Source organism: Clostridium estertheticum, assembly GCF_018861295.1.
GTDB lineage: Bacteria > Bacillota > Clostridia > Clostridiales > Clostridiaceae > Clostridium_AD > Clostridium_AD estertheticum_D.
Window position 1 is genome coordinate 1 of the sequence record NZ_JAHLDM010000023.1, and the last position, 86,823, is coordinate 86,823.

The 86,823-nt window shown below is 30.0% G+C and carries 102 protein-coding genes and 1 other annotated feature; of the genes, 53 read left to right on the forward strand and 49 right to left on the reverse strand.

What is annotated here, in order from left to right:
* Positions 1 to 100: recombinase family protein (locus tag KPL54_RS18820; protein WP_309245402.1), on the reverse strand; the 100-nt coding region annotated here is incomplete at its 3' end.
* Between the two features lie 307 nt (positions 101 to 407).
* Between KPL54_RS18820 and KPL54_RS18825 the strand changes: the two genes are divergently transcribed.
* Both KPL54_RS18825 and KPL54_RS18830 read left to right on the forward strand, forming a co-directional pair.
* Complete coding sequence (locus KPL54_RS18825; RefSeq protein WP_216108030.1) at positions 408 to 740, forward strand: hypothetical protein; 333 nt, start codon at positions 408 to 410, stop codon at positions 738 to 740.
* 151 nt (positions 741 to 891) lie between these two features.
* Positions 892 to 1,176, forward strand: a complete 285-nt coding sequence (locus tag KPL54_RS18830; RefSeq protein ID WP_216108031.1) for a hypothetical protein — start codon at positions 892 to 894, stop codon at positions 1,174 to 1,176.
* A 116-nt stretch (positions 1,177 to 1,292) separates the two neighbouring features.
* Here KPL54_RS18830 and KPL54_RS18835 read toward each other — a convergent pair whose 3' ends face one another.
* On the reverse strand, positions 1,293 to 2,198 hold the full coding sequence (locus KPL54_RS18835; protein ID WP_216108032.1) for a PhzF family phenazine biosynthesis protein: 906 nt from the start codon (positions 2,196 to 2,198) through the stop codon (positions 1,293 to 1,295).
* A 446-nt stretch (positions 2,199 to 2,644) separates the two neighbouring features.
* On the opposite strand from KPL54_RS18835, the gene KPL54_RS18840 reads away from it, so the two are divergent.
* The 3 genes from KPL54_RS18840 to KPL54_RS18850 are packed head-to-tail and all read left to right on the forward strand — an operon-like array spanning position 2,645 to position 4,130.
* On the forward strand, positions 2,645 to 3,082 hold the full coding sequence (locus KPL54_RS18840; RefSeq protein ID WP_216108033.1) for a LytTR family DNA-binding domain-containing protein: 438 nt from the start codon (positions 2,645 to 2,647) through the stop codon (positions 3,080 to 3,082).
* A 24-nt stretch (positions 3,083 to 3,106) separates the two neighbouring features.
* Positions 3,107 to 3,508 carry a DUF3021 family protein gene (locus KPL54_RS18845; protein ID WP_152753839.1) on the forward strand — a complete coding sequence of 134 codons (402 nt, stop codon included), beginning with the start codon at positions 3,107 to 3,109 and terminating at the stop codon, positions 3,506 to 3,508.
* Between the two features lie 16 nt (positions 3,509 to 3,524).
* Positions 3,525 to 4,130: a methyltransferase family protein gene (locus KPL54_RS18850; protein WP_216108034.1), complete on the forward strand. Its 606-nt coding sequence runs from the start codon at positions 3,525 to 3,527 to the stop codon at positions 4,128 to 4,130.
* A 939-nt stretch (positions 4,131 to 5,069) separates the two neighbouring features.
* Here the strand turns inward: KPL54_RS18850 and KPL54_RS18855 are convergent.
* Complete coding sequence (locus KPL54_RS18855; protein ID WP_216108035.1) at positions 5,070 to 5,960, reverse strand: LysR family transcriptional regulator; 891 nt, start codon at positions 5,958 to 5,960, stop codon at positions 5,070 to 5,072.
* 134 nt (positions 5,961 to 6,094) lie between these two features.
* Here KPL54_RS18855 and KPL54_RS18860 point away from each other — a divergent pair, with 134 nt between their 5' ends.
* The gene (locus tag KPL54_RS18860) at positions 6,095 to 7,237 is read left to right on the forward strand and encodes an acyl-CoA dehydrogenase family protein (protein ID WP_216108036.1); all 1,143 of its coding nucleotides are present in this window, start codon (positions 6,095 to 6,097) and stop codon (positions 7,235 to 7,237) included.
* A gap of 394 nt (positions 7,238 to 7,631) precedes the next feature.
* Here KPL54_RS18860 and KPL54_RS18865 read toward each other — a convergent pair whose 3' ends face one another.
* Positions 7,632 to 8,792: a replication initiation protein gene (locus KPL54_RS18865; RefSeq protein WP_216108037.1), complete on the reverse strand. Its 1,161-nt coding sequence runs from the start codon at positions 8,790 to 8,792 to the stop codon at positions 7,632 to 7,634.
* Between the two features lie 798 nt (positions 8,793 to 9,590).
* Here KPL54_RS18865 and KPL54_RS18870 point away from each other — a divergent pair.
* Together KPL54_RS18870 and KPL54_RS18875 are read left to right on the forward strand one after the other, a co-directional pair.
* The gene (locus tag KPL54_RS18870; RefSeq protein WP_216108038.1) at positions 9,591 to 10,274 is read left to right on the forward strand and encodes a hypothetical protein; all 684 of its coding nucleotides are present in this window, start codon (positions 9,591 to 9,593) and stop codon (positions 10,272 to 10,274) included.
* Positions 10,275 to 10,338: 64 nt separating this feature from the next.
* Positions 10,339 to 10,710, forward strand: coding sequence for a hypothetical protein (locus KPL54_RS18875; protein WP_216108040.1), 372 nt, complete (start codon positions 10,339 to 10,341; stop codon positions 10,708 to 10,710).
* Between the two features lie 150 nt (positions 10,711 to 10,860).
* On the opposite strand, the gene KPL54_RS18880 is transcribed toward KPL54_RS18875, so the two are convergent.
* The 3 genes from KPL54_RS18880 to KPL54_RS18890 all read right to left on the reverse strand — a co-directional run bounded on the left by KPL54_RS18880 (position 10,861) and on the right by KPL54_RS18890 (position 13,242).
* Positions 10,861 to 11,604, reverse strand: coding sequence for a Fic family protein (locus tag KPL54_RS18880; RefSeq protein WP_216108041.1), 744 nt, complete (start codon positions 11,602 to 11,604; stop codon positions 10,861 to 10,863).
* Positions 11,605 to 11,690: 86 nt separating this feature from the next.
* On the reverse strand, positions 11,691 to 12,032 hold the full coding sequence (locus tag KPL54_RS18885; RefSeq protein ID WP_171298824.1) for a hypothetical protein: 342 nt from the start codon (positions 12,030 to 12,032) through the stop codon (positions 11,691 to 11,693).
* The gene (locus tag KPL54_RS18890) at positions 12,019 to 13,242 is read right to left on the reverse strand and encodes a ParM/StbA family protein (protein WP_216108042.1); all 1,224 of its coding nucleotides are present in this window, start codon (positions 13,240 to 13,242) and stop codon (positions 12,019 to 12,021) included. The genes KPL54_RS18885 and KPL54_RS18890 overlap by 14 nt, the downstream gene beginning before the upstream one ends.
* 416 nt (positions 13,243 to 13,658) lie before the next feature.
* On the opposite strand from KPL54_RS18890, the gene KPL54_RS18895 reads away from it, so the two are divergent.
* The 6 genes from KPL54_RS18895 (at position 13,659) to KPL54_RS18920 (ending at position 20,911) form a co-directional block, all read left to right on the forward strand.
* Positions 13,659 to 14,324 (forward strand): response regulator transcription factor, encoded by a 666-nt coding sequence (locus KPL54_RS18895; protein ID WP_216108044.1) that lies wholly within the window; start codon positions 13,659 to 13,661, stop codon positions 14,322 to 14,324.
* Positions 14,317 to 15,534 (forward strand): sensor histidine kinase, encoded by a 1,218-nt coding sequence (locus KPL54_RS18900; RefSeq protein ID WP_216108045.1) that lies wholly within the window; start codon positions 14,317 to 14,319, stop codon positions 15,532 to 15,534. The genes KPL54_RS18895 and KPL54_RS18900 overlap by 8 nt, the downstream gene beginning before the upstream one ends.
* A gap of 113 nt (positions 15,535 to 15,647) precedes the next feature.
* A complete protein-coding gene (locus KPL54_RS18905) occupies positions 15,648 to 16,331 on the forward strand; it encodes an ABC transporter ATP-binding protein (RefSeq protein ID WP_216108047.1) in 684 nt (227 codons plus the stop codon).
* On the forward strand, positions 16,328 to 18,961 hold the full coding sequence (locus KPL54_RS18910) for an ABC transporter permease (RefSeq protein ID WP_216108049.1): 2,634 nt from the start codon (positions 16,328 to 16,330) through the stop codon (positions 18,959 to 18,961). The genes KPL54_RS18905 and KPL54_RS18910 overlap by 4 nt, the downstream gene beginning before the upstream one ends.
* Before the next feature lie 77 nt (positions 18,962 to 19,038).
* A complete protein-coding gene (locus KPL54_RS18915; RefSeq protein WP_226166939.1) occupies positions 19,039 to 19,965 on the forward strand; it encodes an ABC transporter ATP-binding protein in 927 nt (308 codons plus the stop codon).
* On the forward strand, positions 19,958 to 20,911 hold the full coding sequence (locus KPL54_RS18920; RefSeq protein ID WP_216108051.1) for an ABC transporter permease: 954 nt from the start codon (positions 19,958 to 19,960) through the stop codon (positions 20,909 to 20,911). Before KPL54_RS18915 ends, KPL54_RS18920 begins: the two co-directional genes overlap by 8 nt.
* A 371-nt stretch (positions 20,912 to 21,282) precedes the next feature.
* Here the strand turns inward: KPL54_RS18920 and KPL54_RS18925 are convergent, their stop codons facing one another.
* Positions 21,283 to 22,044 (reverse strand): MBL fold metallo-hydrolase, encoded by a 762-nt coding sequence (locus tag KPL54_RS18925; protein WP_216108052.1) that lies wholly within the window; start codon positions 22,042 to 22,044, stop codon positions 21,283 to 21,285.
* 125 nt (positions 22,045 to 22,169) lie between these two features.
* The gene (locus KPL54_RS18930; protein ID WP_216108053.1) at positions 22,170 to 22,646 is read right to left on the reverse strand and encodes a DUF6790 family protein; all 477 of its coding nucleotides are present in this window, start codon (positions 22,644 to 22,646) and stop codon (positions 22,170 to 22,172) included.
* A 147-nt stretch (positions 22,647 to 22,793) separates the two neighbouring features.
* Here KPL54_RS18930 and KPL54_RS18935 point away from each other — a divergent pair, with 147 nt between their 5' ends.
* Entirely contained in the window at positions 22,794 to 23,408 is a 615-nt protein-coding gene (locus KPL54_RS18935) for a TetR/AcrR family transcriptional regulator (RefSeq protein WP_216108055.1), read from the forward strand.
* A gap of 165 nt (positions 23,409 to 23,573) precedes the next feature.
* Here the strand turns inward: KPL54_RS18935 and KPL54_RS18940 are convergent, their stop codons facing one another.
* The 3 genes from KPL54_RS18940 to KPL54_RS18950 all read right to left on the reverse strand — a co-directional run bounded on the left by KPL54_RS18940 (position 23,574) and on the right by KPL54_RS18950 (position 25,746).
* Positions 23,574 to 24,200, reverse strand: a complete 627-nt coding sequence (locus KPL54_RS18940) for an L-2-amino-thiazoline-4-carboxylic acid hydrolase (protein ID WP_216108056.1) — start codon at positions 24,198 to 24,200, stop codon at positions 23,574 to 23,576.
* Positions 24,201 to 24,223: 23 nt separating this feature from the next.
* Positions 24,224 to 25,240, reverse strand: coding sequence for an amidohydrolase family protein (locus tag KPL54_RS18945; protein ID WP_216108058.1), 1,017 nt, complete (start codon positions 25,238 to 25,240; stop codon positions 24,224 to 24,226).
* A 62-nt stretch (positions 25,241 to 25,302) separates the two neighbouring features.
* Entirely contained in the window at positions 25,303 to 25,746 is a 444-nt protein-coding gene (locus KPL54_RS18950; protein WP_216108060.1) for a MarR family winged helix-turn-helix transcriptional regulator, read from the reverse strand.
* A 358-nt stretch (positions 25,747 to 26,104) separates the two neighbouring features.
* Here KPL54_RS18950 and KPL54_RS18955 point away from each other — a divergent pair, with 358 nt between their 5' ends.
* From KPL54_RS18955 to KPL54_RS18965, 3 genes are all read left to right on the forward strand, one after another.
* Positions 26,105 to 26,350 carry a hypothetical protein gene (locus KPL54_RS18955; RefSeq protein ID WP_216108061.1) on the forward strand — a complete coding sequence of 82 codons (246 nt, stop codon included), beginning with the start codon at positions 26,105 to 26,107 and terminating at the stop codon, positions 26,348 to 26,350.
* 122 nt (positions 26,351 to 26,472) lie between these two features.
* Positions 26,473 to 26,691 (forward strand): hypothetical protein, encoded by a 219-nt coding sequence (locus KPL54_RS18960; RefSeq protein ID WP_216108063.1) that lies wholly within the window; start codon positions 26,473 to 26,475, stop codon positions 26,689 to 26,691.
* Between the two features lies 1 nt (position 26,692).
* Entirely contained in the window at positions 26,693 to 26,992 is a 300-nt protein-coding gene (locus KPL54_RS18965) for a spore coat protein (protein ID WP_216108064.1), read from the forward strand.
* A gap of 209 nt (positions 26,993 to 27,201) precedes the next feature.
* Here the strand turns inward: KPL54_RS18965 and KPL54_RS18970 are convergent, their stop codons facing one another.
* The 7 genes from KPL54_RS18970 to KPL54_RS19000 all read right to left on the reverse strand — a co-directional run bounded on the left by KPL54_RS18970 (position 27,202) and on the right by KPL54_RS19000 (position 33,264).
* Positions 27,202 to 27,807 carry a sugar O-acetyltransferase gene (locus tag KPL54_RS18970; protein ID WP_216108066.1) on the reverse strand — a complete coding sequence of 202 codons (606 nt, stop codon included), beginning with the start codon at positions 27,805 to 27,807 and terminating at the stop codon, positions 27,202 to 27,204.
* 58 nt (positions 27,808 to 27,865) lie between these two features.
* Complete coding sequence (locus KPL54_RS18975) at positions 27,866 to 28,657, reverse strand: alpha/beta hydrolase (protein WP_216108067.1); 792 nt, start codon at positions 28,655 to 28,657, stop codon at positions 27,866 to 27,868.
* A 171-nt stretch (positions 28,658 to 28,828) separates the two neighbouring features.
* Positions 28,829 to 29,434, reverse strand: a complete 606-nt coding sequence (locus KPL54_RS18980) for a DUF1847 domain-containing protein (protein ID WP_216108068.1) — start codon at positions 29,432 to 29,434, stop codon at positions 28,829 to 28,831.
* Between the two features lie 153 nt (positions 29,435 to 29,587).
* Entirely contained in the window at positions 29,588 to 30,553 is a 966-nt protein-coding gene (locus KPL54_RS18985; RefSeq protein WP_216108069.1) for a helix-turn-helix transcriptional regulator, read from the reverse strand.
* Between the two features lie 36 nt (positions 30,554 to 30,589).
* Positions 30,590 to 31,969: an MATE family efflux transporter gene (locus KPL54_RS18990; RefSeq protein ID WP_216108070.1), complete on the reverse strand. Its 1,380-nt coding sequence runs from the start codon at positions 31,967 to 31,969 to the stop codon at positions 30,590 to 30,592.
* A 178-nt stretch (positions 31,970 to 32,147) separates the two neighbouring features.
* On the reverse strand, positions 32,148 to 32,720 hold the full coding sequence (locus KPL54_RS18995) for a class I SAM-dependent methyltransferase (protein WP_216108071.1): 573 nt from the start codon (positions 32,718 to 32,720) through the stop codon (positions 32,148 to 32,150).
* A 118-nt stretch (positions 32,721 to 32,838) separates the two neighbouring features.
* Positions 32,839 to 33,264, reverse strand: a complete 426-nt coding sequence (locus KPL54_RS19000; protein ID WP_253203583.1) for a MarR family winged helix-turn-helix transcriptional regulator — start codon at positions 33,262 to 33,264, stop codon at positions 32,839 to 32,841.
* A gap of 452 nt (positions 33,265 to 33,716) precedes the next feature.
* Here KPL54_RS19000 and KPL54_RS19005 point away from each other — a divergent pair, with 452 nt between their 5' ends.
* The 5 genes from KPL54_RS19005 to KPL54_RS19025 all read left to right on the forward strand — a co-directional run bounded on the left by KPL54_RS19005 (position 33,717) and on the right by KPL54_RS19025 (position 39,018).
* Entirely contained in the window at positions 33,717 to 34,406 is a 690-nt protein-coding gene (locus KPL54_RS19005; protein WP_216108072.1) for a response regulator transcription factor, read from the forward strand.
* On the forward strand, positions 34,403 to 35,674 hold the full coding sequence (locus tag KPL54_RS19010; protein WP_216108073.1) for a sensor histidine kinase: 1,272 nt from the start codon (positions 34,403 to 34,405) through the stop codon (positions 35,672 to 35,674). Before KPL54_RS19005 ends, KPL54_RS19010 begins: the two co-directional genes overlap by 4 nt.
* 71 nt (positions 35,675 to 35,745) lie before the next feature.
* Entirely contained in the window at positions 35,746 to 36,429 is a 684-nt protein-coding gene (locus KPL54_RS19015; protein ID WP_216108074.1) for an ABC transporter ATP-binding protein, read from the forward strand.
* The gene (locus KPL54_RS19020; RefSeq protein WP_216108075.1) at positions 36,426 to 38,768 is read left to right on the forward strand and encodes an ABC transporter permease; all 2,343 of its coding nucleotides are present in this window, start codon (positions 36,426 to 36,428) and stop codon (positions 38,766 to 38,768) included. Before KPL54_RS19015 ends, KPL54_RS19020 begins: the two co-directional genes overlap by 4 nt.
* 109 nt (positions 38,769 to 38,877) lie before the next feature.
* On the forward strand, positions 38,878 to 39,018 hold the full coding sequence (locus KPL54_RS19025) for a hypothetical protein (protein ID WP_216108076.1): 141 nt from the start codon (positions 38,878 to 38,880) through the stop codon (positions 39,016 to 39,018).
* Positions 39,019 to 39,164: 146 nt separating this feature from the next.
* Here KPL54_RS19025 and KPL54_RS19030 read toward each other — a convergent pair whose 3' ends face one another.
* Positions 39,165 to 39,713: an HXXEE domain-containing protein gene (locus KPL54_RS19030; protein WP_216108077.1), complete on the reverse strand. Its 549-nt coding sequence runs from the start codon at positions 39,711 to 39,713 to the stop codon at positions 39,165 to 39,167.
* 135 nt (positions 39,714 to 39,848) lie between these two features.
* Between KPL54_RS19030 and KPL54_RS19035 the strand changes: the two genes are divergently transcribed.
* The 3 genes from KPL54_RS19035 (at position 39,849) to KPL54_RS19045 (ending at position 42,084) form a co-directional block, all read left to right on the forward strand.
* On the forward strand, positions 39,849 to 40,454 hold the full coding sequence (locus KPL54_RS19035) for a TetR/AcrR family transcriptional regulator (protein WP_216108078.1): 606 nt from the start codon (positions 39,849 to 39,851) through the stop codon (positions 40,452 to 40,454).
* A 565-nt stretch (positions 40,455 to 41,019) separates the two neighbouring features.
* The gene (locus KPL54_RS19040; RefSeq protein WP_193564926.1) at positions 41,020 to 41,340 is read left to right on the forward strand and encodes a PadR family transcriptional regulator; all 321 of its coding nucleotides are present in this window, start codon (positions 41,020 to 41,022) and stop codon (positions 41,338 to 41,340) included.
* 15 nt (positions 41,341 to 41,355) lie between these two features.
* Positions 41,356 to 42,084 (forward strand): DUF2812 domain-containing protein, encoded by a 729-nt coding sequence (locus KPL54_RS19045; RefSeq protein WP_216108079.1) that lies wholly within the window; start codon positions 41,356 to 41,358, stop codon positions 42,082 to 42,084.
* Positions 42,085 to 42,554: 470 nt separating this feature from the next.
* On the opposite strand, the gene KPL54_RS19050 is transcribed toward KPL54_RS19045, so the two are convergent.
* Genes KPL54_RS19050 through KPL54_RS19060 form a run of 3 tightly spaced genes read right to left on the reverse strand, consistent with a single transcriptional unit; the run spans position 42,555 to position 43,803 of the window.
* Complete coding sequence (locus KPL54_RS19050) at positions 42,555 to 43,220, reverse strand: CatA-like O-acetyltransferase (RefSeq protein WP_309245401.1); 666 nt, start codon at positions 43,218 to 43,220, stop codon at positions 42,555 to 42,557.
* Positions 43,221 to 43,382: a hypothetical protein gene (locus tag KPL54_RS19055; protein WP_216108080.1), complete on the reverse strand. Its 162-nt coding sequence runs from the start codon at positions 43,380 to 43,382 to the stop codon at positions 43,221 to 43,223.
* Between the two features lies 1 nt (position 43,383).
* The gene (locus tag KPL54_RS19060) at positions 43,384 to 43,803 is read right to left on the reverse strand and encodes a hypothetical protein (RefSeq protein ID WP_216108082.1); all 420 of its coding nucleotides are present in this window, start codon (positions 43,801 to 43,803) and stop codon (positions 43,384 to 43,386) included.
* A gap of 460 nt (positions 43,804 to 44,263) precedes the next feature.
* On the opposite strand from KPL54_RS19060, the gene KPL54_RS19065 reads away from it, so the two are divergent.
* Together KPL54_RS19065 and KPL54_RS19070 are read left to right on the forward strand one after the other, a co-directional pair.
* Positions 44,264 to 45,865 carry a DHA2 family efflux MFS transporter permease subunit gene (locus KPL54_RS19065; protein ID WP_216108083.1) on the forward strand — a complete coding sequence of 534 codons (1,602 nt, stop codon included), beginning with the start codon at positions 44,264 to 44,266 and terminating at the stop codon, positions 45,863 to 45,865.
* A gap of 145 nt (positions 45,866 to 46,010) precedes the next feature.
* Entirely contained in the window at positions 46,011 to 46,622 is a 612-nt protein-coding gene (locus tag KPL54_RS19070) for a TetR/AcrR family transcriptional regulator (protein WP_216108085.1), read from the forward strand.
* A 66-nt stretch (positions 46,623 to 46,688) separates the two neighbouring features.
* Here the strand turns inward: KPL54_RS19070 and KPL54_RS19075 are convergent, their stop codons facing one another.
* The 4 genes from KPL54_RS19075 to KPL54_RS19090 form a co-directional block, all read right to left on the reverse strand.
* Positions 46,689 to 47,642, reverse strand: coding sequence for an alpha/beta fold hydrolase (locus tag KPL54_RS19075; RefSeq protein WP_216108087.1), 954 nt, complete (start codon positions 47,640 to 47,642; stop codon positions 46,689 to 46,691).
* Positions 47,643 to 47,646: 4 nt separating this feature from the next.
* A complete protein-coding gene (locus tag KPL54_RS19080) occupies positions 47,647 to 47,967 on the reverse strand; it encodes a heavy metal-binding domain-containing protein (protein ID WP_171298799.1) in 321 nt (106 codons plus the stop codon).
* Positions 47,968 to 48,045: 78 nt separating this feature from the next.
* The gene (locus KPL54_RS19085) at positions 48,046 to 48,375 is read right to left on the reverse strand and encodes an alpha/beta hydrolase family protein (protein ID WP_216108088.1); all 330 of its coding nucleotides are present in this window, start codon (positions 48,373 to 48,375) and stop codon (positions 48,046 to 48,048) included.
* Positions 48,376 to 48,407: 32 nt separating this feature from the next.
* Positions 48,408 to 48,710 (reverse strand): hypothetical protein, encoded by a 303-nt coding sequence (locus KPL54_RS19090; protein ID WP_216108090.1) that lies wholly within the window; start codon positions 48,708 to 48,710, stop codon positions 48,408 to 48,410.
* 256 nt (positions 48,711 to 48,966) lie between these two features.
* Between KPL54_RS19090 and KPL54_RS19095 the strand changes: the two genes are divergently transcribed.
* Entirely contained in the window at positions 48,967 to 49,488 is a 522-nt protein-coding gene (locus KPL54_RS19095; RefSeq protein ID WP_216108092.1) for a ribonuclease, read from the forward strand.
* 18 nt (positions 49,489 to 49,506) lie between these two features.
* A complete protein-coding gene (locus tag KPL54_RS19100) occupies positions 49,507 to 49,782 on the forward strand; it encodes a barstar family protein (RefSeq protein ID WP_216108093.1) in 276 nt (91 codons plus the stop codon).
* A gap of 135 nt (positions 49,783 to 49,917) precedes the next feature.
* On the opposite strand, the gene KPL54_RS19105 is transcribed toward KPL54_RS19100, so the two are convergent.
* From KPL54_RS19105 to KPL54_RS19125, 6 genes are all read right to left on the reverse strand, one after another.
* Positions 49,918 to 51,615, reverse strand: a complete 1,698-nt coding sequence (locus KPL54_RS19105; RefSeq protein WP_216108095.1) for a carboxylesterase/lipase family protein — start codon at positions 51,613 to 51,615, stop codon at positions 49,918 to 49,920.
* Positions 51,616 to 51,680: 65 nt separating this feature from the next.
* Positions 51,681 to 51,809, reverse strand: coding sequence for a hypothetical protein (locus KPL54_RS26590; protein ID WP_268038841.1), 129 nt, complete (start codon positions 51,807 to 51,809; stop codon positions 51,681 to 51,683).
* A gap of 8 nt (positions 51,810 to 51,817) precedes the next feature.
* Positions 51,818 to 52,255, reverse strand: coding sequence for a hypothetical protein (locus KPL54_RS19110; protein ID WP_216108097.1), 438 nt, complete (start codon positions 52,253 to 52,255; stop codon positions 51,818 to 51,820).
* A complete protein-coding gene (locus KPL54_RS19115; protein ID WP_162523315.1) occupies positions 52,236 to 52,457 on the reverse strand; it encodes a helix-turn-helix transcriptional regulator in 222 nt (73 codons plus the stop codon). The genes KPL54_RS19110 and KPL54_RS19115 overlap by 20 nt, the downstream gene beginning before the upstream one ends.
* A gap of 574 nt (positions 52,458 to 53,031) precedes the next feature.
* Entirely contained in the window at positions 53,032 to 53,289 is a 258-nt protein-coding gene (locus KPL54_RS19120; RefSeq protein WP_151553688.1) for a hypothetical protein, read from the reverse strand.
* A 353-nt stretch (positions 53,290 to 53,642) separates the two neighbouring features.
* Positions 53,643 to 54,434: an SDR family NAD(P)-dependent oxidoreductase gene (locus KPL54_RS19125; RefSeq protein WP_216108098.1), complete on the reverse strand. Its 792-nt coding sequence runs from the start codon at positions 54,432 to 54,434 to the stop codon at positions 53,643 to 53,645.
* 86 nt (positions 54,435 to 54,520) lie between these two features.
* On the opposite strand from KPL54_RS19125, the gene KPL54_RS19130 reads away from it, so the two are divergent.
* A complete protein-coding gene (locus tag KPL54_RS19130) occupies positions 54,521 to 54,889 on the forward strand; it encodes a MerR family transcriptional regulator (protein ID WP_216108100.1) in 369 nt (122 codons plus the stop codon).
* Between the two features lie 94 nt (positions 54,890 to 54,983).
* Here KPL54_RS19130 and KPL54_RS19135 read toward each other — a convergent pair whose 3' ends face one another.
* Positions 54,984 to 55,859 carry a LysR family transcriptional regulator gene (locus KPL54_RS19135; RefSeq protein WP_216108101.1) on the reverse strand — a complete coding sequence of 292 codons (876 nt, stop codon included), beginning with the start codon at positions 55,857 to 55,859 and terminating at the stop codon, positions 54,984 to 54,986.
* 209 nt (positions 55,860 to 56,068) lie between these two features.
* On the opposite strand from KPL54_RS19135, the gene KPL54_RS19140 reads away from it, so the two are divergent.
* A complete protein-coding gene (locus KPL54_RS19140; RefSeq protein WP_216108103.1) occupies positions 56,069 to 56,578 on the forward strand; it encodes a YbhB/YbcL family Raf kinase inhibitor-like protein in 510 nt (169 codons plus the stop codon).
* Between the two features lie 110 nt (positions 56,579 to 56,688).
* Here KPL54_RS19140 and KPL54_RS26595 read toward each other — a convergent pair whose 3' ends face one another.
* Entirely contained in the window at positions 56,689 to 56,820 is a 132-nt protein-coding gene (locus KPL54_RS26595; protein ID WP_268038969.1) for a hypothetical protein, read from the reverse strand.
* Positions 56,821 to 57,114: 294 nt separating this feature from the next.
* Here KPL54_RS26595 and KPL54_RS19145 point away from each other — a divergent pair, with 294 nt between their 5' ends.
* From KPL54_RS19145 to KPL54_RS19160, 4 genes are all read left to right on the forward strand, one after another.
* Positions 57,115 to 57,678, forward strand: coding sequence for a class I SAM-dependent methyltransferase (locus KPL54_RS19145; protein WP_216108105.1), 564 nt, complete (start codon positions 57,115 to 57,117; stop codon positions 57,676 to 57,678).
* Entirely contained in the window at positions 57,675 to 58,340 is a 666-nt protein-coding gene (locus KPL54_RS19150) for a TVP38/TMEM64 family protein (RefSeq protein ID WP_216108107.1), read from the forward strand. Before KPL54_RS19145 ends, KPL54_RS19150 begins: the two co-directional genes overlap by 4 nt.
* A gap of 129 nt (positions 58,341 to 58,469) precedes the next feature.
* Entirely contained in the window at positions 58,470 to 59,891 is a 1,422-nt protein-coding gene (locus KPL54_RS19155) for a sensor histidine kinase (protein WP_216108109.1), read from the forward strand.
* A 4-nt stretch (positions 59,892 to 59,895) separates the two neighbouring features.
* Positions 59,896 to 60,588 (forward strand): response regulator transcription factor, encoded by a 693-nt coding sequence (locus tag KPL54_RS19160; RefSeq protein ID WP_216108110.1) that lies wholly within the window; start codon positions 59,896 to 59,898, stop codon positions 60,586 to 60,588.
* A 306-nt stretch (positions 60,589 to 60,894) separates the two neighbouring features.
* Here the strand turns inward: KPL54_RS19160 and KPL54_RS19165 are convergent, their stop codons facing one another.
* Together KPL54_RS19165 and KPL54_RS19170 are read right to left on the reverse strand one after the other, a co-directional pair.
* On the reverse strand, positions 60,895 to 62,559 hold the full coding sequence (locus KPL54_RS19165; protein ID WP_216108112.1) for an MFS transporter: 1,665 nt from the start codon (positions 62,557 to 62,559) through the stop codon (positions 60,895 to 60,897).
* Positions 62,560 to 62,680: 121 nt separating this feature from the next.
* Positions 62,681 to 63,208, reverse strand: a complete 528-nt coding sequence (locus KPL54_RS19170) for a PadR family transcriptional regulator (RefSeq protein ID WP_216108113.1) — start codon at positions 63,206 to 63,208, stop codon at positions 62,681 to 62,683.
* A 215-nt stretch (positions 63,209 to 63,423) separates the two neighbouring features.
* On the opposite strand from KPL54_RS19170, the gene KPL54_RS19175 reads away from it, so the two are divergent.
* From KPL54_RS19175 to KPL54_RS19190, 4 genes are all read left to right on the forward strand, one after another.
* Positions 63,424 to 63,957 carry a sigma-70 family RNA polymerase sigma factor gene (locus KPL54_RS19175; RefSeq protein WP_216108147.1) on the forward strand — a complete coding sequence of 178 codons (534 nt, stop codon included), beginning with the start codon at positions 63,424 to 63,426 and terminating at the stop codon, positions 63,955 to 63,957.
* Between the two features lie 67 nt (positions 63,958 to 64,024).
* Entirely contained in the window at positions 64,025 to 64,186 is a 162-nt protein-coding gene (locus KPL54_RS19180) for a YvrJ family protein (RefSeq protein ID WP_216108114.1), read from the forward strand.
* Between the two features lie 108 nt (positions 64,187 to 64,294).
* Complete coding sequence (locus tag KPL54_RS19185; RefSeq protein WP_152753331.1) at positions 64,295 to 64,528, forward strand: DUF1659 domain-containing protein; 234 nt, start codon at positions 64,295 to 64,297, stop codon at positions 64,526 to 64,528.
* Between the two features lie 57 nt (positions 64,529 to 64,585).
* The gene (locus KPL54_RS19190) at positions 64,586 to 64,819 is read left to right on the forward strand and encodes a DUF2922 domain-containing protein (RefSeq protein ID WP_071612291.1); all 234 of its coding nucleotides are present in this window, start codon (positions 64,586 to 64,588) and stop codon (positions 64,817 to 64,819) included.
* Between the two features lie 152 nt (positions 64,820 to 64,971).
* On the opposite strand, the gene KPL54_RS19195 is transcribed toward KPL54_RS19190, so the two are convergent.
* Positions 64,972 to 65,415 carry a GNAT family N-acetyltransferase gene (locus KPL54_RS19195; protein WP_216108116.1) on the reverse strand — a complete coding sequence of 148 codons (444 nt, stop codon included), beginning with the start codon at positions 65,413 to 65,415 and terminating at the stop codon, positions 64,972 to 64,974.
* 576 nt (positions 65,416 to 65,991) lie between these two features.
* Here KPL54_RS19195 and KPL54_RS19200 point away from each other — a divergent pair.
* The 5 genes from KPL54_RS19200 to KPL54_RS19215 all read left to right on the forward strand — a co-directional run bounded on the left by KPL54_RS19200 (position 65,992) and on the right by KPL54_RS19215 (position 69,914).
* Complete coding sequence (locus tag KPL54_RS19200) at positions 65,992 to 66,405, forward strand: hypothetical protein (RefSeq protein ID WP_216108117.1); 414 nt, start codon at positions 65,992 to 65,994, stop codon at positions 66,403 to 66,405.
* Between the two features lie 31 nt (positions 66,406 to 66,436).
* Positions 66,437 to 67,441: a type II toxin-antitoxin system antitoxin SocA domain-containing protein gene (locus tag KPL54_RS19205; protein WP_216108119.1), complete on the forward strand. Its 1,005-nt coding sequence runs from the start codon at positions 66,437 to 66,439 to the stop codon at positions 67,439 to 67,441.
* A 747-nt stretch (positions 67,442 to 68,188) separates the two neighbouring features.
* Positions 68,189 to 68,311: a hypothetical protein gene (locus tag KPL54_RS26600; RefSeq protein WP_268038968.1), complete on the forward strand. Its 123-nt coding sequence runs from the start codon at positions 68,189 to 68,191 to the stop codon at positions 68,309 to 68,311.
* Between the two features lie 577 nt (positions 68,312 to 68,888).
* Positions 68,889 to 69,083 (forward strand): nucleic acid-binding protein, encoded by a 195-nt coding sequence (locus tag KPL54_RS19210; protein ID WP_216108121.1) that lies wholly within the window; start codon positions 68,889 to 68,891, stop codon positions 69,081 to 69,083.
* A 135-nt stretch (positions 69,084 to 69,218) separates the two neighbouring features.
* Positions 69,219 to 69,914, forward strand: a complete 696-nt coding sequence (locus KPL54_RS19215; protein ID WP_216108122.1) for an aspartate/glutamate racemase family protein — start codon at positions 69,219 to 69,221, stop codon at positions 69,912 to 69,914.
* 142 nt (positions 69,915 to 70,056) lie between these two features.
* Here KPL54_RS19215 and KPL54_RS19220 read toward each other — a convergent pair whose 3' ends face one another.
* Positions 70,057 to 70,566, reverse strand: coding sequence for an HXXEE domain-containing protein (locus KPL54_RS19220; protein WP_216108124.1), 510 nt, complete (start codon positions 70,564 to 70,566; stop codon positions 70,057 to 70,059).
* 153 nt (positions 70,567 to 70,719) lie between these two features.
* Here KPL54_RS19220 and KPL54_RS19225 point away from each other — a divergent pair, with 153 nt between their 5' ends.
* The 3 genes from KPL54_RS19225 (at position 70,720) to KPL54_RS19235 (ending at position 73,314) form a co-directional block, all read left to right on the forward strand.
* Positions 70,720 to 71,289, forward strand: coding sequence for a TetR/AcrR family transcriptional regulator (locus KPL54_RS19225; RefSeq protein ID WP_216108125.1), 570 nt, complete (start codon positions 70,720 to 70,722; stop codon positions 71,287 to 71,289).
* 341 nt (positions 71,290 to 71,630) lie between these two features.
* Positions 71,631 to 72,188 (forward strand): sigma-70 family RNA polymerase sigma factor, encoded by a 558-nt coding sequence (locus tag KPL54_RS19230; protein WP_216108126.1) that lies wholly within the window; start codon positions 71,631 to 71,633, stop codon positions 72,186 to 72,188.
* Position 72,189: 1 nt separating this feature from the next.
* Positions 72,190 to 73,314 carry a DUF4179 domain-containing protein gene (locus KPL54_RS19235; RefSeq protein WP_216108127.1) on the forward strand — a complete coding sequence of 375 codons (1,125 nt, stop codon included), beginning with the start codon at positions 72,190 to 72,192 and terminating at the stop codon, positions 73,312 to 73,314.
* A gap of 238 nt (positions 73,315 to 73,552) precedes the next feature.
* Here the strand turns inward: KPL54_RS19235 and lysS are convergent, their stop codons facing one another.
* The 4 genes from lysS to KPL54_RS19255 form a co-directional block, all read right to left on the reverse strand.
* A complete protein-coding gene (lysS, locus tag KPL54_RS19240) occupies positions 73,553 to 75,073 on the reverse strand; it encodes a lysine--tRNA ligase (RefSeq protein WP_216108128.1) in 1,521 nt (506 codons plus the stop codon).
* A 73-nt stretch (positions 75,074 to 75,146) separates the two neighbouring features.
* Positions 75,147 to 75,408 (reverse strand) — a binding site (T-box leader).
* A 197-nt stretch (positions 75,409 to 75,605) separates the two neighbouring features.
* Entirely contained in the window at positions 75,606 to 76,853 is a 1,248-nt protein-coding gene (locus KPL54_RS19245; protein ID WP_216108129.1) for a radical SAM protein, read from the reverse strand.
* 263 nt (positions 76,854 to 77,116) lie between these two features.
* Positions 77,117 to 78,145, reverse strand: a complete 1,029-nt coding sequence (locus KPL54_RS19250; protein WP_216108130.1) for a DUF1835 domain-containing protein — start codon at positions 78,143 to 78,145, stop codon at positions 77,117 to 77,119.
* Positions 78,146 to 78,147: 2 nt separating this feature from the next.
* Positions 78,148 to 79,221, reverse strand: coding sequence for a DUF1835 domain-containing protein (locus KPL54_RS19255; RefSeq protein WP_216108131.1), 1,074 nt, complete (start codon positions 79,219 to 79,221; stop codon positions 78,148 to 78,150).
* Between the two features lie 373 nt (positions 79,222 to 79,594).
* Here KPL54_RS19255 and KPL54_RS19260 point away from each other — a divergent pair, with 373 nt between their 5' ends.
* The 3 genes from KPL54_RS19260 to KPL54_RS19270 all read left to right on the forward strand — a co-directional run bounded on the left by KPL54_RS19260 (position 79,595) and on the right by KPL54_RS19270 (position 81,181).
* Positions 79,595 to 79,945, forward strand: a complete 351-nt coding sequence (locus tag KPL54_RS19260) for a hypothetical protein (protein ID WP_216108132.1) — start codon at positions 79,595 to 79,597, stop codon at positions 79,943 to 79,945.
* Between the two features lie 670 nt (positions 79,946 to 80,615).
* Positions 80,616 to 80,825 carry a helix-turn-helix transcriptional regulator gene (locus KPL54_RS19265; RefSeq protein ID WP_151553675.1) on the forward strand — a complete coding sequence of 70 codons (210 nt, stop codon included), beginning with the start codon at positions 80,616 to 80,618 and terminating at the stop codon, positions 80,823 to 80,825.
* Between the two features lie 35 nt (positions 80,826 to 80,860).
* On the forward strand, positions 80,861 to 81,181 hold the full coding sequence (locus KPL54_RS19270; protein ID WP_216108133.1) for a DUF6442 family protein: 321 nt from the start codon (positions 80,861 to 80,863) through the stop codon (positions 81,179 to 81,181).
* Positions 81,182 to 81,417: 236 nt separating this feature from the next.
* Here the strand turns inward: KPL54_RS19270 and KPL54_RS19275 are convergent, their stop codons facing one another.
* The 4 genes from KPL54_RS19275 to KPL54_RS19290 all read right to left on the reverse strand — a co-directional run bounded on the left by KPL54_RS19275 (position 81,418) and on the right by KPL54_RS19290 (position 83,694).
* A complete protein-coding gene (locus KPL54_RS19275; protein WP_216108134.1) occupies positions 81,418 to 81,816 on the reverse strand; it encodes a hypothetical protein in 399 nt (132 codons plus the stop codon).
* 131 nt (positions 81,817 to 81,947) lie between these two features.
* Positions 81,948 to 82,613: a DUF998 domain-containing protein gene (locus tag KPL54_RS19280; RefSeq protein WP_253203586.1), complete on the reverse strand. Its 666-nt coding sequence runs from the start codon at positions 82,611 to 82,613 to the stop codon at positions 81,948 to 81,950.
* Between the two features lie 97 nt (positions 82,614 to 82,710).
* Positions 82,711 to 83,274, reverse strand: coding sequence for a DUF6609 family protein (locus KPL54_RS19285; RefSeq protein ID WP_216108135.1), 564 nt, complete (start codon positions 83,272 to 83,274; stop codon positions 82,711 to 82,713).
* Positions 83,275 to 83,475: 201 nt separating this feature from the next.
* On the reverse strand, positions 83,476 to 83,694 hold the full coding sequence (locus KPL54_RS19290; RefSeq protein ID WP_216108136.1) for a hypothetical protein: 219 nt from the start codon (positions 83,692 to 83,694) through the stop codon (positions 83,476 to 83,478).
* Positions 83,695 to 83,931: 237 nt separating this feature from the next.
* Here KPL54_RS19290 and KPL54_RS19295 point away from each other — a divergent pair, with 237 nt between their 5' ends.
* Positions 83,932 to 84,282, forward strand: coding sequence for a hypothetical protein (locus KPL54_RS19295; protein WP_216108137.1), 351 nt, complete (start codon positions 83,932 to 83,934; stop codon positions 84,280 to 84,282).
* 560 nt (positions 84,283 to 84,842) lie between these two features.
* On the opposite strand, the gene KPL54_RS19300 is transcribed toward KPL54_RS19295, so the two are convergent.
* Positions 84,843 to 85,391, reverse strand: coding sequence for a helix-turn-helix domain-containing protein (locus KPL54_RS19300; protein WP_216108138.1), 549 nt, complete (start codon positions 85,389 to 85,391; stop codon positions 84,843 to 84,845).
* 259 nt (positions 85,392 to 85,650) lie between these two features.
* On the opposite strand from KPL54_RS19300, the gene KPL54_RS19305 reads away from it, so the two are divergent.
* Positions 85,651 to 86,307, forward strand: a complete 657-nt coding sequence (locus tag KPL54_RS19305) for a flavodoxin family protein (RefSeq protein ID WP_216108139.1) — start codon at positions 85,651 to 85,653, stop codon at positions 86,305 to 86,307.
* 221 nt (positions 86,308 to 86,528) lie between these two features.
* Here KPL54_RS19305 and KPL54_RS19310 read toward each other — a convergent pair.
* On the reverse strand, positions 86,529 to 86,823 hold a 295-nt coding region (locus tag KPL54_RS19310), incomplete at its 5' end, for a winged helix-turn-helix transcriptional regulator (RefSeq protein WP_216108140.1).

Consider the following 86,823-nt stretch of genomic DNA (forward strand, 5'->3'; position numbering starts at 1 on the left):
TTAGCTTATTTGAAGTAGCATACTCTTTCAAGGCTTCATGTTGACGATCTGTATTTTGCTCTTTGGTGCTAACCCTAATATAAGCATATACGCTATTCACGCTTACAACACCCCACAAATTATTTGGTGTTTAAGTTATTACTAAGTGTATCATAAAACCTACGAAACCGTATGATACACTTTTGCAACCAGTTGAGTGGGTTTATAGAGAATATTATCTGCCTTTTTCAGAGTATCATTTAACTATAGGTTTTTGAGACACTAGCAAGTAATCGAATATCATATATACATATCTATATATTTTACACTAACGTATTAAATGGTATAATATATACGCAAGTTGCGTCACAATTGTATTTTATTGTCAAGTAAAGTTTGTAGATAATTTGTGAGTAGGAGAGATAAATATGAATAAAGAAATTATAATAATGGGGTGGGCTATTGTTACATTTTTATTTGGGATTTTCATGTTTGCTTGTGCAATATGTAATCCTAAAAAAATAATAATTGGAAAATTAACTGAAAGTGAGATTAAGAATAAGGAAAAGTTTATCTATTTTAATAGAGTCCTATATCTATTTAATGGTTTAATAATGGTTTTAATTGGAGTAATGCTGTTGCTAAATATAATTGATAGAAGTTACATTGGTATTTTATATTCTATTCCTGCATTAATATTAGTAATAGGCACATCTATTTCAAAAAAATATTTAGTTGAAAAACATAGATGGATATGGTAACATGCTTTTTAATGTACAACAAGTATATTATTACAAAATATTCTTTTAATGTGCCACAATCGACTAAGGGCAATAGCCCTTTTTTAATGCTATTTTCTAGGAGGTTATTTTTACATTAGTCGTTGCTGTACCCCTAATAACGATTTCCAATATGGGTTTAAGCGACAAATTTAAGAAGCTAAAAGCAGATGTCAAGAAAATCAATACATCAATAAATGTGGAAACCAAGATGTCTAAAATACTTAAAGCACTTGAGGGTAAAAGATGTACACTTTCGATTATTTCAAAAGGTCCAGTAGATTGTAAAGTTATAAATGTGGATGACGAATGGATGGAAGTAAAACAAATCTTTAAAAAAGATCAAAGTAAAACAATGATAATTAGAATTGAAAAAATAAATGATGTTGCTATAAATGTTTCAAGTACTGTACACTAATTTGTAAACAAAAGTGTAAACACTTAAAAGCAAGGGTTTATATCCATTTCAGAGAAAAAAAGTGAAGAAGATAAACTAATTAGAGAAAGTAACCCCATATCTAATGATATTACTTTTTATATGTTGCTTATAATAAAATCACCTTGTATTATTACTTTACCTGTTCCTCCAATTTGTACTACAATATCATTTCTTTCTCTATAAGCATATATATCAATTGCACATGGAACCTTTACTATGTATCCTTGCTCAGCTTTTATTGATATCATTTTTCTATCTGAATAATAATTGTTCAACAAATATGCACCTACTGCTGCATTACCAATACCACATGCGGCATCTTCAATTCCCTCTCTCGGGCATATATTTCTTGTATGAATATCAAATGTGTCATCTTTAGTTTCAAAACAAAACACTTGCACCTCTCTTACGCCAACAAGATTACATAGATTTTTTAATTGATTTATTTTTCTTTTAACCCTCATTAATCCCTCTAAAGATTTAATTGGTACAACTAAATGACCTAATCCAGTATTTATACATTGTATTGGTAAATCGTTCATTATATCCTCATTATCAATTCCTAAAATTTCAGCTATTTTGCATTTTTCTTGAATAATTGGTCCAAATTCAACAACTTGTTGCTTTAATTTAACAACAATATCATTATTCCTTTCTTCAATACTAACTTCTTTTATTCCGTCCTTTGTCTTGATTAAATACTTATCTTTTATTATTTCACCTAGTGCTCCTTCTTTCGCAAGTGCAATAAATGCAGCAACCGTGGGGTGACCTGCAATTCCGACTTCACTTTCTGGAGTATAATATCTAATATCAAAATCTATTCCCTCTTCATCACTTTCAGTTATATACACAGTTTCAACTAAATTAAGTTGACGCGCAATATTTTGCATAATAGAATCTTCTAATTTACCTTGATTACTAAATACAGCGGCAGCATTTCCACCTTGTCCATTATATGTAAAACTATTTATAACGCAAAATTTTTTTATCTCATCCACTAAAATCTATCCTTCCTTTTTACTTAATTATTGTATTTAATTTTTTCTGTAATTTCTACTAAAGGTAATGCTCCTAATATTTTTTTAACTAGACCTTTGAAGAAATCCCAGGTTCTATTACTTATATAAATTCGATCAAAAATAAAATAATCCTTTTTTATTTAAACTACTAAATATTGTGTAGGCACTAGATCAAATCTTTCTTTTAGCTATTAAAATATGATATCTTTTCTAAATGAAAATAAGACCAATAGATTCACCTTATCTATTGGTCTTATTATGGCTTCTATGCTACTACAGGGGTAATTTCAAATTGACTATTACTTTTGCTTTTTATGCTTAAATTTTTCAAAAAGTAACTTACAAGGTGCAATATGCAGCATAAGGGTGTATCGATTGTTATCATCTCATACCTGTGATATGCTTTTTTTGAAAGGAGGTAAATTATGAGAATAATAATAATTGAAGATCCTTTAATGGAAGATATCGAGGTAAAAATATTATGTAAACAAAGAACTAGCTATGTGGATCATTTAGCATCTGCGATATCTAAGGAACAAATAACTATAAATGGCAAAATAGAAAATGAGTATACACGTATTTTTTCCGACGATATCTATTATTTTGAAGCTGTTGATAATAAAATCTATATTTATTGCGAAAAAGAAGTATATCAAAGTGATATGAAATTGTATGAATTAGAAATAAAGTTATTAGGTACAAAATTTACTCGAATAAATAAGTCATGCATCATGAATATTGCAAAATTAGAAAAAGTAAAAGGTCAAATTAATGGCAGGTTGCTTGCAACCTTATCAAATAGAGAGAAACTAATTATTAATCGTAGCTATGTACAGGAAATTAAACGAATTTTAGGAATATAGATTATAACAAAATTGGAGGAAGCTATGAAAAGAATAAATCAATATTTCAGCAGTGGATGTGTTGCCTTTACTGTAACAATAATTATAGTAATTATTATACATTTTATAAACCATCAATTAACTCTTGGTGTAAAATCAGAGGCTAGTTTGATATTTTTAATTTTAGTAATACAATCAGTTTTGTATTTTATGGAAAATATTCATGTTAAGTCCCCTATTACACACATGGTTTTTGAATTGTTGATAATTATAAGTGTTACTTTTTCTATTGGAATACCAATGAAGGTTATTAACATTATTTCGTTATCTTCAGCAATAGAAATATTTTTAACAATTGCTCTGGCCTATGCAATAGCTTGTTTAAGCTTATATATAAATAGTACAAATGATGCAAAAGATATAAATAAGAAATTACAAGAAAAATAATAAGGAGGCAATATATATGTATTTGTTTGGAAATACGTATTTTGAATTATTAACTATTAAGGAAACTTTTCAAGTGGTATTCATTTTTTACTTGATTTCAGAAATGATTATTTGGGTTTTTACTTCTTTAATCAGTAGAAACCAATCAGGCGAGAAACAAAATGGAGACAAAGGTTCTTACTTCTTACTTATAACTGGTTCTGTATCCATAATATTTTTAAATCTTATTTGTAGAAAGCATTTACCTTTTGTAATTCCAATCTTGTTTTTCTGGATAGGAATTTTCTTTATTGTCACCGGAGTTTTGTTGAGATCATATTCTGTGTGGATTCTACGTAACTTTTTCACATTATCTGTACAGGTTAATTCAACGCAAAAAATAATTCAAACTGGACCATATAAATATCTAAGACATCCATCCTATAGTGGAAGTATATTATCCTTAATTGGCATTGCACTATCCTTTAGAAGCTTTGAAGGGATTCTAGGAACATTAATTATTATTTTTGTAATCTATGGATATCGAATTAAAATTGAAGAAACACTATTAGAAAAAAACTTTAAAGAAACCTATAAGGAGTACAAAGATAATACCAGCAAAATTATTCCATTTATTTGGTGACCAATAAACGTTATACAGTACACAATAATATTTTAGCCCATAATAGTTTGTATTAAATTTTAGTCAATAATAGGATTAAAGTCATACCATATAATGTTATATGGTATGCCTTTAACTTCTCTATAAATATCATAATTGCTGTTGCTATAAATGTTTCAAATACTGTAAACTAATTTGTAAACAAAAGTGTAAACACTGAATAACAAGGGTTTATTTGTACTGCCAAATAATCTTTTTATGCGGAGCACGTAGTTTTTCTAAATACTCAATAACAAGTTCAAAAGGTACGTTATAATCTCTGCGTCCCGTACAAAAATAGACAGGCACTTTTAATTCAGTAATGTCCCTCAATAGATCAACTTCCATCTGCTGCTCTTCAAGACATTTAAGTGAAAAAATTACGAAGCATTTCAGGCAACCTACCATTATTTAAAGTATCTATTAATTATATTTTTTCTTGGAATGTTGCATAATGATAAACGCTTTTCTAATGTTACTATTTTAGGACATAGTGAGGGGTCTTTAATTGGTATTAGTATATTCCTGAATAGTTTTGGGCTTCAATTTGTTTAGCAATTTCACCCAATATACAATGCCTTATATGTAGTTTTCTACACCTTCTTTCAGATTCATCGTCGCCTAGGACACCCTTGGTGTTCAACTATGTGCTTGGCACTATCAACCCGCACTCGGGACTTTCACCCGTTAGATTACACCCATGCCGGGCACACTAATAAAGTAAATACATATTTAAGTTAATATAGGTTTACTTTTGCCGACATATGAAAATGTCGGCTATTTATAATATATTAGATAAAACAATAAATTCAAATATACACTAAGAAAAAAGTTTTAATTAAATCTACAGGAAGTAATTATATCTCAGCGCTTTTTGCTGTTTTTCGAAAAAATAGTGAAAAGTGAAAATATTTCTTACATCTATGCTTTTCCTAAGAATTTTTGCACTAGCTGTAAGAATAATTCCATTGGCGGACTTATCCATTTGTTTTTGTGATAAGAGCAAAAAGAGGAGAATAAGCTATCATCAAGTCCAGTCTTTACCTGAATAAGAGCACCACTTTTCAATTCTTCTTCTACTGCAAAAATAGGAAGATACGAAATTCCTAAATTGTTAATTACGCTCTTTTTTACAGCATCAATACTCCACATTTCCATGGTCTGATTTAAGATAATATCCTTTTCGGTTAGATAATCCGTGATTAATTTTTGATAGGAACTATGGGGTTCACTGCTAATCATATTCAAGTTTTTTCGCTGATGTGGAGTAATAAAATCAAGTTCTTTAGGATCAACAAAATGTGGTGCAACCATGCATACCCTAAATGCACACAATTCTTTTAACGCAATTGTATCAGGATACCCACCAACATCGCAGTGAATTCCAATATCAGTACTACCCCCTATTAACTGTTCCCGTATGTCGATACAATTCATTGCATTAATAATAAGCTGTACATTAGGTGCTTTCTGCCGAAAAACTTGTATGACTGGTTGCAACAAATAGATTAGCAATGAATCAGGTACCACCACTCTCAGAGTTCCATTCATTTCAGAAATACTTTTACCGTAATTATTGATCTGTTCTGACGCTTGCAGAATAGTTTCGATATAAGGCAATATATTATTACCAGCCTGGGTTAATACCATTTTTCTCCCAATTTTTTCAAACAGTTTTATTGATAGTTCTTGCTCAAGTTGTTTAACCTGATAAGTGATAGTCGATTGTGTATAATTTAGTTTGAGTGCACCCTTTTGAAAACTTCCAGCTTCTAAAATTGTTTTCAATGTAATCAAATAGTTTGTATTCATTATATCAATCCCCTTATATTCAAAAATTCGAATCTTTAATTCGAATTAATTCAATTTTTAAATGTATTTGATTATGTTATTGTAAAACAAAGGAAAAAGAAAGACAAGGTAAACAAAAAAAGGAGGAAATATAAATGAATTTTAAATTTCAAGAAGACGAGCAAAAGGTAATTGATATAATTCATGACTTTGGAGTGAAAGAAGTTGCGCCCTTGGCTGCAGAACTAGACAAAGAGGAGAGGTTTCCAGCAGAAAGCAGACAAAAACTAGCGAATATGGGGATGATGGGAATTTGTTATCCAAAAGAATACGGCGGGGCCGGACATTCATATCTTAATTATATAGCAGTTATTGAAGAATTGGCAAAACATTGTGCTACTACTTCTGTAATGTTGTCCGATCATCATTCGCTGGGTAGCTGGCCAATATTTAAATATGGTACAGAAGAACAAAAAAAGAAATTTTTAACTCCACTTCTTAAAGGTGAAAAATTGGGAGCATTTGCAGTGACAGAACCTATGGCAGGAAGTGATGTAGGAAATCAACAGACAACAGCTGTTGATAAAGGCGATTATTGGCTGTTGAATGGAACAAAAATCTTTATTACAAATGGTTTTTATGCTGATACCTACTTTGTGACAGCAATGACAGACAAGAGCCATGGGCATAGAGGAATTTCAGCATTTATCGTAGAAAAGGGAACTCCCGGATTTAGCTTTGGTACAAAGGAAAAGAAAATGGGAATCTGTGGTTCCGCCACATATGAGCTGATTTTTCAGGATTGCAAAATTCCAAAAGAAAACCAGCTAGGAGAATCAGGAAAAGGATTTAAAATAGCTTTGGCTACATTGGATGGTGGACGAATTGGTGTCGCAGCACAGGCTCTTGGAATAGCACAAACTGCAATTGACCATTCTGTAAATTATGTAAAAGAACATACACAATCTGGAGAGCGAATTTCTCAGTTCCAATATGCACAATGGGAGCTTGCAGATATGCAAACAAAAGTGGACGCTGCACGTCTACTTGTATACCGTGCAGCACAGGCGAAACAAGACCATGAGCCATTCTCTCATTTGGCGGCTATGGGTAAATTATATGCGGCAGAAGCAGCTACCAATGTAACCCGTCGCTGTCTTCAGCTAGCAGGATATGATGGATGTTCTTGTGACTTTCCTTTTGAGCGTTTTTTTCGAGATGCTAAAATCACAGAAATCTATGAAGGAACAAGCGAGGTACAAAAAATGGTTATTTCATCATGGATGGGAGTTAAATAACTTAAATAAGCATATATTTTGGAGCAGTTACTGGAGAAATGAGGTCTTTTATAAAAATATACAATATAATAAAGTGTTATATATTATGCCTTTAAGTCCTCGATAAATATCATAAGTGGTGTTGATATAAATGTTTCAAGTACTGTAAATAAAGTCGTAAACAAATTTGTAAATAAAAGTGTAAACACTGAAAAACAAGGATTTATAACCATTGCAAAGAAAAAAATGAAGAAGATAAACTAATTAGAGCAACTTAAAATGCGCACTGTCTATTTGACAGGGCGCATTTTAAGTTGTTCATGGTGTAGCTCATTTTTACATGCATGTCGACTTCATGAAGGATATTTATATTCCCACTGAAGTTTTTTATTTGTTAGGGCATGTATCCTCCCACTTATAGAAGTGGGATACTTTCCTTCTGAAATGTCGTTGAAGTCTCTTCATTCATAGCTTTTCTAACATCATCCACCATTGACTTCACACTCATAGTACTTTCTTCATAAAATCTCTCATCATATTTACCTAATAAACTACTTTCCAGTTTATCAAAATCATACTTTCTTTGCTCGTAGTCATTGAAACTACCACCTGCATTGCTCATACCTTTAGGGGCTTTGTACTTTTCTTTAATTGCATCAATTACCCATCCCACTATGTTCCCAACATCTATTTTCCTTGGTAGATCATATTTTTCTTTAATAACTTTTAAATTACCTTTAGCGGCAATTAACACAGATTTTGCTTGTTCTACTGTTATATCTTCTTTAAATATGCTTTTAACTGTCTTTATATCCTCTACAGAGCACTTATTTGCGTCGTAGGTGGATTTACTTACCTTAGTGGCACAAATCTCTTCTATTGCTATATTATTAGCTTTATTAGCCTTTATGTTAAATTTAATACTTGTAACTTTTCTACCTGTCTTGATTTCTTCGTAATCAAATATTATATCAGTCTTTGTATTTATCTCATTTAGAGCAACATTTATTACCTTTTGCTTTAAGTTTGAGTACTTTGGATACTGTTTTTTTTCAATATCTAATCCAACTCTTAAATTATCAATAGTAATTGATCTATTACCTATACCCTCATACTGCTTTAATAACTCATATAATCTAAAAGAATAAGTACTTTTAAACTGCATTATATTTTTTAATTGATATTTTGTATACCAATTTAATTTCAAGTAAAAATCTTTCATATCTTCATCAATTTTCAGTGTTAATATACCTTTTCGTAATTTTGCTGTTTTTATTAAATGAAATTTATCAAACTCCTGCGTATCATCATTTTTCATTTTTATAAACCTTGCCATTAATTTATCTGTGACACTATCTAATTCCCTGTAAATATTTCTTTTATGAATATTTAAGGTATTACTTAAATCGGTTGCCGAGAATTGATATTCTTTTAAATCAACATCATCTTTTGTTATCATACTTGCAAGCAACCTAATCAATTTTTGTTCCAATACAGTGAATGAATACGATGCTTCAATTAATTTATTACTTTGATATATCCAATTATTATTTGCTTTTGTTAAATCTGTTATCATCTTCCAATCATCCCCAAGCAAACTATAACATTTCAACAATGGAGTTGTCAACAACTTTTAGTAAATCGAGTTGCACATTCGTAAATAGGTTGCCTTTGTTCGTAAATAAGTTGCCTTTCAAATGCATTTATTCGTAAATAAGTTGCCTTTGTTCGTAAATAGGTTGCCTTTCGCATGTTCAATCGTAGTCATATCAACAGTTTGAATGGTGCGTAAAAGTATTAAAACTTTGTTGTTTATTTAAAACTAATTAAAACAACAATAGTAGTTATAAAATTATTAGTTGAATTATTAACTACAGTTGTAAATTTATGTAAAGGTTTTTTTAATAAAATACCTTTACTTTAAACATAAATATGTTTATATAGAATTAAGTTATTCGTAAATGAGTTGCCTTTAACATATATTTAAATTGAAAAATTTTCAGTATATACGAATTAGTCCTAGTTTATATTTTTACGATGTTCCTTCTAAATGCGTCAATGCAGCGCCTTAGGAGATGCTTTAACCAAATTAATATTATTAGGTAAAGTAGTACTGTTAGATAGAAAATACGAGATCATCAAGAGTAAAATGTTTGTTATTTCTAAATATGCTATAAATAGACAATAATTCTTATATATCTTGTTTATTCGTAAATAGGTTGCACATAAAATTAAAAATTAAATTAAGATAAATTTTATATTTAAAACATAACTAATATAAAATAAGTTATAATTGAATTTAATGAGTTTTTATCTTAAATTAGAAAGTGAAACTATAGTGAAACTATGGTTGCTATAATAGGAGTGAAAACATATGGGACAACCGAAGAAGTTAGAATTAACAATGGACAAGCTTATAGAAATAGCAATAGAGATAAATAAAAATACTATTGCAAATAGAAATAGATCTAAGGATGATAAAATCCCAACAGATAAACTTATAAGAGGGTTTGGAATAAACAGAAAAAACTTTTCAGTTACTATACAAGATACAGATATAAAATATAATAAATCAACTTTTCTTTATGATATACCTAGTGAATTTATTACGAACAATAAAAGTGATACTATAGTTATTGATAGTGAAACTAATGTGGGGACAGTAAATAAGCCAAACAACGATAGTGAAACTTTAGAGTCACTTAAGAGTAAAATTATAGTTTCACCACAAAGTGAAACTATTGTATCATTAAGTAAAACGGACTTAGAGAGCTTTGATAAGAGAATTAAATCTATTGAAGAAATGAAATATGAATTTGAGGAAATGAATAATTGGTATAGGGAGCAAAGAAAAAAAGAAAATATAATTGATATTGAAATCCCTGAAATAAAGATTGATAAAAAATGGTTAAAAGAAGATCCAAGTACACGAGGATTCAAGGTATATCCAAGTGTTATAGCCAAGTTCAAAGAATTTAGTAAGGAAAATAATCAATATACAATGCAGGATCTAATGGCCATGGCCCTGCTTGAATACATTGATAAATATAAAAAATAGGAGGACTTTTTTTGGAGGGTGGAGGGGAGATTACCATAATATTAAACAAGGAGGTTTATAAAAAATGAAAGATAAAAAAACCTTTTTAGTATATTTAATTACTACTTTAACTGTTTTGTTAAATTTCTTCATGCTATTTATTGTAAGGTCAGGGAACGAGAATATATTTTCTAATATATTTGTAATACTCATTGCATTATTTTGTCTTAAAATTTATATAATTGCAATTAAAACTAATCAAACTTCAAAAATGAGACCAGAATTTTATGGTATTTTATTTTTGTTTGGTGTTTCTGCAATGAGGTTTTTAAATAGAATAATTCAAATTTCAGATGCAATTAATTATTCTATTATTATTGTTTTTCTTGGTGCAGGTACATTTTTTTTAGTTATTGCTATTGGCAGAATTTCAACTAATATAAAAAATCGGAAATAACTTTCCTGGGCTGTTTTCAATTATTGTACATACAATTATCAAAGGCTTAATTTGCCCACTTTTATCGTTTGTATGGCCTCTTTATATAAAGTTTTTCTATCTGGTGAAACAGAAGAAGTACCCATCTTAGCTCAGATGAGTACTTTAATATTATTTTTTTAAATTTTTTAATGATTCATTACTTGAAAAGATAATATCTTCTTTAGATTTTATATAATTTTGACATTTTTTAAAAATCTCAATAAGATTATCATAATTTTGGTTTAATTGAGATTCATATAGAGCATCCCTATATTCTTTATTGTATTTTTCATCAATAGCTATTAAATCAATATTATTTTCTAAACATTGTTTAAGTAAAAGAAACCTTCCTATTCTGCCATTACCATCTTGGAATGGATGTATTTTCTCAAAATTACTATGAAAATAAGACAATTCATGTAAATTAATGCTTGTAGCCTTTTTAGTATTATAACTCTCAATAAGACCTAATAATAAAGGTTCAACTTCATGTGGCTCTGCGAGTTTTATTTCATCTAATCCACTAAGCATATTAGGAATTTTTTTAAAGATGCCTGAAAAACCCTTTTTATCATCAGATGTGCCATTTTTTAATAATTGATGATATTCTCTAATTAACTGTAAGGATAATGGTTCATCCAATGTTTCAATTATAAAATCAAAAACATCTAAAGAGTTCCTAGTTTCAATAACATCATCTAAAGTATGAATACCAGAAACTATATTTTTATCTGCCAACTGATTTAATGCGTCTCTATTAAAAGTACTACCCTCTAATTTATTAGAATGAAACAGAAATTCAATCCTTAACGCATAGTAGAAAGAGTTTGGTACTTCTTTTAACCCAAGCAAAAATGTTTTAGCTAACTTCATAATACTTCACCTATCTTTCTTGTTATTTAAAAAAAAGGGCTCTTCTTAGATTTCTTATTAATATCATTTTTGATACCCTACCCCAATTAAAAATCACCATCTATTATATCCGACTCATCCATTTCACTAATTACTTCATTAATATTTTCAACAATTATACCTTCTGCTAGATTATCATCGGTTGCTGCCACTTTAATATCATTTTCTTTTTTTATTGTACCATTCAAAGTTATGTCATCAATTTTTGACTCAATATCATCTAATTTTTCTAAAATAAGTTTATATTTCTGATTATCCCTTATAATTTCCACTATATAAGGGGTTAACGCTCTTTTAAAAGCTTTTTTATTTAAAATTTCATATACATCATCAGGCATATCTTTAGCATTCAAAACCATTCTGCCTCTTTTTTCTTCATTCACCTTCATTTGTTTTTCTCATTTCATTAATTGATAATATTTCAAGTGCAGCAAGATTAATTGTTCTTGGTGATGGCTTGAATATTTCTTTTGTGTCATCTTCTAGTATTTCATTCAAAAAAAAGTGGTTGTTTTCTACTACCGCTTCACTCATATGTTCTAATAAAGATTGTTTTATAAAAGGCTCTAAAATAGAGGCTTCTCCACCAAAATAAATAAACTTTATAGGTTCTCCACTTTCATTTATAAATGAATTTAAAAGCTTTGTAGCAAATATATTAGAATACTCTTGTAATACTTCATTAATTTTACTTGTAAAATCATAATTTTCGCCCGTGTTTTCATCTTTAAATATATATTTTTTTTGTTTATAATTTTCAACTATAAACTTTTCCAAGGCTCTTAGATTATGAAAGTACTCTAAAAGCTTCTCTTTTCGTAATTGTTCTATCTCTCCTAAGAAAGGAGCTATATCTATTACTTGGAATGACGCCCTGGATTGAGGTGTACTTAATCCCTTAGCAAGTTTTACAGCATCAGTAGATCCTCCACCAATATCAACTAAAACAACTTGAAAATTCGCAAATTCAACATTATTTCTTTTTTCTATTATTAAAACATTCTTATCATCTTCACTTGCTAACATTTTATACTTAAGAGCGTGCCTTGCAACCTCTGATTCAATTCTGCATTTAGTCCTTTTAACTACAATTTTTAATTCTTTTTCCATTCCTAATGTTATTATTTTTACACTATGTTCTCCGATAAATCTTTCTTCCATTTGTTTTTGTGCATAACTGAATTTATCTTCTCTTTTAAGTAACCAAATTGGAAGCATCGTACTCATATAATCAATTTCTATTTTATTGTCGTTATTGTCTGAATTTAAAGCATCATAATATGATACCGCACTTAAAAAACTCAAATAAGGTATATTACTCTTAATTTTATCATGCATAATAGCAACATGACCATTACTTAATTTAGACATTTCTGCCATTTCCCCAACAAGATAATATCTTTCTTTACCATCTATTTCAGTTGAAATAACTAATCTTTCTAATAACTCGTTAGATTGTGTAATTGGATTTACAAATAATTCATTCGCTTTTGTTTCACTTATTTCAACAACATTGGTTGGTATTTCTAAATAATATCCATCAATCATAAAATTATTTGTGCTATTCCCAAAATCCCCATTAAATCTTCTTATGTTCATATTTTCTCCTTTTTGATTAAACTTATTTTATTAGTGTCACTTAGCAATCACTTATAGTTTTATTTTACCATAAATATATAAAAAGTCAATATTTTAAAATATCAAGTGTCATTTAAGTGTTGCTTGTCCTTTATGGGTCTGTATAGTAACGGAACAAAAAAACGGAACACAGGCCCTAAAATTTACATTTAAGTATGTTATATAGACAGGTTAGGTGGAAAACGATACTATATTAATAAGATTCACAGGTTCATTCTACTTAAAATTGTCTATATAAATATTTGAAGTAACAAGATGTACGTGAATGATTACATAAAAAAATAATGTTTTTAGACATTATTTTCAATAAATGATTGTTGCGTGACAACAAGAAAAATAGTGTAATTGTTAAATGTAAAGGTTAAGGAGGTTAGTGAATGCTTAAGATTTTTTTGATTGAAGATGATGAAACAATTGCTTTAGGTATAAAAACATTTTTACTTAGAAATAGTTATAAGGTTATTCATGCAGATAATTTAAAAAAAGGGAAAGAACTTTTTAAAACAGATATCGATCTAATATTATTAGATTTAAATTTACCTGATGGTTCAGGGTTTGATTTTTGCCGTTATGTAAAAGGGATTAAAGACATTCCTATTATTTTTCTAACTATCAGGGATGATGAATGCGATATTATAAAAGGACTAGATATTGGAGGGGATGATTACATCACCAAACCTTTTAAATTAAGTGTTTTGCATTCTCGTATACTTGCTGTTTTACGCAGAACTGTAAAACAACAGATACTCGACGATATTCTATGGTGTGGAAATATTAAAATGATTAAATCAGAAACAAAGGTATATAAAAATAATCTCGAAATAGAACTTACAATTGGTGAATACAATCTATTTAGGCAACTATTAGAAAATAAAAACCGAACTTTAACGCGAGGGGTTTTACTTCAAAAACTGTGGGATATCGATGGGGAATTTGTAAATGATAATACATTATCAGTAGCTATAAAGCGTCTTCGTCAAAAACTTACGAATAATACAATTATTAAAACAGTGAGAGGAATAGGTTATAGGTTGGATGATTAAGGGGTATATAAATAAAAAGAGAATTACTGTATGTATGGTTATTAGTTTTTTATGTATAACAATTTTTTGTATTATATTTGGAAATTTCATTTTTAAGCAGACAGAGAAAATTTTTTATGAAAAAGCAGCACAGATTATAGCCTTTGGTGTTAAGGCCGATCCTAACATTGAACAAGTATTGATATCATCGCTAAAAACTAATAATATAGCAGAAATTAATAAAGGTAAAAAAATATTAGAGCAATATGGATATAGTGAAGGATTTTTATATAGTTCTTATAAGAGTAAAAATTTTAATATAGTTACGGTTGGTATTTTGTTTTTGATTACTTTACTCTTGTTTTGTTTTGGAGGATTTCTGGTAGGGTTAAATCATATAAAGCGTAAACGTATCAATAATCTTGCAGATTATCTTTATGCTATCAACGAAGGAAATTATAGAATAAATCCTCACAAGAAAGAAGACGAATTCTCTATTTTAGAGGACGAACTATATAAAACAGTTGTGCTGCTTCGCGAAAATCGAGAAAAAGAAAGGAAAGAAAAAGAAAAATTAACAAATTACCTTGCAGATATTTCTCACCAAATGAAAACGCCACTTACGTCAATGTCACTTATGATTGAGTTATTAGAAGGCAGTCCTATAAATGGAGATGACGCTTTGTATATTGAGCGTATTTCAGCTCAGATATACCGTCTTAATCATCTGGTTACGTCATTGTTAACACTTTCTAAACTAGATGTAGGAACCTTAAAATTAGAATATAAATCGATTAATGTTTATGAATTGGTATGTACCTGTGTTGAGCCATTAATCTTAATGATAGAAAAAAAAGAGCAACAACTTTTTATTCAAGAGAATAGTGATGTAGTTTTTATGGGAGATTTTTATTGGAACAATGAAGCCATCTTAAATATTGTTAAAAACTGTGTGGAACATACACCGCGAGGAGGAAAAATTTCCATAGTGTATGAACAAAACCCTATTTGCACACAAATTATTATTGAAGATAATGGAGAAGGATTTAAGAAAAAGGATATACCGCACTTATTTACTAGATTTTACAAAGGTGAAAATTCAGCCAAAGACAGTGTAGGAATTGGACTTGCTCTTGCTCAATCTATTGTTAAGAAACAAAACGGTGAAATTCGAGCAGAAAATAAAAAAACAGGGGGAGCGTCATTCACAATTAAGTTTTATATAAATTAGTTGTGTAAGCAATGTCACCGAGCGGTCACTTAACAAAGATATAATTGGGTTTAGAAGAAAATAAGGACTAAATATTATGGAAGTAGGCCTTATTAAAGAGGGGAGATATTACTTTGGAAATATTAAGAACTGAAAATCTTACAAAAACCTATGGAATTGGTGAGACAAAAGTCACTGCATTGGATAATTTAAATTTGAGGATAAACAAAGGACAATTTGTTGCAATAATTGGATCAAGTGGATCAGGAAAATCAACACTCCTGCATATGTTAGGGGGAGTGGATAACCCTACAAAAGGAAAAATATATATCGATGACATTGATATTTCATCAATGAATGAAACTGAATTAGCAATATTTCGCAGGCGAAAAGTAGGAATAATATATCAGTTTTACAATCTTATTCCTACACTAAATGTTGAAAAAAATATATTATTACCTATGCTTCTGGATGGTAAAAAACCTAAAAAAGAAGAATTTGATAAAATCATAAAAATGCTTGGTTTAAATGAAAGGCTTAATCATCTACCAAATCAGCTTTCAGGAGGTCAGCAACAAAGAGTTGCTATAGCGCGAGCATTAATTTATAGACCGTCTATTATTCTAGCAGATGAACCTACTGGAAATCTTGACAGAGCAAATACAGAAGCTATTCTTGAGATGTTGAGATTTTCAAATAAAGAATATAATCAGACTATGATATTGATTACGCATGACGAAAAAATTGCATTGTCAGCAGATAGAGTGATTACAATTGAGGATGGTAGAATTGTGTCAGACGAGGTAATTAACAAATGAAAATTATGAACGAATACACATATAACCATATGAAAAAGAATAAGCGACATACAATTTCTATACTAATTGCTATTACAATCGCCTCGGCACTCCTATGTTCACTATGTATATTTATACATTCTAAATGGGAAACAAAATTAAGCACAACAATTGAAGAGAGAGGTTATTGGCATGGGGAATTATACAACTCTATAGCTGGTGATAAATTAAAATATGTCACAGAAAATCCTGAGGTTGAAACCACGATGATTAAAGGACCGTGGGTTACTGCTAAACTTTCCAATACAAAACTCACGTATCTAACAATGAGGGATGCTAATACAAATTTTTGGCTAGATATGGGTTTAAAAAATAATCTTATTAAAGGTAAACTTCCTAAAAAATCCGGAGAAATTGTTGTATCAAAATTATTCTTCGCGGATAATCCTTCATATAAAATTGGTGATAAGTTGACTCTTCCTACAGGTAATCGAATGCTTGGTAGTGACCTAGTTAACCCTCAAAGTACGAAACGATCAGGCGAGAGGTTTCTGGCAACAGGAACTAATATATATACCATAGTTGGAGAATTAGATGTTTCTGATACCTCTGCCTACGATGGATATATCGCCATGGGATACTTGGATCCTTTGCGCATCAAGCCTAAGGATGAACTTACGGTTTATATGCGTTTTGTGAAACCTCGCACAATCTATAAAACATTACCACGAATTGCGAAAGCTACGGGATTAACCAAAAATGAATATGGAGACTATAAAGTTAAGTATAATACACCTTTATTAAATTTATATGGAATTAGTGATAAAAGTGGTGCAAACGCTCAAATCATTATGATGATAGCAATGGCAATAGCACTTACTTTACTAGTTATGGGGTCATTTATTCTTATTATCTATAATGCATTTTCTTTATCTGCAAACAGCAGGATTAAAGAATTAAGTATTCTGAAAAGTTTAGGAGCAACTCCAAGGCAAATTAAGTTTTCTGTTCTCTATGAAGGACTTTTACTGTGGATTATTCAATTGCCAATTGGTATCATGATAGGATATCTATTTAGTCATATTGTGTTTTCTAAAGTTAATAAAATTCTTAGTGTTACAGAAGATTATAAGAATGCATATGTTTCCTTCTCATGGGTAGTAGTTGGTTTTTCAATAATCATCTCATTGATTACCATTTTAGTTTCAGCATATATTCCTGCAAGAAAAATGATGAAAGTATCTGCTATTACTGGAATACGTCAGAATAATACTCGCGTAAAATTAAAAAAACAAAAATCCCACTTAATAATTAATAAAATATTTGGTATAGAAGGTGAACTAGCAATATCACAATTTTCAGCTAACAAAAGGGCTTTACGTACGGCTGTCCTATCTCTTTCAATGTGTTTTATCTTAATAGCGGGGTATATGAACATTATAGCCATCTATAATTTGGCCTATTCTAAGAACGCTGAAATACCTATTCATGATATGAAGATTAGCCTAAAAATGATTGATAAACCAAGTGATAAGATGATAAATGAAGTTACTACTCTGCCTGAAGTTAAGGATAGTGTCATTAGAAGACAGGCACGTACTTCAACTTATGTAACATCAAAACAGGAGTCAGATGTTTTTGCTAAATATGGAGGATTTGCTAAGGTACCCTCTAAACATAATATATTGAGTGAAAATGGAAAATATAGAATTATAGTAACTTTAGTTGGATTAAGCGATAAATCATTTAAAAAGTATTGTGGAAAAATTGGTGCTGATGATGAATCATATTATAAGAATGGTGTGACAAAAGGAGTACTATTAGATAGCACAAATTATGTATCAGAGAATTCAAAAGTTGTGCAAAAAATACCATTGTTAAATATAAAACAAGGCGATAAGCTAGTAATAAACGAAAAAATAGAAAATGATATGAAAACAAATTATAAATTTAATGCAGAGGTTGGACAGGTTACAGAGATTCCTCCCTCTGAGCTAGGAATGGGTGGATACAGCTTAGCATATATAGTTCCTATGAAAAATTATCAGCAACTAGTTAGTAATTTTATGCCAGAGCGTATGCTTGAATCTAGCAGTATGTCAATTGATTTATTGGTGGGCGATAAGGCTAGTCCAGCTGTGAAGAAAGAACTAACTCGAATTTGCAGTTCTTATCTTGGATCAGAAGATGTTACTATATGGACTCTACTGGACGAAAAAAATAATGACGAACTGGTTCAAAAATCCATTTCTATTGGTGTTCTTTCTGTAGCCTTAATGTTTGGATTAATTGGCATTATTAATGCTTTTTCTACCATTTCGAATAATCTCAGACTGCGCAAAAGAGAATTTGCTATGCTTCGGGCAGTAGGATTAACACCAAAAGGATTAAATAAAATGTTGATGATAGAAGGTTTGTTCTTTGCATTAACACCGATTATTGTTAGCATACCAATAGTATTATTTATTTGTTGGTTTATGTTAAGATTAACCTTTATTACATGGTCTGAGTTTATGTCTGTTTTTCCAGTTGTACCAATTTTAGCGTATGCTATGCTTATAATTGCATCTATATTTTTGGCCTATGGGATTTCTTCAACAGGCGTTAAAAAAAGTAATGTAATAGAATCAATCAAAGACGAAATAGTATAATCACTGCACTAACAATTTGGAATTGTTTTTACTTAAATAAGGCTATTCGGGTACAGCTGAATATATGGAGGTTGAACATGAAAATAAGAAATATAGTACAAATCAAGAATGTTACAAAAAAAATCGGTAAAAAGATAATAATAGATGACCTTACTTTTGACGTACGTTCAGGTGAGGTGTTTGGATTCCTCGGACCAAATGGTGCTGGTAAAACTACTACTATTAAAATGCTTTTAGGACTTATGTCTATTACTAAAGGTGAAATGTATATTGATGGATTAAATGTTAATAAGGACTTTGAAAAGGCCATTGCTAAAGTAGGTGGAATCATTGAAAATCCGGATTTATATAAATATTTAACAGGGTATCAAAATCTTATTCATTACTTTCGAATGTACCCAGATCTAAAGAGGGAACGTATCGATGAGGTTATAAAAATTGTGGGTCTTGAAAAAACAATACATAACAAAATAAAAACATATTCACTTGGTATGCGCCAAAGACTAGGGATAGCGCAAGCATTACTTAATTCTCCGAAGTTATTGGTACTAGATGAACCTACTAATGGTCTAGATCCTGCCGGTATTCATGAACTACGTAGTCATTTAAGGACACTTGCAAGGGAAGAAAATGTTGCAGTAATGGTATCGAGTCACTTGCTTTCAGAAATGGAGCTTATGTGTGATAGAATAGGAATTCTGCAAAATGGAAAACTGGTTAAAATTCAGGATATGAAGGAAATGCTTGAAGATGAATTGGATTCAACTATAGCGTTAACTGTTACTCCAATTGAAAAAGCAAAATTATATTTAGAAAGTCTTAATAGCAAATATAGAGCGAAAATAAATGATAAAGAAATAGAAATTAAAGAAAATATAGAGAAAGTCCCTGAACTAGTTGAAAAGCTTGTGGGTCAAGGAATTAAAATCTATGGTGTTCGAAAGGTACAACAAAGCTTAGAAACAAAATTCTTAGAAATGACAGGGGGGAATGAAATTGCGTAATATAATAAATTTAATTCGTAATGAAAACATGAAGCTTTCTCATAGTATTAGTACATGGATAATGATTGGTATATTAGTTATTATTACAGTAGCATTTGGGCTTGTAGTTAGAGGCGGGGGTAACGACGCACCTAAAAGTGATTGGAAAGCAGATATTACAATTCAAAATAAGGAAATTAAGAAAGAGTTAACCAATCCAGAAGTATCTAAAAGGCAAAAGGATAAGCTTGAAAAAAACTTACAAACTAATGAATATCGTCTTAAACATGATATACAACCTATACAAAGTAACTCCTTATGTGGATTTGTAGAAGGTTCAAGTATGCTAATATTTTTAATTTCTCTTTTTGCCATTGTAATGGGTGGGGGAATAGTAGCAAATGAATTTTCAGGAGGTACAATCAAACTATTACTAATTAGACCTTCAAAACGATGGAAAATTTTAACATCAAAATATATTTCTGTTTTAGAATATACTTTTTTCATGCTTTTGATACTTTTAGTAGTGTCATTTCTTGTTGGAGGAACATTGTTTAGCTTTAAAGGGGCAGATAGTCCATTCCTTGCAAATGTTAGTGGCAAAATTACTGAAGTTAATATGATAACACATATTTTGGTGGCTTATGGACTTGAGTGTATAAACTTACTAATGATGGTTACTTTAGCATTTATGATTTCCACAGTTTTCCGTAGTAGTTCAATGGCTATAGGAATTGGTGTTTTTCTTTTAACTACAGCACCATTAATAACACAACAACTCTGTAGTAAATTTAATTGGGCAAAATATGTTTTGTTTGCAAATACGAATTTGGATCAATATATTACAAAGCAGCCATTAGTTGAAGGAATGACAATGACCTTTTCAATTACTGTATTGATAGCTTATTTTATAATTTTTAATGGTATTGCATACGCAGTTTTTACCAAAAGAGATATAGTAGCGTAAGATTATAGAAAAAATATAAACTACATACTAGGTATACGAGTATTATTTGCTTATATATTAATAAGCTGGTGGATAATGCTCTTCTTTATAATCTAATCCATGATATAAATTTTTAATCTTATCTATATCATTATTATTAATTTTATACCACAAGTTGTCAATTTCAACTTTTCCGCCAAAAAAACATATTGAATGTTTTTCTTTACCGTCCGTTTTAATCCATATAGACCAACCCTTTATATCTTCTTTTTGTTTTATAGGTTCATGTATAGATTTATCAACAGCTTTAATATCTTCATCATTTATAATATCGTATTTTCTTCCTTACTTCTTAATATATTTATTACGTATTAAAAGTATATCAACTTATACTATTTGTCAATAATGTTTTTGACTTTATTTTTACCCAGATTCTCCTTAAGCTTATCTATGCTAAAAGGCTTTCCGTGCGCTGGAAATATTTGTTTTGCATCCTCTGAAATGATTTTTTTCCAGCTTTTATAATATTCATCTATATTGCAGATAAAGATCACACAATACTTTGTCCCTGCAAATTTAAGCATATTAGCAGCCGCATCTCCAACAATGCAATGGCCATCATCAAACAATATTGAAATTGAATCTACAGTATGTCCAGGTGTTTCTATTATTTTACCATCCAAGGGAATTCCGATTTCTCTGAGCCGTGTGCCGCCAGTGACAATAATATCTTGATTCCGAAACTTATAGGGAGGAAATTTAAGGTTTGTATTCTTGGCAATTTTCTTTTTTAATATCATTGATATATATAACTGTTTGAAACGGATGAGCTCATGAATTCGCTTATTCACATGTCCGCCTCCATGTGTGTGATCATTTTCACCTACGAGGAGTAAATCTTTACACAAGTTTGACATCACAATCTGAATCGAAGGATTTTCTTTTAAAATACTATGCAATAGCCCGCAATGATCATCGTGGTGGTGGGTTAATATGATATGGCTAATCTCTGAAAGGCTAACATTTGCATCCTCAATTCTTGTACAAAACAGCTTCCAATCATATTTATAGCCTGTATCTATTAAGATATAGCTGTCTGCGTATTTTACTAAATAACAAGTGGTTACACTTAATTTTATAGGGATAATTTTCATTATTAATGGCTCCTTTCTATCTATGATGTGATCTTTCTTATGTCAATACAACAGGCGTGTTAAACGTCAAATTGTTCCTATATTTAGAAGTGCTGTTTTGAAAAGCTATGTTTTGATGCACTACATTATAGCAAAATAATGAGTAAAGGAATCCCCAGCTCTAAAACAATTGATAGATCAGTAATAGTAACAAACATTTCTGTGGAATTTTTCTTTTCTCTAATCAGATGCTGGAATAATGCCAGAGAATAATATAAAACACCAATGATTGCTGCTACCAATCTGAAATTAAACATGAATAGTGAGATGATTCCTATAAACCCGAAACAGATATTTGCAAACCCGAGTTCTCTTACAATAGGAAATGCTTTCACGTAAGTTACATCAAATATTGATTTTGCTGTAAACTCTGGAGTCAATGACTGCTTTAAGCCAGCAGTAAATAGCCGTAATCCTACGCCCCAAAAAACGCACCATTTTAAAATTACCTGTACGAGTAAAAATTCCTTGAAAACAAGCATATCGATAAGGATGCTAATTATAGGGCAAATATAAAAAAACAATACCACTGAAATTTTAAATAATCCATTTTTTCTTTCCATATTTATTTTCCTTTCTATTTATAATATGAGCTTTTACTCACATTATAGATAGTTAGTTTTCTTATGTCAATACAAACATGAGCAATTGCTCAATTTAATTGACAAAAGGATTCTATTATTTTAAAATTGGATTAGGGAGCTGATATTATGGAACAAGACAAAGCAGTGCGTAATCCGAAACAGACAAGAGGAATAAAAACGAAAGAGAAAATACTTGAAGCCGCACTTCAGCTTTTTTGTAAAAAAGGCTACTACAAAACCACAACCAATGAAATTGCAAGGGTTGCTAATGTCTCCATAGGAAGCCTCTATTCCTACTACAAGGATAAAGACACAATCTTTCTTGAGATATTGGATGGATATAACGAAACTTTTATTAAGGCGTATGATGAGCTAAAACGCAATATGGATATTGAAAAAATGGATCCTAAAGCTTGGCTTCAACGATTTATTATAAATATGATTGAGGTTCACGAAACTTCCAAAGAACTTAATAAAGAAATAAATATATTATGTTATACAATGACTGAAGTTGCCACTGTGATGGAGAAGCAACACGAAGAAGTGCGGCAACTGACACTTGATTATTTCTATTTATATAAGGATGACATCAAAGTGAAAGATATTGAGGCCGCTGCCATTGTGTCTTTTAATTTAATTAGCTCTGTTGTTGATCAGATTGTATTTGGGAAAAATGATATTGATAAAGAGCGTATTTTACAGGCTGGTGTTGATGCTGTGTATAAATTTCTAATGGAATGAGCTTTTACTGGCTGTTACTTATTGTTTCAGTGACTTTCTTTCTCATAATGACATATCCAATAAAATTGATTATACAAAAAAATTCAAATATGAACAGTCCATGAGATATTGCCACCTTATTTTTGGGCTTTCTTCCATTAGTAGCAAAATTTCAGTTTGAAACAACTAGCCCATATTTTCACATATAAAAGTGCAATATTGCATTCCATCTATTATTGTGTTGCCAGTTCCATTTCTATGAAAATTAACTTTACCTGGTAAATACGCATTAAAAACAACATTGTCAATTGCACACATAACCGCAGTAAGTTCTGGCATACCAAGCCTAGAAAATTCATCTTTAAACATACAGTTATGCACATGAAATTCATATGTTTTATTATTTTGCTTGATAATCTCCATTCGATTTAACTGAGTAGGTCCTTGTTTATTAGTTCTTTGTTGATACTTAATTAAATTCTCAAATGTATGATTATCCTCCACATATCTAAAGTTCCCCATTTGCATAGCAAGGCCTACTGGTAGAAATGATGCTTTAACTAAGGATAATGCTTTTTCATTCTCCATGTCTTTTTTCAATTCACTATAAAGTGCTGCGACAATTGAAACAATATTTACAAATTCAGTAGGATGCTGTGGATTTTCTTGTGATATTTTCTTTACTATTTCTTTTCTTGATTCCATTGTTTTCTCCATAAAAGCATCAGCGTTATCAAGATAACCTCTTAACACCCCCAGTATAATAAGTGGAACTTCTGGTTTTGCAGGCTTGTCAATATTTGTTTTAATCATATCAAATCTCTCCTTTTTCTATATTATTTTAAATCTTTAATTTTAAACAATTCTTTTGCATTATTGTAAAATATTTTTTCAATATCTTTACTCGGTAAACCTAACTCTAAAATTAAATTAGCAACAAATTTCGCTTCAACAAAAGGTGAGTCGCTACCAAACATCATTTTATTAACTCCGCCCATTTTATTAATAGCAAACTTAAGAGTATCTGTAGAGAAATTATTACAGTCAGTAAAAACATTTTTCAGATACTCACTAGGAGCTTTTTTAATATTACCAGCAAAAAACTCTGGAAATCTACTTGCTTGAATATCTATTCTATCAATCAAAAAAGGAAGTACAGACCATGCATGTGGACATACTACTTTTAAATTTGGTAATTCTTCAAATAATCCACTTAGAATTAATTTTATCATGGCTATTGCATCATCAAACCAATATCCCATTAGGGGGCCCACCTTATAGGAAGCATAGTCTTTGTTAACTGGTGAACCAGGATGAAGTATAAGTGGTATACCTTTTTCTTCAAGTATTCTAAAAATAGGTCTAAAAGAAACGTCATCTATACCCATGCCACCTCTTGCATAAGGGTAAACTTGTAGACCTACAAAATTCAATTCATCAATACACCGATTAAGTTCTTTAATAGAATCTTCCATATTTCCATAACCTAAATTTGCTACACCACGAAAACGGTCTGGATAACAAGATACAATTTCTGCAATACCATCATTAGAAATTTTAGATAATCTATCCGCCTCTTTTCCATCTGATGTATTATCTGGGCCTGGAGGACTTAATGTCAATATAGTAATATCTATACCGGCTCCATCCATCTCTTTTAATTTGGCATTGATATCAATACCACTTTTTTTAGTGTGATACGGTAAATTATCATATTCAGAACCATGTATGAGCCATTTATCCTCTGTTATTTTTTGTATCATAGGATAATCCTTACGTTTAGAAATCTCATTAATCCATTTTTCAGGAAGAAAATGTGATTGCACATCAATAATATTGAATTTTTTATTCATAATTAACAACCTCCAATAATTATTTTTTAGCAGCTAAAACATATTGCTTTTAAAATGCCCCATTAATTATGGGGCCAATTATTTATTAACTTTTCAAGAAATGCATTTATAATTTCTATTTTATCATCTTCAAGACTCTCAATATATTGGTTTAAATTTTTATAGGACTCATTATGATGCTTACAATGACCCAAATTAGCTATTTCACCCTTAGCTGTAAGATGATAATATACATCTTTCTTATTACTAACTGTATTATATTGATCAACAAGTCCTTTCTTCTTAAGCTTACTAACCACTTGAGTTAAAGCACCATTTGTTATTGCCAATATACTTGATAATTCACTTGCGTTAACATTTTCATGATTTTTTATCGCTTCAATAGTATGAATCTCAGATTGATGTAATATATGCCCAGTTCCGTAGTCTCTAGGTATTTTGTTTGATTGATTAATTTTATTTAATAATCTAATTATTTTTTCGAATATTTCAACATATTTTTCCATAAGCATCACCCTAAGATTATTTTATAGCTACTAAAACATTTTGTCAAGTATATTTTAGTAACTAAAGTATTTTTAATTCTAATACGCCACGTAAAAGAACTCCCAAAGGCGCATAATGGATATATTTTAGAATAAAAATGAAAATCAAGAGGCATTTGATCTTCTCTACTATGATGATTACTTAGTAACAGGCTTACCATTAATGCGACCTATATTTAAGGGTATTATAGAAGATAAATCGCCTAAAGATTGTACCATATAATAATTATTATTTTAAAATTATATTTTATAGAAATGGGTAAGCTATAGTATACGCTGATTAATACAGTGTAACTTATATATTTGGAGGGAGATATTTATGAATAATAAAAATGCTAATGTAAGCAGTAGTACTAGTGGTGCTACTTTACAATCAAGTAAAGAATCAACTGGGTTTAAGGTTGGTTCAGTAAAAGTGCTAAGTAATGAACAATCTTATGCGTCCAAGGACAATCCAAGCGCTGATATGTCTACTATGACTAATAATGTTAATTCTAGCACTCCAGAAGATGTAAAAGAATTTAATGCACGTTCAGAAGCTATTAGAGCTGCAGGTAAAAAATAAACTAAGTATTTAGATTAAGAAAAGAGGTAACAGCTATGTTTTGAATCTAGTTTATAGGATAATAACTTTTATATTAGACATAATATAACGTAGTAAAATTTTATAATTTCGGAGGTATTAATATGAGACAACTATCAGACGGAGAGTTATTATCCCTTACATCTTTATTAACTATGGAAAAAGACGGTTTGGCCGTTGCTAAAGTAATGAAGAATCTAATAAGCGATGAAGATTTACAAAAGCAAGCTGAAACTGGGGTTTTAGCAATGGAAGGAAGAATAAAAGGAGTACAACAATTTATTAACGAAAACCAAGTAACAATTACAGGAGGTACAAAATAATATGGGGACTTTGTTAAACAACATTGTTAAAGGAAATACAGATATTAATGATGAAGTAATAGTTGGGAATATGATTAGTTCTGCAACAAGTGCAGCAGATGCGTATCTAGCTGCAACTTTGACAAGCTCGACACCTGAACTAAGAGCGTTATATTCAACTAGCTTAAATGGCATAATAGGTGGTCAATCAGCGTTAACAGCCCTAGCTGTAAATCGCGGATGGGCAACCCCTTATAATAAACCTTCTCAGCAATTAGCAGATACTTGTAAAAAATCTGAAACTACAGTTGAGAATAAATAAATTCAAAAATAACCACCTTTGGAATATAATTTCCAAAGGTGTGTACATCAATATTAAATAAAATAATGTTTTCAAATGCAGAAACACTCGTTATTTGTTTAGATCACAAAAATTAAATGGAGGAGCATAAGACAAGCTCCTCCATTTAATTATTCTAGTATTATTGTTTTCCTTGGTCAATGTACAGCAAATAATTATATTATGAATAATTACAGGAGGTCTAACTTCGAGTCTTTTTCTGTAATTACTCTTATTGGTTTGCACGGATTCCCATATGCAAGATAGTTATCTGGTATATCTTTTGTAACAACACTGCCAGCGCCGATGACTGCGTTATTTCCAATATGAACACCACCGCAAACCACAACGTTACAAGCAATCCAAACATTGTTTCCAATATGGATTTCCTTTGCGTATTCAGATACAGACACATGTCCGTCCTCGTATTTCATGGCAACTCTTTCTTCGGGAATGAGCGGATGTGATGATGCCATGAGGGAAACGTTAGGTCCAAGCATAACATTATCACCGATATAAATTTTACCATCATCTAAAATTGTGGTATTAAAGTTCGCACCGAAATTTTCACCGATAAACGTATGGCACCCGTAATTAAATTGTATAGGACCTTGCAAATAATATTTTTTCCCGATTTTTCCGATAAATTCTTTGATTATTGGTAGACGGCTTTCATCGTACTCATCAAGCAAATTAAATTTCTGACATAGTATATGCGTCTTATGTTTAATATCTCGAAGTTCTTTAGTACGGGCATCAAACAGCCTGCCCGCAAATATTTTTTCTTCTTCTTTCATAGGTTACCTCCTAAAAATAATAGATTTGATTCGCAGGATATAAACCGACTTTTATAATTTAACATCCATAAAACTTTAGATACTTTTCAATATTCGATTGTATATATTTAGCACTGTGATTACCAAGGAACACATGATTTTGAGAATTTATGCCTTTTTCTTTCAATATTTTATGTAAGGTTGAACAACCTTCATAAAATCTACCTTCATCATTATCTCCAGCATCAAGATAAACATCAATATCAAAAGAAATATTATTTTTTCTTGCAATATATATTGGATCATATTTTTCCCACACACCCATGTCTTTAAAATATGGCTTGTCTTCCTCTTCAAGTTTCAGTTCTAAAGCAGGCATATGACCTCCTACTTTTGAAAACATATGCTGATGTCGAAATGTATTGTGAAGAGCTGCATAGCCACCAGCAGAGGCCCCTCCTATATATCTTCCTTTTCTATCTTTTATAGTATTAAAAGTTTTATCCGTTAAAGGTACTATTTCTTTAATAAAGTAATCTTCATACATTCCTAAATTTATAATTCGATTATTCTCTAAAGGATTAGGCGCCTCTTTACAGATTAAGGATGAGTTCACCCCCCGGCTGTTTTCAATTCTTGGACATACAATTATCAAAGGCTTAATTTTACCATCTTTTATCATTCGATCAGCTTTTGTGTTTATGTCCATTTCAAACATTATATTTTCGTTCCCACTTCTCCCATGTAGAAAATATAATACAGGCAGAGGCGTTGAATTATTATAGCATTCAGGTAAATATACCAGCATTGCCATTTCTTTATCAAGTACATCGCTATAAAAGTTTACTTTTTCTACTTTTGATTTATTCATTTTTGTAGCACCTCATTTGGAATTGAATCGTACGAATACAATATAGGTTATTTATCATACTTATAATACCATAATTTTAAAATAAAGTATATTTACAACGATTTTAAAATGGCATATAGCCTAAATGTGAGTTACATTTAAAATATTAATTGTATTAGTACAAAGATAGTATTATTTCTTTTTAGGAAATAGCTTATCTTTATAGTAAGAGTCTGCCTGATATATTGCTCCTAATGGATTATGTGCTAAAACCCTATCTTTTACTGCAAAAACTGTTATTGGAGCTTCTGAATATTTTATAAATAAAGAATCATGTCCAACACATAAACCCAAAACAATATTTAAATCAGTTTTAGCTTCATTTAAAAAATTCGCCTGACCTATTGGGTTACACATTGGCACATTTGAATCTATATCAATAAAATCTTTTGATATACCTCCATTTTTACAAATTACAGAATTTACAGTAAATCCATTATAACTAAGAACCTTATTTAAAATCTTAGCTTCGTTAGATAAGCCAACGCAAAATGCAATTCCTATGTTTTTATACTGACATCTTTTAGCGAAATCAATTGTTTCTTCTAATCTTGTCTTTTCACCATATCCGTCACTCACAACTAATGCTGATGCTTTAGCAATTTTAAAATTTTCTTCATCTTTATAAATTTCTTTAATTTTTTTCATTTTCTCATCAAGACTCGGACAATTTTTAGGTGCTTTATCCAGTTCTTTTTTATTACAAGCATGGATGGAACATAATGCACAATTATACATAAAAAACCTTCTTTCATATAATCTTTATAATTATTTAATCATAACATAATTACCATAAATTAAGATAAAACTATGTTATTCGAACCATACAAATTGTAATTTCCTGTTTGATTTTCTCGTTAGAAACAATAGTGGATAGGCAGTCCATTTTATTTACTTTCGCACTGGTCTGATATACTTAAGAAACCGTTCCGGATTATAATAAAGGTAAATTATTCTACCGGGGGAAGTATCAAAGCAGTAGCCAGTGATTGCAAAATCAAAAGTTGCCATTGCCTTTTCAATTTTTTCCTCTACACTACGATTTTCCTGCTCATAATCAAATGGCCCATGTTCAAAAACAATATACTCGGCTTCGGGAACATTAATCATAAGCATTTGTGTTGGTACTTCGCCTTTATAATCAAAAGGAAGACGTGTACCGTAACACTCTGTGCGTGGAATACCCCAATCGCAGAGTCTGCCGTCCTGGTCGTTAATGTACGCCATAATCTGACCGCTCCCGCTGTTAGATTCGCTCCCACCATCGTCATCCAATTTGCCCTTGATACTATCGAGTAAGCCGCAAATTGTTTCACAGTCCTGTCCCGGAATAAGACTTTGCTTTTGCCAAAAATCCCAATACCCATTACTCTCATAGTTTTTAATGTGTAAAAATTTGTGTGCGGGAATGGTTACAAAATAAATTTTAACATCATCTGTAGATTTCATCATACCAATCTCTCCCAATCCTAAAAAGTAGCGGTCGAAAGGGTTTATTTTTGTACGAAGAACGACAGGCTTAGGCTTTTTTCGGTATTCACTAGGAGTTACACCATATGTTCCCTTGAAAGCTCTGGTAAAAGCTTCATGTGATGAAAAACTATAATTAAAAGCAATATCCAAAAGGCTTTTTTCACTATCCCGAACCTCTTTTAGTGCAAAGGCTAATTTTCTATGCCGCAGATAATCCCTAAATTGCATACCCGATATTTCTTTGAATTTTCTCGTTGTATAAAATTCGGAATAACCCAACCTGCGAGAAAGAGATCGTAGTGTCAAGGCTTCACCATTATAATTTTTAATACATTTGTCAATTTCATCAACGATTATTTGAATTTGCTTTTTCCACTCGTACATTCGTATGTTCACCTCGTTTCAATCACCCTACACTTATTATAAAGAAATAGAGAGATTACTGCTTGATTTTACTTGCTGTTTTTTTATTTTTTTATTGGTTTTAATAGCCATAATAATAATCAACAGTGTTGCCAATAAGTCCGCAATTGGTTGTGAAAATATAACTCCGTCTAATTTTAGAATTCTAGGAAGAATAAGGACCAATGGAATAAAAAATATTCCCTGCCTACTTAAACAAGCAATACTACCTTCTTTTCCTTTCCCAAGGGCTAAAAACAGGCAAGCATAAACCATTTGAAATCCAAAAGGTATGAACATCACAGCCTGTGCTCTTAATGCCTTACTTCCAATCCTAATCATATCTGTATCATGACCAAAAGCTGAAATTATAGATGGTGCAAATATAAATATTAGAATAGACATGCAAAGGCAAAATATGGTTGACCACTTTAAAGAAAATTTTATAGACTCTTCTAATCTGTCATATCGCTTTGCTCCATAATTGTATCCAGCAAATGGTTGAAAACCTTTTGTATATCCAAATACTACATACATACCCATTGCCATTATTCGAGTTACTGCTCCCATAGCTGCAACAGCAGAATCCCCATAAGTACTTGCTGCACTATTAGTAAGTCCTATAGCTGAACTTGTTAAAAGTTGATATACTAGGGTTGGAATTCCAACCTTGAAAATTTCTCCATAGATTTTTTTGTCGAAAGAAAAGTAATGTATTGAAAATCTTATGGAGCCTTTTTTTTCTAAAATATAATATAGATAAAAGATCATTGTAATAATTAATGAGCACACTGTAGCTATTGCAGATCCTGCTATACCAAATCGAAATACATAAATAAAAATTGGGTTTAAAATAATATTTATTATTGATCCAATTAACATTGAAGTCATAGTAAATTTTGTTGCTCCTTCAGATGTAACCAAATTATTCATAGTAACCGTGAATATATTAATTATAGATCCAACAATGTAGATTCTTGCATAGATCCTTGCATACGGTAATATGCTTTTAGTTGCGCCAAAAGCAATTAAAATATTATCTAGAAAACATAAAGAGATAATAATTACAACTACACCAACTATTAAACTAGAATATAACGCTGTAGCGGCAGTCCTATTTGCTTGCTCGCGATCTCCACTTCCTAAAAGACGGGATATGTATGATGCAGCTCCACTTCCAAAAGTCATTCCTAGTCCAATAATTACTTGAGTAAGGGGAAATGCTATGGATACCGCACCCATTTGGCTTGTTCCTAATCCTCCAACAAAATAGGCATCAACCACATTATAAAAACCAGTTACCAACATACCAATTATAGTTGGCAAACCAAGCATTATAAGTGCCTTAGGCACTTTTTCTTTCTCCATAATTTGCAACTTTCCATTTTTTGCATTCATTAAATTCCAATCCTTTCTGTTTAAAATTTGAAAATTCTAAATTTACATTTGTTATTGGACTAGTACCAGCATAACTGATAATAGTTCAAAGTAATATTGAAAAACTAGTAAAATACTTGAATTTATAGGCCGTTATTTTTATTAGCGTACGAAATATCATTTTTGCGTAAGCTACCCCTCAAAGGCTTTGTTTTTGAAATATGTTGAAGGACTCTTTCTTTAAAAAATCAAATGACTTTAAATGCATGAAACCTGCGTCCAACATAATTTTTTGTATTTCATTCTCTTGAGTGCAGTGTCCTGGGAAGCCAACATATCTCCACTTTATATTTGTTGGAAGCCATTCAATAATTGCAATTTTGCATCCTGGTTTTATACAGTTTTTTATATTCTTAAAATAGTTAACTGGGCTTGTTATGTGATGAAATACATTCCTCATAAAAATAAGATCGTAACTTGTATTGGGTAATGGACATCGATTTTCATTGCTGATTACAATTTTAATATTCTGAATTTTATCACGCTTCAATATCTTGTTTATATGTGATAAAAACTTTTGGTTTGTGTCAATAGCAAATACTTTTCCAGCTGTTCCTATGATTTTTGAGAATTCAAAAGTAAAATATCCACCACCAGAACCAATGTCAGCAATTGTATTTCCTTTTTTGATTTCGAGGCTTTTAATTACTTGACGGCTGTCTTTCTTTGCTCTAATGTTAAGCATAACTGCTCGAATAGATGTTGAATTCATTTATATGTCCTCCTAAAATTAAATTTGCCCATAAATTTATATCAATTTAATATTTGCAAAGAGTATAGGTACTGTACGCTTTGGTTAAAAAATATTGCTTTTCAGCAATATTTAAGCATTATTTTTTTCTTATATCAAAAGTATCAATTTTTTCTTCAAGAGAGTTTAAAAATTTCTTTAAGAATCCCTCTTGCTCCTCTGAGGCATCTTTTAAAACCTCGTTAACAATATTATCAAATTCTTGATGGATCTTTTCATGGTGTATATGCGCAATTTCTCCTTTGGGTGTTAGTCGTAATATTAGTTTTGACAAATTATAAGGATCAATTTCTTTTATGATCATGCCTTTTTTCTGAAGTTTCATTGTTATTTGAGAAACTGCTCCTTTCGTCACCCCTAATTTTTCTGCAATACCAGTAACATGAATGCCTTCATTTTCCTTTATAGCTTTAATCATGTGAATTTCAGCATAAAAAAGCTGTTTATCTGTCCCATAATAACTAGTTTGTTTATCAATCTCTGAAAATTTTGTTACTAACCTCAAAAATGTGTAGCTAATTTTTAATTTGTTATCAAAATTTAAATTTATCATAAAAATAGTGTATAGCATGTAGACACTATTGTCAATACACTGGTTAAATTATTAAAAACAATGCAAATAGGTACAGTTTCGAGATACAGTCTCGTATCAGTACATTCTATATGTTTATAAAAATAGTATATAATGGTATAATATTTTTAAAAGTTGGAGAAATCGAGCCAAGAGATGATGGCTTTTTTCTATTTTTATATGAAAGAGTAAGATAGTAACAGGTAAAGCCACGTACTTGAGTTAATATCCAGCATGTGGCTCATTTCTCTGAAATCCAGGATAACTTTTCTTAACGATAATTTTGCACAAATTGCGAGACCTACCCATTATACTAAAAATATAGATAATAATATGCAGCTAAATTTAGCGAAAAAATATTTAGATGGAAGAAAGGATAAAAACAAATGAATAATATTTTATTAGTCGAAGATGATTTGAGCATAATAGACGGACTTGTTTTTTCTATCGAAAAAAATGGGTTTAATGTTGATGTTGCTAGAACTGTCAAAGAAGCCATATTGAGTTATCAAGCACACATATATGATTTGCTGCTTCTTGATTTAACCTTGCCCGATGGCAAGGGATTTGAAATATGTGAACATGTGCGACAGACTTCTCAGATTCCAATAATCTTTTTAACCGCATCTGATGAAGAAATTAATATTGTAAAGGGACTGGATATTGGAGGCGATGATTATATTACAAAACCTTTTAAGTTGAACGAATTGATTTCAAGGATCAAAGCACTATTACGGCGGGTTGCTTCTTTTCAAGAGCAAGCACCGATTGAACTTAGATCAAATGGACTTACCGTAAAACTTTTAGAGAATAGAGTATTCAAAAATAATGTAGAACTAGATTTTTCCCCCAACGAATACAAGTTGCTTTGTATATTTATGCAAAATCCCAGTATTGTCCTAACACGTGAAACCATATTAAATAAGCTGTTGGATGATAAGGGTAATTTTATTGATGACAATACATTATCTGTGTATATTCGTCGGTTAAGAAGTAAGGTTGAAGATGATGCAAATAGCCCTAATTTTATTACGACCATGCGGGGACTTGGATATAGATGGAGCGTAATATTATGATAAGTAACTTATTTGCACATAGGGATTTTAAACGTTTATTTTGTATTGTTGCTCTGATTGGATGTGTGCTTGTTTTATTAGGACAAGTGTTAGTTATGGCAACGGTAAACCAATACAAACGGCAGATGATAGTACATGACTATGCAATAGCTGGTTATTTGTGCGAAAACTTTAGTGAGCAAGGTCAAATATCTATTAAAAAATCTGATATTCCAAAACTATTTATCAGCGGAAAAAGCGATAAAAACATAGATGTGGGAAATAAAATAATGAAAAGCACAGGCTATAATGATATAGCACAGCTACGATATTTTCCTGAAATCAATACGGTTTATCATCGCTATGCAATTTCTTTTTTGGTTATTTCCTTAGTTATCATCGTAGCCGTTCTATTTGTGCTTTATCTTTATTTTTATGCGCAAAGTAAAAAAATAGAGTGTGCAAAGGATATGATACAATCTTTTTTAGATGGCGAAATCGAGGTGCGCTTAGATGATGATAGCGAAGAGACGCTGTCAAAACTTTTTCATTCAATAAATAGCATGGCAACATCTCTAAATGCTAATATAACCAGTGAAAAACAAACAAAGGAATTTTTGAAAGATACCATTTCAGATATATCGCATCAGCTCAAAACACCGCTTGCTGCTTTGGAAATGTATAATGAAATTATAAAAGATGATAGTGCGGACAAAACTGTTGTCGAGAAGTTTGCTGATAAAACAGATACGGCATTGACAAGGATGGAAACACTCATACAAAAACTTTTGCATATCACTCGATTGGATGTTGGTGCAATTATCTTTGAAATGAAACAAGAAAATATTAAAATGATTCTACAAAGCATTGTTAACGATTTTGAAACTAGGACATCACTGGAAGAGAAATCCATTATCTTGGATGGCTCTGATTCGTCTGTGCTTTTTTGTGATTTGGATTGGATCAAAGAAGCTGTTAGCAATATTGTAAAAAATGCTTTAGACCATACAACGGTAAACGATATTATAACAATCTGCTGGCAAAACACCCCTGTTGTAACCAAAATTACAATTGAAGATACAGGCTCAGGTATTCACCCGGAGGATATTCATTATATTTTCAAAAGATTTTACAGAAGTAAATTTTCACAGGACAGACAAGGTGTTGGGTTAGGACTTCCTTTGGCAAAAGCCATTATTGAAGCACACAATGGAACAATTATGGTAGAAAGTACACTTAGAAAAGGAAGTAAGTTTAAAATTAACTTTTTACACCTTACTAAACTGTAAGATGATATTCACTTGATAGTAAGGTTGATGTGATATTCTATTCACTATAAGAAAAGGAAGGTGGAACTTATATGAATATACTTGAAGTAAATAAACTATGTAAAACCTATGGTAGTGGAGAAACAAAAGTCGAGGCTCTAAAAAACGCATCATTTTCTGTTGCTAAAGGGGAATTTGTTGCAGTAGTCGGTGAGTCTGGCTCTGGCAAAAGTACACTACTCAATTCTATTGGGGCGCTTGACACACCTACGTTTGGCAATGTAATCATTGATGGAAAAGATATTTTCAAAATGAAAGAGGAAAAACTCACTGTTTTTCGCCGTAGAAATATAGGCTTCATTTTCCAGTCATATAATCTGATACCTGAACTAAACGTTGAACAGAATATTATGTTTCCTTTGCTTCTCGATTACCAAAAGCCGGACATGAAATATGTTAATGAAATATTGTTTGTTTTGGGATTACAGGAACGTAAAAAACATCTTCCACGGCAGCTCTCCGGAGGTCAACAGCAACGTGTGGCAATTGGGCGTGCGCTTATCACAAGACCTGCGCTTATACTGGCTGATGAGCCTACTGGAAATTTGGATAGCAAAAATAGTGATGATGTTATTTCTCTCTTGCATATGACAGCAGAAAAATACAAGCAAACCATTATTATGATTACGCACAATCCAAATATTGCATCAGTAGCAGATCGGGTACTTCAAGTTACAGATGGAATTGTGACTGATTTAGGAGTGTGCTCACGATGAACAGCTATTTAGATTTAGTCACAGAATATAATCGTGTACATAGTAAAAAAAACCGTGTTATTGTGGCATGTATTGCTATTGCAGTTTGCCTTGTAGTTGCAATCTTTGGTATGGCTGATATTGGTATTAAATTTGAAACTCAACAGTTAAAAAAAGACTATGGCAGTTATCATATTATGATTAAGGATGTTGCAAACAAAGATATTTCTACAATAGAAAACAGAGTAGATATTGCTTATGCTGGACGCTTGCAAGAGGTTGAAGCTACCAAATATAAAGGAAAACCCTTTCGGATAATGGGTGGAGATAAAGACGCAACTAAAGAATTGGGACTGTTTGTTTCGGAGGGTACATATCCTGCTTCTGCTAATGAAGCACTAATTGACCGTCAGGCGTTAGAACTTTTCCACTTGTCAATTGGTAGCACAATTAAAATGAATTTGAACAAAACAGGCAAAATGGACTATAAAATAGTTGGCGTATATAATGACTTTTCTAGCTTGAAATCAACTGATAGCCATGCTCTATTTTTATCTATCGATGGAACGAAAGCGATTGAGCCCACCACATCATACAAATATTATGTAACATTCAAAAATGGAGTGAATATTTCAAAAGCTACACATGAGATACAAAAAGAACTTGGAATTACTGACAAACAAATTTCCACAAACGCCTATTTGCTTACTGTTATGGGCCAAGGTGGAAGCAATATAGCAAGCAGTATGTACTTGACTGCTACTGTGCTTTTCGCTTTGGTCTTATTTGCAAGCTGCGTTATGATTACCAATAGCTTCAACATGAATGTATTGGAACGAGTTAAATTTTTTGGAATTATGCGCTGTTTAGGTGCTTCCAAAAGGCAAGTTAAAAAATATGTCATGCGAGAAGGGTTGCAACTTAGTTTAAAGGCTATCCCTATTGGTTTGGTTACAGGATCGTTAGTCATTGAGATTGTCATAATTTTACTGAGAACTTTGAATAAATCGCTATTTATAGATATGAGTATTTTCCAATTCAGTTTTATCGGTATTATTGCTGGCATTGTTGTGGGGCTTTTAACTGTAATTCTCGCATCCCTATCACCTGCAAAAAAAGCCTCTACCGTCTCTCCTTTATCGGCAGTAACAGGGAACGGTTCGCTGAAAGAAGATACTGTAGGTAAAAATCATGTGCGTGTCACCAGTATGCCAATCGACATTTCAATGGGTATCTATCATGCCCTCGCTAGTAAAAAATCGTTGTTTCTGATGGTCAGTTCCTTTACCATCAGCATTGTATTGTTTTTGGGATTTAGTGTTTTTATTGATTTTTCTCATAACGCTGTAAAACCTATGTTGCCATCATCAGCAGATATTTCAATATTGGGCACTTCAGTCAAATCATCCTCTGCTAAGCTGCAATTAGTTGAAAACAACTTGCTAGATAGAATAAAAAGTACAGCTGGAGTAAAGCAAGCTTATGGACGAAAACTAATAATGCTTCCAGCATCCTTATCCAATGGAAACAAAGGTGACGCCTATGTTATCTCCTATGAAGACTTACAATTTGGCTGGGCAAAGGATAGTCTTGTTGCTGGAAAGATAGATACTGAAGCTTTGAATACAGGAAAATCTGTGTTAGTAGATGTGAACAGTGGTCTTGCGGTTGGAGATAGTATTACATTTAATGCTCCAAATGGAAAAATATTAGCTACAGTAGGAGGTATTTTATCCTCAATTCCATTTGATGCTCGCAGCAAAATTGTGGGAAAAGTGATTGTTTCAGAGTCACTATTTACCCAAATGACAGGGATTAAAGATTACACAATAATTGATATTCAATTGAATAAGAATGCTCCTGAAAGTGTTACCAATGTGTTAAGAGAAAATCTCTCTGGTAAACTAACACTACACGATATGCGGCAAGGTAATTCGGAAGCGCAAAATACTTTCTACACTATGGCGATTTTTGTATATGGATTTACGGCTATCATTGCAATTATCACAATGTTTAATACCATCAACAGTATGAATATCAGTGTCACAAGCCGAACTAATTACTATGGTATGATGCGAGCAATCGGCACATCATCAAAGCAATTAAAACATATGGTGATTGCGGAAGCTACTACTTATGCGATTTGTGGTTGTTTTATTGGTAGCTCATTGGGGATTATGCTACACCGACTATTGTTTGAAAAGTTAGTTACAAGTTATTTCCATATTACTTGGCACATCCCAATTACTATGGTCGTATATATAGTCATGTCAATTTTAATTATAACAATAATATCGGTTATCGCTCCACTCAAAAAGATTAACAATCTTGATATTACAAGCATTATTAATGCACAATAAAATCTGAATTAGAAATATTTTAGTAGTATTATATATATTAATTCAAAATACCTTATTTGGAGAAAGCGGGTTAAGCGTAGAGGAATTATCTAAAATTTCAGAGACAGGTATGTCTAAGGTTAGAAGTTCATTAAAAGAGTTAGAAGAAAAGGAAATTCTTTATATTACAAAGGATGGAAGAAAAAAATTATATGATGTAAATTTAGATGCTATGAGTAAGTTAGATTTACAATATGAAAAACCAAATTAGGCGTGCTATTGAAAAAAGGCCACATTATGGATATTAATTCCATAATGTGGCCTATTTTTAGTGACTGTTAAATTTAATTAAAATTTAATTGAATTTTTACTACATATATTCTTGCACTACTTATACATTCTAAATCATCAAACATTTTATTTTTCACATATTTGTGAATATTTGTACAAACATTTAGACCAGGAACCCATAATTTTGTGAAGCGCTGGCATCAGAATTAGAGTTAGAATAATTCCCAATAAGGAGGCTAAAAGGATTGTACTCATGCCATAATGCAATATCTTATTAGCGGCATATAAGAACCAGATACTAGGCAGTATAAAAATAATTGATGTGACGACTCCTGGTACATAGTGCTTAAAACGGATGCATATCAACATATGGATAAAAACAAGATGTAAAGTTACCCCCAAGAAAGCACCATACCAGAGAAAATAATTTTGAAAAATTATAGAAAACAAGCTGATGAGTGAAAAAAATAAAAAGAGAATTTCTACTCCGATGGAAAAGGTTGGTGTTTGACAGTTATATACATAATTTAAGCCAAACGGCTGTATTTTTGGCCAAGCTATATTTATCGCTTTTCCATAGCGTTTGACCCATACCTCTGCCATAATGATTTCTTCGAAATCATGAAGCATAAAAATTATCGGTAACATCCATACAATAAAATTCATGGTATCCATAAAATTCCCCCCTCTTTTTAGTGACACAGTTGTGTCGATTAACAATATCTATTATAATATACTAAGAAGCAGAGTCAATAATTACGGCGCAAAAGCTACAAATCAGAAGATTTGTGACATAGGGGAGGAAATATTATGTCCGTCAAAAATAAAGGAAATTCGGTATCCAATCAGTCAAAACTGTGGATGGAGGATGCTCTATTAAAACTGATGCAGACAAAAAATTATCATGAAATTACGATACAGGAGATTACGGATAATGCGGGGCTTTCTAGACGGACTTTTTACCGAAACTACTTCTCGAAAGATGAAATTTTAGAAGGCTGTTTTTATAAAATCTGGTTAGAATATGAATTAATTATCAGGAAGCAAATAGACTTAACCTTGCCTAATATTGCCAGAATATTTTTTAGTGTGATGAAAAAGCATTTCGATTTTCTCTCACTCATTAACCGCCATCACTTGCTCCCTCTTTTTCTTTCAAAAGTTGATGAGCTTTTACCGCCAGCTTTTGATGAAGTAAAGGGTGAAAAGATGACTTTTCCCAAAGAAAATATTCAGTACGCTTTAACATTTAGCACTGGCGGATTTATGCGCATCCTTATCAGATGGCTGAACGACAGTACACAGAAATCGCCAGAAGAAATGGCAACAGTCGTGAAAGATTTTGTTTCAATTTTCAATTATTCGAATCCCGTAAAAAAGCAGATTAGTCATGAAACTCGCTTCAATGAGGAATGACCCATGACAATAAAAATTTGAAAAAAGTGCGTTTCCAATGTAAGAAAAGCCTCCTTATGTTTGCTACATGGTTTCCAAACAGCAATAAGCAACTTGATATGCATGATGACTTTGAATGCTATACAGAACGATTTTTAGATACTAAAAACAACAAATCACAAATTGATATTTATTTCCATATTGTGTAAGCATGACTATGATCATAATTTTTAGTTTTACTTAGGTCAGAATTTTCAGAAGTTGCGTCACAACTGTAATTAATGACAACTTAACTATATTAAGGCATTAGACTTATGAGCACTGAACCGTACCATAAGTAAATGATGTTTTTACTAAAATTGGATTTTAAAATGTAATGATAAAAGTTTGGATAACGCCTACAGGGTTGGCTATAGTAGAAGCCTTCCTTGTGGTGTTTTTTTTTATAATTAAACAAGAATATATAAATAAAAAAAGCAGTAGATAAACAATTGACAAATATATCATTTATTGATATATTATATTTAATGATATATCAATGAATGATATATCATTAAATGATATATATAATATGAAGGAGAATTTTATGCCAAGAAAGGATTCTATTGATATTGGGGAACTAACAGATTCTGCTTTTTATATTTTATCTAGTGTTATTGAGGAAAAGCACGGATACCTAATTATGAAAACTATTGAGAACCTTACTAATAATGAAGTTACTATTGGTCCTGCATCACTTTATACAACACTGAAAAAGCTTTTAGCAGCAGATTTGGTGGAGTTAACTTCTGACACAGATAAAAATAAAAAAGTATATAAAATAACAAATAAAGGACGAGAGATGCTCATAAAAGCGATTGAGCGTAAAAAACAGATGGTTAAATTTGCTCAAAATTTTTTAAATTAGAAAAGGGGGATATTCATGAAAAGTAAATATGTAATGATTAGTGGACTTGCCTTTAGTGAAGAAGGTGATATGGAAAAACTAAAAAATTATGCAAGTCAAGGTTGGATATTAGAAGACATAGTAGGGTGCTTTTTCTATAAACTAAGAAAAGATAAGCCTCAAAATATAGTATATAACTTAGATTACCAAACAGAGACAAATGAAGAATACTTCACTATATTTAAAGATGCAGGATGGAAACTTGTTGTTTCTATAGAAAATTGTATGCACATTTTTTCAGCACAAGCTGGAACTAAACCTATTTATAGTGATTGTGAATCAGAAATAGATAAATATACAAGTATAAAAAATCAAACCAAAAAAGGAACTCTATATTCTTTAATAATAGCTATAGCACTAATGGGGTTGCTAGTTGTTTCCTCAATTGTTATTAAACCTATATTTCTGATTATCCTTGGATTATTAATAATTGATATATTTATATTTGTCTTTAATTTTATGCCTTATTTAGCATATAATTCAAGAATTAAGCAAATAAAAAAATATGGTAAGTGTAATAGTAAAGTAATAGATAATAAAAGTTCATGGAAATTATATGCAATTGCAGGCGTTCTATGGTTAGCTATAGGAATATGGCATTTAATTGGGAAACAATATTTTTCAGCAGTATTTTTTATAATTTTTGGTGCTTTTTTTATTTTTTCAAGTTCATCCTACTTTAAGAAATATAAAAAGTCTTTATAAATTATATACAAATTAAAGAATATGAAGATAGTTGTGATAGATTTAAAAATTAAAACATTTAATGAACAAAGTGTTCCAATAGTATTAAATGATTCAATTTCCAACCTTCTAAATATTTTAAAATGATTTAAATGACCAATTCATGTGTAATGAATACTATTTTGAAATATATATTATATTAAAGAAAACTCTTACCTTAACAATATGGGTAAGAGTATTTTTATGTAGGAGGTAATAACTATGATAGAAATTAGTTATTTTAGAGTTGGAATAGAGAATGTATATATACCATTGAGAATTGTTATAACACAAAGAGATGATATAGAGAACGACATAATAATTGTCTAACAAAATAATTCCTAGTGATCATTCTATCATTTGATTAAGGTACTGGCGAAAAATATTTCCCCTAGCCGCAGTTATTTCTACTTTAAATCTTAATTCTATTATAAAAAATAGAACTAAAATCTTTACATCCACTCTTCAGGATGATTCATTGTCCGTTGTAATTCATCTAAAAACACCTTTATTTGATAGCCATCCACTGTAGCGTGGTTAACCGTAATAGATAAAGGCATTGTAGTCCTACCATTAGTTTCAACAAATCCGCCGGCTTCAAAAATCGGTGCATAATATTTTTTTGTATCTTGCAGATTCATGGATAAACTATTAAAGGTAAACCACGGAACACAAGATATGATATAGTTGTTAGAAGGGGGTGCACCCTTTGATGACATAATACCGTGATTGTTTCCATGTTGTTCCATGTCTTTAAGATAACATTTATAAAACATCTCAAAACCATCATCATATTCTGTCCAAAGAAATGTTATAGTTTTATCGTCTTCGTGAAATATTGGATAAAACGGGGTTAGAGCGTCCCAATATCCTAACACATCGTCTTGAAATGCCATACGAAATTCCTGTTGTTTTCCAATAGATCGAGTTATCAGATAAAGATATGCTGGAAAGAATTTAATTTCTTTACTTTTTAATGTATTCCTAAGAATTGTGACATCCATTGTTACATTAATGGAATAGGTAATTGGCTTGACCGTTTCTGTGAAATAATTATATGTTTGTGCTCTTGACCATTTCTGTACGTCAATAGCATGAAAACCTGTTTGCATATTCATTTATACCTCCATATTTTCAAACTTTTTAATTCCAATTGTTACTATTACTCCTGCAAAAATTAAGCAATAAAGAATGTAAATAGCTTTAGGAATCTCTGAGGAGTGATAAGCACCTAACTTCTTCATTCTAGCGGGACAAGCTTGATCTGCTTGGGCTACCATTTTACAATATTATTTCCTTAGTATCTCCATTATCAACATTAAGTGCGGTGCAGATACTTAGACATATATATTGCATAAGCTGTGGTGAAGTTAAGCTTTCTATAGCGATCTCTTTAGCAACCTGCTTTGAAATTTTAACATTTAGTTGTTTAAATCCTTTTATTGCTATTTTCTCTATTTCCTCTAATTCATTTATTTTCCATGATTTAATATCAATTAAACGTAATCTTCCAGCTAAATCAGCATTATTTCTAATGGGAGCATCTGATCTATGTGGCAAAGAAATTATAATTGCTCTAAAATCTCTTCTTATGGCATCTTTAAGATGACTTGCGATACTCTTTTGGGCTTCATTTGAGGCATAATGAAAGTCATCCAAAATTAAGACTTTATTATTACTAGCAAAATGTTTAATAACCATATCTTTAGTCAGTATAAAGGATTCGGTTTTGCTATGCTGCTCAGTATTGCCAATTTGTTTACTTTCAGTTGTTTTGCCCTCAAAAGGTAACCCGATTTTTTATGCTATTACACTATTAATAAATTATATCATATTTTAACATTTTTAATTTATTTAATATATTTTAGTATCTATTAATCTATTTTAATAGATATAAACGATTCTATAATGAATAGGTAAAATTTACTTGGTACACTGCATTTATTGCTTTAAACGGAGAACCATTATAAAGGATTCCAAGTGATCCATATAAACCGTCTTCTCAAAAGACATTATACATTAAATGTATAATTGATAAAAATGAACTTTAGTTCATTTTTTTATTGACTTCCATGTATCCTAATTATATAATTTAATTACAGTTTAAAAATGAACTTTGTTTCATTTTTATTTAAATATATTAATAAGGAGGATATTTTAAATGAAGGATAGTAAAAAAAAATTATTAGCTCTAATAGGGCTAGTTATGTCAGGGTTTATAGGATCATTAGATTCTACAATTGTAAATGTATCACTACCAGCAATACAACAAAGTTTTGCTGTAGAATTTCAGGGTGTAATGTGGATAAGTACAATATTCTTATTGTTTAATGCAAGCTTCCTTGTAACTTTAGCAAAATTAGGAGATATGTTTGGTAGGAAAAATTTATTTCTAATATCTTTATCTGTATTTACTATATCATCTGTCCTATGTGGAATTTCACCATCTTTATTAACACTTATCATTGCTAGAGCTGTTCAAGGTATAGCTTCTGCAGGATTAATGACTATAGCTATACCGATAGCTATAGGTATGTTTCCAAAAGAAAAAAGTGGAATGGTAGCTGGAGTATGGGGATCATCAATGGCACTTGCAATGGCTATTGGTCCGTCTCTTGGAGGTTTTATAACAGAAAAGTTCAATTGGAGGTATATTTTTTATATTAATATACCTTTAGCAATAATTTCCTATATATTGGTTACAATGTTTGTATCTAAAGATGAAATGTTGTCAAATAATAAAAAAGTAGATTTTGGTGGAATATTATTTCTTTCAATATCCTTATTCAGTCTGACTTATGCGCTATTAGAAGGGAACAATTATGGATTTAATTCTATGAAAATATTAACTCTATTTGCTACGACAATAGTATCAACAATAGTTCTACTAATTATTGAAAAAAGAAATAAGAATGCTCTATTTGATCTCTCCCTTTTTAAAATAAGAAGTTTTACAGTATCATCAGTTACTTTGGCTTTCGTTGGTGTTGTTTATGCTGTATGTGGCAGCTTAATAAATTTTTACTTAAAAGGTATATTAAATTATACTACTTTACAATCTGGTAATATAATAGCTTTTTTATCTATAGGGTTTTTAGTATCATCTATTATAGCTGGAATTTTATCTACTAAATTAAAATTTTCAACGCTATCGTTTATAGCCGTAATAATATGTATGGTTTCATTATACTTAATATCAACAATCAATCCCAATGTTAGTATAAATACATTAAGATTATACTTATTCCTAGGAGGGTTAGGAAATGGTATCGTCGGTGGTCAATTAGTCGCAGCTGCTTTAGCAGATATTCCTAAAGAAAAAAATGGTCAAGCATCTGGAGTTAATAGAATGATTGCTAATATAGGAAATCTACTATGTCTCTCAATATTATCAGCCATATTAATAAGCAATGAAAATTATTATTTCAATTCATCTAAAAATGAAATGATTAATTCAATAAAGCTTGAATCTAGATTAAATTCAAATGTAAAAAATGATATTATTGTTCAATTACAGAAAACAGATAAGAACAACTATAACAAACTACCAGAGAAAATAAATTCAGTGCTTAAAAATACAAGTAAATCTAAAGAAACAGCTTATATATTAAAGAGTATAATAAGTAAAGATACAAAATACACACGAGAGAATACATCTAAAGCGTTTACCGATACCTTCAGAATTTCTATTTTAGGATTAATTCCAGCCCTTATTTTAAGTCTATTTGTAAATCCTAAATGCTTATATAAAAAGAAAGAATAGTAATAAATACCTAAATATCTAATAAAATAATGATTCCTTCAAGTAATCATTACACATGCTAAAGTGAGCAGGCAGATTATTATGAGTTGACTTCTTTTAAAAAAAATTCTACAATAATACAGTAAAAGTATGGAGGTAAATGTTATTGAAGAACATACGTAAAATTCAAGTACGAACTATAGAAAACAAGGAAAAGCTTATTACATCAGCCGATGATCTATTTATGATTAAGGGTTTTTATAATACAACATCAAAAGAAATAGCAAAACATGCTGGAGTTTCAACCGGTGTATTTTATAATTATTTTGATAACAAAACGGATATATTTATAGAAATTTATAAAACCACTTGTTCATATTCATATAAATATTTAGAGAATTTAATAAGTGACTTATCTATAGAAAATGTAGATTACAAATCTTTTTTTATAAAATATATTCGTAATGGTATAAAAGCAGCTTGTAAAAACAGATATCTATATGATGATTTAGAATCATTAAAAAAAGAGTCCGGTGAGGTATACAACATTTATCATTATAATAATGATAAAATGATTTTACTTCTTCAAGATTTTATTAAAAATTTATATCAGGTAGATAAGAACATCAATTATAATATAAAATGTCAAATAATATTAAATACTCTTCAAAGTAATGCAAATACTATCGTTAAAATAAAAGATGATAAACAAAAGAATGAATACATAAACAATTTAATAGATATGTTATATAAATTTATATTTGATAATATGGATTGAGCAACATAATATAAATGCCCATATCTGCTGATATGGGCTTACTTAACTTCGTGCTATTCTCATATCTTATTGATTAGACTTGAGTAATAAACCATCCGTAATCTCTGCAATTCGGTTAACATTGTTTAGATAAACAAAGTGATTACCATCAAGAATTTCATATTTTGCATGTTCACCAATTCTCTCAAGATGTTTATGCTGATATTCTTGAGGTGTCATTTTAAGATGTTTATTTGGAGTTTCATAAGTTTTTTTGGAAATGATTTTGAAATATGGCACAGATTTAGGAAATGGAAACTCCATGGTTTCTTTTACAAACTCAGATGAATTTGCCATTTGCTCCAAAACTGTATCATTTATTGTAAAACCTCCAAATACAATTGCATCATTTATTTCTGTTTGAGTAAAGCCCTTTGAAATCAAATCTTTTTTATTTGTAATTAGGAGTGCTAAAATCGAGGTAATACCTATTGCCTGCTGGAATTTTGAAATTTTAAGTATATGTTTTACAATAGATGGCATTTTTTCATAATAAGCACTTGATGTGCCATCAAGAGAAATAACAGCTTCGACTTCTTGAGGATACTTTACAGCATAATATTCACTGTAAATACTTGAAATCGAGTGTGGCATTAAAAAATAAGGCGATTTAAAACCTGCTTTGCTAAGTGCAGTTCTTGTTTCTTCAACGTAATTTTCACAGGTACGTGGCTTTGAAGTTTCACTGCTAAAGCCTACACCAAAATACTCAACACAAACAACTGTATATTTTTCACTTAGTCTACGCATGAGTGGAGTAAAATCAAAAGACGGAAGTACAGTACCCATTCCAGGAAGTAATACAATTATTTTCTCACCATTACCCATTGAATAGACATGCATTTGCCCGTCGTCAACATCAATAAGCTGACCATAAGGTTTTATTCCCACCAATTTTCTTTTAAAATATGTAGCATGTAAAATCGAACCAATTAACATGCAAACCGCAACTACTGTAACTATAATTTTCAATATTATCATGTTTTTATTCCTTTTCGATTATTATGGCAGTACCATAAGCCAACACTTCACTCATATTCTGACCGATCTCGCTAGAATCAAATCTCATCATTACCACTGCATTAGCTCCCATTACTGTTGCATTTTTAACTAATCGGTCAAGAGCTTGTTTACGTGCATCTTCAAGCATTGCGGTATACTCATGAATTTCTCCACCCACTAAACTTCGTAACCCAGCCATGATGTTCCCACCTAATCCACGACTTCTTACAATTAATCCAAAAACCTGACCTTTTACTTCTAGTACCTTGTATCCAGTAATATTTTCAGTTGTAACAACTATCATTTAATCTACCTCCCTAAATAAAAATCTCTTAATATTATTTTGTTTCATATAATTTAAATGTATCCTTCATAAAATTAATTAAACTTTCCTTAAACATAGAAGATAAGGTAATTTAGGATTACTATATGTTTTTAAATCTTTTTCACTTTTCATAGCTTTACTGCTTTCACCTATACCCATTTTATCATATCTTACAGAGGCTATTCCATTTTGAGCAAGTTCATATGCAATCATTGTATAGGAATCAGTTAACAATCCTTGAGTATTATTACCATTCCTATTAGTTGGACCTGAACCTGCAATAATTAGAACCACAGGAACTTCGGTATAAATTTCTGGTAAAGTAACAGTTCCATAAATGGTCTCTATGCCTGCATTTAGTTGGATGTTCTCTTCCTTATATGTCACGTTGTGTACCTCCTTGATTAGAACATTTTATATTACATTGATTTAACGAAAGATAATATAAAAAGTTCATTATTTATAGTATCTTTCTTATTTTTTAGTAATTTAATAGATCTACGAAAATATTTGAGGGTAGTTGATATCTGAATTTGTCCACCTGGAACCAATAATATGCCTAAAAAATCAGCACCTTTTAATTGTTCAGTTGTAATTTTCGTACCTTGTTTACTTAGAATGATACTGCCATTTACAGAAAAATACCGCAAGCGATATTCTTCAACTGCACCAAATGTATCTAATGTTTCAAAATCATCAAATAACAAAACATTTACGTCCATAAAATACCTTCTCTTCTTATCTCTGCAAAAAATTACGAGTATAACATAAAATATATATTCAATATACTATTTGGACTGCAAATCGGATAAAAATATTTAATATAATTGAATTTGAAAAAAGTAAAAAGTCGTGAAAATAAAATTTTCACGACTTTTGTTTGATATATGTTTTTTATAATTTTACGGCAAACTATAGCATTTATTAAAAATTAATCATATTGTATATAGATATTAAAAAGAAAGGAATGATACAATTATGAACAAGTTCATAAAAAAAACAAACTTATTTTTAATTTTTGCTTTTGTACTTGTGACACTATTTAATTTCTCTCTTACAACTACAGCTAAAGCTGATACTACAAACAAGACAATTAAAGCTACTATAACAAAGGAACTAGTTAAAGCTAACAGTACGAATGCGAGCACAATAATAAATGATTTCCAAGGTGTGGCTAATTATATACATCAGTATAGTTATTTGCCTGATAACTATATAACAAAACGACAAGCCAATAAGCTTGGTTGGAGACCCGGAAGCGACCTTTGGAAATATGCAAAAGGAAAAAGTATAGGTGGAGACATATTTACTAATTCTGAGCAATGTTTACCAGATAAAAAAGGAAGAATTTGGCATGAATGTGATATAAACTATAATGGCGGTCATAGAGGTGCTGATAGATTGTTATTCTCAAACGATGGGTTAGTATATGGAACAACAGATCACTATCAAACTTTCACTTGCTACTATGGCGCAAATGGTAATTCATCTAGTAACTAAAAGGGGTGGTAAATAACATTGAAGAAAATAATATTAGATGGTACACAATTTACTAGTAAAGAAAAGCTTCATGCTATACTCAAATCCGAACTTAAACTTCCTGATTATTATGGTAATAATTTAGATGCACTTTGGGACTGTCTTACATGCGATATTCATTTGCCTATGACAATCGAATGGAGAAATTTTGAATGTAGTAAAGCATTACTAGGAGATTACGCTGAAAAAACATTAAAAATATTTTTAAGAACTGCTGACTTCTTAAATGATGATTTCAATATAAAGGTATATTAACCAGGACTTTTTATCAGTTAATTGTCTTAGTACAAAGATAGTATTGTTTTTTTATGACATAAGTTGGAAATTTAATTTCCAACTTATGATTGCTACTAAGGCATATAATTCAACATAGACCTGCTCCATCAACGTTTACTTTTCCCGAAGATTGGCTTCATAGCTGTCAAAAAACTTGAAATCAGTCTTATCTGGTATCGAAATAGTGTGGATGTTAGCTCCAAGATCCAGGGTTTGATCCTTCTGATTATCATAAGCTACCCACTCAGGTAGCCCTTTGCCGTTAGGATTACCTGTTGTAGCAAAGTTTATCCAGTATGAAGACATAGCATCTGACAAATTTTTGTCTGTATCTGTGTAGGGAAGACCCAAGAATTTTAGATTACTATAAGCATACGCAATCTCTGAGGAGTGATAAGCACCTAACTTCTTCATTCTAGCGGGACCAGGGTGTACACGATCAAAATAATAGTAATAGACTTTTGATTTTCCTGTTTGGTTTTGCAAATTTGCCCAAGTATGCATGTGCCAAGCAAACCATTGATTCCTTCCACTGTCTAATTGTGACTTTAACGCCTCACTATTAGTGCTTGAAGGATATAATTTAAAAAATTCATCTGCTTTATCTTTATAGGTCATTATCACATCTGATTTAAACTTGTCCGCATTCTTAGCTGACTTCATTGGCCAAGGTAATGTTAGGAACAAAGAACCTTCATCAGAATTATTACCAATGATAACTGGTACGTCATTTTGTTTACCTGCTGCAAAAATGTTATAAATGGTATCAGGTAAAAGATACCCATCTATAATTGGTCTTGTGGTTAAATTCTTGGAAACTTTAAGTAAATAACTTGAAGACATTTTGCGTAAATCAGAAATAGAAGCGTTTTTTTGAGAGTCAGCAAATTTCATCCCAGCTCGCTCTGCTTGAGCTAATGTTTGTGTTAGACCACCACTTACCCCTCTACTTCCGAAAATTGCACCACTTTCACCAATTGCACGTTGAAACAGACCTTTTGTAATCGGTGATGCAACCAGAGCATTTACACACATGGACCCTGCGGATTCTCCAGCTATTGTTACATTATTAGGATCACCACCAAATCCTGCAATGTTGTTTTTTATCCACTTAAGAGCAGCAACCTGGTCCAAAATTCCGTAGTTCCCCGAGGAGTTAGTCTCTGATTCTCTGGTTAACTCTGGATTAGCCATGAAACCAAAAATACCAAGGCGATAGTTTAAAGTTACAAATACTACACCTTTTTTTGCCATTGCTTCACCGTTATAGGCATCAATGGAACCAGCTCCAGTGAGAAAGGAACCACCATGTATGAAGACTATCACCGGTCGATGTTCATTGGTGGATTTTGAACCAGTCCAAACATTTAAATATAGACAGTCCTCACTTACGGCTTCATTGTTTTTTATAGTAAAATTATCAAACTCAGAGGTTCCAAGAGATAAAGCGAGCAACTTTGATGCAAATGCGGGAGTTTTCCGCTGCATGGCACAGTCTGAAAAATGATCAGCTGTACGCACTCCATTCCATGACTTAGGGGGTTGAGGTGCTTTCCAGCGAAGTTGACCAACTGGTGGGGTTGCATAAGGTAGTCCAGCAAATACTTTAATAGATTTATCAGAATTATATACACCTGAAACTAAGCCATTTTCTGTTTTTACCGTTTCAGTAGGGATGGGTTTTCCAGAAGTAATTACTGCCTTATCTATGAGTGTTGGATAAGTAAAGTTTAGTAGGAAAGGAAGCAAAAAACTTAGTTCCAAATCCTTCCTAATCGTAACAACAGTACTGTAACTCATATCTTTTCTCATGGATTAATCCCCTTTCTATACTTGATACACATATAATTGATATATCAAGTATATGTGTAAAAAAATTATTTTTCTATATTATTTATCAACTTCTTTAATAAATCATTCAATGTAGACATTTCTTCTTCAGTAAAAATAGAATTTAACTTTTCTGATATCTCTTTAGCAATTGGAGCTATTTTTTCTACAAGCACTTATAAAATTAATTCCGCTTGTCATGATAAAAATAACTACTTATTACAGCAATGAACATAATTGAAGTAGTTATGCCAAAGCAACAAAAAATGCCGAGAAACACCTCATTTTTCGTTACTCTCCATGCAATCATTGATAGTATTGAAACAGTAGCACAAATGAATAGTGTAATATTAAAAGCACTGGCTTCTGATTTCATATTAACTAAATTTACTCGTTCATCATCATTTTGATCATCTTTTTTTGTACATTTGCTACTCAAACTTCTCCATACTGACGTCACTCCAAACAGGATACAAAAAACATCCACTATAATAGACTTGGTATTTCTTAAAGCACTTAAATTATCAAACTGCTTAATTGTACTTGGAATGCTAAGTAATGCTAACAATAAAAATACTATGCCACTCCAAAATTTCTTTTTATTATATATTTTTTTCTTCATTTTCTAAATTCTCCTTTAAACAATATAATTTTTCAATAGTGGTGTTGAAAACGCATGCTATCTTATACGCCAGCATAATAGAGGGGTTATACTGTCCTTTTTCAAGTGAAATAATTGTTCTTGATGAAACTGAAACTAAATCAGAAAGCTGCTGTTGAGTGATATTTGCTATGGTTCGTAATTCTTTTACTCTGTTTTTCACTTATACACCTCCAAATAACATGAAATAAGCTTCATGTGAAGCTTGTTTCATGTTATCACTATATAAACATATTGTCAATAAATAGATAACAGAAATCTGTTTTTAAAAATCACTGTTAATCAAATTCTTTGATAAGTTTTATTAAACTTATAAGGTAACTAATTAAAGATATAAACAATAAAAATGTAACTAATGTATTAATAAATCTTTTAATACATTAGTTACATTTTTATTGTTTCTGCATACTATAACTTATATGGAAATTTATGTATTGTCAAAAAATTACTCAAGTACGAGGTTTAACACTACCAATAGAAGAATATAATTATTACATTTAACATAAAATAATACCTATTAAGAAAGTTTGGCTGCGACATAGAACATAACGGTTACCAATGCTATTAATTTATAAAATACCCAGCGGGTACAGCCGACATGCCGGGATCAATATTCAATATGTAATTTTAAAAGCATTTCATTTAAAAATTACAATAAATAAGGTTTTAAAGTATGCAAATAAACAAATAGACCCAAAGATAAGAGAGGTGTATAAAATCTCTCTTATCTAACATGGTTACTTTCTGCCAACAAACAATTTCATTAGCATATCACTAACTAATATTGCTGTATTTGCAAGTTGGCCCTTGTAAATACAAATGCCTGCTATAATCCCTATGACTACGGTAGAAAGCACTATATTTAAAAAAGGAAGAAAGTGTCTATTATCAATAAAATCAATAATAAACTTGTGGTTTTCTTTTGTTTCTAACAACATTAATTCATTTGTTTTAGTTTTTGGTTTCGGTTTTGAATTTGATTTTCTTGTTGACATAATATACACTCCTTCTCTTAAATATTTTTTGACGATACATTGGTCATATGTATCGTCAATTAAATTTTTAAAAGAACTAAGGTAGCGAAGCATGACCAATGCTATCGCTACCTTAGCAAGGTATGCTTTTGTCAACAAGAAATCAACCGAAACAATTTGTTTATATTACAGCTGCAAACTATGGTCTTAAAAAATCCTCCATATTATCATTAACATTTCCTCTTTAAGGTTTACTTAAATTATTATAATGATATGGATTACTATACATGTTAATTATACACTATTGTTAAAATTTTACAATACCTTAAATATAAAGTTTATTGTTTTATTACCTGTTTTTATTAGATCAACTTTTATAATTTAACACTTTGATTATGTTTTGGATTTCCTGCATAATTAAATAATGGAGATAATAACTCAAATTCAAAAGATTCTCTACTTATTGCTCCAACCACCTCGCAACTATCATGTAACTTAAGTAAAAAATCAGCCATTTCTTTACTAGTATGATAAGTACCAAAAGACTTGTCATAATCATACGCTTCTATATTGTTAGCTACGTTTCCGAAATTTGTTCTTGTAGCTGCCGGTGCTAATACTTTCGCTTGTAATTTAGCATTAGATGCTTCCAATTCTCTTGCTAGTCCCTCAGTAAATGTACTTACAAAAAATTTGCTTGCACAATAAGTAACTGCAGTTGGTACAATAATATACCCACCCGCAGATGAAACATTTATAAGCTTTGAACCCTCAATATTTTGATAATCACGTACAAATAGTGAAGATAGAATGACCAATGCTTCCACATTAAGTCGTAACATAGTTTCTATCTTTTCTAAATTTTGATTAGCGACACTATCATAATCACCAAAACCAGCATTGTTTATCCATGTTTCAAGCTGATATGGCTTTAGGTCTTGATACAATTGATAAACATTTTTAATAATAGATAAATCAGTATCCTTAACTATGACATTTAATGATGAATTATCATTTAAAATCTCCGTTTTTAATTTTTCCAAATTATCTTTGCTACGAGCAACAATAACTAAATTCTTACCACGTTTTGCAAATGCCTTTGCAGTTTCATATCCTATGCCTGAACTTGCCCCTGTAATAACTGTGTATTTATTATCTTGTCTCATTTGAAAAACCTCCTTTAATATGCTACTATTTTCATTATATAATGTAGAGTTAACTCTATGTCAAATATTAAAAGGAGATTTATAAGATGGATTATTCAATAGGAGAATTTTCAAATCTTACTCAGATAAGCATATACACATTACGCTATTATGAGAAAGAAAATTTAATTATTCCAAATCGTAAACAAAATGGTAGGCGTTGTTATAGTGAAACTGACGTGAGTTGGATGCAATTTATAAAACGATTAAAAGATACACAAATGCCTATTAAGGAAATTCAAAAATATGCCAAGCTGCGTGCTTTAGGTGATTCTACTATGAATGAAAGGATGGAAATGCTGATAAAACATAGAACCGCGCTTAAAGAAAAAATTGCAAAATCAAATGAACATCTCGAGAAATTAAATGACAAAATTAATTATTATAAAGGGGCAGGACCTTTGGTACATTTATAGTCTACACACCTTGAAAAAAATGTTTTAGCTTCAGGGTGTGGGTTGTTTAAGTTATATAGAATTTATATATCTTGATAATTTTCACCTTACCATGTTAATTTTGCTCATTTTTAATAAATTGAGTAAATAATTCTAAAAAAAGTTTTATTTCAGAATTGTCTTTTTTCCAGATAACATATGTGAATGAAATTGGATCTTCTATAAGTTTAGATTCGATTATCCGAATATCTTTGTTAACTGAATTCTTAAAAATATATATAGGTAAATATGAAATACCTTGATCTGCTTTTATTAGACTTTCAGTTACATGAACAGATGATATCCTTGTAATATCAGCTTCTGGAACTATTTCGTAAATTTTATCAATCAAACCTGTCCAATAAGAAGGATGATTGCCTGATAATATACGATATTTTTTTAAAAAATCAATTTCACTTTTTAAATATTTATTTGCCTCCACATTAGGAACTATTAATTTTATTTTTCCCTCACACACATTTTTATAAATTACCTTATCCGTATTAGGTAATTTTCTATCTATTCCAATATGATACGTATTCTCTTCTATAGCCTGAGGGATATGATCATCCATAACCGAAATTGAAATATCTATATTAGGTGCGACTTCAAAAAAAATCGGCAAAAATTTAGGCATTAAATAAGAAGCTATATAAGATGTTACTACTACATTTAACCTAACCGAATATTTTTTTTTAGAATTTTTTATTTCATAAATTCCTTTTTCATATGTACTAATTGTTTCAACTGCTATTGAATAAAAAAATTTGCCATCATCTGTTAGAACTATATTTCTCCCTTTTGCTTCAAAAAGCTTTAGCTTTAAAAGATTTTCTAAGTTCTTTATATGATTAAATACTGAAGTTTGTGTTATAAACAATTCATCTGCTGCTTTTCTATAATTTTCATATTTTGCAACAACTATAAAGGTGTAATACCATTCTAAATTCATTTTTTCTCCTATCGACCAATCATTAAGATTTCCTTAATAGTATATCAAGAAATTACAAATTTTAAAATATATAGTTTTGATGTATTATCTATAACAAAGGGGTTACCATTATGATAAAAATTCAAGTATAAGAGACGGGATGCAACAAAGAAATATTCGTAAAGATCTTAAAAAAATTAGGTTGCAAAAAAGAAAGGACATGAGAATTTATGAAAATTAATGTTACAACAGAAAATGGTTATTTACCAGCTAAATACTCAAAATTTGCTGAGGAGAAATATCAATATAAAGGAAATCCATGTATATCTTTTCCTATTGAATTTATTGATATTTCGGGCAAAGTTAAATCTATAGCTATTACTTTTTTAGATCATGATGCTATTCCACTTTGCGGTTTCACTTGGATACACTGGCTAGTTTGTAATATTCCAGCTAACATTAACTGTCTTCCAGAAAATATAAGTGTAGATAATAGTCTAAATGTTGTGCAAGGGCAAAATAGCTTTGCATCACCATATGTCGGGGAGACTGATCCTAATATAACAAATAGATATGCTGGACCAACTCCACCAGACAAGGAACATGAGTATACACTAAAAGTATATGGGCTCGATAAAAAATTAGATCTAAAGCAAGGATATTTCATGAATGATTTTTATAAAGCTATTAATGGCCATGTTGTAGAGTCTGATGAATTAAAAATATTAGCACATTCTTAAACAGGAGTATTTTATTTTGTTAAATATCTTCTCTTATTCTTTTATTTTCTATATCAGGAGTCCTCTTTTTATCACTGAATAATGCAAAAAGGTATCTTGAATGTTAGGTACTATTTTTTTTGTTTCTTTCTTTTGAGATTCAAAACTTTCTTTGATTTTATTTTCAGCCACGCTACGGAAGAAGCTAGTACAGCAGTTTCTTTTTTATCAAAGGTGTTGATATTAAATTTTGATATGCCCAAAAGAGGGGTTACCCCCTACTAAGGAAGTTAAACAACTATAGTCATAAAAACAAGCTGTACCAATCATTTAGATAATTCGTAAGAGTAATCAGAACCATTTTTCTTTTGGAATATATTGAGGATTAAATGTAATATCTTGTAACCAATGCAGTAAGCAAACATAAGTTGTCCATTTCATTTCTAAGTTATGTATAGAAACCTAATAAACTCTTAAGATTTTTCCCTAGTAATTCTTAATTTATTTGTTATAAAATAAATAAATAAATTAAGTTTATTTGTAAGGAGAGATTAAGTATGTTTAAGTTCATAAAGGAATTTATTAAAAAGCCAAAATTTATTGGAGCAGTGGCACCAAGTAGTGAATATTTAGCTAAAAAAATGATAGAAGATATTAATTTTAAGGAATGTAATTGTATTATAGAATATGGTCCAGGAACAGGTGTTTTCACAGAAAAACTTATTGCAAGAAAAAGAGAGAACACATTATTACTTGTTATTGAGAATAACAAAAAATTTTGTGAGGGTTTATTTAGTATGTACGGCTACAAGAAAAATGTTAAAATTATAAATGATGGGGCAGAGAATATAAAAAAATATCTAAAACAGTATAATATTAAACAGGTGGACTATGTTGTATCCGGGCTTCCTTTTACGGTATTACCGGTAAGTATTTCAAATATTATATTAAAGAATACAAAGGAGATATTAAGCAATGAAGGAGAATTTATAACTTTTCAGTACTCCTTATTAAAAAAAAATTTCTTCAAAAACTATTTTAATAGTGTAAAAGTGAAGAAGGCAATGATAAACTTACCACCTGCATATGTATTGAAATGCAGAGTAAATGACGAACTATGAAGAAAAGAAATAAATTAATTTTGATGGCGATTTTCTGGTTGGCAATTGTAGCCGTTTTATATAGCCAAGGGATGATTACAACAGATATTAATAAAATAAAAGAAATTATAGGAAAAAATCCTTTTAAAATGAGAGTATTATTTGTGCTTTTATCAACTGTAAGAGTATTATTCTTTATTCCACAAACTATTTTTATAATTATTGGAAGTATGCTATTGGGACCATATGTAGGCTTTGCTTTATCTGTTCTATCATTAGCTATAGCTCAAAGCATCATGTATGCAATTGGAATATATTTTCAAAATCAATTACTAGGAGAAGAATTTTTAGAGAAAAATAGGGTTACAATAGCCATTCTTAAAAAATATGGATATAAAATGCTAGCACTAGGCATCGCATGTCCTGTAACCCCTTCAGATCTAATAACCCTTTCAGCAGCTTGCATCAAATTAAATTACAAAAAATGCATATTTATTATAGTAATGGCTGATGCTCCTATGATATTTTTGTATGGATTTTTAGGAACGGGAATTCAAGGTACTTTCTTTTTTAAGACTTTAGCAATTATTGCTATTACCTTTGTATCCTATTATACATTTGTTATTTGGAAAAAAATTAATAGTAATTCAGAGGGGGAAGAAAAACACTCTTCACTAGCATGAAATAAAAGTGATGAGAGCTTTAAATTTAGTGAAATACAAATTAGAGAACTATTTTTAGACCAGTACTTTCAAATGAAATTTGAGATTTTCCTAAGGAAATAATGATAAAATATAATAGGAGTGAAAATAATGTTTAAGTTATGGATAATAAAAATATCTAATAAAACGAAAAAGAGTATAAATGCTAAGTATAGTTTATGGATAATTGTATCACTAATTATTAGTGTTGTCGTTGGACTAACAGTCGTGCAAGTTGTTAAGCCAGTTCATTTTTTAAAGGTTCATCATGTTGATTATGATAAAGAAAGATATGAGACAGAAGAGAAAGCTTTAGACTTTATTAATAGGGTCTATAGTGAGAAAAATAATAAGGAAGAATATATTAAAAACAATATAACAACTTTTAAAGGAAATATTTATATAGTTGATAAAGACGGACATGTACAATATAAAAATGAAAATGATGGCTACCAAGCGGTAGAAAGCATAAATATTAACGCTTTTAAAAAGAAGATAGAAAAAAGCAGTGAGGATGAATTCAAGATATCATATCCATTAACTATAAATAATAATGTTTATTATTTAATTATGATAAAAAATTTAAATGGAGTATCTACATATTCACATGAGATTAGTTATGCTATCGCAGCAATAATTGCATTAATATTATTTGTATTTTTAGTTTATTTTGGACTTAGAAAAAAAGTTAAATATATAGAATATATATCTTCATCTATAAAGGAAATATCTAAAGGTAATTTAAAGTATGAACTTGAAATTAAAGGTGAAGATGAACTTGCTTGTGTAGCAAATGAAATTAATTCAATGGAAAAAAGTCTTTTAAATATGATTGAAAAAGAAAGACAAAATGATAAAATGCAACAAGAATTAATAACAAATATTTCTCATGATTTAAAGACACCGCTTACTATAATATTAGGGTATTTAGATATTATAAGAACGAAGAAATACAAAACTGAAGAAGAAGAAAATCAATATATACAAACTTCATATGAAAAAACAATGTTGATTCAGAAAATGATATCAAAATTATTTGAACTTGTTAAGTTAGGGGATAAAGAAACTGTATTAAATAGAAGTGATGTAAACATTAATAAGTTGTTAAGACAGGTTATAACAGATCATTCTCCAATAGCAGATTTAAAGAATATTAATATTGAATATAAAAATTCTAAAAATGTAATTATATTAAATGTGGATTTAGATAAAATATGCAGAGTATTTAATAATTTAATGAATAATGCCATAAAGTATTCTGAGAAAAATGAAAATATTATAGTATCTTTAGAGGAAGATGCAGCTGGAGCTGTAATTTGTTTGAAAAATAAATGTAAAAACATAAAAGAAGAAGATTTAGATATGTTGTTTAATAGATTTTATAGAGGGGATAAAGCTAGAAATAGTTCTGTAGAAGGTAGTGGTATAGGATTATCAATAGTTAAAAGAATTTTAGAACTTCATAATAGCAGTATATGGGCAGAATTACATGATGATGATGAAATTTCGTTTATTATAAGATTGAGAGGGTAGATTAATGAATAAGAAGAAAATTTTAATAGTTGATGATGAAGAGGATATAAGGAACATAGTAAGTATTTATCTTGAGAATAATGATTTTGAAACGGTTAAGGTGGAAAATGGAATTAAAGCATTAGAGGTTATTGATAAGGAAAAAATTGAATTGGCCATTTTAGATGTTATGATGCCTGATATGGATGGAATTACATTGTGCATTAAAATAAGAGAAAAAACAAATATGCCTATAATAATGTTGTCAGCTAAAGATCAAGATATGGATAAGGTTATGGGATTAACTTGTGGTGCAGATGATTATGTAGCTAAGCCCTTTAATCCAATAGAATTATTAGCCAGGGTAAGGGCACAGCTTAGAAGATTTAATGAACTTAATCCAGTTCAAATGAACAGTGAAGAATTAAGGTATGACGACTTTATATTAAAATTAGATGCACATAAGCTCTTAAAAAAAGGTGAAGAAATAAGATTAACGCCTACAGAATTTAAGATTTTAAAATTATTATGGATTAATAGAGGAATAGTGTTTTCTACAGAGAAAATCTTCGAAAAAATATGGGGTGAAGAGGAATTTGAAGTAGATAATACGGTTATGGTTCATATTAGGAATTTAAGAGATAAAGTGGAAGAAGATAATAAGAAGCCTAAATACATAAAAACTGTTTGGGGCGTTGGTTATAAATTTGGAGATTAATTTAAGTTAGAGGTACTACTTATCAACTAGGCTAAACAGAGTTTCTCCATTGTTTCATGAGTTGAAAAAACAAGTTGAGCATTCTTTTTATTAGTATCAGGATTTTGAAAAAGTTCGATCAAAAATCTTGTTAATTGAGGAGGCAGGTTTATATTACCATAAAATTGCGGTAGACAGAAATAATTTATTTGGAGAATGAAATTTATTTTTTATTTGAGTTTGTATTTCTATATCATTTGTAAATTTATACTGATCCGTGTTTTCTCTTTCAAAAATTATACGTTGTCTACCACATTTTTTATAAGATTATTTTTGTGTGATGTCCTGCTTATTTTTTATATTAGGATATCTCTTTTTGTCACTGAATAATGCAAAAAGTATACCTGGTAAAAGAATTACAGCGCTCATTTTAAATGTAAAACTAAAAGCTTTAACAGTATAGGTCAAAAAGGTATCTTGGATAATAGGTACTATTTTTTTGGTTTCTTTCTTTTGAGCTTCAAAACTTTCTTTGATTTTATTTTCAGTCATGTTTGAAGAGAAAGCTAGCACAGCAGTTTCTTTTTTATCAATTGTGTTTAATATTGTTGAAAGACTAACGCTTTTATCACTACCTGTTTTGATAGAAGAAATCATCTGCAGCTTGGTTTTATTATCAAATACAGTGTCATTCTGTATTGTTTGCACAGCAGAGTCTTTAGCATCAGATATCTGAGTAGTCATATTTGATGTAAATATAGTTAAGACTAAGGCAACTCCAAGTACAGTTCCAAGTGTTCTTGTCATGTTACTTATTCCAGAAGCTATTCCTATTTTATCTACAGGAACGTTAGCCATTATAGAACCTATTAGTGTTGCCATACTAAGACCCGTACCAGCACCAGCAACAATTAATCTTAAAATAATATCTATATTTGAAGAATTTTGAGTAAGAGAACTATTTAAGTAGCAAGAGGCACAAAGTAAAAAAATACCCGATGCACTAATTAATCTGCTGCCTAATTTTTTTGTTAAAATAGCAGCTAATATTGAAAAAAGCATTGAAGTTAAGGACATAGTTGAAATAATAAGTCCTGCTGACAGTTGATTTAATCCTTTAACCTGAATTAGGAAAAAAGATAGCAAATAGGTACCAGACATCATACCAAGTCCGAGTAAGAATAGGGAAATCGAGCCGTTAGTAAATTGTACGGATTTAAATAAACTAAGTGGAAGCAGGGGCTCCTTAACTTTTAGTTCAATAATAACAAATATTATAAGGACTATAGCAGAAACCGCAAAGAGGGAAAGGATAAAGCTTGAAGTCCAACCTTTTTCATTAGCCTTTATTAATGCTAACGTTAAGCAAAACATAGCAGTGGAAATTGTTATAATTCCACCAAAGTCTATATTTTTACTTGCAGTTGAATCATAAGATTCCTTTATGAATTTCATAGTTAGTATTATACAAATACAACCTATAGGTACATTAATAAAAAAAATATATCTCCAATTAAAAAATTGAGTTACTATACCACCAATTGATGGTCCACTTGCAGCAGCAAGACCAGCAAAAGCTCCCCAAAGTGCCATAATAGTTCTTCTCTTTTCTGGTGGGAATATTTCAGCAGAAAGAGGCATCGCAATAGTCACAACAAAAGCTGCAGATAGCCCTTGAAGTGCTCTAAATAATATAAGTACTTGAAGGGAATTCGAAATACCACATAGCAGTGAAGATATAGTAAATAAAAATACTCCTGTAATAAACAGTTTTTTCCTCCCAAATTGATCTGCTAATCTAGAAGCAGTCAGTACAATAGCTGCAAAAGCTAGATTATAGGCATTTACTACCCAAGAAATATGAGCCATAGTAGTATTAAAGTATTCGGTCATTTTAGGCAAAGTGATATTTACTATAGTTGTATCTAATAATGCCATAAAAAATCCTAAGATAATAGCTACAAAAGAAATGATTTGATATTTTTTGTTCATAATATAAACCTCCTAAATAATAATGTTAAATATATTAGTATATAATAAACTACTATATATTATAGTAGTTGGGCAAAAAAAATGTCTCTCAATATAAAGATTTATTAGAGACACCCAATTATTAATTATAATGATCAAAAACTTTTTCAGACCATTTTTGTAAAATGTTATAAAATTCGTTGTATAGATCTAATATAAGCAATTCAGAACCAACTTTTTCATTTTGATGTTTTGCGTTATTATAAATTGACTCCACAAACGATCTACGTTCTTCCGCCTTGTTTTTGAAATTTTTAAGGTATTCTTTTCTTTTTTCTTCTGGTACATTCTCTATATTAGCTAAAAATGCATTAAAATCTAAATAAACATTTCCTATATGTTTTGAACTTTCTTCCATTAGTTCATTGAAATATGAATTTCCTTTTTCATTCAGTGAATATAATGTTTTTTCGGGCATTTCACCTTCTTTAACAGTTCTTGAATTTAAATATCCATTATCGCATAATTTAATTATATTTTTATAAATTGACGGGTCACTGATTTTTAGCCACTTAGTAAGATTCCAGATATCAAATTCTTTAACCATTTCATAGGCGCTTTTCTCTTTGTGCTGCAAATAGCCAAGTATTATTAAATTTATTGAAGACACTTTAATCACCACCATTCATTATACTACTATAAAGTATAGTAGTATATGGTATATTTGTCAATATAGAATTTGTTAAACTCCGTCGTATATATTAGATTTCCAAGCTATTTTTAAAACATCATTTTTAAAATAATTAAAAAAAATTAAATAATTATTTAACAAATATTCAAAAATATGTATAATAGAGATATAAAATAAAAAGGATGGTGTTTATACTGGAAACTTTAGTTGAGAAAGCAAAAAATGGGGATAGAAAATCTTTGATGGTCATTATTGAGAAATACAAATTTTTGATAATTAAGTTAGCATCAACTTATCATATACCTTCTTATGAATTTGAAGATTTAGTTCAGCAGGGATATCTTTCAGTTATAAAAGCAGTTAATCTTTATACCCTTGGTAGAAACACTTTTGATGGCTATTGCATAAATTCTATTAAAACCAATTTTAATGCTCTTCTAAAAGGAAAGATAAAACACTATAGAGAAGTTCCAAATTCAGATCCTACAAGCAAGAGTACAGCTGAAGAGTATAATTTCACATTAGAGGATGAAGTCATCGCTTACGAAGAAGTTAAAAGGCTTTATTCCGCCTTAGAAAAGTTAGAGATACCCGAAAGATCCATAGTTGAAAGATTTTACTTTATTAATGATACTCTTAAGGAAATAGCTTGTGATAGTAGCCAGAGTTATAATCATTTGTTACGGGTTAAAAGCAAGGCCTTAAAGAAACTTAGAAAATATATATAAGTAATTTATAGAAAACAATTTTTAAAAGCATATATATTATCTGTAACGGTGAGGGGAGGAATGCAGCATGTTTGATGCATTTGTTAAACTGGTTAACACAGTTGGCTTCCCTATAGGTGTGAGCATATACCTTCTAGTCAGATTTGAGAAGAAAATTGAGGATCTCAATAAATCTATCTCTGATTTAGCTGTAGCTATATCCACTGTTATAGGAAAATCTGAAAAATAAGGGTGCCTAGGGTTTTGGTATCCTTATTTTTTATTTTAAAATAATCTGCAGAAATTTTTACAAGGGCATATATATTAAGTGAAAACAAAATAAAAGGAGTGATTAAGTATGGCAGTTGTATCAACAAAGGTATCAAGTATTTTAAAACTTACAATGAAAACAGGTATAGACATCAATGGCAAGGATGAATTTGCAACAAAAAGCCTAGGTAATGTAAAAGTTAATGCAGTGGATGCAGATATTTTCGCAGTAGGACAAGCTATCTCTAAGATCAAAACTTATCCATTGGTTGGGATAGATAGACAAGATCAGTATAGCCTAGTTACAGAAAAGGAAGTTTAAATAAGAAGCTTAAAATCTAAAAACCAAAATTAAACAATTTAAAGGAGGAAAAATTATATGAATAAATTAGTTATGAGATTTTTAACTACTATTGAGGGTAAGTATTTTACGTTAAGTGTAGATGACATTAAAGCTGATGATAAGGGACCTACTATAACAGAAGCAGAGGTAAATGCCCTTATGGATTTAGTTATTGCAAAAAACATTTTTCTATCAACTAGTGGTGACTTAACTGGCAAGAAAGATGCTAAAATAGTTACTACTGATACAAATACAATTAAGGTAGCATAATAAAATTATCACCTTAGGTGATGAAGATTCCACTAAGGATTAACTTGGTGGAATATTTTTTTTAGGCTATGTTTCACTATAGTGTTGAAATAGAGTAAGAAAAAATTATAGATGGAATTATCCACCTATAATGCTCAAATACGATTCTTATTTTATTTTTTATAAAACATATCTATATGTGGAATGTTATCTTCTAAATACTCATTTGAAGTTTCTTTAAAGCCAAGACTTCCATAAAAATTAACTAAATATGATTGTGCTTGAATCTTAATCTCTTCCTCATTTAAATTTAATTGTATAAAATTGATTGCTTTTAACATCATTTCTCTTGATATACCTTTGCCACGATTATTTTTATGTACCAATACTCGTCCAATAGATATTTCATCAAATGAAACTCCTTTTTTCAAGATTCTTAAATATGCAATAATTTTGCCGTTATCTTGAAGGTATAAGTGATATGCGTTTTCGTCTTTGCCGTCACAATCTTGGTAATAACACTGCTGTTCAACAATAAATACTTCATTTCTTATTTCCAAAATTTTATATATTTCTTCAACTTTTAATTCTTCAAACTTTTTTAGTTCCCAATTCAATGTTTTGCCTCCTTTTATTGTTTATGTTGTATTAATATAATATTTATCATAACATAAGTTACAAAGTGTCACACATGCTATAACTATATGTTTTTAACATTGAGGTATCAAAATAATATTATGATTTAATATATTTTAAATAAGTGAATTAGTTTGAAAGGTGAGTAAATGACCGTTGTTATTAAGGTGAAATGATTGTTTGTATTTCACCTCTGTATTTGGTCAATATTGTACTTTTTTTAATGAAAATGATATATTATAGTAGCAACAGAATAGTAATAACTTTAATTGTTAATAATATTAAAGAAGATTTGCTCATACAAAGCGTGAGCAGTTTAAAATAAAGAAAGCTCAATTAAAAGAAGATTTAGCAAGTTTAAAATAAAAAAAGATTCAAAATTAGTGCCTTTATATAAGGGCACTAATTTTATTATGGGGGATAAATGTGGATTTTATATATTTAACGACTTTCCTTCTGAAATGTCGTTTAAAATAAAAAAAGCATCAATTGATGCATATATTTTGACTAATAGCATATAATATAGTACACTAAGGTTAAAGACTGGAGTTGGTGAAATGAACGAGAGTGAACACTACAATGAAAATTATACTAAACAAGAAATTGATGTTCTTTTGTTAAAGATTAAGGATTGTGTCAATAGGAATAAGTTCACAGTTGAGCAAAATAAAAACAGACAAGAAAATAAGAAATTAATTGAAAACTATAATTTATCTCATTCTAAAATAAAGGCAATATTGTTAAACATTGAAACAACAGACTTTTGCTATTCACTACAAAATAAAAAAATTGGGTATGAGTATGAAATACTTTATGTCTTTTGTCCCCAGAGGACTCTTTTTAATATATTGGGGGAAGAAGAATTTGTGGATATTTATACAAAATTTAATATCATTGAATATGATAATAATATTGTATATACAGTCTCATTTCATAAAAAAAACAAGCTAATAAATTATCTTTTTAGATGATTTATTGTATATTTGAAAGGAGAATTAAATTATGGATAACAAAAATATATTTTGCGAAAATTGCAGAAAAGATGTGGGTTACACTATAAAAGAAGAATATATGAGTTCAGATCTAAAAGGTGAGACTTATTCTTATTATGGGAAAATAGCAAATTGTAATGAATGCTCTAATGAAATCTATGTTAGTGAAATTAACGACTACAATTTAAAACAGCTTTATAATGCTTTTAGAAAACAGAATAATATTATTTCTTTGAATAATATACTAGAAATTCCTCAAAAATACAATATTGGTAAGAGGCCGTTATCATTACTGATGGGCTGGGGCGAGCAAACATTTACTCGTTATTCTGATGGAGATATGCCAACAAAACAATATTCAGAAATTTTGAAGAATATTTATGAAGATCCTAATTATTATCTCTCCATTTTGGAAGCAAATAAGAATAAATTGAAATCTCAATCGACTTACGAGAAAAGTAAGATTGCTACACAAACAATTTTAGGAATTGAACAGATTTCAGGAACAGAAAAAATAGATGTTACTATTAATTATCTTTTATGTAAGTGTGAAGATATTACACCCTTGGCTTTGCAAAAATTGCTATACTACGTTCAGGGGTTTTACTATGCTTTTACGAAGTGTTTTATTTTTGAAGAAAACTGTGAAGCTTGGGTACATGGTCCTGTTTACAAAAATGTGTATTATAAGTATAAAGAATATTGTTTCGACCCCATAAAATGTAATGATTTTTCAAACAATATAGTTTTAACCAGTTTAGAAAAAACTATAATTGACAGTGTAATAAGAAATCTGAGCGGTTATAGTGGTAAAATGTTAGAAGCATTTACTCATTTAGAAACACCTTGGTTAGCTACAAGGGGTGATTTGCCAACATTGGCAAGTACAGATAGAGAGATTGATAGGGACCTAATTAGTAGTTATTTTACAAAGGTTAAACAAAAATACAATATGCTAAACCCATCAGATATCAGCGAATATAGTAAAGTGATGTTTGAACGAATATCGTTATAGAAATTATTATATATGGTATATATTAAACAATTATAAAACAAAATTAACAGTAGAAGGCCATTCAAGATAATATTTTATTATCTTGAATGGCCTTCTAAATTAGTGAAAATTCGCAAGAAATAAATTAAAGTTTAAGTTGATGTAAAATGTTTACAATTTATTATTAGTTTAGGTACAATATCTTAACATTGAAATGATATAATATTTATATTAAGGAGCCCCCTTTAATATAAATTAGTTTATTAAACGAGCCTAACGCTATATGCAGGCTTTTTTATTTTTTTGTAAAAAATATTATCCGAACTAATTGCCAAGGGCCGTTACACTGATACAAAAAGAAGTTTTAAATTAATACTATTGTTTATGGCTGGAATAGGGCTTGTAATGTCTTTGTTGCTGTATTGGTTTGCAGTGCCACTATCTAAAATAGTTAAGTTCCCAAAAGCTTATATAGCAATTAAAACGTTATCTCCAGCAATTTTATTTACATCCATACTTTTCTGTTTATAGGGGTTATTTTCAAGCAACTAGCAATATGATTCCTACGGCTGTATCTCAAATAATAGAGCAATTAATAAATGTAGCACAATAGTAATTGTGTTACTTTCATATTGAGGCTATTACAAATGTTTAAAGAAGTGTAGATATACTTAATTTATGGTAATTATGGCATGTTCAAATATACATTTTATGCTATATTTGTGAAATAGTATGATTAAACTATTTTATATAAAAAGGAGGATTTGTATGAGAGTTATGTTTTCAACAATTATTGCTACAATTATTAACTATGCTCTATTAGTTGCAATTATAATAGTGGTATATAAATCAATAAAAGGGTTTAAAAATAGAAATAAAAGGATGGAGTAAAAACTAGATATTGTTTTAAATAAATTAGAAAATAAAAAAGATAATTAATATTTAAAGTTACATAATTTGTTTCTGTTTCATCGCAAGTAACACCCTATCTAACGGATATGGGGTTACTTTATTAAGGGCTGGGCTATAATCCCTTATTTTTCATTTCGATAATAAAAGGTTATAGGAAGTGCCTATTATAAGAAAGAAGTATCTTAGTAATAGGATACTTCTTTCTATTTTATTTAAGTAAAAATTAAATTAATGTGATTAGCACTCGTCTTTTTATCCTGAGTAACTATTAGTTCCAATACCCCTTCTGGATAACCTTTTGGTCAGTTCCAGCCCAACAACTACCTAATCCGATAGTTGTAACAAAAAGTTCTAAGTAGAAAAATAAAAAAATTGTATTTTCTCTACCATTTTCAAATTCTTTTGGAGTCGTTGCTAGAATTAAACTTGGAGCATCACATAATATTTGATCTATTCCAGTATAATCAAATATACATTTTATGTTATACTTGTAGAATAAAGTGTAGCAACAGTGATATAAAATGAAGATAATTAATGCAGCATGGGGGATTAGAAAATGAAAAAAATATGTAATCAATGCCAGACTGAAATGATAGAGAATTGTAAAGTTGAATCTTTTGGTGGAATTACAATTTCAAAAAAAGGTAATTTTCTTTTAAATACTACGTATGGTACACCCAAAGCAGCGGTCTGTCCTAATTGTGGCTGTGTAATTTTTTATATTGATAACTATAAAGACGTTGTTAAGTAAACATATATAATGGTAGAAATTTTGGATTGATATTAATTCGCATCTTTCTTTTATTATGACGGAACAGTAAAAAAATGCGACTTATGAAAAATATAAGACAACTTAATAAATAGCAATTTATAGGGGAGGTAAAACATGAAAAAGCTAGGCTTAGTTGGAGGAATGGGTCCTGAGTCCACAATTCCATATTATCATGATATTGTATATGGAGTCCAAAATAAAGTTGGAAAAACGTTTTTTCCTAATATGACTATTGAGAGTGTGAATGTTTTTGATGTCCTTAATATGTGTGAAAGGAAAGAATATGAACAACTTGTCAATTATTTAATGGTGGCAATCAATAATTTGAGAGCCAGCGGTGCAGATTTTATAGCTTTATCGGCTAATACACCACACATTGTTTTTGATGAGCTTAATAAGCGTTCAAATATCCCACTTGTGAGTATTATTGAGGCTACTTGTGATGAAGTAAAACGACGTAATATATCTAAAGTAGGGCTGTTAGGAACAATCTTTACTATGAATGGGGAATTTTTTAAAAAGCCATTCACGAAAAATCATATAGAAGTGATAACTCCAACTGATGAAGAAAAGGAGGTTGTTAATCAAAAGATTTCGCAAGAATTAGAGTTGGGTATTGTCAAGGAGGAGACTTTATCAGCATTTCTGAAAATTATTCAAAGAATGAAAGTTGAAAATGGAATACAGGCAATTATTTTAGGTTGTACTGAATTGCCGTTGTTGTTCAAGGGAGTCAAAGCACCAGTGGATTGTTTGGATACAATGCAGATACATATTGATACTCTTGTTAACATGATTATAGATGATTAAATTTAATTCCAATTTGTAGAGTTGAGGTAACATAATTTTAGTTTCAGTTCTGTCGTATCTTTCCTGTATGTCGACACAATTCCCCCCATATCATTAGATGTGGGGGGAATTATATTAAAGATGTTAAAATCTTCAAATATCGTCATTTCACTAATCTGGCAAGCTGATTAATGTTTTTATGCAGTATTTTCATGTTTATGAACCCAAATACAATTCCAATAGTTACCCAGATGGCAACTTCACCAGCAGAGTAGCCCAGGATGGTCTGGGCTAGTTTTAAAATATAACAGCATGGAATAACTGTCAGCCATGCCGTTATTTCCCCAGGGACATAATGGCGGTAAGATAATGGCAATAATATAATGTGGAATAAAATCAGATGCACGATATTACCTACGAGTAAGCCGTACCATAATCCATAAAATCCACTTATATTGCCAATCATAGTAGCAATAATCCATAAAATTAGCTCTTCATACACACCTATGGCCATACCAGCTGTATTCTTTGTGCCTCCAAAGGGTGTTATGGGCAGATGGATATATTGTTTAAAATCTTTTGCGCACCAGTACTTTGCCATAATGATTTCTTCCATATCATGTACAATAAACAACAATGGAAACAACCATACAAACCATTTTAATTCATTCATTTCGTATTCCTCCTTTGTTCTCTATTTTACTCATCTGCTTTAATGTTTCAATCATCAGATTTTCAATATTTATGTAATTAAGCAACGAAAAACATACATAATGTTGTTTATCTGTACAACGTGTTTTAAAATAAAGGTAAGGGGGAATTACAAATGAATCAAAATGATTTGCGTGTTATAAAGACCAGAAAAAATATTGAGACATCTTTTATTTTCTTACTGAGCCAAAAAGACTTTTACAAAATAACAGTACAGGATATATTGGACACGGCTTTGATTAACCGATCTACTTTTTACAAACATTATGCAGATAAATATCAGCTAGCTAAAACTCTTTGCAATGAAGTATTTGATTTACTAAAAATTGGTGTAAAAGATCGATTCTGCTGTACCACTGCGGAAGATACCCTGATGGTTATAAAACCTTTGTATCAGATACTCTCTATCAAACGAGAAAGAATTTTAGTTCTCTTTAAAATTAATACGGATACCATTCATTTATATGATGACATGTCTGATTTCTTAAAAAGAAGTTTTTACGAGCAGCATGGCATACAAAATCAGCAGTCACATGATATTTTGGACTATTTGTCAGTGTTATATGCATCACTTGTTATGACTGCAATTAAATGGTGCTTGCAAAATAATGGATATAAACAATTGGTCAATCATCCTCAGCTTTTTTTGAAATTAGCAGAAGTGTTTGAATATCCATGCCCATAAATAATGTTTATAGTTTCTCCGCGCTAAAATTTTATCAGAATGCGACAGACCTATACAACAAAAAGCGAACTATGGCTATATACATAGTTTCAATGACCTCACTATAGGATAAACGAACTTTAACTTGATATAACACGAACTTTTGACATTTTTCCATTCTTTTTTTGAATTGTAAGCATACAACACAACTTGTTGCATGCTTTTATTTGTTTTTGAAACCAAGATTATTGCATTTGTATACGAAATTATAATTTATATATTAAAATGTGAGAGAAAACATTTTTATTTACGTTATATAAAGTGTAAAAGCTTTTACAGCAACTATAAGATGGGGGAAATTTATGAAAAGTAATGAAGAAAATTATGTGAAAAGGTTAAAAAATAAAAAAGAAGATGCGCTGGAATTTATAGTAGATAAATACTTAGCCTTAGTAAAATTTACTGTGTATAAGGTTCTATCACCACTTAAAAGAGATGGAATCATTGAAGAGTGTATAAATGACGTTTTTTTTTCAATATGGAATCATTCAGATAAATTTAAGGGAGGCGACGTCGAGTTTAAAAAATGGATATATAAAATAGCTAAATTTAGAGCTATTGATTGTTATAGAAAGGAAATTAAAAATACAGAGGTTAGTTTAGACGGAGATATAAGTGAAGGTAAATCCATAGAGGACGAAATTATTATTACAGAGGGAAAAGATGAATTGATAGTTTTAATAAATTCTCTTGAATCTATAGACAGAGATATATTCATTATGAAGTTTTTCTTAGATGTGAAATCAGATGATATAGCTAAAAAACTTGGAATGAGTAGAGCTGCTATAGATAATAGAATTTATAGAGGAAAGAAAAAGCTGAGTAAAAAAGTTACTAGTTTGAATTTGGAGGTAGTCTGATATGAAAGATATTTATGAACTATTAAATGATATAAACATAGATGAGAGTGAAATGGATGAATATGAAGTAAATAATATGGGCGTATCAAGTATTGAAAAACTAAGAATAAAGAAGGCTTTAAGAAAGGCTATAAAGAAAAATAAACCAGGTCATAAAAAAGCTATAATTGCCGCAGGTTTGTTTTTTGCAATAATTGGATGTGCTGGAACTATTGGAATAGCTAACCCAACCTATGCAACGGATATACCTATTGTGGGGGATATATTTAGGTTTTTAGATAATGATCGAACCGGGGTATATGACAAATACAAAGAAAACGCAAATGAAATAAATGTTACTAAAGAAAGTAATGGAAATTCAATTACTATAAAAGATGCTATTTTTGATGGAAGAACATTAACCTATACTTATGAAATAAAAAGTAATAAGGACTTAGGAAAGAATCCATCTTTTGGTGGTGATGGTATTGAAATTGAAGACTATAGGGGAGGGTTAACAGGAAGTGCTGGAGCCCAAAGAGTGAATAAGAATACTTACGTAGGCCAGGATACTTATACTATAGATGAGCAAAGAGAAAAGATTAATTTTCAATTAAAAATCAAAAGAATTTCAGATGGGAGTAATGGAGAGGTTAAAGAGGCAAATGAGGCAACTGGGAATTGGAAATTCAAAATTAGTTTACCCGCATTAAAAAGTACTAAGCAAGCGGTAAACAAGGGCATTGAAAAGGAGGGTATAAAGATAAATATAGATTCTATTTCTAAAACCACCGCAACCTTTAGTATCAATTTTTCTCAAAGTATAACTAAAGAAGAAAAAGAAAAATGGTTTGATGTAAGCACAAAGTTAGAAGTAAGAGATAATTTGGGAAATGTTTATAAGGGTGAAGACAATGGAGCAAGTGGATATAAGACTACATTAAACTTTAGAGAAACTTTTGGTAAATTAGACGTCAAGGCACATCAGCTTATAATAACTCCTAAAATTCATATGTCGAATACTGGTGGCGGAGTTGAAACTGATAAAAATGGAAAGGAAACTGAAATAAAAGCTAAAATAGATAAAAATCATCCTGAAAAAGGGGATATTATATTAGATAATATTGTTGTTAACTTAGATAAGTAAATATAATTTCGATTTAGTTTTAGATCAAATCAAAATAAAGTCCTTTAGGAGAAATCTTTCTAGAGGACTTTTTACGCTGAAAGTAACACAATACCAATTGAGTTACATTGAGATTGAGGCTACTATATCTATCATTCTAAATTATAAAGAAAAGACCATCTGGGCTCCAGATGGTCTTTTCTTTTGGTTCAAAATAACATTTATTATATTAAATTCATTTTAAATGTAGATATATAACCTATCTTTTAACAAGTGGAAAAGCAATTACCTCTTTAATAGACGTTGCACCAGTTAAAAACATTATCATTCGATCTATACCAATACCTAATCCTCCTGCTGGTGGCATACCTGTATCAATTGCAACTGCAAATTCTTCATCCATAGGACTTGCAGTTGCAAGTCCTGCTCTTAATTTATTTGCTTGTTCATTCAATAATACTCTCTGTCTCAATGAATCATTAAGTTCAGAATACGCATTCCCAAGCTCTATTCCATAAGCATATGGTTCAAATCTTTCAATTAACTCTGGATTATCCCTATGAATCTTGCATAGTGGAGAAGAATCCATTGGAAAATCAATTACAAATGTTGGCTGAATTAAATCTTGCACACAATATTCATCAAAAAGAGCAATAATCAATTCACCTTTAGATGCTTCAATAATATTGAGACCTTCGTCTTGACTTGTTTTTAACAAACCTTTTTCCTTTATAGAATCAACGATTATCTCTTTGCCTAAAACTTCAACATCAATACCAGTATGATTTCTGACTAAATCGCACATTTTTTCCCTCTTCCAAGGTGCTTTAAAATCTATTTCAGTACCATCATAAACCACTTTAGATGTCTCATTAACTTTATTAAAAACATATTCAAATAGATTTTCCATCAAATTCATCATGTCATTGTAATCTACGTAAGCCATATAACACTCAAATAATGTGAATTCAGGATAATGGGTTTTATCAATTCCTTCATTTCTAAATGATCGTGCTATTGTATAAACTCTTTCTATTCCTCCAACCATTAGCCTCTTTAAATAAAGTTCAGGAGATACATTCATGTATACCTCAGTATTCATTGAATTTACCTTAGTAGTAAATGGTTTTGCCTCTCCTCCACCATATTTAGTATCAAGAATTGGTGTAGCTACTTCTATAAATTCTTTTTCATTCATAAATTCTCTTAAAGCCGATATAGCCTTTGATCTATTAATAAATCTTTCTTTAACATCATTATTCATAATCATATCTAAAGAACGGTGTCTTTGCCTTAAATCTATATCCTGGATACCATGGAATTTTTCAGGTAAAGGCCTAATTGCTTTAGAAAGAATAGTTAAATCAGCCATTCTTAATGTTATTTCCTCTGTTTTAGTTTTAAAAACTGTGCCTTGTACACCAATTAAATCTCCAACATCAATTAATTTTATCAGACTATATTTTTCTATTCCTATATTGCTTTTACTTACAAATATCTGAATGTTTCCTGATTGATCTTTAATATTTAGAAACGTAGCATTTCCCATTCTTCTTAAAAACATTATTCTGCCAGCAACTCTAAATGTATCTTCACCGCTTACAGTATTAAAGTTATCTATTATAAAACTTGAATGAGTTACGTTATTATAGGAATATGGATATGGGTTTATACCTCTTTCTATCAATAAATTTAATTTCTTAATTTTCTCAACTATCACTTCGTTTGCATCTGGCATTATTTCCTTTAAAGCATTAATTTCAGTATAATTTTTATACATATCGGATACCACCTTTCATATTTTTACATATAAATCACCAAAATAAAAAAGCTCTCACCCCCAAGACAATAGTCTTGGGGACGAAAGTTAGCGACTTCGTGGTACCACCCCAGTTTATTAATATATTACCATATTAACCTTTTCAAGTACGGTTATTTATATACCTTATACTCTAACCCTATAACGGGAGTACCCGTCAACACCTACCCCTAATCAATTAAGCTCAATGTGAAACTCAGAGGCCTTTTTCAATAAATTCTTCTTTGCTCCTTCTCACCAATGGGAGTTCTCTTTAAAAAAATTTATTTATTTACTCTTCTCTTCAACGTTTTATTAATTTTAACAACTATACAATTAGACGTCAAGTAAAAATATAACTTTCTGAAGAACAAACCCCCTCGTGATGTGAGGTTTAATATATTAAACACCAACCTATTTAATATACTTAAGTAAATGATTTAGTTCATAATTGTAAGATAAGGCATAACAAAAAAATTATATAATCCTAAAATAGTAGAGTTATTTATAAAAATTAATATAGCCGTATTTCATTTGGCCAAGGATTTTCTCTTGCTTCCCTCCACGATTTATCTATATAGCGATTTGTATATTTTTGTTCTAATAAATGATAGAAATAAGTTCCTTTTTTAGTTAGAATATAGCTATTTTCCACTTTAGTAAGTAATCTTAATGCAATACCAATTCTTAATTCAATTTTAAACATTTTCTCTAGATTTACACCAAATAACTTTTTGAATTCATCATTATTAAATTTTAAAGTATATGCATTCCAAAACAACCAATAAAGAGCTCGATTTCTCTCGCTAAACTTCATTGTCATGGCTGTAGGTATTTTGCCATTATTTACACACTTGATATACTCCTCTACTGAAAAAGTATTTAATTTTAAAAATTCCTTTGTTAGTGAAGTCGCACTAGGTCCAAACCCAATAAAGGCATCTCTGGTAATAGATGAATAACGCGAGGTGCCTTTTTTAGCAAAAGTCCAAACAGCTGTTCGATCACACCCTATCTCAACACTAGTTTTCTCCAAACAATTTAGAAGTCGCTTTTTTTCTTCTTTTCCTAAAGGTTTTCTTATATTATTGGCATATGAAAAATCAATAAATGGATATGTAGACACTTGAGTGGCCCCTAATTCAAAGGCCATTAAAAAATCCTTTCTTAAAATATCTTCCCCTTGATTTGCTATACCAAAAATCAAATCAACATCTATAGTATTAAATCCAGCTGCTTTTGCCAATCTTACTTTTTCTGCACCATCAATATATTCTCTACCTAGGGTATTAAGACATTCTAATTGAAAAGATTGTATACCGATACTAACCATATCAAATCCAATGCTTTTAATTTTGAATAAGCTTTCTTTAGTAATATCGCCGGGGTGTAGTTCTATACCAATAGAACTATTTATATTAAAGTTTTTTTTTAAAGCAGTGATAATTTCACCAAGCTCATTAAGCATAAGTGCAGGGCTACCTCCTCCAAAATATACACTTGTTATAACTTTCTTACCTTCATATAGTCTTCCTACCATATTTATTTCATCAATTAATGCAGTTTTATATGGGTTTATCATACTTTCATCATATTTAATTTTATTATAAGGGCAAAAGGGACATAATGTCTTACAAAATGGTATATGTACATATATTCCTATTTCATTTGAATCAAATTCCATTTTATAATCAACGTTAGATGTAAACATTAAAGGTTTAAATGATCTTGTAAGAAGCACTCTTAAAATACTTGTTATCATGGTTTCATACTCCTTTACACATAATTCAGATAGATTTTACCGTAATTTTAATTGTAAAATATAGTTCTATAAATAATAATAGTTTCCTTTTATTTTCTAACTCATGATAAAGCTTTCTTATATTTTAAATTTTTAGCTGTTTTATTTAATTGTTTTATTAATGCACTTGTTTTAAGCTATATATAGGTTGTTAAGCATTTAGTTAAATTTAACTAAGCAATAAATAACAGTTGTGCCTTAACTACTAGAAATATATTGCTTAATCATAAGTTTTTAACTTGTCCTATAGTTAAGCCTGTTTTATCTGCTATGATTTTTGAATCTAATATATCCTTTAACTTTTTAGCTATACTTATTTTTTCTTCTAACCTACCTTCTTTTATATATTCATTTATCATATATTCTTCGTAATCTAAAGATTCTTTACTGTTTTCCCAAACACTCATAGCCTTTTGATCGGTATTTAACTGCTTTAATCCTTCTTTTGTTATCTTTATTTCCATTACCATGATCTCAAATGTACCGTAGCATACTTGTGAGCATGTGTAATCAATTTTTCCACACTTAACTAATTCTTTCACTCTCCAAAATACATAATCATGAGAAATTGCTACCGCACTGTTTTCGATTATAGACCCCACAATACTAGCTGATTTTCTAAATTCCTTTGGGGTATATTTTAACACATCTATATCAAAGTAATTTTCGTCTACACTCTTTATTTGTTCATTTTTGAAAACACGCAATATAGAGTTATCCTTTTTTAATAATTCCCAAGTATCAAGAAGTTGTTTATATTTATTTGAGTTCAGTTTTTGCTTTAAACTGGTATATTTGTCTATATATTGAGGTACAACATCTCCAGCATCTCTAGCTAAATACACATTGTCTTTATCTTTTACTATTGTATCTGTTGCATTTATTAAATATATATTTAAATTCCTATCCTTTAAAAGTTCTAAGGCATATAACATTCCACAAAACTCTTGACTGGAACCGTACCATAAGTATAAAGTATCCTTGTCATTTATTTTAGAAATTTCATTGTAAAATGTATTATAATTTTCCTTTAAGTCATCTGCACCATAATTCTCAAAATACTCCTCTTCATCAACTATACTCCCCCAATTAATTCTTTCTTCAATGTTCACTTCACCCTTTATAGGCCCATGTGAAAGATCATCAGAAAGAACTATAACCTTTTGCTGGCTATCCAGTTCATTCATCCTAATAGCAACTCTAAATTTTCCTCCTGCACTTTCTGAAAAACATATATTAACTATATTATTCATTGTCATACCCCTTTCAAGTTTGCACACCGATAATATCTTGAAGCTGATGATTTAACTTGCTCTACACTTAAACCTGTTTTATCCGCTATAGTCTCTATATCTAATACATCTTTTAAATTTTGGGCTATAGCTATTTTTTCTTCCATTCTACCTTTTTCTCTATATTTATTTTTCATCTCTTGTTCTTGATCTGATTCTTTTTTATACTCTTCCCATATCTTCATTGCATCTTTGTCAGTACTAAGATATTTCAATCCTTCTTGTGTTATTTTTATTTCCATTATTATGAATCCAAACTTGCCGTTGCATTCTATTTTTCCTGCTTTAATTAGTTCTTTTATTCTCCAAAATATATACTCATCCGAAATTTTATTTTTGCTATTACCTACCATATTGCCCACAATTCTAGCTGATTTTCTAAATTCCTTTGGGGTATATTTTAGTATATCTATATCAAAATAATTTTCAGCTACGCTTTTTACCTTTCCATCCTTAAGAACACGCAATATAGAGTCATCCTTTTTTAAAGATTCCCAGGCATCAAGAAATTGTTTATATTCATTTGAATTCAGCTTTCTTTTTGCAGCAGCATATTTTTCTATGTTTTCTGGTATGATTTCTCCCAGATTATTAGCTTGGAATACAGTCTCTTTATGTTTAATAACTTTATGTTTAATAACTGTATCTTTTATATCTATTATATATGTATTTAGCTTCCGACCTTTTAAAAATTCTAAGGTATATAGCATTCCACAGAACTCTTGGCTAGATCCATACCAGATGTATAAAGTATCACTACTATCTATCTTAGAAATTTCATCATGAAACGCATTATAATTTTCTTTTAACTCCTCGGTATCAGAATCAGTAAATAAATTTAATGGATCTGCTCTCTCAATAATATTATACCAATTAATTCTTTCCTCAATATTTACTCCGCCCTTTATAGCTCCCTGTGAAAGGTCATCAAAAAAAACTATAACTTTTTCATTATCATGAAGTTCCTTGGTACTAATAGCATGTTTTAAAGTTGCTCCTGCACTTTGTGAAAAACATATGTTGATTATCTTATTCATAGTTATCCTCCTGTTAAAAAATTACTTATAAAGTGACTATTTCTAAGGATTATATTTACACTCTTGTTGATGAACAATATACGAACATTCTGAAGCTTGTTTATTTTAATCCATCTATAAGCTAAGGGAAAAAATCCAATAGCATCACCACCCTTAATGCCTCATTTTTTACAAGTTCGTCATAAATTATATATTTAACTATAACATAATTACTATAAATAGAGTATATTTACAATTTTTTTAAAATGAGTAAAGCATCAAAATAAATGGATTTTAAATTTAGGCAATGTTTAAAAATGTTGTTGAAATTTAAGAATACATTACTTATACCATCATATATATTAAATAATGCTTTAGGATGGAGATGTTCTTTATGAAATTCAAATCAATAACAATGATAATAGAAATACTTTTATTTGCTGTTGGTGTGGCTGGATGTATAATGATGTTTATGCAAATGAAATTACCAACAGCCATGTTATCAATAATTACAATGCTTTTGATTATTAGTAGCACCTTCGAATTTATAAAAACTCAAAAACTGCGAAAATTAGTATACCCTCTAATTATAACTTATTTTTTTATAGGAATGCCTATTATAGAAAAGCTTACAAATAATGAAGTTTTCTTTGCGGGCTTTGCTGTGTTGGGGTGTGTTATTACTATTATATTTGTTTATAAGGACTTAATAATAACTAACAAGGAAAAAGAATTATCACATTAAGAAAGATAATTAAGATTTTTTTGATACGTTAAAAAATAGAGAAATAGATTTAGTTGAATTTGCAAAGCTATTGACTATAAGCGGAGCAGCATTAAATAGCCACATGTCGGAAGTAAGTAATATCCGATTTGTGGCTATTTAATATTTTATACCTCTAGTGAAATATATTCTATATAGCATCATTAGGGGACACATCATTGTTACATTCTTAGTTTAAGAAATTTTTCATAACAACTGTCAATAAAAAAGCAAAAATAGCGACAATCACTGACATTAATGCAATGTTTCTTATTATATAATCAATTTTTTCTACAGGTTTAAGATTCAAATACGACACGCTTACAGTATCCAAATTGTGGAAAATTAAAACCTTTCCGCTAATTCTTGTACTGTAATCATGGACCTATTAGCAAGGACACTTATAATTCCTAATAATCTATCAATCTTGACGATAATACACTTCTCCATTTCAGTCTTTGTGTTAGTTGCCGTACCCCTATAACAAAAGAAAATCATAGATATCTTTTATAATAATGACAAGTTATATTATATATTTGACAATATAACTTGTCATAAGGGCTAAATAGTGATATATTATATTTTAGCATTGTTGTTTCTCTTGAACCTTTAATGATCATTGTTTTTACAACAATTAAGGAAGTGTGACTTTATGAAGGAAGAATTAATATTAAAAAACAAACTTAAAATAGCTAGAGCAGAGAATAATCTATCCCAAGGAGATTTAGCTGAAATGGTTGGCGTTTCCAGACAAACAATTAGTTCAATAGAAACAGGACAATTTAATCCGACTGCAAAATTAGCATTAATATTTTGCATTGCATTAGATAAAAAATTTGAAGATTTATTTTACTTTGAGTAGACTAATGAACAATAGTAAAGGAAGGTAATTTAATCATGAATAAAGAAGAAATTTTAGAAAAAAGCAAACGTGAAAATTTATGGGAAGACGAAAGAACTAAGCAAGTTAAAAATAAAGCAGAAAACTATGCAGAATCAATAGGAACCTTCATATTACTATTTGTTACACTATGGAAAATGTATCATAAAATGCCACACAATGATTTGATGGCAATTATTGGTATTGAAATTGCAATTGCTTCTCTTTATAAGTATAAAAATAAAACAGAAAAGAAGCTATATTTAGTTACAGGCGTTATGATGTTGTTTGCCTCTATTATATTTTTATTAGATTTCTTTATTAATGGAGTCGGATAGTCCATGGATAAAATTCAAAGGCAACTTATGATTGATAGTAGCACAGTGCCAATTGAGATAAAATATATTCAATCATACCGTATTTACTATAACTAAAACATATTTATAATTCTCTTTAAATTCCTAATAGCCTCAATCTGAAAGTAATTCAATTTCATTTGTGTTACATTCACTATTTTTTAATGTTGTAGTAAATCTCATAAATATTTACTATTTCAACAATTATAACAAAATGTTTATAAACATTTTGTTATAATAGCTCCAACCCCAATTAATATATATAATACCATCATATATACAATCAACATACCAGTTTCAATAGAATGAACACCCATTGAATATAAAACAAGTAAAATAGCCCCGCTACCAAAAAGAACACCGTAAAGTACAATCATAAGATAACGTCTCAAAAGTAGCAGAGTTCGTTCATCAACATCTGGAACATTACCATTTCTTTTTTTATTCCACTTATATAAAATCAAAGTTACGACACTTCCTAATGCTAACCCCCCTATAATAGGCATAACATATTCAATAGGGTCATTACCCCCAATATATATACCCCAAAAACCACCTATCATCATACAGAACATGATAAACACCCAACCAAATATTTGTAACTTTTTCTTTTTCATAATTATTCCCCTTTTTTTCTAGATAAAACAATACATTCAAATATACAATAAGAAAAAGGCTTTAGTTAAATCTACTATAAGCCCTTATATAGCAAAGATTTATGCTGTTTTTACGAATGTAATCTTTTATATTAAATCGTACATTTAGTTTTTATATTCAAATAACTTTTTTCATCTTTATTGAAAGTGTAATAATAAGATAGTGTAAACATCATAAGTTGTAAGGAGTAAATAACTAATCGCTCTGTTAATCCTAAAATATTAAGTTTCATACCCATTCCTATGGGATTAGTTGCTCCTGTTAGTGTTATAACAATGGACATTATTAAAACAAACCTTCCGAGTTTTTTCATTTTTTCTTGCTTTAAGTATCCAACTGCAAGTATAAAACCAGATGCAATTGTAGTGAACACCACCACAATTGTTACTGCGATGTGCATCCTATTTTGAAAATTCATAACCATTTTATCACCAGTCAATGGAAAAAGGCGATATCCAACCATGGAAACAATCTGCATAATCATCATCACAACATATCCTACTCGTGTTACCAAGTGATATTTTCTAAAAGATTTAATGATAAGTCCTGCCACAAATAAAGTTGTGCAAATACCATATACGCTTGTAAAAAAAATAAGGATAACAGCATTTGGAGCACCAACTGCCGTTAGAGAACTAATATCTGTTGTAATCGGATTATATTCTTTCCATAGTAAGTTCCCAATAATAGTATGCAGCATATATCCAACTACACCAACCATCCCCAGTGGCATAGATATTTTTTCGATTTTTTTCATTGGTTATACCCTCCCGATATTAGCTTATTATTACATAACAAGGTTTTTAACTAAAAAAACAGTATTACCGTAATGGATGCTAAAATACTGTCATAACTTACTCAATAATTTCTTTTGGTCTTATAGACATAAAAAAAATAACTCCAAATAAAACTTTAATTAATCCATCTATAATTCCTAAATAATAAAAACTTATATTTAAATCAATCATCCCTATTAACGCATTTATTATTAAAGGAATTGATAGGAATAATGAAAGCTTTCCGTGGACAAATGAAAATGGTATAAAATGAATACCAGTTGCCAATAATGCTCCAAGCCATATTAGTCTAAAGTTATTTGTTGCAAAATATCGACCTGAAAACAGAGACATAAGTACAAACATTGATATTATTGATATATTCCCCATATTTGTTTGGAACTTTGTGTTTTGACCATAAGAAAATTTCTTTTTAAGCAGTGTACTATGAAACATAATACTCATGCCAAGTACATAGCCAATGCCAAATATAAATGGATTTAAGACATATTTGCCACCAATAATTGTACCAAAGATAATTATGAATCCAATCCAAATTAACCAAAGTCCACAGAGACGTTTATTAAGAAATGTTAATTTTTGTCCTTTACTATATCCAATTTTCGAAAAAAGTACTTCCATATTGTAATTTCCCCCTATTTAATATTAAGTAAGTCTGTTATAGATTACAATTTCGAATAATAATATAGGTTTACTTGTGAAGAAAAAAATACTGTATCCAAAATATTTAATTTTAAAGTTTATACTCATTTAGCGAATAAATCGTTGCTTCTGTCACAATTCCAAACATATTCAATGCTTTGAGCAATCTCTATAGCTCCATTAATGGTTGTCCCTTTTTTTAAAAAATATTATATCAGCAAAAGAGATGCCAAAAGCCATACCAAAAGAGATAGCCAATTCTCTAAGCAAATCTACTTTTAATGGTCTAATAACATAGTCAAAGAAATAAGTTGAAGTGCCCAATACAATAAATATTATTATAAATGCAATCATTCTTTTTATTATCTTGTGTGGCAATGATTTTACTTTGTCTAACATACTCCTCTTCCCCCTACTATGAAGTCATTTTTTTACAAATACATCATAAAATATATATTTAACTATACCATAAATACTATAAATTGAGTATATTTACAATTTTTTTAAAATGAGTAAAGCATCAAAATAAATGGATTTTAAATTTAGGCAATGTTTAAAAATGTTGTTGAAATTTAAGAATACATTATTTATACCATCATATATATTAAATAATGCTTTAGGATGGAGATGTTATTTATGAAATTCAAATCAATAACAATGATAATAGAAATACTTTTATTTGCTATTGGTGTGGCTGGATGTATAATGATGTTTATGCAAATGAAATTACCAACAGCCATGTTATCAATATTTACACTGCTTCTAATTATTAGTAGCACCTTTGAATTTATAAAAACTCAAAAACTGCGAAAATTAGTATACCCTATAATTATGGCTTATTTTCTTGTAGGAATGCCTATTATAGAAAAGCTTACAAATAATGAAGTTTTCTTTGTGGGCTTTGCTGTATTAGGGTGTGTTATTACTATTATATTTGTTTATAAGGACTTAACAATAACTAACAAGGAAAAAGAATTACAACATTAAGAAAGATAATTAAGATTTTTTTGATATAGGGTACGGCAAGATTCGTGTTAATTTCAGATATTAACATTAGAACGGTAACAAATCCTACTACACTGCAGCAGGATTTGTTACCCATGGTGGAAGGGGGAGTATCTTATTTGATTCACATATATAGTCTTTCAAACGAACCCTTATTTTTTATTTCTGATAGAACCCTAACTTATTAAACTTATACCATTCGTCAATTTTTTCTACAGGTTTAAGATTCAAATACAACATAATTTCTCTTGCTAATTCTAAAGAAGCCGTACCATTTGCAGTTATTATATCAGAATCTCAAATTGCTTGGGTTTCAACAAAATTGCAATCGCCCTTGTAGTGGGGTGATTGTGACTTCATAAACTCTAAAGTGTTGCCTGAATGTCTGATATCATCCAAATATCCATTCTCTGCCATGAAATTGACAGCATTGCAGATTGCTCCTACCGGAATATGATGTTGAACGGCATACTAAACCACAGATTGAACGGCATTATTTTTCTGATCCATCCAAGCGGAATCGCCAATCGTCATATTCAGTACTATTCATCTATTTTTACTCTTAACATTTTATTCTTAACTTTTACTGCATATTTTAATTCATATGCTGGTACACCATTTTTTATTGATTCTGCAATTTCATCCATTTCCTTTTTTATCTTTTCTTCATCAACATACCAACCAAGTATAATTGATTTTTCTCCCCAAAACGCTCCGCTATTAACACCAATCAACCAATATTTAGGCTCATCGTCTTTTGCTTTGTACATTACATGTGACGCTAAAACTTTATAGCAATTAACAATTGATTTTCCATCATATGATTTAATAGTAATTTTCCCCGTTGGTATAATTATATCATTGGATAAAGTTTTATTGTTTTCAGTGGGCTTTATCTCCCCTAACATCAAATAGTCTAAAGATATATTAAGCTTTTTAGATAAAACAAGCAATTTTTCCATTTCTGGATAGCCACTTCCCTGTTCCCATTTAGAAACTGCTTGACGACTTACTCCAACTATTTCGGATAATTCTTCCTGTGAAATATGTCTTTCTTGCCTAAGTGATTTTAAATTTTCTGCAAAACCCATGACTTTCTACCCCCTCATTTGTTATTATGTGTAAAGTATAATACGTTCTACACTAAAATAACACCAATCTACAATTGCAAATCCGCAACTTGTATTTGCGTTGTTCATAAACTGTATGAAAAAACGTTAAAAGTTCGTGTTATATCAACTTAAACTATTAGTATGAAAATAGGTACTATAATACTAATAGGCATGTACTTGCAAATAATAACACTATTATATAATATTATACTATCAAATATAATTGGAGGAAATATAAATGAAAGTAATAGCAATTAACGGTAGTCCAAGAAAAGATAAAAATACTGCTACTCTTCTAAATAGAGCACTTGAAGGTGCAGCTTCACAAGGAGCTGAAACAGAGCTTATTCAGCTTTATGATCAAAATTACAAAGGGTGTATAAGTTGTTTTGCCTGTAAACTTAAAGATGGTAAAAGTTATGGTAAGTGTGCTGTCAAAGATGATTTAACACCTATTCTTGAAAAGCTTGCAGATGCTGATGCCATTATTTTGGGGTCTCCCATATATTTTGGAGCAGTTACTGGAGAAATGAGGTCTTTTATAGAAAGATTTATGTTCCCATATTTAGTATATGATGCATCCTATTCAAGCCTTTATGGAAAGAAAATACCAACTGGATTTATCTATACCATGAATGTAAATAATGAGCAAATGAAAGCGGTGGGATATGAACAAGGACTTTCATTTGTAGAAAATGCTATGGAAAGACTTTTTGGATCTTTTGAATCATTGATTGTCAATGACACATATCAGTTTAATGATTACTCAAAATATGTTGTAACAAGTTTTGATGAAAAGAAAAAAGCACAAGTTAGAGAAGATCAGTTCCCAAAAGATTGTAAAAACGCATTTAATATGGGAGTAAGATTTGTTAAACACACAATCTTAGAATAAAGCAGGTGAAATAGACGGAACAATTATTCTTTATTCACCTCTACCTATAATACCTGCCTCAATGACAATATACATTCAATCTTAGTAACTATAAGACTCTTCAATATATTATAGATTATGAAGATTTTAACAGCTTTAATATAATTCCACCCACATCTAATGATAGGGGGGAATTATGTCGACATAAAAGAAGATTGCGTATTAAAGTAAATAAGAAGCGTTTAAAAATTTGATTTCGACTTATCAAGTTTAAGTTGTTCTTCGCCCCATATAGACAATTCATTCAATGCAGGAAGTAGCGATTTACCTCTTTCTGTTAGAGCATATTCAACTTTAGGAGGAATCACTTCATATTGGATTCTAACAATAAGATTATGTTCTACCAATTCCTTTAAAGATTTTGTAAGCATCATATTAGTAATACCTTTAACTTTTCGTTTTAATTCATTATATCTAGTGAAATTATTATCAAATAAGTACCACATAATAGGCAATTTCCACTTTTGCCCAATAATC

What these genes read in the sequence shown, in the direction of transcription:
- KPL54_RS18945 (WP_216108058.1), bottom strand. Translation starts at nt 25,240, where the DNA reads ATGAATAAAAAATTCAATATTATTGATGTGCAATCACATTTTCTTCCT.
- KPL54_RS19040 (WP_193564926.1), top strand. Translation starts at nt 41,020, where the DNA reads ATGCCAAGAAAGGATTCTATTGATATTGGGGAACTAACAGATTCTGCT.
- KPL54_RS26600 (WP_268038968.1), top strand. Translation starts at nt 68,189, where the DNA reads ATGAGAGTTATGTTTTCAACAATTATTGCTACAATTATTAACTATGCT.
- KPL54_RS19005 (WP_216108072.1), top strand. Translation starts at nt 33,717, where the DNA reads ATGAATAATATTTTATTAGTCGAAGATGATTTGAGCATAATAGACGGA.
- KPL54_RS19150 (WP_216108107.1), top strand. Translation starts at nt 57,675, where the DNA reads ATGAAGAAAAGAAATAAATTAATTTTGATGGCGATTTTCTGGTTGGCA.
- KPL54_RS18875 (WP_216108040.1), top strand. Translation starts at nt 10,339, where the DNA reads ATGAAAGATAAAAAAACCTTTTTAGTATATTTAATTACTACTTTAACT.
- KPL54_RS18980 (WP_216108068.1), bottom strand. Translation starts at nt 29,434, where the DNA reads ATGTATAATTGTGCATTATGTTCCATCCATGCTTGTAATAAAAAAGAA.
- KPL54_RS18830 (WP_216108031.1), top strand. Translation starts at nt 892, where the DNA reads ATGGGTTTAAGCGACAAATTTAAGAAGCTAAAAGCAGATGTCAAGAAA.
- KPL54_RS19045 (WP_216108079.1), top strand. Translation starts at nt 41,356, where the DNA reads ATGAAAAGTAAATATGTAATGATTAGTGGACTTGCCTTTAGTGAAGAA.
- KPL54_RS19225 (WP_216108125.1), top strand. Translation starts at nt 70,720, where the DNA reads ATGAATCAAAATGATTTGCGTGTTATAAAGACCAGAAAAAATATTGAG.
- KPL54_RS18925 (WP_216108052.1), bottom strand. Translation starts at nt 22,044, where the DNA reads ATGAAAATTATCCCTATAAAATTAAGTGTAACCACTTGTTATTTAGTA.
- KPL54_RS19125 (WP_216108098.1), bottom strand. Translation starts at nt 54,434, where the DNA reads ATGAGACAAGATAATAAATACACAGTTATTACAGGGGCAAGTTCAGGC.
- KPL54_RS18995 (WP_216108071.1), bottom strand. Translation starts at nt 32,720, where the DNA reads ATGAATTCAACATCTATTCGAGCAGTTATGCTTAACATTAGAGCAAAG.
- KPL54_RS18880 (WP_216108041.1), bottom strand. Translation starts at nt 11,604, where the DNA reads ATGAAGTTAGCTAAAACATTTTTGCTTGGGTTAAAAGAAGTACCAAAC.
- KPL54_RS18855 (WP_216108035.1), bottom strand. Translation starts at nt 5,960, where the DNA reads ATGAATACAAACTATTTGATTACATTGAAAACAATTTTAGAAGCTGGA.
- KPL54_RS18975 (WP_216108067.1), bottom strand. Translation starts at nt 28,657, where the DNA reads ATGAATAAATCAAAAGTAGAAAAAGTAAACTTTTATAGCGATGTACTT.
- KPL54_RS19160 (WP_216108110.1), top strand. Translation starts at nt 59,896, where the DNA reads ATGAATAAGAAGAAAATTTTAATAGTTGATGATGAAGAGGATATAAGG.
- KPL54_RS19285 (WP_216108135.1), bottom strand. Translation starts at nt 83,274, where the DNA reads ATGGAAGTACTTTTTTCGAAAATTGGATATAGTAAAGGACAAAAATTA.
- KPL54_RS19205 (WP_216108119.1), top strand. Translation starts at nt 66,437, where the DNA reads ATGGATAACAAAAATATATTTTGCGAAAATTGCAGAAAAGATGTGGGT.
- KPL54_RS19035 (WP_216108078.1), top strand. Translation starts at nt 39,849, where the DNA reads ATGTCCGTCAAAAATAAAGGAAATTCGGTATCCAATCAGTCAAAACTG.
- KPL54_RS18960 (WP_216108063.1), top strand. Translation starts at nt 26,473, where the DNA reads ATGAGACAACTATCAGACGGAGAGTTATTATCCCTTACATCTTTATTA.
- KPL54_RS19140 (WP_216108103.1), top strand. Translation starts at nt 56,069, where the DNA reads ATGAAAATTAATGTTACAACAGAAAATGGTTATTTACCAGCTAAATAC.
- KPL54_RS19275 (WP_216108134.1), bottom strand. Translation starts at nt 81,816, where the DNA reads ATGAAAAAGAAAAAGTTACAAATATTTGGTTGGGTGTTTATCATGTTC.
- KPL54_RS19235 (WP_216108127.1), top strand. Translation starts at nt 72,190, where the DNA reads ATGAAAGATATTTATGAACTATTAAATGATATAAACATAGATGAGAGT.
- KPL54_RS18870 (WP_216108038.1), top strand. Translation starts at nt 9,591, where the DNA reads ATGGGACAACCGAAGAAGTTAGAATTAACAATGGACAAGCTTATAGAA.
- KPL54_RS18865 (WP_216108037.1), bottom strand. Translation starts at nt 8,792, where the DNA reads ATGATAACAGATTTAACAAAAGCAAATAATAATTGGATATATCAAAGT.
- KPL54_RS18885 (WP_171298824.1), bottom strand. Translation starts at nt 12,032, where the DNA reads ATGAAGGTGAATGAAGAAAAAAGAGGCAGAATGGTTTTGAATGCTAAA.
- KPL54_RS19255 (WP_216108131.1), bottom strand. Translation starts at nt 79,221, where the DNA reads ATGAATAAGATAATCAACATATGTTTTTCACAAAGTGCAGGAGCAACT.
- KPL54_RS19210 (WP_216108121.1), top strand. Translation starts at nt 68,889, where the DNA reads ATGAAAAAAATATGTAATCAATGCCAGACTGAAATGATAGAGAATTGT.
- KPL54_RS19295 (WP_216108137.1), top strand. Translation starts at nt 83,932, where the DNA reads ATGAAATTCAAATCAATAACAATGATAATAGAAATACTTTTATTTGCT.
- KPL54_RS19280 (WP_253203586.1), bottom strand. Translation starts at nt 82,613, where the DNA reads ATGAAAAAAATCGAAAAAATATCTATGCCACTGGGGATGGTTGGTGTA.
- KPL54_RS19220 (WP_216108124.1), bottom strand. Translation starts at nt 70,566, where the DNA reads ATGAATGAATTAAAATGGTTTGTATGGTTGTTTCCATTGTTGTTTATT.
- KPL54_RS19305 (WP_216108139.1), top strand. Translation starts at nt 85,651, where the DNA reads ATGAAAGTAATAGCAATTAACGGTAGTCCAAGAAAAGATAAAAATACT.
- KPL54_RS18860 (WP_216108036.1), top strand. Translation starts at nt 6,095, where the DNA reads ATGAATTTTAAATTTCAAGAAGACGAGCAAAAGGTAATTGATATAATT.
- KPL54_RS19095 (WP_216108092.1), top strand. Translation starts at nt 48,967, where the DNA reads ATGAACAAGTTCATAAAAAAAACAAACTTATTTTTAATTTTTGCTTTT.
- KPL54_RS18825 (WP_216108030.1), top strand. Translation starts at nt 408, where the DNA reads ATGAATAAAGAAATTATAATAATGGGGTGGGCTATTGTTACATTTTTA.
- KPL54_RS19300 (WP_216108138.1), bottom strand. Translation starts at nt 85,391, where the DNA reads ATGGGTTTTGCAGAAAATTTAAAATCACTTAGGCAAGAAAGACATATT.
- KPL54_RS19075 (WP_216108087.1), bottom strand. Translation starts at nt 47,642, where the DNA reads ATGATAATATTGAAAATTATAGTTACAGTAGTTGCGGTTTGCATGTTA.
- KPL54_RS18890 (WP_216108042.1), bottom strand. Translation starts at nt 13,242, where the DNA reads ATGAACATAAGAAGATTTAATGGGGATTTTGGGAATAGCACAAATAAT.
- KPL54_RS18985 (WP_216108069.1), bottom strand. Translation starts at nt 30,553, where the DNA reads ATGTACGAGTGGAAAAAGCAAATTCAAATAATCGTTGATGAAATTGAC.
- KPL54_RS19050 (WP_309245401.1), bottom strand. Translation starts at nt 43,220, where the DNA reads ATGAATATGCAAACAGGTTTTCATGCTATTGACGTACAGAAATGGTCA.
- KPL54_RS19190 (WP_071612291.1), top strand. Translation starts at nt 64,586, where the DNA reads ATGAATAAATTAGTTATGAGATTTTTAACTACTATTGAGGGTAAGTAT.
- KPL54_RS18915 (WP_226166939.1), top strand. Translation starts at nt 19,039, where the DNA reads ATGAAAATAAGAAATATAGTACAAATCAAGAATGTTACAAAAAAAATC.
- KPL54_RS19120 (WP_151553688.1), bottom strand. Translation starts at nt 53,289, where the DNA reads ATGTCAACAAGAAAATCAAATTCAAAACCGAAACCAAAAACTAAAACA.
- KPL54_RS19230 (WP_216108126.1), top strand. Translation starts at nt 71,631, where the DNA reads ATGAAAAGTAATGAAGAAAATTATGTGAAAAGGTTAAAAAATAAAAAA.
- KPL54_RS18935 (WP_216108055.1), top strand. Translation starts at nt 22,794, where the DNA reads ATGGAACAAGACAAAGCAGTGCGTAATCCGAAACAGACAAGAGGAATA.
- KPL54_RS19065 (WP_216108083.1), top strand. Translation starts at nt 44,264, where the DNA reads ATGAAGGATAGTAAAAAAAAATTATTAGCTCTAATAGGGCTAGTTATG.
- KPL54_RS18955 (WP_216108061.1), top strand. Translation starts at nt 26,105, where the DNA reads ATGAATAATAAAAATGCTAATGTAAGCAGTAGTACTAGTGGTGCTACT.
- KPL54_RS19290 (WP_216108136.1), bottom strand. Translation starts at nt 83,694, where the DNA reads ATGTTAGACAAAGTAAAATCATTGCCACACAAGATAATAAAAAGAATG.
- KPL54_RS19010 (WP_216108073.1), top strand. Translation starts at nt 34,403, where the DNA reads ATGATAAGTAACTTATTTGCACATAGGGATTTTAAACGTTTATTTTGT.
- KPL54_RS19090 (WP_216108090.1), bottom strand. Translation starts at nt 48,710, where the DNA reads ATGGACGTAAATGTTTTGTTATTTGATGATTTTGAAACATTAGATACA.
- lysS (WP_216108128.1), bottom strand. Translation starts at nt 75,073, where the DNA reads ATGTATAAAAATTATACTGAAATTAATGCTTTAAAGGAAATAATGCCA.
- KPL54_RS18990 (WP_216108070.1), bottom strand. Translation starts at nt 31,969, where the DNA reads ATGAATGCAAAAAATGGAAAGTTGCAAATTATGGAGAAAGAAAAAGTG.
- KPL54_RS19105 (WP_216108095.1), bottom strand. Translation starts at nt 51,615, where the DNA reads ATGAGAAAAGATATGAGTTACAGTACTGTTGTTACGATTAGGAAGGAT.
- KPL54_RS18845 (WP_152753839.1), top strand. Translation starts at nt 3,107, where the DNA reads ATGAAAAGAATAAATCAATATTTCAGCAGTGGATGTGTTGCCTTTACT.
- KPL54_RS19055 (WP_216108080.1), bottom strand. Translation starts at nt 43,382, where the DNA reads ATGGTAGCCCAAGCAGATCAAGCTTGTCCCGCTAGAATGAAGAAGTTA.
- KPL54_RS19180 (WP_216108114.1), top strand. Translation starts at nt 64,025, where the DNA reads ATGTTTGATGCATTTGTTAAACTGGTTAACACAGTTGGCTTCCCTATA.
- KPL54_RS19270 (WP_216108133.1), top strand. Translation starts at nt 80,861, where the DNA reads ATGAATAAAGAAGAAATTTTAGAAAAAAGCAAACGTGAAAATTTATGG.
- KPL54_RS19015 (WP_216108074.1), top strand. Translation starts at nt 35,746, where the DNA reads ATGAATATACTTGAAGTAAATAAACTATGTAAAACCTATGGTAGTGGA.
- KPL54_RS19025 (WP_216108076.1), top strand. Translation starts at nt 38,878, where the DNA reads ATGTCTAAGGTTAGAAGTTCATTAAAAGAGTTAGAAGAAAAGGAAATT.
- KPL54_RS19250 (WP_216108130.1), bottom strand. Translation starts at nt 78,145, where the DNA reads ATGAATAATATAGTTAATATATGTTTTTCAGAAAGTGCAGGAGGAAAA.
- KPL54_RS19020 (WP_216108075.1), top strand. Translation starts at nt 36,426, where the DNA reads ATGAACAGCTATTTAGATTTAGTCACAGAATATAATCGTGTACATAGT.
- KPL54_RS18910 (WP_216108049.1), top strand. Translation starts at nt 16,328, where the DNA reads ATGAAAATTATGAACGAATACACATATAACCATATGAAAAAGAATAAG.
- KPL54_RS19185 (WP_152753331.1), top strand. Translation starts at nt 64,295, where the DNA reads ATGGCAGTTGTATCAACAAAGGTATCAAGTATTTTAAAACTTACAATG.
- KPL54_RS19215 (WP_216108122.1), top strand. Translation starts at nt 69,219, where the DNA reads ATGAAAAAGCTAGGCTTAGTTGGAGGAATGGGTCCTGAGTCCACAATT.
- KPL54_RS19080 (WP_171298799.1), bottom strand. Translation starts at nt 47,967, where the DNA reads ATGATAGTTGTTACAACTGAAAATATTACTGGATACAAGGTACTAGAA.
- KPL54_RS19165 (WP_216108112.1), bottom strand. Translation starts at nt 62,559, where the DNA reads ATGAACAAAAAATATCAAATCATTTCTTTTGTAGCTATTATCTTAGGA.
- KPL54_RS18900 (WP_216108045.1), top strand. Translation starts at nt 14,317, where the DNA reads ATGATTAAGGGGTATATAAATAAAAAGAGAATTACTGTATGTATGGTT.
- KPL54_RS19060 (WP_216108082.1), bottom strand. Translation starts at nt 43,803, where the DNA reads ATGGTTATTAAACATTTTGCTAGTAATAATAAAGTCTTAATTTTGGAT.
- KPL54_RS19135 (WP_216108101.1), bottom strand. Translation starts at nt 55,859, where the DNA reads ATGAATTTAGAATGGTATTACACCTTTATAGTTGTTGCAAAATATGAA.
- KPL54_RS18895 (WP_216108044.1), top strand. Translation starts at nt 13,659, where the DNA reads ATGCTTAAGATTTTTTTGATTGAAGATGATGAAACAATTGCTTTAGGT.
- KPL54_RS19155 (WP_216108109.1), top strand. Translation starts at nt 58,470, where the DNA reads ATGTTTAAGTTATGGATAATAAAAATATCTAATAAAACGAAAAAGAGT.
- KPL54_RS18930 (WP_216108053.1), bottom strand. Translation starts at nt 22,646, where the DNA reads ATGGAAAGAAAAAATGGATTATTTAAAATTTCAGTGGTATTGTTTTTT.
- KPL54_RS18970 (WP_216108066.1), bottom strand. Translation starts at nt 27,807, where the DNA reads ATGAAAGAAGAAGAAAAAATATTTGCGGGCAGGCTGTTTGATGCCCGT.
- KPL54_RS19200 (WP_216108117.1), top strand. Translation starts at nt 65,992, where the DNA reads ATGAACGAGAGTGAACACTACAATGAAAATTATACTAAACAAGAAATT.
- KPL54_RS19110 (WP_216108097.1), bottom strand. Translation starts at nt 52,255, where the DNA reads ATGAAGAAAAAAATATATAATAAAAAGAAATTTTGGAGTGGCATAGTA.
- KPL54_RS18965 (WP_216108064.1), top strand. Translation starts at nt 26,693, where the DNA reads ATGGGGACTTTGTTAAACAACATTGTTAAAGGAAATACAGATATTAAT.
- KPL54_RS19260 (WP_216108132.1), top strand. Translation starts at nt 79,595, where the DNA reads ATGAAATTCAAATCAATAACAATGATAATAGAAATACTTTTATTTGCT.
- KPL54_RS18950 (WP_216108060.1), bottom strand. Translation starts at nt 25,746, where the DNA reads ATGGAAAAATATGTTGAAATATTCGAAAAAATAATTAGATTATTAAAT.
- KPL54_RS18850 (WP_216108034.1), top strand. Translation starts at nt 3,525, where the DNA reads ATGTATTTGTTTGGAAATACGTATTTTGAATTATTAACTATTAAGGAA.
- KPL54_RS19265 (WP_151553675.1), top strand. Translation starts at nt 80,616, where the DNA reads ATGAAGGAAGAATTAATATTAAAAAACAAACTTAAAATAGCTAGAGCA.
- KPL54_RS19030 (WP_216108077.1), bottom strand. Translation starts at nt 39,713, where the DNA reads ATGGATACCATGAATTTTATTGTATGGATGTTACCGATAATTTTTATG.
- KPL54_RS19130 (WP_216108100.1), top strand. Translation starts at nt 54,521, where the DNA reads ATGGATTATTCAATAGGAGAATTTTCAAATCTTACTCAGATAAGCATA.
- KPL54_RS19145 (WP_216108105.1), top strand. Translation starts at nt 57,115, where the DNA reads ATGTTTAAGTTCATAAAGGAATTTATTAAAAAGCCAAAATTTATTGGA.
- KPL54_RS18840 (WP_216108033.1), top strand. Translation starts at nt 2,645, where the DNA reads ATGAGAATAATAATAATTGAAGATCCTTTAATGGAAGATATCGAGGTA.
- KPL54_RS18940 (WP_216108056.1), bottom strand. Translation starts at nt 24,200, where the DNA reads ATGATTAAAACAAATATTGACAAGCCTGCAAAACCAGAAGTTCCACTT.
- KPL54_RS19245 (WP_216108129.1), bottom strand. Translation starts at nt 76,853, where the DNA reads ATGATAACAAGTATTTTAAGAGTGCTTCTTACAAGATCATTTAAACCT.